Source organism: Microbacterium sp. BDGP8, assembly GCF_029991045.1.
Classification (GTDB): Bacteria; Actinomycetota; Actinomycetes; order Actinomycetales; family Microbacteriaceae; genus Microbacterium; species Microbacterium plantarum.
In genome coordinates this window covers 227,023-342,365 of the sequence record NZ_CP120712.1, presented here as the reverse complement: position 1 = coordinate 342,365, position 115,343 = coordinate 227,023, and the positions used below count along the sequence as shown (strand labels likewise).

General features: G+C 70.0%; 93 protein-coding genes and 1 pseudogene (2 of these 94 only partly in view). 42 read left to right on the top strand and 52 right to left on the bottom strand.

The window, feature by feature from the left end:
• The 4 genes from P6897_RS01615 to P6897_RS01600 all read left to right on the top strand — a co-directional run.
• Positions 1-351, top strand: the 3' portion of a protein-coding gene (locus P6897_RS01615) for a CGNR zinc finger domain-containing protein (RefSeq protein ID WP_282501901.1). Its footprint begins 240 nt before the window's first position; only the last 351 of its 591 coding nucleotides appear in the window; its start codon lies off the left edge, out of view; it ends in the stop codon at positions 349-351.
• A 64-nt stretch (positions 352-415) separates the two neighbouring features.
• Complete coding sequence (locus tag P6897_RS01610; RefSeq protein ID WP_282501900.1) at positions 416-1,420, top strand: malate dehydrogenase; 1,005 nt, start codon at positions 416-418, stop codon at positions 1,418-1,420.
• Positions 1,421-1,435: 15 nt separating this feature from the next.
• A complete protein-coding gene (locus P6897_RS01605; RefSeq protein WP_282501899.1) occupies positions 1,436-3,136 on the top strand; it encodes a cation:proton antiporter in 1,701 nt (566 codons plus the stop codon).
• A 47-nt stretch (positions 3,137-3,183) separates the two neighbouring features.
• Entirely contained in the window at positions 3,184-3,639 is a 456-nt protein-coding gene (locus P6897_RS01600; RefSeq protein ID WP_282501898.1) for a recombinase family protein, read from the top strand.
• A 6-nt stretch (positions 3,640-3,645) separates the two neighbouring features.
• Here the strand turns inward: P6897_RS01600 and P6897_RS01595 are convergent, their stop codons facing one another.
• Genes P6897_RS01595 through P6897_RS01550 form a run of 10 tightly spaced genes read right to left on the bottom strand, consistent with a single transcriptional unit; the run spans position 3,646 to position 13,834 of the window.
• Positions 3,646-4,665, bottom strand: a complete 1,020-nt coding sequence (locus P6897_RS01595; protein WP_282501897.1) for a LacI family DNA-binding transcriptional regulator — start codon at positions 4,663-4,665, stop codon at positions 3,646-3,648.
• 12 nt (positions 4,666-4,677) lie between these two features.
• The gene (locus tag P6897_RS01590) at positions 4,678-5,520 is read right to left on the bottom strand and encodes a hypothetical protein (RefSeq protein ID WP_282501896.1); all 843 of its coding nucleotides are present in this window, start codon (positions 5,518-5,520) and stop codon (positions 4,678-4,680) included.
• Entirely contained in the window at positions 5,517-6,122 is a 606-nt protein-coding gene (locus P6897_RS01585; protein ID WP_282501895.1) for a bifunctional 4-hydroxy-2-oxoglutarate aldolase/2-dehydro-3-deoxy-phosphogluconate aldolase, read from the bottom strand. The genes P6897_RS01590 and P6897_RS01585 overlap by 4 nt, the downstream gene beginning before the upstream one ends.
• Positions 6,119-7,066 (bottom strand): sugar kinase, encoded by a 948-nt coding sequence (locus tag P6897_RS01580; protein WP_282501894.1) that lies wholly within the window; start codon positions 7,064-7,066, stop codon positions 6,119-6,121. Before P6897_RS01580 ends, P6897_RS01585 begins: the two co-directional genes overlap by 4 nt.
• Positions 7,063-8,355 (bottom strand): DUF4038 domain-containing protein, encoded by a 1,293-nt coding sequence (locus P6897_RS01575; RefSeq protein WP_282501893.1) that lies wholly within the window; start codon positions 8,353-8,355, stop codon positions 7,063-7,065. The genes P6897_RS01580 and P6897_RS01575 overlap by 4 nt, the downstream gene beginning before the upstream one ends.
• A 50-nt stretch (positions 8,356-8,405) precedes the next feature.
• The gene (locus tag P6897_RS01570; protein WP_282501892.1) at positions 8,406-9,665 is read right to left on the bottom strand and encodes an enolase C-terminal domain-like protein; all 1,260 of its coding nucleotides are present in this window, start codon (positions 9,663-9,665) and stop codon (positions 8,406-8,408) included.
• Complete coding sequence (locus P6897_RS01565) at positions 9,662-10,543, bottom strand: NAD(P)-dependent oxidoreductase (protein ID WP_282501891.1); 882 nt, start codon at positions 10,541-10,543, stop codon at positions 9,662-9,664. Before P6897_RS01565 ends, P6897_RS01570 begins: the two co-directional genes overlap by 4 nt.
• A complete protein-coding gene (locus P6897_RS01560) occupies positions 10,540-11,478 on the bottom strand; it encodes a carbohydrate ABC transporter permease (RefSeq protein WP_112615917.1) in 939 nt (312 codons plus the stop codon). Before P6897_RS01560 ends, P6897_RS01565 begins: the two co-directional genes overlap by 4 nt.
• On the bottom strand, positions 11,475-12,422 hold the full coding sequence (locus P6897_RS01555; protein WP_282501890.1) for a sugar ABC transporter permease: 948 nt from the start codon (positions 12,420-12,422) through the stop codon (positions 11,475-11,477). The genes P6897_RS01560 and P6897_RS01555 overlap by 4 nt, the downstream gene beginning before the upstream one ends.
• 50 nt (positions 12,423-12,472) lie before the next feature.
• Positions 12,473-13,834 (bottom strand): extracellular solute-binding protein, encoded by a 1,362-nt coding sequence (locus tag P6897_RS01550; protein ID WP_274178170.1) that lies wholly within the window; start codon positions 13,832-13,834, stop codon positions 12,473-12,475.
• 218 nt (positions 13,835-14,052) lie between these two features.
• On the opposite strand from P6897_RS01550, the gene P6897_RS01545 reads away from it, so the two are divergent.
• The 3 genes from P6897_RS01545 (at position 14,053) to P6897_RS01535 (ending at position 21,303) form a co-directional block, all read left to right on the top strand.
• Positions 14,053-17,022, top strand: a complete 2,970-nt coding sequence (locus P6897_RS01545) for a sugar-binding protein (protein WP_282501889.1) — start codon at positions 14,053-14,055, stop codon at positions 17,020-17,022.
• Positions 17,019-19,817 carry an alpha-L-rhamnosidase gene (locus P6897_RS01540; RefSeq protein WP_282501888.1) on the top strand — a complete coding sequence of 933 codons (2,799 nt, stop codon included), beginning with the start codon at positions 17,019-17,021 and terminating at the stop codon, positions 19,815-19,817. Before P6897_RS01545 ends, P6897_RS01540 begins: the two co-directional genes overlap by 4 nt.
• A gap of 115 nt (positions 19,818-19,932) precedes the next feature.
• The gene (locus P6897_RS01535; protein WP_282501887.1) at positions 19,933-21,303 is read left to right on the top strand and encodes a serine/threonine-protein kinase; all 1,371 of its coding nucleotides are present in this window, start codon (positions 19,933-19,935) and stop codon (positions 21,301-21,303) included.
• A 9-nt stretch (positions 21,304-21,312) separates the two neighbouring features.
• On the opposite strand, the gene P6897_RS01530 is transcribed toward P6897_RS01535, so the two are convergent.
• The 12 genes from P6897_RS01530 to P6897_RS01475 form a co-directional block, all read right to left on the bottom strand.
• Positions 21,313-22,983, bottom strand: coding sequence for a serine/threonine-protein kinase (locus tag P6897_RS01530; RefSeq protein ID WP_274178166.1), 1,671 nt, complete (start codon positions 22,981-22,983; stop codon positions 21,313-21,315).
• Positions 22,980-24,233, bottom strand: a complete 1,254-nt coding sequence (locus tag P6897_RS01525) for an FHA domain-containing protein (protein WP_282501886.1) — start codon at positions 24,231-24,233, stop codon at positions 22,980-22,982. Before P6897_RS01525 ends, P6897_RS01530 begins: the two co-directional genes overlap by 4 nt.
• A complete protein-coding gene (locus tag P6897_RS01520) occupies positions 24,233-25,048 on the bottom strand; it encodes a protein phosphatase 2C domain-containing protein (protein WP_114588980.1) in 816 nt (271 codons plus the stop codon). Before P6897_RS01520 ends, P6897_RS01525 begins: the two co-directional genes overlap by 1 nt.
• A 5-nt stretch (positions 25,049-25,053) precedes the next feature.
• Positions 25,054-25,437 (bottom strand): FHA domain-containing protein, encoded by a 384-nt coding sequence (locus P6897_RS01515; RefSeq protein WP_282501885.1) that lies wholly within the window; start codon positions 25,435-25,437, stop codon positions 25,054-25,056.
• Complete coding sequence (locus P6897_RS01510) at positions 25,434-27,725, bottom strand: transglutaminaseTgpA domain-containing protein (protein WP_282502623.1); 2,292 nt, start codon at positions 27,723-27,725, stop codon at positions 25,434-25,436. Before P6897_RS01510 ends, P6897_RS01515 begins: the two co-directional genes overlap by 4 nt.
• Entirely contained in the window at positions 27,725-29,158 is a 1,434-nt protein-coding gene (locus P6897_RS01505) for a DUF58 domain-containing protein (RefSeq protein WP_282501884.1), read from the bottom strand. The genes P6897_RS01510 and P6897_RS01505 overlap by 1 nt, the downstream gene beginning before the upstream one ends.
• Complete coding sequence (locus tag P6897_RS01500) at positions 29,158-30,129, bottom strand: MoxR family ATPase (RefSeq protein ID WP_114588976.1); 972 nt, start codon at positions 30,127-30,129, stop codon at positions 29,158-29,160. The genes P6897_RS01505 and P6897_RS01500 overlap by 1 nt, the downstream gene beginning before the upstream one ends.
• 52 nt (positions 30,130-30,181) lie before the next feature.
• The gene (locus P6897_RS01495; protein ID WP_282501883.1) at positions 30,182-36,253 is read right to left on the bottom strand and encodes an Ig-like domain-containing protein; all 6,072 of its coding nucleotides are present in this window, start codon (positions 36,251-36,253) and stop codon (positions 30,182-30,184) included.
• Positions 36,254-36,404: 151 nt separating this feature from the next.
• On the bottom strand, positions 36,405-38,780 hold the full coding sequence (locus P6897_RS01490; protein WP_282501882.1) for an excinuclease ABC subunit UvrA: 2,376 nt from the start codon (positions 38,778-38,780) through the stop codon (positions 36,405-36,407).
• Positions 38,761-39,408, bottom strand: a complete 648-nt coding sequence (locus P6897_RS01485; protein WP_282501881.1) for a DNA-3-methyladenine glycosylase I — start codon at positions 39,406-39,408, stop codon at positions 38,761-38,763. Before P6897_RS01485 ends, P6897_RS01490 begins: the two co-directional genes overlap by 20 nt.
• Positions 39,409-39,466: 58 nt before the next feature.
• Positions 39,467-41,587 (bottom strand): acyl-CoA dehydrogenase, encoded by a 2,121-nt coding sequence (locus P6897_RS01480; RefSeq protein WP_274178160.1) that lies wholly within the window; start codon positions 41,585-41,587, stop codon positions 39,467-39,469.
• Between the two features lie 154 nt (positions 41,588-41,741).
• Entirely contained in the window at positions 41,742-42,857 is a 1,116-nt protein-coding gene (locus tag P6897_RS01475; RefSeq protein WP_274178159.1) for an ROK family transcriptional regulator, read from the bottom strand.
• 115 nt (positions 42,858-42,972) lie between these two features.
• Here P6897_RS01475 and P6897_RS01470 point away from each other — a divergent pair, with 115 nt between their 5' ends.
• From P6897_RS01470 to P6897_RS01455, 4 genes are read left to right on the top strand one after another with little or no spacing between them, the layout of a single operon-like run.
• The gene (locus P6897_RS01470) at positions 42,973-45,147 is read left to right on the top strand and encodes an alpha-galactosidase (protein WP_282501880.1); all 2,175 of its coding nucleotides are present in this window, start codon (positions 42,973-42,975) and stop codon (positions 45,145-45,147) included.
• 35 nt (positions 45,148-45,182) lie between these two features.
• Entirely contained in the window at positions 45,183-46,469 is a 1,287-nt protein-coding gene (locus P6897_RS01465; RefSeq protein WP_114588971.1) for an extracellular solute-binding protein, read from the top strand.
• Between the two features lies 1 nt (position 46,470).
• Complete coding sequence (locus P6897_RS01460; protein WP_274178156.1) at positions 46,471-47,364, top strand: sugar ABC transporter permease; 894 nt, start codon at positions 46,471-46,473, stop codon at positions 47,362-47,364.
• On the top strand, positions 47,364-48,278 hold the full coding sequence (locus tag P6897_RS01455) for a carbohydrate ABC transporter permease (protein ID WP_114588969.1): 915 nt from the start codon (positions 47,364-47,366) through the stop codon (positions 48,276-48,278). Before P6897_RS01460 ends, P6897_RS01455 begins: the two co-directional genes overlap by 1 nt.
• 35 nt (positions 48,279-48,313) lie before the next feature.
• Here P6897_RS01455 and recQ read toward each other — a convergent pair whose 3' ends face one another.
• The 6 genes from recQ to P6897_RS01425 form a co-directional block, all read right to left on the bottom strand.
• Complete coding sequence (gene recQ, locus P6897_RS01450; protein ID WP_282501879.1) at positions 48,314-50,380, bottom strand: DNA helicase RecQ; 2,067 nt, start codon at positions 50,378-50,380, stop codon at positions 48,314-48,316.
• Positions 50,381-50,451: 71 nt separating this feature from the next.
• Positions 50,452-50,988: a DUF1697 domain-containing protein gene (locus tag P6897_RS01445; protein WP_274178153.1), complete on the bottom strand. Its 537-nt coding sequence runs from the start codon at positions 50,986-50,988 to the stop codon at positions 50,452-50,454.
• Positions 50,989-51,048: 60 nt separating this feature from the next.
• Positions 51,049-53,577 (bottom strand): DEAD/DEAH box helicase, encoded by a 2,529-nt coding sequence (locus tag P6897_RS01440; RefSeq protein ID WP_269266941.1) that lies wholly within the window; start codon positions 53,575-53,577, stop codon positions 51,049-51,051.
• Between the two features lie 79 nt (positions 53,578-53,656).
• On the bottom strand, positions 53,657-54,856 hold the full coding sequence (locus P6897_RS01435) for a glycoside hydrolase family 3 N-terminal domain-containing protein (protein ID WP_274178152.1): 1,200 nt from the start codon (positions 54,854-54,856) through the stop codon (positions 53,657-53,659).
• Positions 54,857-54,874: 18 nt separating this feature from the next.
• Positions 54,875-55,012: a YbdD/YjiX family protein gene (locus tag P6897_RS01430; protein ID WP_282502622.1), complete on the bottom strand. Its 138-nt coding sequence runs from the start codon at positions 55,010-55,012 to the stop codon at positions 54,875-54,877.
• A 159-nt stretch (positions 55,013-55,171) separates the two neighbouring features.
• Complete coding sequence (locus P6897_RS01425) at positions 55,172-57,427, bottom strand: carbon starvation CstA family protein (protein WP_282501878.1); 2,256 nt, start codon at positions 57,425-57,427, stop codon at positions 55,172-55,174.
• 128 nt (positions 57,428-57,555) lie between these two features.
• Here P6897_RS01425 and P6897_RS01420 point away from each other — a divergent pair, with 128 nt between their 5' ends.
• From P6897_RS01420 to P6897_RS01395, 6 genes and pseudogenes are all read left to right on the top strand, one after another.
• Positions 57,556-57,897, top strand: a complete 342-nt coding sequence (locus tag P6897_RS01420) for a GNAT family N-acetyltransferase (protein WP_112615867.1) — start codon at positions 57,556-57,558, stop codon at positions 57,895-57,897.
• Complete coding sequence (locus P6897_RS01415; RefSeq protein WP_282501877.1) at positions 57,894-58,901, top strand: pirin family protein; 1,008 nt, start codon at positions 57,894-57,896, stop codon at positions 58,899-58,901. Before P6897_RS01420 ends, P6897_RS01415 begins: the two co-directional genes overlap by 4 nt.
• A 281-nt stretch (positions 58,902-59,182) precedes the next feature.
• On the top strand, positions 59,183-60,409 hold the full coding sequence (locus P6897_RS01410; protein ID WP_282501876.1) for an AAA family ATPase: 1,227 nt from the start codon (positions 59,183-59,185) through the stop codon (positions 60,407-60,409).
• The gene (locus P6897_RS01405; RefSeq protein WP_282501875.1) at positions 60,406-61,305 is read left to right on the top strand and encodes a hypothetical protein; all 900 of its coding nucleotides are present in this window, start codon (positions 60,406-60,408) and stop codon (positions 61,303-61,305) included. The genes P6897_RS01410 and P6897_RS01405 overlap by 4 nt, the downstream gene beginning before the upstream one ends.
• Before the next feature lie 101 nt (positions 61,306-61,406).
• Positions 61,407-61,790, top strand: a pseudogene (locus P6897_RS01400) (pirin-like C-terminal cupin domain-containing protein); the annotation flags it as partial.
• A 103-nt stretch (positions 61,791-61,893) separates the two neighbouring features.
• Positions 61,894-62,613, top strand: coding sequence for an O-methyltransferase (locus tag P6897_RS01395; RefSeq protein WP_282501874.1), 720 nt, complete (start codon positions 61,894-61,896; stop codon positions 62,611-62,613).
• 3 nt (positions 62,614-62,616) lie between these two features.
• Here the strand turns inward: P6897_RS01395 and P6897_RS01390 are convergent, their stop codons facing one another.
• Positions 62,617-63,606: an NAD-dependent epimerase/dehydratase family protein gene (locus tag P6897_RS01390; protein ID WP_282501873.1), complete on the bottom strand. Its 990-nt coding sequence runs from the start codon at positions 63,604-63,606 to the stop codon at positions 62,617-62,619.
• A 105-nt stretch (positions 63,607-63,711) separates the two neighbouring features.
• Between P6897_RS01390 and P6897_RS01385 the strand changes: the two genes are divergently transcribed.
• A complete protein-coding gene (locus tag P6897_RS01385) occupies positions 63,712-64,080 on the top strand; it encodes a nuclear transport factor 2 family protein (RefSeq protein WP_282501872.1) in 369 nt (122 codons plus the stop codon).
• 108 nt (positions 64,081-64,188) lie between these two features.
• A complete protein-coding gene (locus tag P6897_RS01380; RefSeq protein ID WP_282501871.1) occupies positions 64,189-64,620 on the top strand; it encodes a hypothetical protein in 432 nt (143 codons plus the stop codon).
• Between the two features lie 145 nt (positions 64,621-64,765).
• On the opposite strand, the gene P6897_RS01375 is transcribed toward P6897_RS01380, so the two are convergent.
• Positions 64,766-65,293 carry a GNAT family N-acetyltransferase gene (locus tag P6897_RS01375; RefSeq protein WP_282501870.1) on the bottom strand — a complete coding sequence of 176 codons (528 nt, stop codon included), beginning with the start codon at positions 65,291-65,293 and terminating at the stop codon, positions 64,766-64,768.
• A gap of 32 nt (positions 65,294-65,325) precedes the next feature.
• Positions 65,326-65,655: a helix-turn-helix domain-containing protein gene (locus P6897_RS01370; RefSeq protein WP_114588955.1), complete on the bottom strand. Its 330-nt coding sequence runs from the start codon at positions 65,653-65,655 to the stop codon at positions 65,326-65,328.
• Positions 65,656-65,727: 72 nt separating this feature from the next.
• Between P6897_RS01370 and P6897_RS01365 the strand changes: the two genes are divergently transcribed.
• Positions 65,728-66,375, top strand: a complete 648-nt coding sequence (locus P6897_RS01365; RefSeq protein WP_274178142.1) for an NAD(P)H-dependent oxidoreductase — start codon at positions 65,728-65,730, stop codon at positions 66,373-66,375.
• 73 nt (positions 66,376-66,448) lie between these two features.
• On the opposite strand, the gene P6897_RS01360 is transcribed toward P6897_RS01365, so the two are convergent.
• Entirely contained in the window at positions 66,449-70,060 is a 3,612-nt protein-coding gene (locus P6897_RS01360; protein ID WP_282501869.1) for a S8 family serine peptidase, read from the bottom strand.
• Between the two features lie 191 nt (positions 70,061-70,251).
• On the opposite strand from P6897_RS01360, the gene P6897_RS01355 reads away from it, so the two are divergent.
• The 5 genes from P6897_RS01355 to P6897_RS01335 all read left to right on the top strand — a co-directional run bounded on the left by P6897_RS01355 (position 70,252) and on the right by P6897_RS01335 (position 75,011).
• Positions 70,252-70,794 (top strand): ECF transporter S component, encoded by a 543-nt coding sequence (locus P6897_RS01355; RefSeq protein WP_274178140.1) that lies wholly within the window; start codon positions 70,252-70,254, stop codon positions 70,792-70,794.
• Between the two features lie 75 nt (positions 70,795-70,869).
• Entirely contained in the window at positions 70,870-72,681 is a 1,812-nt protein-coding gene (locus P6897_RS01350; RefSeq protein ID WP_282501868.1) for an ABC transporter ATP-binding protein, read from the top strand.
• Entirely contained in the window at positions 72,678-73,496 is an 819-nt protein-coding gene (locus tag P6897_RS01345) for an energy-coupling factor transporter transmembrane component T (protein ID WP_282501867.1), read from the top strand. The genes P6897_RS01350 and P6897_RS01345 overlap by 4 nt, the downstream gene beginning before the upstream one ends.
• 40 nt (positions 73,497-73,536) lie before the next feature.
• Positions 73,537-74,445: a siderophore-interacting protein gene (locus P6897_RS01340; RefSeq protein WP_282501866.1), complete on the top strand. Its 909-nt coding sequence runs from the start codon at positions 73,537-73,539 to the stop codon at positions 74,443-74,445.
• On the top strand, positions 74,442-75,011 hold the full coding sequence (locus tag P6897_RS01335) for an ECF transporter S component (RefSeq protein WP_269266918.1): 570 nt from the start codon (positions 74,442-74,444) through the stop codon (positions 75,009-75,011). The genes P6897_RS01340 and P6897_RS01335 overlap by 4 nt, the downstream gene beginning before the upstream one ends.
• Before the next feature lie 108 nt (positions 75,012-75,119).
• Here the strand turns inward: P6897_RS01335 and P6897_RS01330 are convergent, their stop codons facing one another.
• Genes P6897_RS01330 through P6897_RS01310 form a run of 5 tightly spaced genes read right to left on the bottom strand, consistent with a single transcriptional unit; the run spans position 75,120 to position 80,193 of the window.
• Entirely contained in the window at positions 75,120-76,313 is a 1,194-nt protein-coding gene (locus tag P6897_RS01330; RefSeq protein ID WP_282501865.1) for a M15 family metallopeptidase, read from the bottom strand.
• A 50-nt stretch (positions 76,314-76,363) separates the two neighbouring features.
• Complete coding sequence (locus tag P6897_RS01325) at positions 76,364-77,521, bottom strand: hypothetical protein (RefSeq protein WP_282501864.1); 1,158 nt, start codon at positions 77,519-77,521, stop codon at positions 76,364-76,366.
• An 11-nt stretch (positions 77,522-77,532) separates the two neighbouring features.
• On the bottom strand, positions 77,533-78,033 hold the full coding sequence (locus P6897_RS01320) for an NUDIX domain-containing protein (protein WP_282501863.1): 501 nt from the start codon (positions 78,031-78,033) through the stop codon (positions 77,533-77,535).
• The gene (locus P6897_RS01315; protein ID WP_282501862.1) at positions 78,030-79,205 is read right to left on the bottom strand and encodes a DegT/DnrJ/EryC1/StrS family aminotransferase; all 1,176 of its coding nucleotides are present in this window, start codon (positions 79,203-79,205) and stop codon (positions 78,030-78,032) included. The genes P6897_RS01320 and P6897_RS01315 overlap by 4 nt, the downstream gene beginning before the upstream one ends.
• Positions 79,162-80,193, bottom strand: a complete 1,032-nt coding sequence (locus P6897_RS01310) for a Gfo/Idh/MocA family oxidoreductase (protein ID WP_282501861.1) — start codon at positions 80,191-80,193, stop codon at positions 79,162-79,164. The genes P6897_RS01315 and P6897_RS01310 overlap by 44 nt, the downstream gene beginning before the upstream one ends.
• A gap of 144 nt (positions 80,194-80,337) precedes the next feature.
• Here P6897_RS01310 and P6897_RS01305 point away from each other — a divergent pair, with 144 nt between their 5' ends.
• From P6897_RS01305 to P6897_RS01295, 3 genes are read left to right on the top strand one after another with little or no spacing between them, the layout of a single operon-like run.
• Positions 80,338-81,513 carry a hypothetical protein gene (locus P6897_RS01305; protein WP_282501860.1) on the top strand — a complete coding sequence of 392 codons (1,176 nt, stop codon included), beginning with the start codon at positions 80,338-80,340 and terminating at the stop codon, positions 81,511-81,513.
• 6 nt (positions 81,514-81,519) lie between these two features.
• The gene (locus P6897_RS01300; protein WP_282501859.1) at positions 81,520-82,692 is read left to right on the top strand and encodes a hypothetical protein; all 1,173 of its coding nucleotides are present in this window, start codon (positions 81,520-81,522) and stop codon (positions 82,690-82,692) included.
• Positions 82,693-82,723: 31 nt separating this feature from the next.
• A complete protein-coding gene (locus tag P6897_RS01295; protein ID WP_282501858.1) occupies positions 82,724-83,788 on the top strand; it encodes an Rv2578c family radical SAM protein in 1,065 nt (354 codons plus the stop codon).
• 40 nt (positions 83,789-83,828) lie between these two features.
• Here the strand turns inward: P6897_RS01295 and P6897_RS01290 are convergent, their stop codons facing one another.
• The 5 genes from P6897_RS01290 to P6897_RS01270 form a co-directional block, all read right to left on the bottom strand.
• On the bottom strand, positions 83,829-84,476 hold the full coding sequence (locus P6897_RS01290; RefSeq protein WP_282501857.1) for a hypothetical protein: 648 nt from the start codon (positions 84,474-84,476) through the stop codon (positions 83,829-83,831).
• 168 nt (positions 84,477-84,644) lie between these two features.
• The gene (locus tag P6897_RS01285) at positions 84,645-86,885 is read right to left on the bottom strand and encodes a DEAD/DEAH box helicase (protein WP_282501856.1); all 2,241 of its coding nucleotides are present in this window, start codon (positions 86,883-86,885) and stop codon (positions 84,645-84,647) included.
• 419 nt (positions 86,886-87,304) lie between these two features.
• A complete protein-coding gene (locus tag P6897_RS01280) occupies positions 87,305-90,745 on the bottom strand; it encodes an efflux RND transporter permease subunit (protein ID WP_282501855.1) in 3,441 nt (1,146 codons plus the stop codon).
• A 121-nt stretch (positions 90,746-90,866) separates the two neighbouring features.
• Positions 90,867-91,253 (bottom strand): CrcB family protein, encoded by a 387-nt coding sequence (locus P6897_RS01275; protein ID WP_348997232.1) that lies wholly within the window; start codon positions 91,251-91,253, stop codon positions 90,867-90,869.
• Positions 91,250-91,654, bottom strand: a complete 405-nt coding sequence (locus P6897_RS01270; protein ID WP_282501854.1) for a CrcB family protein — start codon at positions 91,652-91,654, stop codon at positions 91,250-91,252. Before P6897_RS01270 ends, P6897_RS01275 begins: the two co-directional genes overlap by 4 nt.
• Positions 91,655-91,770: 116 nt before the next feature.
• Here P6897_RS01270 and P6897_RS01265 point away from each other — a divergent pair, with 116 nt between their 5' ends.
• The 8 genes from P6897_RS01265 to P6897_RS01230 all read left to right on the top strand — a co-directional run bounded on the left by P6897_RS01265 (position 91,771) and on the right by P6897_RS01230 (position 99,828).
• Positions 91,771-93,492: a dihydroxyacetone kinase family protein gene (locus tag P6897_RS01265; protein ID WP_282501853.1), complete on the top strand. Its 1,722-nt coding sequence runs from the start codon at positions 91,771-91,773 to the stop codon at positions 93,490-93,492.
• Between the two features lies 1 nt (position 93,493).
• Positions 93,494-93,949, top strand: a complete 456-nt coding sequence (locus P6897_RS01260) for a ribose-5-phosphate isomerase (RefSeq protein ID WP_282501852.1) — start codon at positions 93,494-93,496, stop codon at positions 93,947-93,949.
• Positions 93,950-93,959: 10 nt separating this feature from the next.
• Positions 93,960-94,700: a triose-phosphate isomerase family protein gene (locus P6897_RS01255; RefSeq protein ID WP_282501851.1), complete on the top strand. Its 741-nt coding sequence runs from the start codon at positions 93,960-93,962 to the stop codon at positions 94,698-94,700.
• A gap of 31 nt (positions 94,701-94,731) precedes the next feature.
• The gene (locus tag P6897_RS01250) at positions 94,732-95,454 is read left to right on the top strand and encodes a GntR family transcriptional regulator (protein WP_282501850.1); all 723 of its coding nucleotides are present in this window, start codon (positions 94,732-94,734) and stop codon (positions 95,452-95,454) included.
• 92 nt (positions 95,455-95,546) lie between these two features.
• Complete coding sequence (locus P6897_RS01245; RefSeq protein WP_282501849.1) at positions 95,547-96,494, top strand: sugar phosphate isomerase/epimerase family protein; 948 nt, start codon at positions 95,547-95,549, stop codon at positions 96,492-96,494.
• Positions 96,495-96,517: 23 nt separating this feature from the next.
• Positions 96,518-97,489, top strand: coding sequence for a 3-hydroxyacyl-CoA dehydrogenase family protein (locus tag P6897_RS01240; RefSeq protein WP_282501848.1), 972 nt, complete (start codon positions 96,518-96,520; stop codon positions 97,487-97,489).
• Positions 97,490-97,500: 11 nt separating this feature from the next.
• On the top strand, positions 97,501-98,271 hold the full coding sequence (locus P6897_RS01235; protein WP_282501847.1) for an SDR family oxidoreductase: 771 nt from the start codon (positions 97,501-97,503) through the stop codon (positions 98,269-98,271).
• A 162-nt stretch (positions 98,272-98,433) separates the two neighbouring features.
• Positions 98,434-99,828 (top strand): MFS transporter, encoded by a 1,395-nt coding sequence (locus P6897_RS01230; protein WP_269266903.1) that lies wholly within the window; start codon positions 98,434-98,436, stop codon positions 99,826-99,828.
• A 104-nt stretch (positions 99,829-99,932) separates the two neighbouring features.
• On the opposite strand, the gene P6897_RS01225 is transcribed toward P6897_RS01230, so the two are convergent.
• Positions 99,933-100,895 carry a DNA topoisomerase IB gene (locus P6897_RS01225; RefSeq protein WP_282501846.1) on the bottom strand — a complete coding sequence of 321 codons (963 nt, stop codon included), beginning with the start codon at positions 100,893-100,895 and terminating at the stop codon, positions 99,933-99,935.
• A 1-nt stretch (position 100,896) separates the two neighbouring features.
• Positions 100,897-101,166, bottom strand: coding sequence for a Rho termination factor N-terminal domain-containing protein (locus P6897_RS01220; protein WP_274178122.1), 270 nt, complete (start codon positions 101,164-101,166; stop codon positions 100,897-100,899).
• Between the two features lie 319 nt (positions 101,167-101,485).
• Between P6897_RS01220 and P6897_RS01215 the strand changes: the two genes are divergently transcribed.
• From P6897_RS01215 to P6897_RS01205, 3 genes are all read left to right on the top strand, one after another.
• Positions 101,486-101,650, top strand: coding sequence for a hypothetical protein (locus P6897_RS01215; protein WP_023953086.1), 165 nt, complete (start codon positions 101,486-101,488; stop codon positions 101,648-101,650).
• A gap of 173 nt (positions 101,651-101,823) precedes the next feature.
• Positions 101,824-102,747 carry a DUF4097 family beta strand repeat-containing protein gene (locus tag P6897_RS01210; protein WP_282501845.1) on the top strand — a complete coding sequence of 308 codons (924 nt, stop codon included), beginning with the start codon at positions 101,824-101,826 and terminating at the stop codon, positions 102,745-102,747.
• A 2-nt stretch (positions 102,748-102,749) separates the two neighbouring features.
• Positions 102,750-103,358, top strand: a complete 609-nt coding sequence (locus P6897_RS01205) for a PadR family transcriptional regulator (protein WP_282501844.1) — start codon at positions 102,750-102,752, stop codon at positions 103,356-103,358.
• Between the two features lie 51 nt (positions 103,359-103,409).
• Here the strand turns inward: P6897_RS01205 and P6897_RS01200 are convergent, their stop codons facing one another.
• Positions 103,410-103,940, bottom strand: a complete 531-nt coding sequence (locus P6897_RS01200) for a universal stress protein (RefSeq protein WP_269266898.1) — start codon at positions 103,938-103,940, stop codon at positions 103,410-103,412.
• A 148-nt stretch (positions 103,941-104,088) separates the two neighbouring features.
• On the opposite strand from P6897_RS01200, the gene P6897_RS01195 reads away from it, so the two are divergent.
• Entirely contained in the window at positions 104,089-104,265 is a 177-nt protein-coding gene (locus P6897_RS01195) for a DUF3073 family protein (protein ID WP_023953093.1), read from the top strand.
• Between the two features lie 9 nt (positions 104,266-104,274).
• On the opposite strand, the gene P6897_RS01190 is transcribed toward P6897_RS01195, so the two are convergent.
• From P6897_RS01190 to P6897_RS01170, 5 genes are all read right to left on the bottom strand, one after another.
• Positions 104,275-105,498: an MFS transporter gene (locus tag P6897_RS01190; protein ID WP_282501843.1), complete on the bottom strand. Its 1,224-nt coding sequence runs from the start codon at positions 105,496-105,498 to the stop codon at positions 104,275-104,277.
• Entirely contained in the window at positions 105,495-106,955 is a 1,461-nt protein-coding gene (gene purF, locus P6897_RS01185; RefSeq protein WP_112615803.1) for an amidophosphoribosyltransferase, read from the bottom strand. The genes P6897_RS01190 and purF overlap by 4 nt, the downstream gene beginning before the upstream one ends.
• A gap of 6 nt (positions 106,956-106,961) precedes the next feature.
• Positions 106,962-108,080 (bottom strand): phosphoribosylformylglycinamidine cyclo-ligase, encoded by a 1,119-nt coding sequence (gene purM / locus P6897_RS01180; RefSeq protein WP_274178118.1) that lies wholly within the window; start codon positions 108,078-108,080, stop codon positions 106,962-106,964.
• A gap of 595 nt (positions 108,081-108,675) precedes the next feature.
• Positions 108,676-109,461, bottom strand: a complete 786-nt coding sequence (gene nagB, locus P6897_RS01175) for a glucosamine-6-phosphate deaminase (RefSeq protein WP_282501842.1) — start codon at positions 109,459-109,461, stop codon at positions 108,676-108,678.
• 50 nt (positions 109,462-109,511) lie between these two features.
• Entirely contained in the window at positions 109,512-110,657 is a 1,146-nt protein-coding gene (locus P6897_RS01170) for an ROK family transcriptional regulator (RefSeq protein WP_064955170.1), read from the bottom strand.
• A gap of 98 nt (positions 110,658-110,755) precedes the next feature.
• On the opposite strand from P6897_RS01170, the gene nagE reads away from it, so the two are divergent.
• Both nagE and P6897_RS01160 read left to right on the top strand, forming a co-directional pair.
• Complete coding sequence (gene nagE / locus P6897_RS01165; protein ID WP_282501841.1) at positions 110,756-112,678, top strand: N-acetylglucosamine-specific PTS transporter subunit IIBC; 1,923 nt, start codon at positions 110,756-110,758, stop codon at positions 112,676-112,678.
• A gap of 73 nt (positions 112,679-112,751) precedes the next feature.
• Entirely contained in the window at positions 112,752-113,363 is a 612-nt protein-coding gene (locus tag P6897_RS01160) for a zinc-binding alcohol dehydrogenase (protein WP_269266888.1), read from the top strand.
• Positions 113,364-113,468: 105 nt separating this feature from the next.
• Here the strand turns inward: P6897_RS01160 and P6897_RS01155 are convergent, their stop codons facing one another.
• Together P6897_RS01155 and P6897_RS01150 are read right to left on the bottom strand one after the other, a co-directional pair.
• Positions 113,469-113,792, bottom strand: coding sequence for a potassium transporter Trk (locus tag P6897_RS01155; protein ID WP_269266887.1), 324 nt, complete (start codon positions 113,790-113,792; stop codon positions 113,469-113,471).
• A 63-nt stretch (positions 113,793-113,855) separates the two neighbouring features.
• A protein-coding gene (locus tag P6897_RS01150; protein WP_282501840.1) for an HtaA domain-containing protein crosses the window boundary here: on the bottom strand, positions 113,856-115,343 show its 3' portion. The gene runs 1,401 nt beyond the window's last position; 1,488 of the gene's 2,889 nt are visible here — the last part of the coding sequence; the start codon falls outside the window, past its right edge; it ends in the stop codon at positions 113,856-113,858.

The following is a 115,343-nucleotide window of genomic DNA, read 5'->3' as shown; positions in this document are numbered from 1 at the left end:
CTTCGCGAGGCGGTCTACGAAGCGGTGTTCCAGCATTCCTCGGCAGCAGCCGATCTCATCGCCCGCGAGCACGTCGACGCCCTCGCCCGCTCGTCGCTGAGCTTCGACGAGCCCGCCTCAGCGTGGGTGTGGGTGCCGCCCGCTGATCTCTCCGGACCGCGCGCGGCGGTGGCCATGAGCGCCCACGACCTGCTGACATCCGATCTCACCACCGCACGGCAGTGCGCCGACGACGCCTGCGGGTGGGTCTACCTCGACCGCTCACCTCGACGCAATCGGATCTGGTGCACCGCCGCCGGGTGCGGCAACCGCAACCGTGTGGCCCGGCACCAGGCGAAGCAGAAGGGCTGACCGCGAGGTCGATTCTCCGGTCCGGCACCCCGTGCGGCCGCGACGGCAGGAATAGGCTCGGCACATGGACGCCACCACCGTCACCGTCACCGGCGCGGCCGGCCAGATCGGCTACGCCCTGCTGTTCCGCATCGCCTCCGGCGAGATGCTCGGCCTCGACCGGCCCGTGAATCTCCGCCTCCTCGAGATCCCCGACGGGGTCCGAGCCGCGGAGGGAACGGCGCTCGAGCTGCAGGACTGCGCGTTCCCGCTGCTGCGCTCGGTCGAGGTCACGGATGACGCGCGCACGGGGTTCGCGGGTGCCAACATCGCGATGCTCGTGGGTGCCCGGCCCCGATCGGCCGGCATGGAGCGCGGCGACCTGCTCGCCGCCAACGCGGGCATCTTCGGCCCGCAGGGCGCGGCCATCGCGGCATCCGCGGCATCCGACGTCCGCGTGCTGGTCGTGGGCAATCCCGCCAACACGAACGCGCTGATCGCGGCGTCGGCGGCCGAAGGCGTACCCGCCGAGCGCTTCAGCGCCATGACCCGCCTCGATCACGAGCGCGCCGTCGCTCAGCTCGCCGCGCGGCTCGAGGTGCCCGTGAACGACATCGAGGGCGTGGTCATCTGGGGCAACCACTCCGCGACGCAGTTCCCCGACATCTCCTCCGCGACCGTCGCCGGGCGCCCCGCGATCGACGCGCTCGCCGAACGGCTGGGCGGAACGGATGCCGCACGGGCCTGGCTCGACGACGAGTTCGTGCCTCGCGTCGCGAAGCGCGGCGCCGAGATCATCGCGGTGCGCGGGGCGTCATCTGCCGCATCGGCCGCCAACGCGGCACTGCGGCACGTGCGAGACGACGTGCTCGGCACCGACGGCCGGCGCACCTCGGCCGCCGTCGTCTCGCGCGGCGAGTACGGCGTGCCCGAGGGCCTGGTGTGCTCCTTCCCCGTCACGAGCGACGGCTCGGGTTATCGCGTCGTAACGGGGCTCGAGCTCGACGAACGCGGCCGAAACCGGCTCGACGCATCGGTCGCCGAGCTCATCGACGAGCGCGACGCCGTCCGGGCCCTCGGCATCCTCTGACGGGCACCCGGACGCGTGGAACTGCTGCCCGGACTCATCCTCGGTGTCGTCGCGATCGCCGTCTCGACCTCGCTGTCGAAACGTCTCGGTGTCGCGGGGCCGCTGATCCTCGTCGCGGTCGGACTGGCCGCGTCGTGGCTGCCGATCCTCGACGACTTCGAGGTCGACCCCGAGCTGATCCTCGTCGGCGTGCTGCCTCCCCTGCTCTATGCGGCGGCGGTGCGTCTGCCCGCGGTCGAGTTCCGGCGCGATCTGCCGTCGATCTCGGGGCTCGCCGTCGCGCTCGTCGTCATCAGCGCGCTCGCGATCGGCGGCTTCCTCACCCTCGTTCTGCCCCAGCTCGGGTTTCCGCTGGCGGTGGCGCTCGGGGCGGTGCTGAGCCCGAGCGACGCCGTCGCGACCTCGATCGTCAAGCGGCTCGGCATATCCCCGCGGGTCGTGACGATCCTCGAGGGTGAGAGCCTCATCAACGACGCCACCGCCCTCGTTCTGCTGCGCAGCGCGATCGCGGCGGTCGCCGGCGGGTTCGCATTCGCCGACACGGTCGGAACCTTCGTCTGGGGAATCGTCGCCGCCGTGATCGTGGGGGTCGTCGTCGGCGGACTGAACCTGCGCGTCCGGGCGCGCATGAACACGGTCGCCGCCACCGCCCTCGGATTCATCGTCCCGTTCGTGGCGTACCTGCCGACCGAGCACCTCGGCGGCTCGGGGCTCGTCGCCGCCGTCGCGGCGGGCATCACCACGGGTCAAGGTGCCGCACGACGCTTCACCGCCGAGCAGCGAGTCTCCGACGAGATCAACTGGCGCACGGTCGAGCTCGTCCTCGAGGGCGGGGTTTTCCTCGTGATGGGGCTCGAGCTGCGCGGCATCCTCGACGACAACTTCCGGCAGCAGAGCGGCCCCGGAAAGGCGATCCTGCTCGCCCTCGGCTCGCTCGCGATCCTGCTCGCCATCCGCGCCGTCTACGTCGCGGGGCTCATCTTCTTCCAGGGGCGTCGTGCACGCCTGCGCCAGCGCGACCGCCTCGAGCAGATCTCGGAGCGCCTCGACAGCCTGCCGCCTGATTTCGCCGGGCGCGGCCGCAATCCCGGGGCCACGCGCCGGCGTCTGGAGAGCATGCGCACCCGGGTGACCCGGGCGTTCAACGACCTCGACTACTACGAGGCGTCGCCGCTGGGCTGGAAGCACGGCACGATCATCGTGTGGGCCGGGATGCGAGGGGTCGTCACCCTCGCCGCGGCGCAGACCCTTCCCCGTGAGACCCCGGAGCGCGAGCTCCTCATCCTCACCGCGTTCCTGGTCGCCGTCATCAGCTTGCTCCTTCAGGGCCTCACGCTGCCGGCTCTGGTGCGGGCGCTTCGTATCCCGAGCAGCACCGCCGACAGCTCGCTGCTGCGCGAGGAGGAGGAAGCGCTCGACGCCGAGCTGCGCACCGCGGCGATCGACCGGCTGGCCGACCCGACACTCGCCGTCGAAGAAGGCGGCAAGTGGGACGCCCGGACGCTGACGATCGCGCGCCGCCGGCTGGAGCACGCGGCAGACGAGGACGCCGGCGCCCTCGCCCGCGAGCTGCAGCTGCTGCTCATCGGTGCGATGCGCGCGCGACTGCTCGAGCTGTCGAGCGAGGGCGCGTTCTCGTCCGAGGTGCTGCGCGAGTCGCAACGCCGGCTCGACTCGCAGCAGGTGAGCCTCGAGATGCGCCAGAACGACCTCTGACGCGAACTCGTGGTGAAAACCGTTCTCGCGTCGGCGACAATGAGAGGGTGAGCACCCCGACCGACGACGACCGGACCACGCGCCCGGCGGCGGACTACGCCGAGACGCGTACGATCGCGCTGCCCGACTCCCCCGTCGACGAGCTGCCCGACAGCTTCGCGGCCCTGCAGCCGAGCCCGGAGTGGTGGGCAGCCCGCCCTGCCGGCGCTCGCCTCGTCGGTCTGGTCGTCTCGCGCGACGACATGCCGAGCATCGTGGCGCAGCGCGACGCCCTGGCCCAGTTCGGCGTTCCGATCGAGGGCTTCCGGCATCCCGCCCCCGAGACCGGAGAAAGCTGGCAGGAGCGCCTGTCGCGACTGTTCGGCCATCTGACGGCGGGCGATGTCGTCGTGGTCTCGGACGTGCACGCGCTCGGCCGCGACGCCGACGAGGAGACCCGGACGATCGCCGAGCTGCGCCGACGTTCCGTGATCGTGAAGGTGCTCGGCTCGCGCCAGACCTGAGGCCGGTCAGGCAGTCAGCGACGCAGTCGACTCGCCCGCCACGAGGTCGCCGGCGATCCGGTGCAGGCCCGGCTCGTACGGCTGTCCGTCGATGACGTCGGCCAGGTGGGCGGCCGCCCGGGCGCCCAGGTCGGCGAGGCGGAAGTCGATCGTGGTCAGGCTCTCATCGTCCTGGCCCGTGAGGCCCGAGATGTTGTCCATCCCGGTGATGGCGACATCCTCCGGCACGCGGACACCGGCCTCGGCGAGCGCAGCGATCACCGCGCGGGCGATCGTGTCGTTGCCGCAGCAGACGGCGTCGAACCTCTCGCCCGACGCGATCAGCCGCTCGGCGGCCTCGCGACCCCAGCCCCGTGACCAATCGCCGCGCAGCACGAGCTCGGGCGCGAGGTCGGCGCCGGCGGCCGCGAGGGCCGCGGCGAGGCCGTCCGCGCGCTCGCGCGCCGAGTGGTCGTCGGCAGAGGCCGTGATGTGCGCTATGCGCCGACGACCGGAGGCGATGAGATGCTCGCCGGCGCGCTTCCCGGCGGCGTAGCCGTCGTGGACGAACGATGCGTCGGCGGCGTCGTCGGAGATGCCGTAGACGTAGACCACCGGCGCGGGGAACCCCGCGGTGACGGAGCAGATCTCCGACCCGGAGCCGTCGCCGACGACGAGCAGCCCGTCGATGCTGCGGGCGCGGAGCTTGCGGACCGTGGCTGCGAGCACTGTGCGGTCGAGATGCGAGTCGGTCACGAGAACCGACAGGTCACGCGTGCCGAGGGTCGTCGTGGCACCGGTGAGAACGGGCATCGTGAAGGCGCCCGGGGCGTTCATGGTGAGCACGCCCACGGTGGCGCTGCGCCCCTGGACGAGGAACTGGCCCAGCGCGTTGGGCTGGAAGTCGAGCCGCTCGGCAGCCTCGAAGATGCGCTCGCGCGTGGCATCCGACGCCTTGCCCTGTCCGCGCAGCACCTTCGACACGGTCGACACCGAGACGCCGGCGACAGCCGCAACGTCACGGAGGGAAATCGCTTTTCTCGCCATCTCGCTTCGAGTCTATGACGTCGCCCCCGGCGCCACATCGCCCGATCGGTCGACACGTAGCGAGACGACGGATTCCCGGCTCTCCCCGGGCTCGAGCTTCAGCGAGCCGAGCGCGTCTAGAGGTGTGCCGTACGGGTCGGCGGCCGGCTCGAGCCCGACGGCATCCATCGCACCCCACCACGGGAAGCCGGTGCTCCCCCGCTGTTCCTGCCACACGTAGAGTCGCGGCATCAGGCCCGCGTCCCAGGTCAGCGCGACCTCGACCCCGGCCTCGGGCGCGGTGATCGTCACGTCGCCCGCGGGCGCGGCGAGGTCGGTGAAGGATGCCGCGGGTGCCGGGTCGAGCGGCACGACGCGGTCGCCCGTACGCACCGTGGAGGAAGGACCGAACAGTTCGCCCGCGAACGCCGGGTGCTCGGCCCATCCGTAGCTCACCGGCTCACTGCCCACGTTCCGTACCGCGGTCTCGATCACGAGCATGTTCGCGCGCACCGACATCCACCGGTCGATCGCGAGCGGGACGGTGCGAAGGACGACCGACGCGCGGCAGGCGTTGCGGCTGCCGGTCAGGCGCCACGTGCGCCAGGCCGCTTCGCCGTGAAACGGCTGGGGCGGAGACGCCGTTGCCGGGCTGTCGCCCGCCCGCGGCAGCAGCAGATGCCACCCGCCGCGGTAGGCGCGATGCCACTGCGCGCTCGAGTCGGCCATGACGAAGGCGTCGACGGGGTCGTCGGCCCACGGCGTCGACGCGAGCAGCTCACGCTCAGTGGGCAGGTGGCGCAGCGACGAGATGCGAGCCCCGTCGGCCTCGACGACCGCGACGAGGTCGTCCGACCCGATCCGGAACCGGGTCACGACGTCCGCCGGAGCGACCCGACGAGCCTGCGCACGCGGTCGACGGGCTCGCGGAAGAGCCCGCCGCCGATCCCGACGGCGATCGCGCCCGCGGCGATCCAGTCGGCGGCGTCGTCGACGCCGATGCCGCCGGTCGGCATGATCCCGACGTCGGGCAGCACGTCTCGAACCGCGCGCAGGTGCCCGAGACCGCCGCTCGCGGCGGGGAAGAGCTTCGCCATGCCGCTCGTTGCGGCAGCGGCGCGGAGCTCCGTCGGGGTGAATCCGCCCGCGATGAATGCTGCTTCTCCGGCCGCCGCGCGTACGGCATCCTCGACGATCGTCGGCGACACCAGGAAGCGTGCCCCGGCATCCCGCGCCGCCTCAGCCTGGGCCACCGTCGTGACGGTTCCCGCACCCAGCAGGATGCGATCGAATGCGGTGTCACCGGCGATCTCCGCCAGCACGCGGTCCCACCCCGGGGTGGTCGTCGTGATCTCGAGCACCGGCAGCTCGGCGTCGACGGCGAAGTCGATCTGCCGACGCAGTTCCGCCTCCGACGGCGCCCGCAGCACGGCGACGACGGCAGCGGCGCGGAGCGCGGCGCGCACGTCCGCGGTCATCGTCCCGCCTCCGCGAGCTCGCGCCGGGCCGCTTCGAAGGCGTCGAGCTCGGCACGCCGCGGAAAGCCGTCGTGATCGCCGGGATCGGCCACGACCCGGGCCGCGCACCACGCGGCGATGGGCAACGCGACATCGACGGTGTCGCCGCGCAGCGTGCACGAGATCCACGCGGCGGCGAACGCGTCGCCTGCGCCGACGGGGTGCGTCGGCTCGGCGACGACGGAGGCCGGGGTGAAACGCCGACCGTCGGCGTCTCCGGCCAGCGCGCCGCGACCGCCGAGCTTGACCACGACGACGCGGGGGCCCCGGCGGGCGAGATCGTCGACGGCGGCTTCCGTCGAGGTGGTGCCGGTGAGGATGCGTGCCTCGTCCTCGTTGCAGAAGAACGTGTCGACGACGTCGATCCAGTCGTCGACGACCGCTCGGAGCTCGTCCTCCGACATCAGCTGGGGCCGGTGGTTGGCATCGAGCGAGATGGGGATGCCGCGCATCGACGCGTCGTGCAGGACGTTCTCGAACAGCCCCTTCGGGCCGGCACCGAGGGCCGGCGTGATGCACGTCGCGTGCAGCCAGTCGGCTCCGTCGAGCGCCGCTGCCGGAAGATCATCCGAGCGCAGCCGGCTCGCGGCGCTCGTGGCGCGGTAGTGCTCGGAGCGGATGTCGCCGTCGTCGAGGCGATGCTTGACGATCAGCCCTGTCTGCTCCCCCGGCGCCGCCACGACGAGATGATCGTCGATGCCCTCGGCCCGGAGTGTCTCGCGCACGAGCCCGGCAAAAGCGTCGTCGCCGAGCCGCGAGGCCCACGCGACGTCGTGCCCGAGCCGCGCGAGCCCGACCGCGGTGTTCAGCTCGGCACCCGCGACCGTCGCCCGGGTCAGAGTTCCCGCCTCGTCGACGGTCGCGGTGGCGAGCGCCTCGCCGAACGTCACGATCCGGGCGCTCATCGTTCGCCGCCGCTGCGAGCGGGGCGCAGCACGAACAGCGCGTCGCCGGTGAACTCGGGCTGCTTGAGCCGGATGCCGCCGTCCACCGCGGTCCATCGCGCGGCATCGGGTCGCCGTGCCGCCAGGTCGTGGACGGTGACCTCCAGGCCGGCAGCCTCGACGTCGCCGAGAACGAGGGTGAGCGCGAAGGGGGTGGGCGCGTAAACGGCGATCGTGCCGTCGGGAGCGCGCCCGGTGACGGCCCCGGAGGGCTCGGCGACGAGCAGATCGGGAGCCGCATCGAGTCCCCACAGCCGTTCCGCGTCGACGACCCGGCGGAGGTACGCGACATCGTCGGCGCCGGGGAACGCCGCGGCGACCGAGAAGGGGAAGGGCGCCCCGTGCACGTCTTCGGCTGAGAATCCCTCGCCGCGACGATGCCACGACCAGACGCCGTGCGCGCCGTACCCCAGGCCTGCGGCAGCGCCCGAGACGACGCCGGTCCAGCTGGCGCGACGGACGTCGGCGGCCGAGTGCCGCGCGGCGCCGCGGAAACGCCCGAGTCCCTCGTAGCAGGGCTCGAGGTTGATGATCGGTCGAGCGACATCGAGCGCGCGGTAGTAGTGGGTCAGGTCGGCAGGCAGCGTGTCCCAGGCCTCGTTGTGTCCCGACTGCAGCGCATGGAAGTCGACGAGTTCGCTGTCGGCCAGCGGCTGCGGCATCCTCGCGGTCGGAGTGTCGTGCCACGTGACCAGCTGGCCGGGTGCGACCTCGCGCAGCAGCGCCGCCACCGAGCTGTACCGCTCGAGTGCGACGTCGTCGTCGAGGTCGTCGTCGCCCGACACGATCCAGATCGGATCGAAGCGGCGGAACCTCGCGACCGTTTCGCGCACGTAGGTCTCGGTCTGGTCCGCGCTGAGCACGTGCTCGGGCGTGAGGCGGGAGCCCCACGTACCCGGGACGAAGTTGTTCCACAGGAGCACGAGCATCGGCGTGAAGCCGCGCTCGCGAGCCTGCTCGAGCAGCCGCTCGGCCTCGGTCCAGTAGTCCGGATCACCGGCGCCGAAATCGACGGCACCGTCGCGCAGCGCGTACGGCGACCGGGTGCCCGTCGATCGGTCGTGCTCGATGGGCAGGACGCTGATCAGCAGGGCGTTGAAGCCCTGACGCCGGCGGAGTTCGAGATGGTCGAGCCATTCGTTCTCGGTGGGCCCGCCGAAGGCCGCCCAGACGGTGTCGGCCAGGAGGAACGTCGGTTCGCCGCCGTGCAGCAGCCAGCGCCCCGAGGGCGCGATCGACCAGGTGGTCATGGATCTCTTTCGGGTTCGGGTTCGGGTTCGGAGGTTCGAGAAGCGGACGCTCAGGGCGCGATGAGGGCGCCGTCGGGCGCGCGGACCCCCGCGGCCCAGGCGTCGTGCCCGGAGAGACCGGCGGGGAAGCGGGCGGCGGCGGCCTCGTCCATCTCGATCCCCCAGCCGGGGGCGTCGTTGGGCGTCAGCCAGCCGTCGACGATGTCGATCATGCCGGGGAAGACCTCGTGGGTCTCGTCGTTGTAGACGTGACCCTCCTGGATGCCGAAAGCCGGCGAGGTCACATCGAGCGCGACCGCCGCGGCCACGGCGAACGGCGAGGCGTCGCCGGGCGAATGCCAGGCCGTGCGCACACCCTCGATGTCGGCGAGGACCGCGAGCCGGCGCGCGGCGCTGACGCCCCCGACATCCGAGAGGTGGCTGCGGATGTAGTCGACGTGATGCTCGCGGATGAGGCGGGCGGCGTCGGTGAAGGATGTCGCGAGCTCGCCGACCGCGATCGGCACGGGTGACGCGGCCCGCACCTCGGCGAGGCGGTGCCAGTGTTCGGGTGCGAGCACGTCCTCGAGGAAGAAGGGCCGGTACGGCTCGAGCGAACGGGCGAGGGCGATCGCGGTCGCGGGGGTCAGTCGCGAGTGGACGTCGTGCAGCAGCTCTACGCCGTCGCCGAGCGCCTCGCGCACGTGGGCGAACAGCTGCGGCGTGCGGACGAGATAGTCCTCGACCCGCCAGCCCGCGGGGTTCTTCGCCCACGCGAAGGAGCCCGCGACGGGCGGCGCGCCGTAATGTCCGACGCCCTGCTGGCCGGTCTGGATGCGCACGTGACGCTGGCCGGCGGAGATGAGCTCGCGCGCGTGCGCCGTGGTCTCGTCGAGATCGGCACCCTCGGCGTGCAGATAGGTGTCGGCCGCGGCACGCACCCGCCCGCCGAACAGCTCGTACACCGGCATCCCGGCGCGCTTGCCGGCGATGTCCCACAGCGCCATGTCGATGCCCGAGAGCGCGTTGTTGCCGACCGGTCCCTCGCGCCAGTAGCCGGTGAACCGCACCAGACGCAGCAGGTCTTCGATGTCGCCGGGGTATCGACCGACGAGCAGCGGGCGCAGGTGGTCGAGGAAGGCGACGACGGCCTGCCAGCGCTGCGTGAAGGTCGCGCAGCCGTATCCCCACAGTCCGTCCTGGTCGGTGTCGATGCGGACGACGACCAGCGGAATGCCCTCGGGCGCCGTCACGATCGCCCGCACGTCCGTGATGCGGACGTTCTCGCGCGGCATCCAGGGCTGATCGAAGGTCGTGGGCTCTGTCGTCATCGGTCGCTCCTCACGCGTGCCGGGTAGGGGGTGGCGGTGCCATCGTGGATCGACTCTCGGGGCTCGAAGCCGAGCACCGTCCGCGCCGTCGTCAGGTCGACGAGCGCGTCGTGCCCGGCGAGGTGCGCCGGCGGCTCGACCGCAGGCGCGTAGCGGCGCAGGAGCTCGGCCGTCGGCACGTCGAGGAGGGTGTCGCGGGCACTGAGCGGCACCACTTCGGCGCCGGCGACATCCGCCCAGAGCGCCCGCTCCACCGCGCGCACGGCGTCGGTCATGGTCAGGTACGCCCAGCCCTCGCGGGCCATCCGCACGGGATCCGCGCGGACCTCGTCGGCGACGTCGCGCAGGACGTGCGGCCATTTCACCAACGGGAACCGCAGCGCGACGACGTCGATGCCGTACCGCCGGTGGGCGTACCGGGCCGTCGCCTCGTCGGCCAGCTTCGACAGCGAGTAGGCGTCGGCGATGTCGGGCGGCGTCCCGGCGTCGAGCGGGAACGCCGGCGGGAACGTGTCGTGCGGATTGTTCGGGTAGCCGATGGCGTTGATGCTGCTGGCGATGACCGCCCGGTGCACACCCGCCTCGGCGGCGCGCGTGAGCACGTTGAACGTCGCCGAGGTGTTGACGCGGAAGATGTCGTACGGGGTGCCAAGGCTCGGATGCGGGATGGCGGCGAAGTGCGCGACCGCGTCGGCGTCGCGCATCGCTTCCTCGACGTCGGCCCGCGAGGTCGCGTCGCCCGTGATCTGCCGGTCCGCGGGGTGTTCTCCGCCGAATGCGAGGGACAGCGCAGTGACCTGGTGGCCGCTCGCGACGAGATGGTCGCTGACCGCACGACCGATCTCGCCGTCGGCGCCGGTGACGAGGATGCGGCTCATCCCTTCACCCCGCCCGCCATGCTCGCGCCGCGCAGGAACTGGCGCTGGAAGATGAGGAACAGCGCCACGGGGATGATCAGCGAGAGGAACAGGGCCGCCATCTGCACGCTCAGCTCGGTCTGGTCGGCAAGGCGAGGCAGCGCCACCGACACCGGCTGTTTGTCGGGGTCGGGCAGCACGAGGAGGGGCCACAGGTAGTCCTTCCACGACGCGACGACCGTCAGCAGGCCCACGACCCCGAGGATCGGTCGCGACAGCGGAAGCACGATGCTCCAGAGGATGCGGAGCGGGCCGGCGCCGTCGATGCGGGCCGCCTCGTAGAGGTCGGCGGGGATCGCCTCGAGGAACCGGGCGATGATGAGCACGTTGAACGCCGCTGCGCCCGCGGGCAGCCACACGGCCCACCAGGTGTTGATCAGCGAGACGCCCAGCACCGGCAGCTCGCGCACCGTCAGGTACAGCGGCACGAGCGAGACGATCGACGGGATGAACAGCGTGGCGAGGATGGCTCCGGAGAGCAGCTTGCCCCACCGCGGCCGGAGCACCGTGATGACGAAGGCCGCCGTCGTCGAGACGACGAGGGTCACGACGACCGATCCCGCCGCGAGGATCGCCGTGTTGGTGAGGTAGTGGCCGATGCGGCCCCGCTCCCACGCGATCGCGAGGTTCTCCCACTGCACGGTCCCGCTGGCGAAGAACGAGAACGGGCCGCGGATGAGGTCCTGCGTCGGCGAGACCGCGGCGAGCGCGAGCCAGATGAGCGGGCCGAGTCCGGCGATCAGCAGACCAGCCAGCACCACGACCTGTCCGATGCCGAGCCACACGCGCACCGAGGGTCGCTGGCGGTCGCTGTCGGAGATGTTGGTGCGTGTGAGCGGATCGGGTGCGACGTCGCGACGCCGGGCGAGCCGCCGGGTGGGAAGAAGGGCGCTCATGCTCGGCTCCAGCGTCGGGTCAGTCGGAAGTAGAGGAGCGACAGCAGGCCGAGCGATGCGGCGAGCAGCACGCTCAGCGCGGTCGCGGCGCCGTAGTCGACGCGCACGAAGGCGTAGTCGTAGATGGTCATGAGCAGCGTCTTGGTGGCTCCCTGCGGCCCGCCGCCGGTGAAGAGGAACGGCTCGGTGAAGATCTGCATCGTGCCGATGATCTGCAGCAGCAGCATCGTCGCGATGATGCCGCGCATCTGCGGCAGGGTCACGTGCCAGACGCGACGCCAGATGCCAGCGCCGTCGAGCTCGGCGGCCTCGTAGAGCTCGGAGGGGATGCTCGTGAGGGCCGCGATGTAGATGATGATCGCCGTGCCCGCGCCGGCCCACGTCGTCTCGAGGACGATCGAGGGCATGGCGGTCGCCGTCGAGTTCAGCCAGGGCAGCGGCCCGATGCCGACCCAGCCGAGCACGGTGTTGAAGAGGCCGTCGGCGTCGGGGGCGTAGAAGAACTTCCACAGCAGGATCGCGACCACCGGCGGCACCATGACCGGCAGGTAGGCGAGCGCACTGAAGTACCAGCTGCGCGAACGCATCTCGGAGATGAAGACGGCGAGGGCCAGCGGCACCGGGAATCCGAACAGCACGGCGAGGACCGTGTAGTAGATCGTGTTCAGGGTCGCCTGCGGCAGCCCGGGGTCGGAGAGGACGTACGCGAAGTTCTCCCACCCGACGAAGCTGCTCTCGCCGCCGATGACGACGCGCTGCACGCTCATGGCGAGCGAGCTGACGATCGGTCCCCACGAGAAGTACAGGAAGACGAGGATCGCGGGCGCCGCGATGGCGAGCGCCGTCAGGCTGGGACGCCAACGGCGGCGCCGCCGCGGCGGGGCGGGCTCGGGGGAAGCGGACGCGGATGTCGTCGTCCGGGTCCGCGGTCTCACGTCGGTCATGGGGTCCTCCGGTCGGGGGCGAGCCGAGGTCGTCGGCCCGCCCCGTCGGGTCAGCGGCTCAGGCGGGACTGGACGTCGCTCTGAGCGGTGGAGAGAAGAGCGGGGATGTCGGCGCCCTTGTCGGTGAGCACCGTCTGGACGACGGTGTCGAGCGCGCCGTAGACCTCCTGCGCGTTGTTCACGGGCTCGGGCACGATCGGGATGTCGGCCGAGGCCTCGAGGTAGGGCGTGAAGTTCTCACTCGGAACGTTGATGTAGTCGGCGATCCAGGTGAAGTACTCGGAGTACTGATCGGCGTTGACGACCGGCAGTCCGGGCAGGCCCGTGACCGAGCCGGCCTCGTTCGAGGCGCGCGCGTCGTCGACGGCGGTGTCCTCGTCGAGGAAGCGCTGGAGGTAGAAGAACTCCACCCACTTCACGGCGGCGGCCTTCTCGGCGTCGCTCGCGTTCGGGTTGACGATCTGCACCGTGCCACCGCTCAGCGTGCCCTGCGTGCCGCTGGACTGCGGCATCCCGCCGATGCCGAACTGCTCGGCGGGCAGCTTCAGGTTCTGGACGACGTTGTAGTACGAGTCGCTCGCACCGAGGATCATGCCGATCTTGCCGGCGGCGAAGTCCTGCCCCTGCGACTGGACGTCGTAGAGGGTGTTCTCCGGGAGCGTGCCGTCCTCCCAGCGCATCGTCTGCAGCAGATCGAGCGCATCGGTCGACGGGGTGTCGTCGAAGGTCGCCTTCGAGCCGTCCTCGTTCTCGACCGTCCCGCCGAACGAGTAGGTCATGCCGGTGAACTGCCACCCGCCGGTGTTCGCGGTCGTCAGCACGGAGAAGCCGGCGGCGTCGGTCGCGTCGCTGATCTTCTTCGCCGCCTCGCGGACCTCGTCCCAGGTCTTCGGCGGGTTCTCGGGATCGAGACCCGCCTGGGCGAAGAGATCGCGGTTGTAGACCAGCCCGAACGAGTACGCGTTCGTCGGGATCGCGAAGACACGGTCTTCGCTGTTCTTCGTGAGGGCGAGGATGGTCGGGTTCAGCGCGTCGAGCAGGCCCTCGCTCTCGAGCGCGTCGGTGATGTCGGCTGCCTGGTTGCGCTTGATGAGCCCTTGCGGCTCGGTGAGCGGGACGCTCATGACATCGGGCAGGCTGCCGCCGGCGGCGAGCGCCTGGAACGTCGAGGCGTCGTAGCCCGTCTCGACGGGCTGCAGGTCGATGTCGGGGTTCGCCTTCTCGAACGCGGCGACGCGCTCGTCGAAGTAGGCGCGGTCCTCCGGCCGGTCGGCGGTCGGGCGGTCGCCGATCTCGATCGTGACGGTGCCGTCGGCGGGCGCCGAGGCGTCGCTGCTGCAGCCCGCGAGGGCGGCGACGGACAGGCCTCCGACCGCGATTGCGGCCGCGACGGAACGGAAACGTTTCGTCATTGAAACTCCTAGGTGTGAGTGGCAAGCAGGAAAAACGATTGCTCTCCGATGTCTAGCACCTCTCGACCCGACACGTCAAAACAAAAGTGTTCGAGCGTGTCGATGCATTGAAGATCCGAGATTCGTCTCGGCGCACGTGTTGACAGACGACTCGCCTGGCGGCCAGACTGCCCGCTGGACAAACGATTTTCCTCCCGTCCACCATCCGCGAACACTCGATGAGGAGCACCGCGTGCCGAAGCATCCGTCCCCCCCGTCCCGTCCCGCGGCTCGTCGCCGCCTCCGCCGCGCTTGCCCTCGCTGCCACAGCCAGCGTCGCGCTCGCCGCGCCGGCATCCGCAGACGCACCCGCGCTCTCGATCGAACCCGACGCGTGGGGCAACCTGTTCCACGCCGGCGACACGGTGTCGTTCCGGTACGACACGACGGCCCCGACGGTCGCGTGGCGCGTGGTCGACGGCTGGGGCGAGGTCGTCGACGACGGTACGGAACCGGCCGATGGCGCGCTGACGCCCGACGTCACCGAACGCGGCTGGTACCGCCTCGAGGTGACCGCGACCGGTGACGAAGTGGCAGACGCCGCGACGACGTTCGCGATCCTCCCCGACGCGGATGCCGCCGCTTCGGCGACCGGCCGGTTCGGTGCCGCCACGCACTACGGGCAGTCCTGGGATCCGGCGTCGATGCAGGCGCTGACCACGGGCGGCTTCGCCCAGCTGCGCGACGAGGTCTATTGGAGCGAGGTCGAGACGCAGCCGGGCGTCTACGACTGGTCGCGGGCCCGGGCGGAGTTCCTCGACCCCGCCCGCGAACAGGGGATCCGGCCGCTGCTGCTGGCCGGCTACGGAAACCCCCTGTACGACGCGGGCAACGGCCCCGTCAGCCCCGACGCGGTGGCCGCGTACGCCGACTATGCCGCGGCGATGGCCGCGGAGTTCGGCGACATGTCCACCGGCATCGAGGTGTGGAACGAGTGGGATCTCGGGCTCGGTGGCAACACCAACGTCTCGCCCGAGAACTATGTCGCCCTGCTCTCCGCCGCGGCGCCCGCGATCAAGACGGTCAGTCCCGATCTGCCGGTCATCGGCCCCGCGGTGGCCAACCTCAACACCGACTGGCTCGAGCGGACGTTCCAGCTCGGCGCGCTCGATCACCTCGACGGCATCGTCCTGCACCCCTACAGCTACCCCGTCGGAGCCGACGCGCTCGACGACACGCTGACGCGCATCGACGCCCTGGTGCGGCGCTACAACGGCGGCGAGTCGAAGCCGCTGTGGATCACCGAGCACGGCTGGCCGACCGGCACCAACGCGCGGGCGGTGCCCGAGCGCCAGCAGGCGGCCGACATCGCGAAGTCGGCCGTGATCGCGGCAGCCCATGACGCCGCCCGGTACTACGTGTACGACCTCGTCAACGATGGCGTCGACGACGCCGAGACGGAGGAGAACTTCGGCCTGCTGCACCACCCCGACGACGAGCTGGGGGCCTTCACCCCCAAGCCCTCGTTCACCGCCTACTCCGTGGCGGCCGACGTCCTCGCGACGGCGGCGTTCGCCGAGCGCGACGAACCGCTGCCGGGACTGCGCCGGGTGCGATTCGACACCGCCGACGGACCGCTCCACGTCCTGTGGTCGGATGCCCCGCAGACGGTGGCACTCGAGGTAGCCGGGTCCGCCGAGCTGACGACGATGTACGGTGCCGCTGAAACCGTCACCGGCGGTGCCGGCGCCCCGGTGCTGGCGTCGACGGGCACGGAACCGCTGTACGTCCGCGGTGAGGTCACGTCCATCGCGCAGACCGATGCCGGGCTGACGCTCGACCCGGGTGTCGTCGGAGCCCCGGTCACGGGCTCGTGGACCGTGCAGGGCCGGGCGGATGCCGCGTCGTCGTGGCGGCTCGTCCTGCCGGACGGGTCCGAGGCGGTCCAGACGACCGCTCCCGGCGCTGTCGCGACCACGGCGGTCTCGTTCCCGGCTCCCGCGACCGCGGGGACGTACGAGACGAGCGCACGCGTCTACGAGGGCGACCACTACGTCGGCACGCTGCGCGCCGCCACGTCTGCGAGCGAACCCGTGACGCTCCAGGCGGCGCAGGCTTTCACCGAAGAGGGGGCCTCGGTGCTCCGCATCCGTGTCGCGAACGCTTCGGCCGCACCCCGTGCGCTTGACTCGCTGTCGTACACGCTGGGCGACGACGGCGGAGAGCCGGAAGCGCCGGCGACGATCGAGCCGGAGGCGGATGTCGTCATCGACGTCCCGCTCGATGCGCTCGCGGGGCCCGCGCCCTTCACTGCGACGGCGGTCGTCGACGGGGTGACGCTGACCGCTTCGGGGCGCGTCGCGCCGGTCGAGCAGGCGTCCGTTCTGCCGGCCGCTCATCGCACGATCACCGTCGACGGCACGCTCGACGACCTCGACGGCGTCACGCCGATCGCCTTCTCCGCCAACCCGGAAGCCGACGACGAGGCCGACCAGTCCGCTGTCGCCTGGCTCACGTGGGACGAGGAGTACCTGTACTTCTCGGCCGATGTCACGGACGACGTGCACGACCAGCCCGCGCAGAGCGCGAACATCTGGCAGGGCGATTCCATCCAGTTCACCGTCGCAGGCGGCGCCCCCGGCGCCGCGACCACCTGGCACGAGTTCGGCATGGCGCTCACGAGCGCCGGTCCCCAGCTGTACCGCTGGCTCTCCGTCGACGCGGGGGCGGGGCCGGTGCCGGGCGCTCCGGTGGCCATCTCGCGCGACGACGCCGCCGGGCGGACGGTGTACGAGACGGCGATCCCCTGGACCCTGCTGCGCGGCGTCGACAGGGCGACATCCCTCCTCAGCAGCGCCGCGATCGTCAACGAGGCAGACGGCACCGGGCGCGCCGGCTTCCTCTCCTGGGGCGGCGGCATCGCGGGCGAGAAGGACTCGGGCGAGTTCACCGCCGTGCGGCTGCTCGCGCCGGCGCCCGTCGTCGAACCACCTGTCGAACCGACGCAGCCCGTGACGCCGGGCGACGGGGGTTCGGCGGCACCCGGCACCCCCGCCGGCGGCAACGGCACCGCGGCCGGAGCCACCCACGCCCGCGCGTTGGCGAGTACGGGCGGCTCATCCCCGCTCGCGTGGCTCGCCGCCGCGTCCGCGACCGGGGCCGCCGGCATCGCACTGCTCGTCACGCGCCGCCTGACCCGCCGATCGTGACCGTCGCCAAGGAGCCACGCATCGTCGGCCTGCGCGTGGGGCGGCGGCGGGATCTGTCCGTCGCCGCCTCACCGCGGCCGCCCGTGTCGTGGCTCGTCGAGGCGCCCGCCGCGTGGGAGGCGACCCGAGCCGAGCTGCGGCTCGACGGTGGGACGACCGTGGCCACGCGCCCCTACGGCATCCTCGAGGACTGGCCGTTCGCACCGCTGCGAGCCGGCGCCGCGCACCGACTCGAGGCCCGCGTCATCGGCGCCGACGGCACGGCGAGCGCCTGGTCGGAGCCCTGCGAGATCCGCGCGGGGTTCCCCGCCGAGGCGTGGAACGCTCCGTTCCTGCGCCTCGCCAGCCCCCGCCGTACCGCCCAGCCGTTCCTCGCCCGGCGCGACTTCGAGGTCGCCGAAACGGTCGTCGCCGCGGAGCTCCAGGTGACGGCGCACGGCGTCTACCGCGCGCGCCTCAACGGTGTCGAGGTCGACGACGCCGTGCTGAACCCCGGCTGGACGGCATACCAGCACCGACTCCCCCTGCATCTGACCGATGTCACGCCCCTCGTCCGCGTCGGCGCGACGAACACCCTCGCGGTCGAGGTCGCCGGCGGCTGGTACACCGAGGCGTACGGGTTCGGCGAGACGGCGGAACGCTTCTACGGCGACCAGCCCGCTGCCTCACCCCTTCTCCGCCTGCGGCACCGCGACGGGCACGTCCAGGAGATCCGCCCCGATGACCGATGGCGACTCTCCGGTGATGGCGAACTCGTCTCGAGTGGGCTCTACGCCGGTGACGAGATCGACCTCCGCCGGCGGCCGCGCGGGTGGGAAGCCGCCGGCTTCGACGATGCGGCGTGGGAGACGCCGGCCCTGTCCCAACCCGGTCGGCAGCCGGAAGCCATCGACGTCGAGCCGGTGCGGCGCATCCGGTCTCTGCCCGTCGCAGCCATGCCCGCGAGCGATGACCCCGAGCGCGTCCTGCTGGACTTCGGCCAGAACCTCGTCGGGCGCGTGCGGTTCCGCGTCTCGGGCCCGGCCGGTACCCGCATCGTTCTGCGCCATGCGGAGGCGCTCGAGGGCGGACGGCTGAACACCCGGCCGCTGCGGGCTGCCGCTGCCACCGACACGTTCATCCTCGACGGCGCCGCCGACACCGTCTGCGAGCCGCGCTTCACCTTCCACGGGTTCCGCTACGTCGAAGTCACCGGCTACCCGGGTGAGCTCGACCCGGCGGATTTCACCGCCGTCGTGCTGCACACCGACCTGAGGCGAACAGGGTGGTTCTCCTGCTCCGACGAGCGCCTCACGCGCCTGCACGAGAACATCGTGTGGAGCTTCGCCGGCAACGCCCTCGCGCTGCCCACCGACTGCCCGCAGCGCGACGAGCGGCTCGGCTGGACGGGCGATGCCCAGGTGTTCGCCCCGACGGCGGCATCCCTCTTCGACGCGGACGCGTTCTTCGCGTCCTGGCTGGAAGACGTCGCGGCCGAGCAGCGCGCGCGGGGCGGCCGCGTGCCGACGGTGGTGCCGCAGGCGCTCGGGCGTCTCGGCGAGACGATGGCCGCCGGCTGGGGCGACGCGGTCACCGTCATCCCCACCGTTCTGCACGAGCGGTTCGGCGATCAGCGGGTGCTCGAGCGGATGACGGACGCGATGCGGGCGTGGGTCGATGCCGTGGCGGATGCGGCAGGACCCGAACGACTGTGGGAGCGCGGGTTCCAGTACGGCGACTGGCTCGATCCGACCTCGGCCCGGCCCGATAAGGCCAAGACCGACCCGGGGCTCATTGCCACGGCCTACTTCGCCCGCTCGGCTCGGCTGACCGCAGACGCGCTCGCCCGCTCCGACGACGCACCGGCGGCCGGCCGCTACGCCGCGCTCGCCGCCGAAGTGCGCGATGCGTTCGTCGCGTCGTACGTCACCCCGCGGGGCCGCCTCGCCTCCGATGCCCCGACCGCCTACGCCCTCGCCCTCGAGTTCGACCTGCTCCCGGTGTCGTTGCGTTCCGCCGCGGCCGAGCGGCTCGCCTTCCTCCTCCGCGCCGGCGGCTACCGGATGGCGACGGGGTTCCTCGGGACCCCGCTCGTCCTCGACGCACTGCTGTCGAACGGACAGGAGTGGGCGGCCGAACGATTGCTGCTGCAGACCATGTGCCCGTCCTGGCTCTATCCCCTGTCGCAGGGAGCGACGACGATGTGGGAACGCTGGGATGCCGTCCGCCCCGACGGCTCGCTGCATCCCTCCGGCATGACATCCCTCAACCACTACGCTCTCGGGTCCGTCGGCGATGTGCTGCACCGACGCGTCGGCGGGCTGGCGTGCGCGGAACCCGGTTGGGCGCAGGTACGGATCCAGCCATGGTTCGTCTCTGCTCTCGAGCACGCCGACGTCGCGCACGACACCCCCCGGGGACGCGCCTCGGTGTCGTGGGAGCGGGATGCCGACATCCGAGGGCAGATCCGCGTCCGGGCGCAGGTTCCGCACGGGGTGACGGCGATCGTCGACCTCGGCGACCGCGCGCCGTTCCCGGTGGGCGCCGGAACCCATACGTGGGACGCGACCACGCCGGTCCGCACCCTCGCCCCGATCGGTGTCGACTCCGACCTCGCCCTGATCGCCGACACCCCGGACGCCTGCGGCGTCGTATCCCGATCGATCGCTGGACACTCCCCCGAAATGGCAGCGGAGTTCGACGCCTACATCCGGTGGGTCCCGGGCAGCCGTCTGCGCGACGAGCTCGCCGCCGTCTCGGCGCCCGACGCGCTCGTCACCCGCATCGATGGGGCGCTCGCAGCGCTCACGCATTGAGCTGCGGCATCCGCCCCGCCCCGCCGCCCGGTGTCAAGACCCTGGCACCCGGCCGGACGATCTCTACCGTGGAGCCTGGCCGAGCCGTCCCGGGGCACGGTCGCCGGAGGACGCCATGGCCACGAACGAACCGCCGCCCACAGAGGCGATGCTCGACGGTCGCTACCTGCTGGGCGAATGCGTCGGCCAGGGCGGCATGGCTCGCGTCCACCGAGCCGAGGATGTGCTGCTCGGTCGCACCGTCGCCATCAAGCTGCTGCGTCCCGAGCTGGAAGGGGCGACGACATCCTCCCGCGCCCGAAGCGAGATGACCGTGCTCGCCTCGCTCAACCACCCCGCACTGGTGACCCTCTACGACGCCCAACTCGCACCGGGTCGCGCCGAGTACCTGGTCATGGAGTTCGTGGACGGCCCGACGCTCGCCGCCCGTATCGCCGGCGGCCCCCTCCCCGCGGGTGACGTCGCTGCTCTGACCGCCGACCTCGCCGAGGCGCTGCACGTCGTCCACGACGCCGGGATCGTGCACCGCGACATCAAGCCCTCGAACGTCCTTCTGTCGCAGTCGCCGATGCTCGGCAGCCGGTCGGGTGCGAAGCTGGCCGACTTCGGGATCTCCGTCCTCGTGGATGCCGCTCGGCTCACTCAGCCCGGAACCGTCATCGGAACGGCTGCCTACCTCTCCCCGGAGCAGCTCACCGGCGCGCCGCCTGCTCCGCCCGCCGACATCTACGCGCTCGGCCTGGTCGTGCTCGAGGCTCTCACCGGGCAGCGGGGCTTCCCCCGCGCGGAAGGATTCGGCGAGGCGCTTGCACGACTCACCATCGCGCCCGAGATCCCCGACACGCTCGACCCCGCCTGGGCCGCGCTGCTCCGGGGTATGACAGCGATGCGTCCGGAAGACCGGCCGAGCGCGGCCGAAGTGTTCTCGGCGGCGAACGACCTCGCGGAGCGTCCAGCAGCGCCGGCCCTGCCTCCCGTTCCCGCATCGGTCGCGGCGGCGACGCCCGTTGCCGCAACCGGCACCGCGACGCGTATCCTCCCCGCGACTGCCGCGGGAACCGCGCGAGCGCCGGCCCGCGAGCGCCGGCGGCCCTCGCGGGCGCGGATAGGACTCATCGGGGGCGTGGCCGCCGCGACTCTCGCGGCCACCGCGCTCGGCGGCATGTGGCTTGCCGGTTCCACCGGCGAGACCGCTCCGAGCACGCCCGCCGACACCGAGCAGTCCGCCGTTCCCGAGCCGACGATCACCGAGACAACCGAGCCGGTCACCGTCGTGGACGAGCAGACCGCCGAGTCGGAAGAACAGCCTGCCGCGCCCGTCGAGAACACGACGGAGCAGGACGGACCGGCCTCCGAGGCCGACCGGAAGGCCGCCGAAGAGGCGGCGAAGAAGGCAGAGCGAGAAGCTGAGAAGGCCGCCGACGAGCAGAAGAAGGCCGAAGAGCGCGAGAACAAGCGGGATCAGGACAAGCCCGGCCGCGGCTGACGACCGACGTCAGGGCGTGCAGCCTCGCACGGCATCCCCCGCCCCGCCGTTCGCGCGCACGAGCTGGACTTCGATGCAGGTCCGGCCCGACGGGTCGGCGGGAACGGTGACGGTCTCGTCCTCCACACGCTGGGGCGCGGCGGCGCCGTCGAGCGTGACGGGGTACCAGAGATACGAATCGCCCTCGGCCGGATTCGGATTCGTCCAGGTGAACGTCACGTCGGCACCGGCCGCCGTGCCCGCGAGGTCGCCGACGCGCGGCACGAAACCGGCGAGCGGATCCTGAGGGGCGCTGGAGGGAGACTCGCTCGCTCGAGGTTCCGCGGGCGCGGTCGGCTGAAGCATGCTCGCCACCACGACGACGGCGACCACGAGCGCTGCCGCGACGCCGCCGAGGGCGATCCACAGCCAGGAACGCGAACGTCCCGCCGAGGTGCTCTCGGCTGGACCCGCGGCCGAATGCCCATCGGGCTCGGCGTGTGCGGCATCCGGGTTCGGCGAGCTCGCGGCGGTGCCGTGCGCCGCGGCTGCGCGCTGCACTGTCTGGTCGGCGACCGGCTCGACCGTGCGCGGTCGGCGGACCGTCGAGTCCTGCCCGGCACGCGCCGACGGTCGGAGCATCGTCTCGTCGGGCGCCGACGGCGCGAACGGCGAGCCCGATGCGGATGGGGCGAACGGCGACGACGCCTCCGCGCCGCTCTTGCGACGGGTCGACCCCGCGGGAGGCGCGGTGGTCGGCTCGATGCTCACGATCCCGCGAACGCGAGTCAGCTCGCCGTCGGCATCCTCTTCCTCCTCCGCGTCGGGCGAATCATCGAGGATGTCGATCGGCGTGACCGAATGGGCCAGCTCGATCTGAACGCGCTGCAACGCGCGGGCGAACGACACGGCGCTGTCGAAGCGAGCTGCCGGGCTCTTCGCCATCGCACGTGCCAGTGCCTGCTGCAGCGAGGGCGGAACGTCGGCACGGTCGAGTGGCGCGAGCGGCGCGGTCTCGATGCGCTGGATCAGGTCTGCGGCGCCGTTGCGGCCGCCGGGCTGCTCGAACGGCGAACGACCGGCCAGAAGCGTATAGATGGTGGCGCCGAGCGCATAGACGTCCGACCGCACGCCCGAATCGGGACCGTCGCCGAACGCCTCGGGCGGCGACCACGGAATAGACATCCCGGCGGTCTCGTCGGCCCCCTCTGTCGTCGTCGCGATGCCGAAGTCGGTCAGCGCCGGGCGGTTGTACTCCGTCACCAGGATGTTGGCGGGCTTGATGTCGCGGTGCAGGATGCCGGCGCGATGCGCGGTCTCGACGGCGGCGGCGACTTGGATGCCGACGCGGAGGGCCTCGGCGACCGAGAACGCAGCGGCGCGATACCGCACCTGCAGGTTCGGCCGCGGACAGTTCTCCATGACCAGGTACGGACGCTGGTCATCCGACAGGCCGGCCTGATAGATCGTGACGATCGCCGGATGCGTCGACAGCATCGCCATGACGTTCGCCTCGGCGGTGAACTGCTCCACCGAGCCACCGGCCATCCGCTCGGGAAGCAGCACCTTGACCGCGACCTTGCGCCGGGGCAGGTGCTGCTCGTAGAGGTAGACGTCGGCGAAGCCGCCCGAGCCCAGAAGCTCGAGGTAGGTGAAGCCCGGCAGCTGGGGCGGCGGCGCCGGGGGTCGCTTCGCGCTCACGGGAGATCCTCGAAGGCGATCGTCACACCGTCGCCGATGTCGAGCACGTCGCCCGAGACGACCATCGTCGGCTCGCTCGGATGCAGCCGCACCGGGTCGTTGCCGCCGCGAAGCAGCACCGATCCGTTCGTCGTGTCGAGGTCGACGACGAGGACGTGCTCGCCCTCCGCGCGGATCTCGACGTGGTTGCGCGAGATGTCCTGCTCAGGACTCTCGACGGCGACGAGCGTGGGCAGCATATCGCCCGTCGAGCGCGGAGAGCGCGGACGCCGACCGATGATCACCGTGTTGTCGAGTTCGACGACCTGCCCGTCCGACACGCGGATGCGTCCCCGCGTGAGACGGCGTGCGGGGACGATCTCCGTCGACTCGTAGACCGCGGGCTCGGTCCGCCGCGCGCTGCGGATGTCGGCGACCGCGATGGTCTCGCCGTCATGATCGCCGGCCGGCGCGGGCGGAGACGACACGACGGTCGCGTCGTCGGCGGGCGCGCCGGACTCGGCGGCATCCGGCTGCTCGACGGAAAGCGTCGGACGCACGACCGTCTCACCCCAGATCATCGCGTGCTCATCGGCGGCTGCCGTGTCGCTGAGCGGGACGAAGGTCTGCGCCCCAGGCGACTCGTCGAACGGGAGTTCGCTCTCGTCCTCCGCCGGGGCAGCCGGGGGCGCCGGCGACGCGGGAGCAGCAGCGGTGGGGGGCTCGACGGAGGACGGTGCCGGCGACTCCGGTGCGGGCACGGCCGGTGTGGTCGGCGCCGCGACGAACGGACTCGCGGGGCGAACGCCCGGTCGCGCGCCCGTCAGATCCACCGTGACCGAATCGGCCGCGACGACACCTTCGACGAACGGAAGCGATGCGGCCTCGTCCGCCGCGTCGGCGAAGAGCGCCGACGCGCGCTGCACGCCGGGGATGTGGCGCTCGACCCACGTCGAGACCCCCTGGCCCGAGACCGACAGCGGGCCCGACTCCGTTTCGACGACGAGCTCGACCGGGCCGCGGACGGCGACGCGGAGCCCGTCGCCCTCGACGATCGCCAGGATGAAGTCGGGAATGGCGGCCAGCGACGTGCCGAACGCGCCCGTCAGGGCCTCGATCACCGCCCCGATGCCGCGCTCCTCCAACCGGCGCCACACGGCCTCGACCGTCGGGATCGAGACGTTCGCGGGCAGGGCGACGGCCGCGGCGGGCGCGAGTGCGACGCGCCACTGCTCCGCGCCCGTTGCCGGAACGTAGCGGACCTCGACCATCAGGCTCTCCCCCCTGCGGCCGCTGCGCGCGGCCGGGTGTCTATGTCCGCGTCATCCGGCTGGGCGGACGGCACGGTGTCGTACGCGTCGTCACCGCCGTCTCCCAGCGCATCGACGACGATGACCGTGACGTTGTCGCGGCCTCCGTGCAGCAACGCCTCGTGGACGAGCCGCTGCGCGGCTTCCTGCGGCTCGGTCTCCTCGTCGAGGATACGGGCGATTCGCTCGTCGTCGAGCTCGGTCGACAGGCCATCGGAGCAGACGAGGATGCGGTCGCCGCTCTCCGCCGGCAGCATCCAGAAATCGGCCTGGCCGACGCTGCCTGCGCCGAGCGCCCGCGTGATCTCATTGCGCCGAGCGTGGCGCGCGGCGGTCTCGGCGTCCATCTGGCCCGAATCGACGAGCTCCTGCACGACGGAGTGGTCGACGCTGATCTGCTCGAGGCGTCCGCGCGCCCACCGGTATGTGCGCGAGTCGCCGATGTTCAATGCCAGCCAGTAACCGGCGTCTCCGACGCGCGTGAGCACGACACCGGTGAGGGTCGTGCCCGCCGCACGCTGGCCGGTGGCGAGCGCGTCGATGTTCACGCGGGCTCGCTCGATGGCGGCGCGGACCTCGCCGTTCGACACCACGGCGGCCCCCACCAGGGACTGGAACTCTGCGACGGCCGCCGCACTCGCACGGGCTCCGGCCTCGTGTCCGCCCATGCCGTCGGCGACGACGAAGACGGGCGCTGCGGCGAGATACGAGTCCTCGTTCGCGCGACCGCGCAGGCCGGCGTGAGTCGCCGCCCCGTGCCCCACCCGTAGCGACATGGGGCTCACCGCATGACCTCGACGACGAGCCAGCGGTCACCGAGATCGAGCCGGTCACCGCTGTGGAGCACGGTCTCCGCTCCGGGCACGACCGGAACGCCGTCTCGCCCGCGCGTCACGACGACTCCGTTGGTCGAGGCCCGATCGATGACCGCGAGGCCTCCGGCGTCGAGGGGCACGAGTTCGAAATGCGTCCGAGAGAGGGTCAGCGTCTCGTCGCGCAGCACGATCGCATCGGCGCCGGCGGCACGCGACGGGTCGCGGCCGAAGACCGTCCGCCCGTAGACGGCCGTGCGGGTGCCGTCATCCCACAGGAGCAGCGCCCGGGTGCCGGTGCGGATGTCGGGGACGCCCGCGAGCGGTTCCGTGTCGAAGATCATCGCGCTCATGCGTCCCCTCCCCGGGCACGCCGGGCACGGCCGCGCAGCAACGAGCGCAGACTGAGCCGGGCTCGCAGGCGGCGCCACACCGACACCCGGCCGCTCATGCCGACGACGATCGCGTCGACCTCGCGCCAGAAGGCGTCGACGTCCTCGGCCGTGGGCTCTCCCGGACCGAAGACGCGGGCATCCGCCGACGTCGCGAGGGCGGTCACGTCGGGCTGCTCCATCGTCGCGGCGACGACCTGTGCGCTCTCGGTTCGCGTCGCACCCGAGGCGACGGGCGCGTTGAGGTCGACAGCGCGGTCGATCAGTTCGTCCCAGCCGCCCGAGATGCGGTCGGCGGGCTTGTCGGCGTTGCGCCGCTTCGTACGTCGAGCGGTCTTCACCGCCCCCATGATGACGAAGGGAGCGAAGATGATCGCGAGCACGCCGATGCCGATGCCCACGGGCGCGAGGATGGCGCCGATCCAGTCGAAACCGGGGTCCTCCTCTTCTTCCTGATCGCGGTCGTTGGCGATCGCGGGCGGCAGCTCGGCCGGCTCTTGAGCCGGCGGCGGCGGCTGCAGCACCTGCGGCTTCGGGTTGGCCCGCGGCGTCGTGGTCTGCTCGTTCGGCTCGTTGTCCTCGTCGGGCGTCGGGTCGAACGGGATCCACCCGTACCCCTCGAACGCGACCTCCACCCACGCGTGAACGTTGTCGCCGGTCGCGGTGAACTCGGCGGCGGTGTCGCCCTCTTCCGGGTGCCACCCCATGACGACTCGCGCCGGGATGCCCAGCTGCGCCGACAGCAGTGCCATCGCGACGGCGTACTGCTCGTCGTCGCCGATGATCTCGTCGCCGCCGAAGAAGCTCGTGATGCGGGCCGCGCCGTGACCGGACGGCGAATACGGGTCGTCCTCGAGACCGTGGCTGAAGTATCCATCGGTCGAGAGCCAGTCCGCCAGCGCCTGCACCTGCTTGATGGGAGTCTCCGCGTCGCCGACGGCATCGGTGGCGATCTGAGACAGCCCGTCGGGGATGCCCTCCTGCTTCGGCATCTTCACCGGCGCGAAGGCGACATCGGCGAGCGCTTCGTTCGTGGGCCGGACGGGGAACACGGTGTCGACGGTGTAGGTCGTTCCCGGTGCGAGACCCGCGGTGACGGCCGCCGTCCCGGTGGCGTCGTTGTAGTGGGCGGTGCGGCGCAGCTCGTCGGCTCGTTCGCCCTCGAACTCGATCGACCGCACGGCACCGGCGTCGGGCAGCCACACGCCGCGCAGCTCGTCGATCTCGAACTCCACCCGAGCGGGCACACCTTCGGCGTCCGGCGACATGTTCGAGCGCAGGGGCGTGAACGAACTCGACGAGCCGGCGCCCTCGTCCGAGACGTTGAACACGATGCCGTTGTAGGCGTCCATCGTCGCCAGGCGGATGCGGCCGTCCTCCGGGAGGCCCTGCACCGTGAAGAGCGGCGTCTCCGCGTCATCCCGGACGAGTCCGCGGAAGCCCTGCAGCGGGCTCGGGTACTGCTTGACGTCGAAGGGCGGGATGACGATGTCGCGCAGTACGTAGCGCGTCGACGGCGGGCTCGCCACGGCGGCGGTCGCGACGCCGGCGCCCACCGCGACGGCGACCACGGCGGTTCCCGAGATCAGACGGCGCAGCCGCGTGTGCCGCAAGGTCGCGGCATCCGACGTCGCGGCCGGCTCGATGCGCACGGCGGCGTTGTCGGGATCCCACGCCTGTCGCAGCGCGAGCCACACCGACGCCACGACGGCGAAGACGACACCCTGCAGCACGGGCACCGCGGGCTCGGTCATCCCGAGCAGGATCTGCGTGACGAGGAAGGCGGTCACCGGGATCAGCGCCCACGCCGCCTGGCGCAGACGGAGGGCGAGCGAGGCGGTGAGCACCGCCGCGACGAGCGTCAGCAGGAACGGAACGATCAGGTGTCCGTCGTACGGCGCCACCGGAGCCACCGTGGTGAGCAGGCGCTTCCACGACTGCACGGAGCCGAGGGCGAGCTGCGTCCAGGTGTCGAGCGTCGGGATGACGCCGAACAGCGCCGTCTGCGGCAGCGCGAGGGCACCCCCGAAGATGAAGTAGGCGGCGACGGTCAGGCCCGCCGTGGGCAGCACGCCCCAGCGACGGCGGGCGCACAGCCAGGCGATGCCGACGCCGATGACCAGTGCGCCGAATCCCGCGAGGAGGTAGGCCGGGCCGTCGAACGTCGGCCCGAAGCCGACGATCGCCACGGCGAGGAGCAGCACGACGGCGATGAGGTCGAGCACGAGCCGGCGGCGCGCGGGCGACATCACGACAGCACCTTCCGCATCGCGGGGGCGAGCTGATCGAGCGCGCTGATCGAGATGACGTCGGCATCACCGACGCGGCGCAGCACCGGGACCTCGGCCGATCGATCGGCGACGACGGCGAGCACCCGCACGCCCTGAGGCAGTCGCGAGCACGCGAGCTTGAGCTCGGCCGGGTCGGCCCCCGACCCGCAGAACAGCACGACGATGGCGATGCCGTGGGAGTTCATCGCGATCGTTCCGGCCAGGGCCACGACGCCGCCGTCACGCTGGCGCGAGTGCTCGAGAGCCGACAGGTTGTCCAACAGCCGACGCGGCCCCTGCGTGCGGAGCGGGCCGCGCTGCGTGCGCGCCTCGAGCATGCGGGAGTCGCGCAGCGCGCGCAGGCCGATCGAGCCGGCCGCGGAGATCGCGAGCTCGAACTCGTCGGAGTCGGCGTAGTCGCCGGCGTACGTGGAGAGCCCGAGCACGAAGTGCGACCGACGGGTCTCCTCGTACTGGCGCATCATGAGATTGCCGACGCGTGCGGTGGACTTCCAGTGCACATGACGCAGGTCGTCGCCGGGCTGGTACTCGCGCAGGGCGTGGAACGACACGTCGTCGGGTGCCAGCTGCGTCGAGGGGAGCCCTTCGAGGTCGCGCAGGCGCCCGAGCGAGAGCCCCTCGAGGGGCACGGTGCGCGGGTGCACGTAGAGGTCGACGGCCTGGCGGCGGTCGCTGCTGCGCTCGAAGAGTCCGAGCGGGTCGCCGCGGAGCACGCTGACCGGTCCGACCGCCAGCACTCCGCGGGCGGTCGTGGGGATCGCGAACAGCTCTTCGTGGGCGGCCCCGGGTGCGAGCCGGGGCACGTCGAACTCGCCGCGCCCCGAGCCGACCGGCAGGACGACCCGCGAGGGCAGGATCGGCCGCGACGTGCCGTTGACGAGAGTCAGCCCGCCGATCGCGCGCTCCCCCACGACGACGTGGGTGCGTGTCAGGTCGAGGTCGACGTCGTAGGCGGTGCCGCCGAAGAGGAACGGCACGCTGATGACGACGATCGCGGTGAGGATGACGGCTGCGATGACCATCTCCTGCCAACCGAAGCTGAGTGCGACGACCCACAGCAGCACGGTCGCGAACAGCAGCACCCACCCGAGCGGGCGTATGGTGCGGGTGACGAGGCGGATGCCGCGGCGCGCAACCGCCCACCACGACTCGAGCCGCTCGCGCCAGACGACCAGCCGCGACGGCGCCTCCGCGTTGACGGGGGCGGCGTCGGCCGACAGCGTCGTCGTCCCCACGCGGAGGGTCGCGTCCGCGTCTCGCGTGGTGTCACCGACGGTCCGGGTATCGGCCGTGGTTCCGGCCGCGCGCTCGGCAGCCGCCTCACCGCCGGCAGCACCGCGGCCCCGGCGCGTGCGACGCGTCGGGGTCGGGGCGGCAGGGGGTGTGGCCATCAAGCGTCCGCCCGCGCGAGCGGCGCCTCGACGTCGGCGAGGGCGTTGTTCATGACCGTCTCGGCGGTCGTGCCGGTGAACTCGGCTTCGGGATCGAGCACGAGGCGGTGGGCCCACACCGGCAGCGCGAGCAACTTGATGTCGTCGGGCACGACGTAGTGGCGACCCTGCGCGGCGGCGTAGACCTTGGCGATGCGGATCATCGCGATGGCGCCGCGCACCGAGACGCCGAGGCGCGTCGCCGACGCTTCACGCGTGGCCTCGACGATCTGCGCGGCGTAGCGTGCGACGACCGGATCGATGTGGACGGTCGCGGCCAGGTCGGCCATCTCGCCGACGGCGCGGGTCGTGATCACGGGCTTGAGGCTTGCCGACGGGTTGCGGTCGACGGCGCCGACGAGGATGCGCTCCGAGACCGCGAGGGTCGGGTAGCCGATCGACGTCTTGATCATGAAGCGGTCGAGCTGAGCCTCGGGCAGCTTGTAGGTACCGGCCTGCTCGATCGGGTTCTGGGTCGCGATGACGAGGAACGGACGACCCACCTCGTGCGCGACGCCGTCGACGGTGACCCGCGACTCCTCCATCACCTCGAGCAGGGCCGACTGCGTCTTCGGCGAGGCGCGGTTGATCTCGTCGGCGAGCACGATCGAGGCGAAGACCGGACCGCGGTGGAACTCGAAGCGCTTGTTCGCCTGGTCGTAGATCGTCACACCGGTCACGTCGGAGGGCAGCAGGTCGGGCGTGAACTGGATGCGCGTCGAAGTGCCCTGCACGCTCGCCGCGATCGCCTTCGCGAGGCTCGTCTTGCCTGTGCCCGGCGCATCCTCCAGCAGCACGTGCCCCTCGGCGATCATCGCCGACAGCACGAGCGCCACGACCTCGCGCTTGCCGAGGAGAGCGGCGTCGACGTTGTCGACCAGGCGCGCGAAGGTGTCGCGGAACCACGCTGCCTGCTCGGGTGTCATGCTCATTCGTTCGTTCTCGTTCCTCGTGATGAGTGGATGCCGGGGGCGGATGCGGGGACTACCAGCGCGTCGTGCCGGTTCGTCCCCAGCCGATGATCTCGGCGGAGATGTCGCGTCCGTCGGCCCCGATCCAGCAGTCCAGCTGGATCGAGCCGTTGGCCGGGACGTTGTACGACGACGGGTAGGTGTTGAACTTCCGGTTGCCGTCGTAGCAGTCGATGCGGTAGTTGCCCGCCGGGAAGTCCTGCGTGTTCAGCTTCAGGTGGAAGCAGCCGTTCACGCAGCCGCCGACGGGGGATCCCTTCTCGACCGAAGCGCGCGGCTGCGGCGGGGGCGGGGGGTTCGGCGTCGTCACGCTCGCGGAGGCTTCACGCGCCTCGCTGCCGGCGGCGCTCACACGCACCCGGATGGACTGCGTGCTGCTGTAGCCGACGTCGCCCTGCGAGCGCGATCCGCTCGCGTCGACGCGCTGCCAGCCGCCGCCGTTCACGCTGATCTCCGTGGTGATGTCGCGACCGTTGCGGGCGGGCGACGACCACGACAGCGTGACGCGGTTGCCGTCGCGGCTGGCGTTGGCCGACGGGTTACCGATCTGGCCGTACGGCGCGACCTGGTTGGATGCCGCCGAGGGCTCGCCCTCGTACCGCGATCCGTCGGCCGTGGCGACGGCACGAACGCGCACCGTGTAGGTGCCGTTGTTGTTGACCTGACCGTTGCCGATCGTGCCCGATCCGCCGTTGCCGCCGCCGATCCAGTCGTTGCGCCAGCCGCCGTTGTTGACGGAGTACTGGTAGCTGACCTCGCCCGGGTTCGCGCCGTTGAGCGGCCCGGCCGTCCACGAGACGGTGACGCGGTTGTCGCCTTCGCTCGCGCTGATGCCGGTCGGGGCGCCGGGAGGCGTGAAGGCGCGTCGAGGCGCGGATGCCGCACTCCACTCGCCCCAGCCCGCCTTGTTCTGGGCGCGGACGACGAACGTGTAGTCGGTCGTCGAGGTGTCGACGGTCACGGCCTGGCTCGTCTGACCGGCGGGCACGCTGATGGTGTCGACGGTCGCCCCGCCGCGGCGGACCTGAAGCTGGTATCCCGCGATCGCGTCGCCGTTGTTCGCCGGCTGGTTCCAGCTCACCTGCATCTGCGAGCGATTGCCGACCGGGTTGAGGCGCTGCGTCGACGGTGCTCCAGGAGCGTCCGGCTTGCCGGCGGGCACCATCGCCTGCGACCAGACGCTCCAGCTCGACGGCTCGGGCGCACGGTTGTGGGCTCGGACGCGCACCTGGTACTGGACGCCGTTCTGCAGCCCGTCCCACGTGATGCGGGTACCGGTCACGCCGGTCTTCTCGGCGACCCCGGACGGCGGTGCGGGCGAGATCTGCAGGCTGTAGCTCTCGACGGGCGAGCCCTCGGTGCGCGGAACCGTCCACGACACGTCGAGGCTGCGGTCGCCGAAGGCCAGGCTCGGCGGGTTCGGCGTGTCGGGCCGCTGATCGGGACGCGCGGTCTCGGACGGCAGCGACGGGTCGGACTCGCCGACGCGGTTGGTCGCGGTGACCACGAAGTTGTACTCGACGTTGTTCGTCAGTCCGTCCAGCGTGCACGTCGTCGAACGGCACTCGCGCGTGTACGAACCGGCCGTGGAGCGCACGGTGTACCCGGTGATGGACGCGCCGTTGTCCACCGGCGGCGACCACGACATCACCACGGTGCGGCTCTCGACGCTCGTCACTGTCGGCTTGCCGGGAGCATCCGGACGCCCCTGGACGGTGATGCGGATCTGGCCCTCGACCTCACGGTCGGGGTCGCCCGTCGCGTCCTGGATCCGGTACCGCACGACGAGGGTTCCCACGAAGTCGTCGCGGCTGGTGACCTCTACGCGATCACCGGCGACGGTCGCCGAGGCTCCCGAGGTCTCGGTGAACGCTCCGACGACCTTCAGCGGCGTCTCGGGGAACGGGTTCACGTCGTTGTCGAGCACGGCGACCGAGATGGTCTCACCCTGGTCGGCCTGCTCGATGACATCGGCGTTCGCGGTGGCGAGCGGGCGCGTCGAGGCGGTCACGGTGACCGTGATCGTCGCCGTCACCGGGTCCGATTCGCCGTCGGTGACGCTCACCTGCACGGGCAGCGAGGTCCCCTTGGCGACGTCCGTGCTCGCCTCCACCGAGAGCACCGAGCCGTCGATGCGCGCGGTCAATCCGTCGGGCGAGCCGCCGACGATCGCGAACCGCAGCTTCTCGGCATCGCCGGGATCGGGGTCGGTCGCGAGCGCGGCGAGATCGAGGGTCCGCGCATCCTCGCCCTGCGCGACCTCCATCTGCGCGCCGATCATGCTCGGCGGGCGGTTGTCGGGCGGCGTGACGGTGATCGGGATCATCAGGGTCGCCTTGCGGCCCTCGGGGTCGTCGGGCCCCGAACCGTCGGTGACTTCGAAGGTCAGGGCGTCCTGACCGAAGTAGTCGGCAGCGGAGGTGTACTCGAGCGTCCGCTCGTCCTTGACGAGGGATGCACCGTTGGAGTGGGCCGCCGTGACCTTCTCGGCCTCGGTGATGACGACATCCCGTCCGCCCGAGGCGCGCACGTACTCCGACAGCGGCAGCTCGACGGTCTCACCGCTCTGGACGACGAGAGGCTCGGTCGAGATGAGGCTCGGCGGCAGCTCGGCGAGCGAGGGCACGTGGATGAAGGCGGCCGCGGTGAGCTCGTCCTCGTCGGTGATGAAGTAGGTGATGAGCTGGCGCTCGTCGGTCAGCGGCACCGACACCGTGCCGTTGGGGCGCACGGTGGCGTTCTCGCCGCCGGCGCCGAGGGTCACGCGCAGCGCACTGCGTGTGCCGTCGGGGTCGTCGTCGTTGTCGAGCACCGCGACCTCGGCCACGCCGTTCTCGTCGACGTCCTCGGCGCGCACGCGATCGTCGCGGGCGATCGGGCGCTGCAGCGGCACGTCGGGGTCGACGGTGATCTGCACGGGGGCCGTCGCGGTGAGGCCGCGGGCGTCCTCGATCGTGTACTGGATGCTCGTGTTCATCGGCACGTCGGGCGCAGTGATGACGATCTGCTCGCCCGACACCTCGGCCGCGAGACCGTCGACGTCCGGCACCTCGAGCGCGTCGGCAGCGAAGCCGAACTGGTCGCCGTCGGGGTCGGAGTCGTTCTCGAGCACCGAGACCGCCACCTGGCGTCCCGGCCGCATGATGACGGCATCCTTCACGGCGTACGGCGCCTGATTGGTCGTCTCGGGCGGCGCGACGCCGACCTGGATACGCGCCGTTCCCTCCTTGCCGAGGCGGTCGCGCACCCGGTAGGTGAACGAGTCGGAGCCGACGCTCGTGTCGAAGGCCTCGTAGACGAAGGTGTTCGACCCGGTCTCGACGATGCGACCCTTGCTCGGCGAGCTCGCGATGCCGATCAGCTCGACGGAGTCGCCGTCCTCGTCGATGCCGTCGAGGGGCACCGGGATCGTGACCTTCGAGCCGCTCAGGGTGCGCGCGGTGAGGTCGCGGGGGCGCGGCGCGGCGTTGGCGTCGTCCTGTCGGGGCAGGATCTGGATCGTCACGTACGCACCGGCACGCTGACCCGAGCTGTCGACAGCCTCATAGGTGGCGTTGACGGTCTTGGGCTCGTCACCGGCACGGAACCGGAGCTTGTCCTCCGAGACGAACACCTGGCCGTCGGCCTCGTCGACGAGCGGCGGAACGAGCTCGGGAGACACATGCAGGGTGTCGCCGTTGGGGTGGGTGTCGTTCGCGAGCACGTCGATCGTGACGACATCGCCGACGCGCACGACCGCCGTGTCGTTGTTCGCGACCGGTGGCCGCAGCCGGTCGGGCGCCGGGATCGGGATGACGACGATCTCGCCCGTGGCGGATTGGTCGCCGTTGGAGATCGTGTACGACACCCGCGTCTGCTCGCTGAGCGAGCCCTGGTCGGTGATCCGGACGGTCTCATGGCCGAGCACGGCCGCCGTCACCCCGCCATCGGGGTCGGCCGTCACCGACTGGACGACGAGGATGCCGCCGGCTGGATCGGTGTCGTTGCCGAGGACGTTGACCAGCACGTCGCCGCCGGTCGGCAGCAGCGCGACGTCTCGCACGGCGACGGGCGGGAGGTTGGTGTCCGCCGCCGGCAGCACGTCGACGCGCACGAGTCCAGGGACGCTGTTGGGGCCCGCCGAGACGAGGTAGTCGACGTAGTAGGTGTTGACGACGTCGGACGTGAAGGTGAAGGTCTGCTCGGCGAAGTCGGGCTGGATCGTCGCGCCCTCGACCTCGTCGACGCGCGTCAGGCGCAGCGGCTCGCGCCCCGCGCTCGTGTCGTTGGTGAGCGGTGACACCGTGACCGACTGGCCGACCCGGGTCACGACGTGGTCGGCGTTGGTGACGGGGACCGTCGTCCCGGGAGGGCGAACGTCGATCCGGAGCACGCCGGCGCCGTCATCCGTGCCGTCCGAGACGATGATGGGCACGTCCTTGCGGCCCTGCACCGCACCGATCGCACGATAGGTGATCTGTCCGTCGGACGTGAAGTCGGCCTCGTCGCCGCCGTCGGGCTGGACCGACTTCAGGAAGATGTCGTCGCCGTCCGGGTCGATCCATTCGCTCAGGACGTTGTACGACGTGGTGCCGCCGGCCTCGACGGTCACCGGCGTGACGCGCTGCTGGACGGGCGGGGAGTTCTCGTTGTCGCCGCGCACCGAGAGCCGCACCGTCGCGGATGCCTCGCCGCCGCGGCCGTCGTCGGCGGTGTAGGTGAACGACGTCGAGCCTGACGCATCGTCGGGCACGGCGATCTGGAGGGCGCCACCGTTCTGGATCTGCGAGATCTCACCGAACGCGGGATCGCTCGTGGCCTCGGCGACGAGCACGTCGCCGTCGGCATCGGTGTCGTTGAAGAGGACGGGCAGCACGGTCGTGCGACCGGGGCGCACACCGAACGAGTCGTCGACGGCGATCGGCGGCGTGTTCTCCTCGGTCCGCTCGGGCAGGGCGGTCTCGACCGTCTCCTCGGTCGTCTCCTGCTCCTCGTCGCCGGTGCCTTCCGGCGGGGTGATGTCGGTCCAGTTGTCGACGCGTTGCATGTTCTCGCTCGCGAGCCAGGCCGCACCGCCGAACACGTCGTTGAGCACGACGACATCCCGATTCACGCGGAACTCCAGTTTCGCGGCGGGATCGATGCCCTCGATCTCCTGCACCAGATCGTCGGCGTCGTTCGCACAGTCGCGGACGAAGACTCCCGATCCCGACCACGCGCCGTAGGCACAGCCGCCGACGTAGACGGGGTCGGCGGGGGTGCCCTCGGCGCCGGCCTCGATCGTCGTCGTCTGTCCCCCGGGCTGCACGCGCAACAGGGCGCTGCGCGTGCTCACGGTGAGGGTATCGGCGGAGTTGGACGGACGCTGCAGCAGCGCATCGGCGGGAAGATCGGTCTGCGAGCCGTCGCCGCCATAGAGCACATTGGTCTCGCGGTCGAGCACGAACGGCGTCTGCCCGAGTGAGGTGATGGCCAGCTCGTGATCCTCGGCGATGCCCTCGAGGCTCCGCTCGGCGGTCTGCGCGACGGTGCCGTCGCCGATCGGCGCGTAGGCGTACAGCGACGCGCCGGCCGCGGACGCGGCATAGATCGTGCCGTCTGTGCCGACCGTCGCCGTCGCGTTCTCCCCGAGCTCGGCGATCGGCTCGTTGCCTTCGAAGCTGAAGCCGTTCACACCGGCGAACTGGACGGTGCGCAGGTCTCCCGCGGCGTCGAGCACCGAGACGGTGTCGGATCCGAGGGCGATCTGCGCGCCCGGCTGCACCTCAGCGGTTCCCGAAAGCACGACCTTCGCGGGATCGACGGCCGACATCGCCGATCCGTCCGCGTCGACCACGACGACGCGGGGACCGGATTGGAGCACGTCGTACTCGGCGGATGTCGTGCGCAGGCTGCCGTCGAGCACGCGGGACTCGTTGTTGTAGTGCCCCACGAGCAAGCTGGACTGCTTCGTCACCCACACGCCGCCGTCGTGGAGATCGACCTCGGTCGTGGGCTCACCCTCGTAGGCGACCGCGAGGGTTCCGATGGTCAGTGCCGCGACGGTGACGATACCGGCGGAGATGAACGTTCGCGGGCGTGCCCGCAGCCACGAGGTCGACGTCATTGGGCTCGGCTCCCCCCGGGGCGACGTTGATCGGCCCGGCTTCCGGGCTCGCACTGGTTGAACTGCGGAACCACCCTATGTCAGGAGAAGTGCCGGATTTGTCGGTTGACATGGGGAGTTCTCCCCATGTCGACCATCGCGATGGTGTGCATCATCTCTCCGATCCGGCGCGGGTGCCGATGTAGCGGCCGAGATGCTCCGCTGTGAGGGTGTCGCCAGCCGCGACGAGGTCGGCCGGTGTCCCCTCGAACACGACCCGCCCGCCGTCGCGCCCGGCACCCGGTCCGATGTCGATGATGTGATCGGCGTGCGCCATGACGGCCTGATGATGCTCGATGACGATGACCGAGTTGCCGGCGTCGACGAGCCGGTCGAGCAGCGCGAGCAGATTGTCGACATCCGCGAGATGCAGACCCGTCGTCGGCTCGTCGAGGATGTACACCGAGCCGGACGTAGCCATCGAGATCGCGAGCTTCAATCGCTGCCGTTCTCCGCCCGAGAGGGTGCTCAGCGCCTGCCCCAACGTGATGTACCCGAGGCCGACGTCGATCAGGCGCGACAGGACTCCTCCCGCCACCCGCGGCGGAAGCGCCTCGGCGGCCTCTGCCGCGCTCAGCGCGAGCACCTCGGCGATGGTGCGCCCGTCGAGGGTGTACCGGAGCACCTCGGGGCTGAATCCCGACCCCTCGCATACGTCGCACTCCGTCTCGACGGATGCGGTGATGCCGAGCTTCGTGACGATGACGCCCAGCCCCTTGCAGGCCGGGCACGCGCCCTGCGAGTTGGCGCTGAAGAGAGCGGGCTTGACCCCGTTCGCCTTGGCGAACGCCGAGCGGATCGGATCGAGCAGGCCCGTGTAGGTCGCCGGACTGCTGCGCCGGTTGCCCCGGATCGGCGACTGATCGACGACGACCACCCCGTCCCGCCCCGCGAGGCTGCCGTGGATGAGCGACGATTTGCCCGAGCCGGCCACACCGGTGACGACGGTGAGAGTCCCGAGCGGGATGTCGACGTCCACCGACTTGAGATTGTTGGCGGTCGCACCCCGGATCTCGAGGATGCCGGACGCCGTGCGCACCGCCGGTTTCAGCTGTGCCCGGTGGTCGAGGTGCCGACCGGTCAGCGTGCCGGATACCCGCAGCTCGACGACCGATCCCGTGAACTGGATCCTCCCGCCGTTCCGTCCTGCGCCGGGCCCGAGATCGATGACGTGATCGGCGACCTCGATGACCTCGGGTTTGTGCTCGACCACGAGCACCGTATTGCCCTTGTCGCGGAGCCCGCGGAGCAGATCGTTCATCCGCTGGATGTCGTGCGGGTGAAGACCGGCTGTCGGCTCGTCGAAGACGTACGTGACGTCGGTCAGGCTCGACCCGAGATGCCGGATCATCTTCGTTCGCTGGGCCTCGCCGCCCGAGAGTGTTCCCGAGGAGCGGTCGAGCGAGAGATAGCCGAGGCCGATGTCGATGAACGACTGCACGGTGGCACGCAGTCCCGCGAGCAACGGCTCGACGGAGGGGTCGTCTATCGAGCGAAGCCAATCGGCGAGGTCGGTGATCTGCATCGCCGCGGCATCGGCGATGTTCACTCCGGCGATCCTCGCCGAACGTGCCCCGTCGTTGAGCCGCGTCCCCCCGCATGCCGGGCAGGGCATGAACTTCACCGCCCGCTCGACGAACGCCCGGACGTGGGGCTGCAGCGACTCGCGGTCCTTCTGCAGCATCGACTTCGTGACCCGCGGGACGAGTCCCTCATAGGTCATGTTGATGCTCTGGATCTTGACCTTGGTGGGCTCTTTGTAGAGGAAGTCCTCGAGCTCGGTATCCGAGTAGTCGGCGATCGGCTTGTCGGGATCGAGCAGTCCCGACTCGCTGTACCCGCGCACCATCCAGCCGTCGGCGCTGTAGCCCGGAACCCGGATGGCGCCGTCATTGAGAGACTTCGACCGGTCGACCAGCTCATCGATGTCGATGTCGCTGACCTCGCCGAGCCCTTCGCAGTCGGGGCACATGCCGCCCGTCACCTGGAACGACCGGCGTTCCGCACGGCCTTCCTCGCCTCCGACGGCGATCATGATCTCGCCGGCACCCGACACCGACGGCACGTTGAACGAGAACGCCTGCGGCGACCCGACGAACGGCTGGCCGATACGGCTGAACAGCACGCGCAGCATGGCATGCACGTCGGTCGCCGTGCCGACCGTCGAGCGGGCGTTCGCGCCCATCCGCTCCTGATCGACGATGATCGCCGGGCTGATGTTCTCGAGCGCGTCGACATCGGGGCGCCCGATCTGCGCCATGAACTGCTGGACGAAGGTCGGGTAGGTCTCGTTGATGAGACGCCGCGACTCGGCGGCGATCGTGCTGAAGACGAGCGAGGACTTGCCGGAACCGCTCACGCCCGTGAAGACGGTCAGCCGTCGTTTCGGGATGTCGACGTCGACACCGTTCAGATTGTTCTCACGCGCACCGCGGACGCGGATGAGCTCGTGCGAATCGGCGGCGTTCTCAGCGGATGCGGCGGCCATCGGACATCCTCTCGGTACGAACCTCCCCATTGTGGGGCTTCGTGTCATCGAGGGCGAGAGCTCGGTGGCATCCGACGACGTGGTCGTCGACCATGCCGGACGACTGCATGAGCGCGTACATCGTCGTCGGCCCGACGAACCGGAACCCGCGGCGCCGCAGGGCCTTGCTCATCGCCTCGGATTCCGCCGTCACCGGGGGCACGTCGGCGAGCGTTGCGGGGCGTGGCCGGTCAGCCTCGGGCGCGAACGACCACATGAGCTCGTCGAACTCGCCGTCGGAGACGCCGAGCAGCAGCCTCGCGTTCGAGATGGTGGCCTCGATCTTCGCCCGATTGCGGATGATGCCGGCATCCGCCATGAGGGCCGCGATCTCGTCGGCGCCGAATGCGGCCACGCGCACCGGCTCGAATCCCGCGAAGACTTCGCGGAAGCGCGGGCGTTTGCGCAGGATCGTGATCCAGCTGAGCCCCGCCTGGAACCCCTCGAGGCTCAGCTTCTCGAACAGCGCGCGGTCGCCGTGGAGCGGGCGCCCCCATTCTTCGTCGTGGTAGCGCCGGTACTCGACGTCATCGCCCACCCAGCCGCATCGGTCCAGGCCGTCGGGTCCGGTGATGAGGTCGAGCGCCATTCCGCCAGGCTAGCGAGCGCCGCCGACATGCCGCGGTTCGCCACCGCCGCAGCCGGTCTCACGAGCCGCGCTTGCCCGACTTCGCGAGCGTCTTCTCCGAGACGGGCGCGGTACCCGACGCGGCGAGGTCGGCGAAGTACTCGCGTGCCTCGCGCTGCCGCTCCGCCTCCGCGCCCGACGCGATGGGCGCGCGGACGTGCTCGGGCGCGAAGCCGAAGGCGTCGACGAGGTCCTGGGCATGCGGGCGCAGACGCGCGCACAGCCGGTCGATGTAGCTCGTGACGGCCGCCGCGCGCTGGGTCGAGAGGCGACCGTTGATGAGGTACCACGCGAGATGCCGCTCGATGAGGGTCAGACCGAATAGGTCGCGCAGCCACACGAGCACCTGGCGGGTGCCCTCGTCTTCGATGCGCTCGACACCCTGTGCGAACGCCTCCCACTGGAGGAGCTCACCGTGAGCGCGGGCGGCCTCGATCAGCTCCGACTGGTGCTGGTTGAAGACGGCAGCGGCATCCTGCTGCGACATCTTCGATGCGGGCCGCAGCGCGGCGGCGATGTCGGCGATCATCTGCTCGACCCGGCCCGTCAGCAGCTCGTGCTGCTGCTCTGCCCGCAGCCCGAGCTGCACCGATCGTGCCGTCTGCCCGAAGTCGGCGACCGACTGACCGAGCCGACGCAGCCCGGCACCGTGGAACACGCGCTCGGCGGTGGAGACGGCGGCGAACTTCGCGAGCGCCTTCGCGTCGGCTCCCTTGAACTGCTTCGCGTAGTCGCTGAGCAGACGCTTGCCCACCAGCTGCAGGAGCACGTTGTTGTCGCCCTCGAAGGTGGCGAAGACATCGAGGTCGTGGTGCAGGTCGACCATGCGGTTCTCGGCGAGGAAGCCCTGGCCTCCGCACGCCTCACGGCACTCCTGGATCGTGTCGAGCGCATGCCACGTCGACAGCGGCTTGAGGGCGGCGGCGAGCGTCTCGAGGTTCTCGCGCCCCTCCGGGGTGTCGGTGCGCCCCGAGAACACGCCGTCGAAGGACTGCAGCAGCTCGTCGTGCGAGAAGAACTGCGCGTAGGTCTGCGCGATGCGCGGCAGCAGGCGGCGCTGATGCCGGCCGTAGTCGAGCAGGGTGACCTCGTCGGTGCCGGCACCGGAGTCGAACTGACGACGCTGGTTGGCGTACGTCACGGCGATGTACTCCGCGAGCGCCGAGGCGGTCGTGGCGGAGCCGTCGAGCGATACACGCCCCTGCACGAGGGCGCCGAGCATCGTGAAGAACCGGCGGCCGGGGCTCGCGATGTCGGAGCTGTAGGTGCCGTCCGCAGCGACGTCGCCGTACCGGTTGAGCAGGTTCGTGCGCGGGATACGGACGTGATCGAAGTGGAGACGGCCGTTGTCGATGCCGTTGAGCCCGCCCTTGACGCCGTCGTCCTCGCCGCCGACACCGGCCAGGAAGTTGCCCTCGTCGTCGCGGAGCGGCACGAAGAAGCAGTGGACGCCGTAGTTCACGCCGCCCGTGATCAGCTGAGCGAAGAGGGTGGCAGCCTTGCCGTGCACCGCCGCGTTGCCCAGGTAGTCCTTCCACGCACCGCGGAACGGCGTGTGGATGACGAACTCCTCGGTCTCGGGGTCGTACGTGGCGGTCGTGCCGATGGCCGCGACATCCGATCCGTGCCCGGTCTCGGTCATCGCGAACGCGCCCGGCAGGCGCATCTCCATCGCGTCGCGCAGCCAGGCGTCGTGGTGGGGCTTCGTGCCGAGCTGGTGGATGGCCGAGCCGAAGAGGCCCCACTGCACGCCGGATTTGATCTGCAGGCTGGGGTCGGCCAGCACGAGCTCCTGGAAGCCGGCGAGGTTCGCACCGTTGTCGCCGTCGCCGCCGTACTCCTTGGGGTAGCCGCGTCCGGAGGCGCCGCGTTCGACGAGCAGGTGGAGCTGCGTGAGCACGCGTTCGCGGTGCTCGGCCATCGGCTCGCCCGGGATCTGCCAGAACACGGGATCTTTGATCATCTCGCGTGCCTCGCGCCGCGTCGCCGCCCAGGTTCCGAGCAGCATGTCGGTGACCGCGTCGATGTCGATGCGCGCCTCGTGCGCCTCCTCCGCGGTATGGGGCGCGGTCGGGGCTCCCCCGGCGGGGGTGCGGTCTGCGGTTGCGGGCTTGTGGGGACGAACAGCGGCGTCGGTCATCGCGTGCCTTTCGACGTCGGAAGGATCGGAGTCAGTATTCACGGTAGGACTTCCACAACGCCTCGCCAAGCGAGTTGGTCGGTCAGCACAACCGGATGCCGGTACGTCGGCGACCCGCATTGTGCGACGGCGACATCCACGCTCGCCTCTGCGATCAGCGCGCGCCCTGCATCCGCGCCATCGCGGACTGGATCGCCACCGCCGCCGCGCCCCGGGCCCACGCTCGGAAGCCCGTCTCGTCGACGTGGATCGTGATCTCGGCGGCATCCGCGGACCGCCCCGCGCGGATCGCGTCGCGGATCTCGGTCTCGGCGAGCGCGAACAAGCCGATACCTTCGCCCGCGAGGACGACGTCCGCCTGCAGCGAGAGGTTCGCCGCGAGCGCGATCATCCGGCCGAGAGCGATACCGGCGCCGGCGACCACGGCGCGCGCCGCGGGCTCTCCCGCACTGGCGAGCCGCAGCGTCTCGTCGTAGTCGACGGGCCGGCCGAGTGCCGCCGAGACCTGCGCTGCGATCGACCCCGACGAGAGCATCGCCTGCGAGCAGCCGCGGTGCCCCTCGGAGCACAACGGACCATAGGGATCGAGCGGCAGATGCCCGCCGGTGCCGACGATGGCGTCGAGCGTGCGCACGACCCGACCGCCGACGACGAGGCCATAGCCGACGCCGGCGCCGATCGTGATCGTGATGAACCCCGGCAGACCGCGACCGGCGCCGAACCACCGCTCGGCCTCGGTGAGGGCGACGAGGTCGTTCTCGACCGTCACGGGCGCGCCGATCGCCTGTTCCAAACGCGCGCCGAGGTCGACCTCGCCCCACCCGAGGAACGGCGCGTGGCGCACGACGCCGTCGTGGACGTTGCCGCCGAGCCCGAGACCCACGCCGACGAGCCCGTCAGCGCCGAGCGCCGTAACGGCCGCGGCGACCTCGCCGACGACGGCATCCGGGTCGCGATCGGGGATGGGTCGCTCGTGTTCGGCGAGAAGGTCGGCACGGATGTCGGTACGCACGGCGTACAGGCCGTCTCCGGTGAGCTTCATGCCGATGAAGCAGCCCGAGTTCGGGGCGATGTCGAGCGGGCGCGACGGTCGGCCGATCGAGCCGTCGGCGATGTCGTCGAGCTCGACGAGCAGGCCGCTGTCCAGCAGCGGTTTGGCGAGCCGGGTCAGGCTCGCCGGCGACAGACCGAGTCGCGTCGTGAGCTCGCGTCGCGACAGCGGACCGTGAATGAGGACGGCGCGGGCCAGGGCGGCTTCGTTGTCGCTCATCGTCACCCCTTATCGAGTTGGTTCCAGTGTGACACAAAAGTGGGTGCTGGCTGGCGCAAATGGCGTCGAATCATCGCGCTGGGTGATCCTTTATTTTCATGGTAGAACTAACCCCATGGCCGATTCCGACAACGATGTCCTCCACGATCCGACCGACACGACGGCACCGGTCGGCGCGGTCGCCCACCTGCGCCGCGACGGCACGAGCGTCGTCGTCGACCTCGCGGCACAGCCGCATCCTGCGATCGTGCACTGGGGCGAAGACCTCGGCGACGCCTCGGAACGCACGCTGCAGTCGCTCGCGATCGCGGCGCGGCAGCAACGCGTCTCGGGCGGCCTCGACACGACGGCCCGACTGACCCTCGCGCCGACCGAGGCATCCGGCTGGCTCGAGACCCCCGCCGTGGAAGGACACCGCGACGGCCGCGGCGCGAGCGCCCTGTTCACTCTGCGCGACGCCGTCGTGAACACAGACGCAATGCGCGTCGACCTGGCCGACGACGAGGCCGGGTTGGCCCTGCGGGTCGATCTCTCGGTCGGCGCCGGCGGGCTGCTGCGCGGCCGCCTCACCCTGCGCAACACCGGCTCGACCCCGTACACGGTGCTGACGCTGCAGGCGATGCTGCCGTTGCCGTGGGATGCCGCCGAGATCCTCGACACGACGGGGCGACACCTGCGCGAGCGCTCCGCCCAGCGCCACGATCTCACCTTCGGATCGCACGTGCGCGAGAGCCGGCGCGGCCGTCCCGGCGCCGACGCCACGCTGCTCCTGGCCGCCGGACGCCCCGGCTTCGGCTTCGAGCACGGGCGCGTGCACGGCGCACACGTCGCGTGGAGCGGCAACCAGCGACTGCTTGCCGAGCGCACCCCGACGGGCGATGTCTTCCTCGCCGGCGGCGAGCTCTACGGACCCGGCGAGATCATCCTGGCCCCGGGCGAGGAGATCGCCTCGCCCGAGCTCCTCGCGTCGTGGGGCGACGGCCTCGACGAGCTCGCGGCGCGGTTCCACGCCGGCGTGCGTGCCCGCCCGCAGCACCCGCACCGTCCGCGCCCCGTGACCCTGAACACGTGGGAGGCGGTCTACTTCGACCACTCGCTCGAGAAGCTCCTCGCGCTCGCCGACCGGGCCGCCGAGCTCGGCGTCGAGCGGTACGTGCTCGACGACGGCTGGTTCCGGCTGCGCCGCGACGACACGGCCGGACTCGGCGACTGGTACGTCGACGACACCGTGTGGCCGCAGGGACTGCACCCCCTCGCCGACCACGTCGTCGCCCGCGGCATGGAGTTCGGCCTGTGGTTCGAGCCCGAGATGGTCAACCCTGACAGCGACCTCGCGCGGCAGCATCCGGAATGGCTGTTCCGCGGGCGCGCCGGACTGCCACCCTCGGCCCGCCAGCAGCAGGTGCTCAACCTCGCGCATCCGGGCGCCTACGACTACATCTCCGAGCGCATCCACGCGATCCTCGCCGAGTACCCCATCGCCTACATCAAGTGGGACCACAACCGAGACCTCGTCGACGCGGCATCCGGTCCGGGAGGCGCACGCCAGGTGCACGCGCATACCCTCGCCGTGTACCGGCTGATCGACGAGCTCAAGGCGACCCACCCGGGGCTCGAGATCGAGAGCTGCGCGTCGGGTGGCGCCCGCACCGACCTGGGCATCCTCGACCGCACCGACCGGATCTGGACCAGCGACTGCCTCGACCCCGTCGAGCGCCTCGAGATCCAGCGCTACACCGCCCTCGTGGTGCCGCCCGAGATGATGGGCATGCACCTGACCACGCCCCATGTGCACTCGACGGGGCGCACCGTGTCGCTCGCCCTGAGCGGCGCCGTCGCCCTGTTCGGACACTTCGGGATCGAGTGGGACGTCACGACGATCTCGGATGCCGACGCGGTCGCGGTCGCGGAGTGGGTGGCTCTCGCCAAACGCGTACGCCCGCTCGTCGCGACCGGGCGGCTCGTCAACGTCGACGTCACCGACCCGGGGCTCGACGTGCGCGGCGTCGTCGGCGCCGACCGGGACGCGGCGTTCTTCACGATCGCCCAGACGCAGACGCTCATCTCCTCGCCCGCCGGCCGCGTCCGGTTGCCGGGACTCGACGACGCGACGGAGTACCGCGTGCGACTCATCACTCCGTGCGGCCTCGTGCAGACCCCGGCGCAGTCGCCGCTGGACTGGGCGCACCACGACACGGTGCTCACCGGACGCCAGCTCGCCGTGACGGGGGTGCGTCCCCCCGTGCAGAACCCGCAGCAGGCCGTCGTCGTCGAGATCACCCCGGCCTGACCGACCCATCCCCCCAGCGCAAGGAGGCGCGCCCCATGAGAAGACGAACCATCCGCACCGCCGCCGCCGTCGTCGGGCTCACCGCCCTGATGATCGGAGCCGGCGGATGCGCGGCGAACCCCGGCGACGGGGTGACGACGATCGACTTCTTCCAGTTCAAGGGAGAAGCCCTCGAGGACTTCACCGAGATCATCGCGCAGTTCGAGGCCGAGAACCCCGACATCCGGGTGGTCCAGAACCAGGTCGCCGATGCCGAGACGCTGATCCGGACGCTGCTCGTGAAGAACCGCACGCCCGACGTCATCACACTCAACGGCAACGGGAACTTCGGCAAGCTCGCCGAGGCCGGGGTCTTCTACGACTTCTCGGACGAACCTGTGCTCGACACGATCAACCCCGGGGTGCAGCAGATCCTCGAGCAGCTCGGCAACGCCCCCGGCGAGGTCAACAGCCTCGGCTACGTCAACAACGCCAACGGGATCATCTACAACCGCGCCATCTTCGCCGAGCAGGGCCTCGAGGTGCCCGAGACGTGGGACGAACTGATCGCGCTGTGCGACACGCTCGTCGAGCGCGGCATCCCGCCCTTCGCCACCTCGCTCGCCGAGAACTGGACCGCCATGCCGTCGTGGAACGGCATCGGCGCGTACGCCGCGCAGGACGGCTTCTTCGACGCGATGCGCTCGGAGGGCGAGAACGTCGGCCCGGACGCTCCGGTGTCGTTCGAACAGGACTTCCCCGAGATCATGGAGCGTCAGGCGCAGCTGTTCGCGTATTCGCAGGAGGGCTACCGCGGGGCCTCGTACGACGACAGCACGGCGCTGTTCGCGCGGGGCGGTGCCGCGATGATGCTGCAGGGCATCTGGGCCCTCAGCCCGGTCAAAGCCGTCAATCCCGACATCGACGCGGCAATCTTCCCCTACCCGGTGCCCGAAAGCCCCGACGACCGCATGCTCGTATCGGGTGTGGACGTGACGGTGACGATGGCTCGCGACACCCCGCGCAAAGAAGAGGCGCTGCGCTTCATCGAGTTCCTCTTCCGCCCGGATGTGATCGAGCGGTTCGCAGCAGCCCAGACCATGGTGCCGTCCGTCGTCGGCGCCGAACTGGGCGACGACCCGGCCCTCGAGTCGATCGCGCCCTACTTCGACAGCGGCCGGATCACCGGCTTCATCGACCACCAGGTGCCGACGGCCATTCCGCTGACGGGCATCGTGCAGCAGTTCCTCTACGACGGCGACGTCGACGGGGCCCTGCGCACCCTCGACAACGAGTGGCGCAAGGTCGCCGCCCGCACCATCACCCCGGTCGAGGAGGACTGAGATGGCCACCACCGTCGCCCCCGCCCCGCGCTCGCGATCGAAGCTCGCTCCCCGCGCCTACTACTGGTTCGTGTGGCCCGCCGTCATCGCGTTCGCCGCGTTCCACACCCTGCCGGTCATCATCGGCGTGTTCTTCAGCTTTACGAACTATGCCGGCTACGGCACGTGGGACTTCGTCGGCATCGCGAATTACGTCAACATCTTCCGAGACGACCGCGTCCTGCAGGCCTACACCTTCTCGTTCCTGTTCGCGATCGTGGCCACGGTGCTCACCAACGCCATCTCGCTCGCGATCGCGCTCGGCCTCAACGCCAAGATCCGAGCCCGGAACTTCTGGCGCGGCGTGTACTTCGTGCCGTACATCCTCGCGGTGCTGGTCGTGGGCTACGTGTTCCAGTTCGTGTTCTCGAACTCGCTGCCGAAGATCCTCGCGGGCATCCCGCTGTTCCGCGACAACATCCTCACCAACCCCGACTGGGCGTGGACGGCGATCGTCGTGCTGGCTGTCTGGCAGGCCTGCGCCTTCTCGATCATCATCTACCTGGCGGGGCTGCAGACCATCCCCGCCGACATCTACGAGGCGGCATCCATCGACGGCGCCACCCCGGCCCGCCAGTTCCGCTCGATCACCTTCCCCCTGATCAGCGCCTTCTTCACCATCAACGTCGTGCTCAGCCTGAAGGGCTTTCTGCAGGTGTTCGACCCGATCATCGCCCTCACCAACGGCGGTCCGGGAACCTCGACCGAGTCGGTGACGATGCTGATCTTCCGCGGCGGCTTCACGGGCGGCGAGTTCGCCTACCAGACCGCCAACGCCGTGATCTTCTTCATCGTCATCACGATCGTTTCGCTGCTCCAATTCCGGGTCCTTCAGCGCAGAGAGGCCGACTTCTGATGTCCAGCTCCACCTCCACCCCGGTCGAGGCCGGCCCCGCCACCACCGCCGTCGTCGTCCCCCGCCGTCGTCGCGGCGGTGGCGACCCCGGAGACACCCGCCCCACGAACTGGTGGGCGACCGCGCTCATCGCGGTGTGCTCGCTCACGGTCATCATCCCGCTGTACCTCGCCGTCGCCGTCGCCCTCAAGACGCCGGCGCAGCTCGCCGACGGCACCGGGTTCGAGCTGCCGTGGCCGATCAACTGGGACAACTTCGCCGTCGCGTGGGAGCGCACCGACTTCCCGCAGGCGCTGCTGAACACCGCCATCATCACCGTGGGCTCGGTCGTGTTCACACTGTTCACGAGCTCGCTGGTCGCCTACGCGCTCGCCCGAAACCTGCACCGCCCGTTCTTCAAGGGCGTGTTCTACTACCTGCTGGCCGCGCTGTTCGTGCCGTTCCCGATCATCATGCTGCCCCTGGTGAAGCAGACGTCGCTGCTCGGGCTCGACAACCCCGGCGGCATGATCGTCCTCTACACGATCTACGGCCTGAGTCTGAACATCTTCATCTACACCGCGTTCATCCGCTCGATCCCCATCGAGCTCGAAGAGGCGGCGCGGATGGACGGCGCCTCGACGTGGCGCGTGTTCCGGCAAATCGTCTTTCCGCTGCTCATGCCGATGAACGCCACCGTCGGCATCCTGACGTGCGTCTGGGCCTGGAACGACTTCATCATGCCGCTGGTCGTGCTGACATCGCCCTCAGACCGCACGCTGTCGCTCGCGCAGTACGTGTTCCAGGGGCAGTACAACACCGACTACACCGTGGCCTTCGCCTCGTACCTCATGGCGATGGCGCCGCTGCTGATCATCTACATCTTCTCGCAGCGCTGGGTGATCTCCGGGGTGATGCGCGGCTCGATCAAGTAGCCGCGGCGGGAGCCGGCGAAGCGCGGTGCTCGTCGTCAGTGAGATGCCACGACGGCGAGCACCGCGTCGCCGTAGGCCTCGCGCTTCTTGGCTCCGATGCCGGTGATGCCCTCGAGGTCGGCCGAGGTGCGCGGCCGGCGATCGGCGAGCGCGCGCAGCGTCGCGTCACCGAAGACGATGTAGGCCGGAACGCCCTGCTCGCGCGCCTGTTCGGCACGCCAGGCACGCAGCGCCTCGAACAGGTCGCGATCGCTCTCGGCGACCTGCTCGACCGCGGCCGACTTGCGCACGCGAGAGCCGCCGCTGTTCTGGCCCCGCCCGAGCACGTCGCGGCGCAGGGGGACGTTAGCCTCGCCCTTGAGCACCGGCGCTCCGGCCTCGCCGACCGCGAGCACGCCGTACTCGCCGCGAGCGACGAGGATGCCGCGGGCGAGCAGCTGCCGGATGACACTGCGCCAGTCCTGGTCTGACAGATCGGAGCCGAGGCCGTACGTCGCGAGTTCGTCATGACGCTGCTGCCGGATGCGCTCGGTCGACGCTCCGCGCAGGATGTCGACGAGGTGGCCGGCGCCGAACGACTGGTTGCGCTCGCGCTGCAGCCGGACGATGGTCGAGAGCAGCTTCTGGGCGGGGATCAGGCCGTCCCACGTGTCGGGCGGCGTGAGGCAGGTGTCGCAGTTGCCGCAGGGCTCGGAGTCCTGGCCGAAGTAGCCGAGCAGGTTCTGCCGACGGCACGCGACCGTCTCGCAGAGGGCGAGCATCGCGTCGAGGTGCTGCCCCATGCGCATCTTGAACGTGCGGTCGCCGGGGCTCTGATCGATGAGGCGCCGCTGCTGCACGACATCCCCCAGGCCGTAGGCCATCCAGGCGATCGACGCTTCGCCGTCGCGTCCGGCGCGCCCGGTCTCCTGGTAGTACCCCTCGACAGACTTCGGCAGATCGATGTGGGCCACGAACCGGACGTCGGGCTTGTCGATGCCCATGCCGAACGCGATCGTGGCGACCATGACGACACCGTCTTCGCGGAGGAACCGCGACTGGTGCTTGGCGCGCATCTCGGCCGGAAGACCCGCGTGGTACGGCAGGGCGTCGAGACCCTGTGCGGCGAGGTAGTCGGCGGTCTGCTCGACCGACTTGCGGCTGAGCGCGTACACGATGCCGGCGGATCCCTCGGGCATCGAGCGGATGAAGGTGACGAGCTGCCGCCGCGGATCGACCTTCGGCTCGATGCGGTACTGGATGTTGGGTCGGTCGAAGCTCGCGACGAAGTGCCGCGCCTGCGGCAGGCGCAGCCGCTCGGTGAGCTCCTGGTGCGTCGCGCGGGTCGCAGTGGCGGTGAGCGCCATCCGCGGCACCCCGGGGAACCGCTCGTCGAGGTCGCCGAGGGCGAGGTAATCGGGACGGAAATCGTGGCCCCACTGCGAGACGCAGTGCGCCTCGTCGATCGCGATGACGCTCAGGGCGCCCCGCTGGAGCAGCTGCGTCGTCTGCGGCACGCTCAGACGCTCGGGGGCGACGTAGAGCAGGTCGAGCTGACCCGCGAGGTACGCCTGCTCGACACCGGCGCGCTCACCCGGAGACTGTGTGGAGTTGAGGTAGGCCGCCCGCACGCCGTTGGCGATCAGCGCATCGACCTGGTCGTGCATGAGCGCGATGAGCGGGCTGACGACGAGTCCCGTTCCCGGGCGCACGAGCGCGGGCACCTGGTAGGTGATCGACTTGCCGCCGCCGGTGGGCATGAGCACGACGGCATCCCCGCCGCCGACGACGTGCGAGACGATGTCGCCCTGGTCGCCGCGGAAGTCGTCGTAGCCGAAGACCTCCTTGAGCACGGCGCGCGGGTCGGCGCCGGTGAAATCGCGACGCTCGAGCGAGAGGACGGCGGCGGGGGCCGCGTTCGGCACGGCACGCGGCGGCGCGGCACGCGGCGGCGCGGCGCCGGCGGATGCGCGGTCGCGGGTGGCGCGAGCGACGGCAGCGCCGTATCCGTCGAACTCGGGCGGCGGCGGCGCGTCGAAATCCTCGGGCGGTGCGAACTCGTCGGGGTTCCAGTCGAGGTCGGCGTAGGGATCGGCATCCCAGGACTGCTGCTCTCGACTCACTCGATTCACGATAGCCGCGGCATCCGACAGCCCGCTCCGTGCGTTCACAGGCGGGGTCACCTCCCGCCTCGTCAGCACCACCGTTCGGCGAGCGTCATGACGACGTTGAGGTTGCGGTTGGTCGCGATGCCGAGGAGCTTCGCCGCGCCCAGGGGATCGACCGTCCCGTCCTGATACCCGGGTTGCAGGAGCGCGTGGACCGCGCGGCCGCGGACCAGCATGCGGCCCGCGGCGGTCGCGAGCGCTTCGACCCGGGCGGCCGTGTCGGCGTCGAGCTCGTCCTTGAGCAGGTAGACGTAATGGCGGGCCAGGCCGGGGTTCGCCTCGCTCAGGGCGAGTGCCTCGGCGGCGAGCGCGGCGAACTCGTCGGCGCGGAACGTGATCGCCGGAACCTCGAACCCTCGATCGGCCGCGTATGCCCGCTCGAGCGTCTGCTCGATCTTCGCGCGGGAGCGCATGCGAGTGTCGAAGCGGATGTTGCCGGTGTTGATGTGCGTCGCGACGTCCTCGAAGCCGACGGCCTCGGTCACCCGGCGGATGTCGTCCTTCGGGAAGACGCGCGTCGCGCCGAGGTTGATCGCCCGCAGGAACCCGAGATGTGTGGCCACCGGCTCATCCTGCCCCAGGCCCGCGACATCCGGCATGGCCCGGCCATTCACGTCCCGGAGTCAGAGGCGGACGACCTCGGTCACGCGCACAACCGCCGTGCCTGCCTCGACGGACTGCTCCAGGTCGACCTCGGCCCGGATGCGCCAGTCGTGGTCTCCGGCGGGGTCGTCGATGACCTGCTCGACGCGCCAGAGTCCGTCGCGGGCCGCGGACTCGTCGATCACGCAGAGCGACGGCGAGCGCGCGGCACCCCCGGTGAGGACCTCGTCGTGGTCGTCGTAGTAGCGGTCGAGGACCTCCGGCCAGTCGACCTCGGGGTCGAGGGCTTCGAGCGCTTCGTCGTCCTGCAGCGCTGCGAGCTGTACGCGGCGGAACATCTCGTTGCGCACCAGCACCGTGAACGCGCGCCGGTTCGCCAGCACCGACGGCGGCGCGGGCGGAACGACGGGAGCGTCGGGGTCGTCGGTGGGGTGCGCGAGCGACTCCCATTCGTCGACGAGGCTCGAGTCGACCTGGCGCACGAGCTCGCCGAGCCACTCGATGAGGTCCATGAGGTCGTCGGTGCGGGCCTCGGCGGGCACCGTCTGGCGGATCGCCCGGTACGCGTCGCTGAGGTAGCGCAGCACGAGGCCCTCGCTGCGACCCAGTTGGTAGAACGACACGAACTCGCCGAACGACATCGCCCGCTCGAACATGTCGCGCACGACCGACTTCGGCGACAGCTCGAAGTCGCGCACCCACGGCTGGCTCGACGCGAAGGTCTCGAACGCCTGGGCGAGCAGGTCGGCGAGGGGCTTGGGCCAGGTGATCTCCTCGAGCAGCGCCATCCGCTCGTCGTACTCGATGCCATCGCGCTTCATCGCGCCGACCGCCTCGCCGCGCGCCTTGTACTCCTGCTGCGACAGGATCGCGCGCGGGTCGTCGAGCGTCGCCTCGATCACGCTCACGACGTCGAGCGCGTAGTGCCCGGTGCCGGTCTCGGCATCATCGGGCGACAGCAGCTCGATCGCTGCGAGCGCGAACGGCGACAGCGGCTGGTTGAGCGCGAAGTTCGGCTGCAGATCGACGGTGAGCCTGATCGTCGACTCGGCCGGAGAAGCAGAAGACGCGGGGCGCACGACCTCGACGATGCCGGCGGCGACCAGGGTGCGGAAGATCGCGAGGGCCCGGCGGGCGAGGGCATACTGACGGGCGCGAGGCTCGTGGTTGTCGAAGACGAGCGAGCGGACGTTGCCGAACACGTCACCCCCGCGGCCGATGACGTTGAGCAGCATCGCGGCGGACAGCTGCAGCTGTGGCGTGAGGGGCTCGGGCTGCGCCTCGACGAGCCGCTCGAACGACCCCTCGCCCCAGTTGACGACGCCGGTGGGCGCTTTCTTGCGCACGATCTTCTTGCGCTTGGCGGGGTCGTCTCCGGCCTTCGCGAGCGCGACGGCGTTCTCGATCTCCCACTCCGGCGCCATGACCACGACGTTGCCGTGCGGGTCGAACCCGGCGCGACCCGCACGGCCCGCGACCTGGTGGAACTCGCGGGCCGTGAGCTGCCGCATCCGGGTCCCGTCGTACTTCGACAGCGCGGTGATGACGACCGTGCGGATCGGGACGTTGATGCCCACCCCGAGCGTGTCGGTGCCGCAGATGACCTTGAGCAGCCCGCGCTGTGCGAGCGTCTCGACGAGGCGCCGGTAGCGCGGCAGCATTCCGGCGTGGTGCACGCCGATGCCCGCCCGCACGAGGCGCGAGAGGGTCTTGCCGAAGCCGGTCGTGAATCGGAACCCGCCGATCGCCTCGGCGATGGCATCCCGCTGCTCGCGCGTCGTGATCTTCACGCTCGACAGCGCCTGCGCACGCTCGAGCGCCGCGGCCTGCGAGAAATGCACGATGTACACCGGGGTCTCGCGCTCCTCGAGCAGCCGCTCGAGCACGTCGTGCACGGGGCGCCGCTCGTACGAGAAGTGCAGCGGCACCGGCCGCTCGACGCCGGTGACAAGAGCGGTCCGCCGGCCCGTACGACGTGAGAGGTCGTCGGCGAGGTCGGTCACGTCGCCGAGCGTGGCCGACATCAGCAGGAACTGCGCGCGCGGCAGCGTGAGCAGCGGCACCTGCCACGCCCAGCCGCGATCGGGGTCGCCGTAGAAGTGGAACTCGTCCATGACGACCTGGTCGACGTCGGCGTCGGCTCCCTCGCGCAGCGCGAGGTTGGCGAGGATCTCGGCCGTGCAGCAGATGATCGGCGCCTCGGGGTTGACCGACGAGTCGCCCGTCACCATGCCGACTCGCTCGGCCCCGAAGATCTCGACGAGCGCGAAGAACTTCTCGCTCACGAGCGCCTTGATCGGAGCCGTGTAGTACGTGCGCCCGCCGCGGGAGACGGATGCCGCGTGCGCGGCGACCGCGACGAGCGACTTGCCCGTGCCGGTGGGGGTGGCCAGCACCACGTTCGCCCCCGACACGAGCTCCATGACCGCCTCGTCCTGCGCCGGGTAGAGCGTGAGCCCGCGTCCCTCCGCCCAGGTGGTGAAGGCGTCGTAGATCGCGTCGTCGGAGGGTTCCGGGCCGATGAGGTCGAGCAGCGGCGCGGAGGTCATCCCTCGAGTCTGCCCTACGCCCGCGGAGCGGCGGCCGCCGCGTCGACCCGCGGCCCACGGCCGTTGCGTCGCACGCCGATCACCCGGCCGTGCCGGCATCCTTCGCCTCGAGCACCCGGCCGCACGACTCGTCGACTCGCGCGGCGAACGCCGGATCGGACTGCGCCCGGGCGAGCACCGCGTCGTACATCGCGGGGAGCACCGTCGGATCGGCCGACGCCAGCACGATGTCGACCCCGGCCGACAGCGCCTCGACGGCCCGATCGCCGGGGGCGACGATCTCCGCTGCCGCCGCGGCCGAGAGGTCATCGGTGATCACGACGCCGTCGAAACCGACGCGATCGCGCAGCAGGTCGAGCACCGCCGGAGAGAACGCGGCCGGGTGATCCGGATCGATGTGCTGATACCGCGCCGTGCCGACCATGACGAGCGACGGACCGGATGCCGTGAGCTCGCGGTACACGTCGACATCCGGCGAGTCCGCCGAGACCACGCTGTCGAGCACTTCGGCGGTGTAGTCGGTGTTGGCATCCACCCGGCCGAGCCCGGGGAAGTGCTTGAACGTCGGCAGCACGCCCGATGCGCGCATTCCGTCTGCGAATGCGCCGGCGCCCGCGGCGACGGCCTGCTCGTCGTAGCCGTACTGCCGCCCGAGCGCGCCGATGGGCGGGTTGTTCAAGCGGGTCTCGGCGCTCGTGACGATGTCGGCCACGGGGGCGAGATTGACGTCGATGCCCGCGGCGGCCAGCTGCCCGCCCCAGGCGGTGGCGGCCGTGCGGAGCGCGTCGGGGCCGAGGTCGGCCTGCCGGATGGCGTAGGGGATCTCGTCGAACCCGGGTCCGCTCAGCACCTGCACCTCGCCGCCCTCCTGGTCGGTCGCGACCCAGAGCTTCGGTGATCCGTCGATGGCGAGGTCGCGGAACTGCGCGACGAGGGCCGCCGTGGCCTCGACGCCCGAGCTCGAGCGGCCGTGGAGGAAGAGGCCGCCCACGCCGCGGTCGCGGATCGCGGCTGCGGCATCCGGCGAGACCGTGTCGACCGGCGTGCCCACCATGAGCATCTGACCGACGCACCCTTCGAGCCCGAGGGCCGCGGCGGGGTCGGGGGAGGCTGTGGGAGTCGGGGGTGCCGGAGCCGTCGCGGTCGGGCTCGGGGCGGACGTCGTCGGGTCGGCCGGTGCGGGCTCGGGGGCGCAGCCGACGGCGAGCGCCAGCACCCCGACCAGGGCGGCGGCGAACGCGGAACGGGCGGCGCGCGAGGAGGAGGGAGTGCGGGTCACCCCTCCATGGTCACCCGGTCAACAGCAGCGCGCACCCGGGTTGCGGTCCTGGTCGTCCATGCGCTGGCGCCAGAACTGCCGCTCGGTGAGGGGCGGGGTGTCCGGGTGCGTCCGGCGCTGGTGGGCGAGGTACGTCGCGTACGCGTTGTCACCCATGAGCGAGGTGACGTACCAGTGCAGCGCACGCGCGGCGCGGAGGACGGCCCGACCGGCGCGCGCGCACAACTCCTTCGATCCGGTGCGCGGCGGCGCGGAAACAGCGGTTCGCGGCCCGCGAGGCCCCGATTCTGAGGAGTTGTGCGCGAGCGCCATCGGTCAGTGCCCCCGGCGAGCGGTCTCAGCCCGCTCCTCGGCGAGGAGCGGCTCCCACTCCTTCTCGAGCTCGCGCTCGGGGGCGGTGGGGATGAGTCCGGCGGGCGCGAAGCGGCGAGACGGGACGGCGGGGTCTTCGGTGTCATCTCCCCCGCCGCGCACGATGGCTCGCACCGCGACGATCACGGCCGAGACGATCACGATGATCGCGAGGACGACGAAGATGATCGACAGCGTGCCCTGCACCCCCGTGTTGCGGATGACCGCCTCCACCGTCGCAACCGGCCCCAGGCTCGCGTCTCCCGAGGCGAGGGCATCGCGGTAGCGGAAGTGGTTCGCCCAATAGCCGATCGCCGGCACCGGCGAGAAGATCTTGTACGCCGAGGCCGTGATCGTCACGACCGCGGTGAAGGCCAGCGGGACGGCGATGATCCAGATCCACTTCACGTACGAGCGCCCGCGCTTCGCGACGATCGCGAGCACGACGGCGAGCGCGATCGCCGCGAGCAGCTGGTTGGCGATGCCGAACAGCGGGAAGAAGGTGTTGATGCCGCCGAGCGGGTCGGTGACGCCGAGGATCAGGATGGCACCCCAGCCGGCGACCATGATGGCCGTGGTGATCCAGACACCCGGACGCCACGACACGTCGCGGAACTTCGGGATCCACGCGCCGATGGAGTCCTGCAGCATGAAGCGGGCGACGCGGGTTCCGGCATCCACCGCCGTCAGGATGAACAGCGCCTCGAACATGATCGCGAAGTGGTACCAGAACGACATCATCGCCTGGCCGCCGAGGGCCTGCTGCATGATGTGCGCGAGCCCGAGGGCGAGGGTCGGCGCGCCGCCGGTGCGCGAGACGATCGACTCCTCGCCGACGTCGGCCGCCGTCGAGATCAGCAGGTCGGGCGTGATCTCGACCCCGGTGAGACCGAGCGAGTTGACGAAGGCGACCGCGCCCTCGACGGTGCCGCCGGTCGCCGCGGAAGGAGCGTTCATGGCGAAGTAGATGCCCTGGTCGATCGAGATCGCGGCGACGAGCGCCATGATCGCGACGAAGGACTCCATCAGCATGCCGCCGTAGCCGATGAAGCGCGTCTGGCGCTCCTTCTCGACGAGCTTCGGCGTCGTCCCCGAGGCGATGAGCGCATGAAACCCGGATAGCGCGCCACAGGCGATCGTCACGAACAGGAACGGGAAGAGGGGCCCGGCGAACACCGGGCCGAGCCCGTTCTCGCCGAAGATCGTCACCGCGGGCACCGAGATCTCGGGGCGGACGAGCACGATCGCCCCGGCGAGCATGACGATGACGCCGATCTTCATGAACGTCGAGAGGTAGTCGCGCGGAGCGAGCAGCAGCCACACCGGCAGCACCGCGGCGATGAAGCCGTAGATGATGATGCCCCACGCGATGACGGTGCGGTCGAGGTGGAAGATCTCCTGGCCCCAGGCGGTGTCGGCGACCCACCCGCCCGCGATGATCGCGCCCATCAGCAGCACGAACCCGATGATCGACACCTCGGTGACCTTCCCGGGCCGGAGGTAGCGCAGGTAGACACCCATGAAGAGCGCGATCGGGATCGTCATCGACACCGAGAAGACGCCCCACGGACTCTCGCCGAGCGCGTTCACCACGACGAGCGCGAGGATCGCGACGATGATCAGCATGATGAGCAGGGATGCCACGATCGCGGCGGTTCCGCCGATGCGCCCGAGCTCCTGACGGGCCATCTGCCCGATCGTCCGGCCGCCCCGGCGCATCGAGAAGAAGAGCACGGTGTAGTCCTGCACGGCGCCCGCGACGACGACCCCGACGATGATCCAGATCGTCCCGGGGAGGAATCCCATCTGCGCCGCGAGCACGGGACCGACGAGCGGACCGGCGCCGGCGATGGCGGCGAAGTGGTGGCCGTAGAGCACGCGGCGGTCGGTGGGGACGTAGTCCTTGCCGTCCTGCTTGACCTCGGCGGGCGTGGCCCGACGGTCGTCGGGTCGCAGCAGGTAGCGCTCGATGACCTTCGAGTAGAACCGGTAGCCGATGAGGTAGGTGCAGACGGCCGCGAAGACGAACCAGATCGCGTTGACCGTCTCGCCGCGCACGACGGCGAGCATGACCCAGGCGAGTCCACCGAGCAACGCGATCGCGATCCAGATCACGACCTTGAGCGGTGTCCAACGGGCGGCGGCGCGATGCTGGTCGTCGGAGACCGCGACCGGCGGCAGTTTCGGATCGGTGACGATGTCGGACGAGGATCGAGGCATCGGTTCTCCTGGGGGAAGGCGCTTCATTGCGTTTTCTCAGCTTAGGCGGACGCACCCCGGCAATCCCGGTATTCGGTCGTAATGGTCTCGACCGGCCTTACCGTGGAGGTGATCGAGAGGAGATCACCATGACCGACGAGACCCCCACCGTGATCCGCAACGACGAGCAGGACCGCTACGACCTCCACGTCGGCGACGTGGCCGCCGGTTTCGCCGCCTTCCGGCGCGACGACGAGGGGCGCCTGGTGTTCGATCACACCGAGGTCGACAAGGCCTTCGGCGGGCGCGGCCTCGGCAAGGCGCTGGCCGCCGATGCGCTCGCCGACGTCGCGCGCCGTGGCGAGACCGTCGTTCCCGAGTGCCCGTTCATCGTGAAGTTCCTTCGTGAGAACGAGGTTCCCGGCCTGAAGATCGAGTGGCGCGACGAGGATGCCGCCGACGCCGCTGCCCCGGCGGAACCGTCGGCGTGACCCGCTTCGACGCCGAGACGGCGCCCGTCGACGAAGACCCGGGGACGGGTTCCCCCGGTCCCCGACGGGCGCTGCTCGAGGCGCGCGAGGTGCCGCTCGGCGGCGTGCGGGCGATGTCGGTGTACCGCTTTCTGCCACAGCGCGATCTGCCGCTCGTCGGCGCGTGGTGCTTTCTCGACCGCTTCGGCCCGCAGCGCACGCGGATGCGGGTTGAGCCGCATCCGCACATCGGATTGCAGACCGTCACCTGGCCGCTCGCCGGCGAGGTGCACCACCGCGACACGCTCGGCAGTGACGTCGTCATCGAGCGCGGTGCGCTGAACATCATGACCAGCGGCGCCGGCATCGCCCACTCCGAGTACTCGGTCGGCGACGAGCCCGTCCCCCTCGACGCGCTGCAGCTGTGGGTTGCCCTCCCCGAGGAGCGCCGCCACGGCGCCCCCGACTTCGAGCGTCACGTCGACCTGCCCGAGCTCGACCTCGGCGGCGGCGCCAGGGCGACCGTCGTCGTCGGCGAACTCGCCGGAAGCGTCTCGCCCGCGACGATGCACACGCCGATCGTTGGCGCCGAGCTGCGGCTGCCCGCCGGCGCGATCGTCGACCTGCCCCTCGAGACCGCGTGGGAGTACGCCGTCGTGCCGGTCTTCGGATCGGTTCGTGTGGAGGGGACGGATGAGGCGGCCGAGGCAGGCGCGGATGCTGGGGCGCAGGATGCCGTCGCACCCGGCGCTCTGCTGCACCTCGGTGACGGACGCCGCGGCATCCGTCTGAGGGCCGGCGGCGAGGAGGCGACGGTGTTCCTCCTGGGCGGCGAGCCGTTCGGCGACGAGATCGTCATGTGGTGGAACTTCGTCGGCCGCAGCCACGACGAGATCGAGGTCGCGCGCGAGGAGTGGGAAGCGGCGTCCGATCGGTTCGGCCACGTCGTCGGCCACGGCGACGAACGCATCCCCGCCCCGCCGCTGCCGCACGTGCGGCTGACGCCCCGCCGCCGCCGGCTCTGACGCCGCGGGGCTCATGCTTTCGGGCCTTGCGCGACTATGCAGACGACAACCGCGCGCACGGGAGGCGGGGCAGCACAGGGCCGCCGGATGCGGAGGGGAGTGCGACACTCACCGTTATGTCTCCCTTCCGCTGCAACCGGGGTAGTCCGTTTCGCGCCTCGCGAGGCCGACCCTGCGCAAGCGCCATCATCGCCACGACACACATGCACGTGCGCCACACGTAGCGAAGCCCGCGGCGTCGACCGATAGCATGCGGAGAGGTGCGATCAAGGGGAGTGCGCGTGACATACATCGTCAGTTTCGAGATTGAAGGCCTGGCCGGGCGCCCGGGCAAACTTCAAAAGTCACTTCACCGGAAAACCAACATCTTCTGGGGATTGAACGGTTCCGGGAAAACGACTCTGCTCAAGATCCTCGCGGCAGCACTCCGGAATGACGCGAGCGAGCTGCAATCGCTGCCATTCCAGTCTGCAACTGTTCGATTCCACTCAGAACGCATGAACCGCGATGTTGTGCGCAGCTATTCCAAACGATCCGTGAAACGGGTCGCACGCCGGTCGAAATCGATACAACGAAACCGTCTACAGCAGGAGATGCTGCTGAGTGATGAATGGGCTGTAGAAGATCCTGATGACTCCATAGACAATGGTTCTTGGACCACGATAATACTCGGCGAACCACTAGAAGAATCTGAGACGTTTGCGACGCGATTTGCACACAGCTTTCTACCTATCGCTAGGATCGTTGCACCCGACAGAGACAGGGGGCAGACCTGGGTGGATCTCACTCCGGATGAGCGGTTCGTGCGTCAGGTCAATTCGGTCTGGTCGCGCTATAACAGCTATAGCCTTGCGGAGATCCGCGACGTGCAACAATTCGGACTTGCTGAAATTCTGGCAATTCTGTTCGGTGGGCGCAGCTCGACCGCCTTCAGCATTGACGCGCCGAGCGAACCACTCAGCCTCTCTGACCCAGAAATCGATTCCAAGCAGGCTTGGCAGCTAGTCTCGAACTTCCTTCGCGCTCAGAATCTATACCTGCCGCTCGGGCGAAAGGACTTTGTCCAACGTTACGATGAGCGCGAAGAGAACCGGAGAGTTGTCTCTCGCATCGAAGAAATCGCAAGACAAGTGGACGAGATTCTCGCACCCCAGCGCGAGCTGCAAAGCGTCATCGAAGACATGTACATCGGCGATAAGCATCTAGAGCTAAAAGGAACAGCCCAACGGCCCGTCGGCGCCATTGAGGTACAGGTAGGAAGTGAAGCCATTCCGTTGACCTCACTCTCTTCCGGCGAAAGACAGCTCCTGCACATCTTATTGGAAACCCTGGCGGTGCGTGAATCCACGATAATGGTGGATGAGCCGGAACTATCGCTGCACGTAGAGTGGCAGACGCGCCTAGTACATTCGATGCGCCGGATAAACGCCGACGCACAGTTTCTACTCGCTACCCACTCACCGGAACTGATGGTCGATGTCGACCCGGATTGCGTCTTCGAACTGTGACTAAGCTGAAGCGAGACGCGCGCGCATGGGTGCACCGCGTCAAGATGGGAAAAGCACGGCTGTGGGCGGTCGTCGAAGGCAAAGAGTTCGATACGCCCTACTACGAGAGGCTGCTCTCGGAAAGCATCGAGGGTGAGGTCCGCATAATGCGGGCGGAAGACTTGGTGGTCGACGGCGTTTCTGCGGGCGGAAAATCGCACGTCAAAAAGGTGTTCGACTTGTTCGAGTCGCAGGGCGCTCTGACTCAGAGGAATAACAATACTCGCATCGACGTAATGTTCTTCATGGATCGCGACGACGACGAATTCCTCAGCAAGCTGGTCAACAACGATCACGTTCACTACACCACACACGCGGATGTTGAAGCGGAGATTGTGGCATACGCCGACCACGCCGAGGCTGTGTCGATTGCTTTCAGCCTCCCTCGCACTCTGGCTCGCAGGATCCCACTTGCCGATTCGATGAGTGAACTGGCACAGCTATGGGAGGAGTGGATCACGCTGCGCATCGCGTCCGCGCGAGCAGAATGGAGCGATACACGTTTCGCTCAGAAATCGGGTATTAATGTTCCACTGGATGGGCCAGTAGACCAAGATCGAGTGGACGCAATCTGTGCGCGGGTGGTCACGGCTTGCCCAAACTGGGAGGATATACGAGGCGAAGCGGCAAGGCACTACGCCTCTAAACAGCTTTCCGGAGAGGCACAACATCTCGTAAAAGGAAAGTGGATGCCGTGGCTGCTGATCAGGAAGGTGCGGGCTGGAGTTTCTGACCCCAGGAGCCTGCCAACGGTGAGTGAGTCTTATCTCCTAGGCATTCTTCTTGCGAACATCGACTTCAAGGCTGATTGGGCGGAGAAGACCCGAATCGCCGTGCGAGTGGCCTTGGCGGCATAAACGATCACTGCCGCGCTCGAGGCGCGCAAGGTGCCGCTCAGCGGCGTGCGGGCGATGTCGGTGCATCGTTTCCTGTCGCAGCGCGATTTGCCGCTCGCCGGTGGGAGTACGCCGTCGTGCCGGTCTTCGGATCAGTCCATGTGGAGGGGATGGACGAGGCGGCCGAGGCTGACGCGGATGCTGGGGCGCAGGATGCCGTCGCGCCCGGCACGCTGCTCTACCTCGGTGACGGTCGCGGCGGCATCCGTTTGAGGACAGGCGACGAGGAGGCGACGGTGTTCCTCCTGGGCGGCGAGCCGTTCGGCGACGAGATCGTCATGTGGTGGAACTTCGTCGGCCGCAGCCACGACGAGATCGAGGCCGCCCGCGAGGAGTGGGAAGCGGCATCCGATCAATTCGGCCACGTCGTCGGCCACGGCGACGAGCGCATCCCCGCGCCGCCGCTGCCGCACGTGCGGCTGACGCCCCGCCGCCGGCGGCTCTGACGGTTCGGCGGATGGACGTGTCGGCTGAGGGACGCATGGCCCGGTGAGTGAGGCGCGCGGATGCCACCGGGGACCTCTCAGCCTCGAGGCGAGGATGAGGGACATGACCCACCTGCCGAGCACCGATGTCGATTCCACAGCGCCCGCCAACCGCTATGCGTCCGCCCCGGCCTGGCGGGCCGTAGACGATTACTTCACCGACGCGCTCGTACGCGAGGACGACGCACTGGCATCCGCACGCGAATCCGGCGAACGCACGACGATGCCGAACGCCGAGGTCGCCGCCAACCAGGGCGCGCTCCTCGGGCTCATCACCCAGCTTTCCGGCGCTCGACGAGTCCTCGAATTCGGCACCCTCGCTGGCTACTCGACGATCTGGTTCGCCCGTGCTGTCGGCCCGGAAGGGAAGGTCGTCACCTTCGAGCTCGAGCCAGTCAACGCGGAGGTTGCACGAGAGAACTTCGAGCGAGCGGGCCTCGCCGACCGGATTGAGCTCGTCGAGGGCTCGGCCGCGGATTCCGCCGAACGACTCATCAGTGAAGGCACCGAACCATTCGACCTGGTGTTCATCGATGCGGATAAGCCCAGCAACCCTCTGTACTTGCAGGCTGCTCTCGAGCTCACGAGTCCCGGCGCGGTCATCATCATCGACAACGTCGTGCGCGACGGCGCCGTCGCTGACGCGGGCTCGGACGATCCCCGCGTGATCGGTGTGCGAGACGTCGTCGACGCCATCGCCGCACGAGACGATCTGACAGCCACGGCGCTGCAAACCGTCGGCGTGAAAGGCTGGGACGGGCTGATCGTCGCCCGTCGGACCTGATCCCTATCCCGCAACTGCGGACCTGGGCGACGAGCGGACGGCGGCCAGGACGCCCTGCTCCTCGTCCGTCGTCAGCCCGGAGCGCCGGGGCCGGTCGAGGCCGCGCGAGATCTCGTCCGTGAGCACACGGGTCAGGGTGTCTGCGAGCGGTCGCGACCGACCTCCGGTGGCAACGAAGGCACTTCCATCTCGCTGAGCGAAGCCCACGGCCTCGATCGGCAGCCACAACGGGAGAGACCGGGGGCCGGCCCAATAGTGCACGTCGAGAGCGAGGAGCTCTTCGTCGTCAACCGTGATGAGTTCGCCGTCGAACCCGGCGACCGACCGCGCGGCACGAAAGAAGTCATGCATCGTGTGGGCCTCACCGACGGCGTTGACGACGCCGGTGATCCCGGCCGCACCCGCGCTGACGATCCAGTCCGCGAGGTCCTCGACGTCGATGAACTGCACGAATCGCTGGCTCATCGTTGGAGCGAGCACGTTGCCACCGCGGTGCAGCCGAGCCGGCCAGTAGCCGAGGCGGTCGCTCGGATCACCCGGACCCGCGATCAAACCGGGCCGGGCGATGAGCAGGCGGTCACCGAGCGCTGCCGCGGAGGCCCGTTCGGCGGCCGCTTTCGCGTCGGGATACTCGGCGAGGTTCTGCGGTTCGACCAGCTGCGCCGTTTCGTCGGCGCCCGGCGTGCTGTTGTCCGCGTACACCGACACGGTCGAGACCAGAGTCCAGTGCGCCGCTCGAGCGGCGAGCGCCTTCAGAGCGGACTCGACGAGCTGCGGCTCGGAGGCGAGCTCGACAACGTCATCCCATTCACCCCCGAGACCCTCGTAAGCCCCGGCGAGCGATCGGTCGGCACGCACGAGCTGCACACCATCCGGCGCCGATCCCGACTCGCCGCGCGCCAGGCAGACCACCTCGGCTCCGCTGTCGCGCGCCTGTCGCGCGATCTCGCGCCCCAGCCATCCGGTTCCGCCCAGCACCAGAGTCCGTCTCATGCCCGCCAGTCAACAGGCACCGGCCGGCGCGAAGGGGCCACCTTCGCTGTGGGCGCAAACTGCGCCCGGGTGCCCGCGGGCGAAGCGCGGTTGTTGAATGGTCGGATGGGCGCTCTCACCGACTACATCGCAGCCTGGAAGACCAATGACACCGAGCGGATCGTCGAGACCGTCACGGAGGATGTCGTGATCACCGAGAGCTTCGGTCCGGTGTACTACGGCCGGGAGCGCGTGCGGGAGTGGTGCGAGAAGTGGAACGAGGAGGGGTCGCGCGTTCTCGACTGGACAATCACGAACGAAGCCCAGACCGGAGATCTGCTCGTGGCGGAGTGGCGGTTCGAGTACCACCAGGACGGTGAGGACCGGACGCTCCTGGGGGCGACGATCGCGACCCAGCGCGACGGCAAGATCGCGCAGCTTCGCGAGTACGCCGTCACCGCCGATCTCTACACCTGGGAAGGCGAGTGGAGATAGTCGCCAGCCTCACAACCGGGCGCGGGGCACGACGTCATCCGCGAGGCTGATGCGTGGTCATCCAACCGAGCGACGACGCAGACCGCAGGGGTCCGTAGCGTCGGTCTCATGACGAAGCCCCGCCTTCCCCGCGACCTCCCACCCGGCGCCGCCGCGCTCGGCATGGCAGCCATCCTGCTGACGCTGTCCGGTTGCGCCGCCGTCGACAACGTCGCCTACGGGCGCGCCGAGAGCACTTACGCGACAGCGAAGGAGTTCGCGCAGGCACGCGGCGAGGCTCCTGCGTGGCTGCCCGCCGACGCACGCGAACTCACGCGCGTCGTCTCGACCCGAGCTGAAGCCGAGTCGATCGTGTTCTCGAGCGAGACCGGCCTTGCGGCGGACTGCGCCGAGGTCGAGCGCCTCTCGGCCCCCACCATGGAGATCACGTCCGGGCCCGATATCTACGCGATCGACCGCGTCGCCGTCTGCGGCGAGTGGGCGGTGGCGGGGAGTAACGGCACCTACTACGCCTGGACTCCGGCCAAGGAGGCCGAGTAGCCCTGACCGACGGGACGGATGCCGGATGCATCACGACCCGCCCAGATGACGCGACCCGCTGGATCGAGCACTTCTACCTGCCCGCTTCACCCTGGACAGCGAGGACGACGTCGACGTGTGGCTGACCCCGCGACCCTCCGCCTGATCAGAGTGCCGGCCCGGCGGGCACGGCGTACTTGAACCCGACGTGCGAGTCGGCGAAGCCGAGCCTGCGGTAGAAACGGTGCGCGTCGACGCGCGCGGCATCCGATGTCAGCTGCACGAGGGCGGCGCCGAGCTCGACCGCCGCGGCATCCATCACCCACCGCATGAGCGCCGTGCCGATGCCGGATGAGCGTTCGGCGCTCGCGACGCGCACGGCCTCGACGAGGAGACGGGTGCTCCCCCGCCGCGCCATCCCGGGGATCAGGGTCAGTTGCATGGTCGCCGTGACTCGACCGGCCTCGTCGACGGCGACCAGCAGCTCGTTCGCGGGGTTCGCGACGATCCGCTCCAGAGCATCTGCGTACGCACCGCGGTCCTCGTCGCGGGCGGCGTCACCACGCCCCGCGCTGATCGGGTCATCCGACAGCAACCGCACGATCGCATCGAGATCATCGGGCGTCGCGCGACGGATGACGACATCTGCCGAGCGGGAGCGGACGGATGCCGGGAGGTTCAGGCCTTCGATCACGGTTCTACTCTCCGGCCGGCTCCGGCACGCGCTCAGCGCCGCGTGAGGTTGCCGTCGGCCCACTCGCCGAGCTGACTCAGGATCGGCACCAGGCGCGACCCGGCATCCGTCAGTGCGTAGGTGACCGCGACCGGCGGTCCCGCCTCGACCCGCCGGACGACCAGCCCGACGTCGGAGAGCTCGGTGAGCCGGTCGGAGAGAACCGCATCGCTGATGCCGGCGACGGCCCGACGCAGACCGACGAACGAGAGCTCGCCCTGTCCGAGCACGTCGACGATCATGCCGTTCCACCGCTTGCCGAGCACCGAGAACGCGTGCGACACCGCGGCGTCGCACTGTCGCGCGTCGTGGGGCTCGGTCATGCCTCCATCGTACGTGTGCTAGCGTTCCCGAAGCCGCTTTGTTTTTCATAGTTCCTCTGATCGGAGAAGCGCATGACTCTCTTCCGTCTGGATGCCAGCATCCTGCCCGCCACCTCGGCCAGCCGTGAGCTGGGCGACCTCGTCGAGGCCGAGTGGCTCGCCGCCCACCCCTCGAGTGATGTCGTGCGCCGCGACATCGCCGCCGACCCGGTTCCGGCGACCGCTTGGCGGGATGCCGTGACCGCCGGGTTCACGCCCGCCGAGCAGCAGACCGCTGGTCAGCGCGACGCAGTCGCCCTGCGCGAGCAGCTGGCCGACGAGCTGATCGCAGCCGACGCCCTGCTCTTCACCGTGCCGCTCTACAACTACGGCGTCTCACAGCACGTGAAGACGTGGTTCGACCTGGCGTACACCGACCCGCGGATCGACCCCCAGGGAACGGCGTTGCGCGGCAAGCCCGCAACGCTCGTCACGGTGCTGGGCGGCAACTACGAGCCCGGCAGCCCCAAAGAGGGCTGGGACCACTCCACCGGGTGGCTTCGGCGCGTCTTCGAGGACGTCTGGGGGCTCGACCTCACGGTCGTCCACCGCCCCTTCACGCTCGTCGGCGTGAACCCCGCACTCGATGCCTTCACCGAGGCTGCAGCCGAGCTTCGCGCGACGGCCGAGCGGGATGCCGTCACGGCCGGCCGCACGCTCGCGGCATCCCGCACCGCCTGAAACATGACGACGGGGCGCCCGGACCGAAGTCCGCGCGCCCCGCGCGTCCGCGCCGCAGCGCGTCAGCCGGTCATCACCACAGCACGAGGAAGCCGCTGAGTCCCAGCGATCCCTCGACCGTGTCACTGCCGTTGTAGGTGGCGACGACGACCTTCAGCCCGCGCGACTGCCGGGGCAGTTCGACACGCGCCGTGCCGTCGACGACATCCGCGCTGTACCGGGTCGAGTTCACCCAGATGTCGACGGTGCCCGTCGCGGGGGCGCCGCCGGTCGGCGTCACCTTCACCGAGACCACGTAGGGCTGCGAGGCCGTTCCGACGTAACGGTTGAGCGAAACGCTCGCCGCCGAGGCGAACTTGACGAACACCTCTCTCGAGACCGCGGTTCCGACCTGGGGGTTGCCCTCCGCCGTCGCGGTGACCCGCACCGACAGGGCGGTGCCCACATCGGCGCGCGTCACTTTGTACGACGCCGAGGTAGCACCCTCGATGGGCTCACCACCGCGAAGCCACTGGTACGCGACGCTGACCTCGGCGGGATCCCACTCACCGGCGGTCGCCTTCAGCGTGCCGCCGACCTTCGCCGAACCCGACACCTCGGGAGCGACGACCGCGACCGGCGCACCCTGGCCCGACTCGACCTCGACGATCGTCCGGATCGAGGAGTCGCCGTAGCGAACGACGCCGAGGTACGACGTCTCGGGCTCGAGGCCCGCCCACGACAGGGTGTAGGTCGCCTTCTCGCCCTGCACCGTCGGCAGCGGATCGGGGGTGGCGGTGAACTCGCCGCCCGATGCCCCCGCTGCGACGACCGCAGTAGTGAGGTCGTAGGTGAAGGGCTCGCTGAACGAGTACCGGTTGACCTTGACCAGGTAGGTGCCCGCGGTGGGCGCGGTGAGCGAGACGGCCTCGTTGGCGGATGCCGTCGCCGACGACCACTGCTCGTAGTAGCGCAGGTCGTCGGGGCTGACCACGCGGTACACGGTCATGTCGAGGTCGGTCGTCTCGGTCGCTTCGGTCTCGACGGCGAAGCGCGCGTACTCCGTGCCCTCCGGGACGTCGACGATCTCGTAGGTGTTGAAGCCGGCCTCACCCTCGTCGTAGAACGAGTCCTGGTCACCGGAGTGTCCGGGCACCTCGGGGAAGTCCGGGTTCACGCGCAGCTCCTGCGGCACGAGGCCCGAGAGACCGAGGTCGATCTCACCCGTCAGCGACGGCGCCACCGTGACGTCGACCGAGCCGGTGGTACCGGTGCCCGACACGGACTCCGGGGCATCGACCGGCACCGGGAACACCGCGATCGGCGAGCGCACGTCGTTCGCCCCGCCCGTCCAGGTGAGGAAGCCGGTGGCCCACTCGCCCATCGGAGCGTCGACGCGCGACAGGGTGATCTCGACCGTCGCCGACTCACCCGCCCCGAGCGTCACGGACGACGGCGAGACCTGCACGTCGACACCGGGAACGGATGCCTGCGCCTCGTACGTCCCGGCCTCGGTCGCCGTGATCGTACGGGTCACCGTCTGCGGCGCGCCGAGCGCACCGACGCCGATGGACGGCAGGTTGAGGTCGCTCGGGTCGATGGGGTCGACGCCGAAGTCGCGCAGCCCCAGACCCTGCAGGTACGCGGCCCAGTCGGCCGGACCGTTCAGGTAGAGGAGCCCCGGCTCGAAGTACTTCGTCGGGTCGGTGTGACCGGCGCCCTGCGCGAACGGGTCGGTGACGGCGTCGCCGGCGGCATCCACGGTGTTGTACGCGGTCGTCATCATCGCCGACTTCACCTCGGCGGGCGTCGCCTGCGGGTGCTCGCCGAGGTACAGCGCGGCGAGCCCGGCGATGTGGGGCGACGACATCGAGGTGCCCGAGAGGATGCCGAAGGTCGGGTCCTCGTCGATGCCGTTCTCGGTGGCCGCGAGGATCGCGACACCGGGAGCGGTGATGTCGGGCTTGATGACGTCGCTGCCATCGGCGAGCATCGGTCCGCGGCTCGAGAAGCCCGCGACCTGCGGGACCGGGGTCTCGGTGCCCGTGACGTTCTCGCCGATGAGGGTGACGACGCGGTCGGTGCCGCCCTGGACGTACTCGAGCACCGCCGGGCGCGCGGTGTCGGAGATGTGCACCGTGGGAACCGAGTGGAAGTCGTTGTCGAGCGAGGCGGGCGTGACGTTGGTCAGGATCATGCCGATTCCGCCGGCCTCTTCGACCGCCTGCGACTTCTCGACACGAGCGTTCGATCCGCGGTCGCAGACGACGATCTTGCCGGTGACCTTGGCCGGATCGAGCGAGCCGAGCAGGCAGAGCTCGGGCGTCGCAGCACCGGCCAGGCCGGCGTCGCCCGCGAAGACCGACGGGCCCGAGATCGTGTCGCCGAATCCGACCGACACCGACGCGCCGGGGAACTGCGCGGCAGACGTGTCGCCCTCCTCGCCGAGCCGGACGGTGCCTTCCCAAGTCGGGATCGTGGATGCCGCGACCGTGGCGTACCACGGCGACGCGTGGTCGGCCGTAACCGGGTCGGGGCCGGAGTTGCCGGCGCTCGTCGCGACGAAGACACCGGCCGCAGCCGCGTTGAAGAACGAGATGTCTTCCGGCGCGAGCACGGTCGTGGCCGAGCCGCCGCCGATCGAGTAGTTGATGACGTCGACGCCGTCGGCGACGGCCTGGTCGATCGCGGCCAGCAGGTCGCTCAGCGCGCAGATGTCGTCAGTCGTGACGAGCGGGTCGGGCCCGACGTAGCAGGCCTTGTACGACGCGACCTTGGCAGCCGGTGCGACGCCGGAGATCGAGCCGAAGTCGACTCCCTCGACGGACGCCTCGACGCCGTTGTTGCCCGCCGCCGTGCTCGCGGTGTGCGAGCCGTGGCCGTCGCCGTCGCGGGGCGAGAGGTGGTCGTCGGCGAACGAGAACCCGTTCGCCGCGGCGCCGTCGCTGAAGTAGTGGGCTGCGATGAGTTTGGTGTTCAGGAGCGACGGGTCCCAGGCATCCTTCGTGCCGGCGCCCTGATCGACGACCGTGCTGCGGAACTCGCCGCCGTCGGCCTTCGTGAACACGACCTCGTCGCCGTCGCGGTAGGGCTGGTCGCCCGCCGAGGCGCCGAGCGCGTCGCCGGCGAACGCGGGGTTCTCGGGCGCGATGCCGGTGTCGACGACGCCGACGACGACGCCTTCGCCCGCCGCATCGATGCCGCCGACCTTCTCCCAGACACCGCCGGCGCCCTCGAGCCCGAGGAACTCGGTCGAGGGCACGGCGTCGACGTGACGGATCTCGTCGGGGAAGACGCCGAGCACGCCCTTCTTGGCGGCGAGCTTGCCTGCCTGGTCGGCGCTCAGCTGGGCCGCGAACCCGTTGAGGGTGGTCTGGTAGGTCGCGTCGGGAGTCGCGCCGACCTCGCTCGCGACCTCTTCTTGACGCTGCTCGAGGAAGCCGGAGTAGTCGGTGACGGCGCGCGACTGGGCGTCGAGACGTTCGCCCTCCTCGGGCTTGGTCGGCGCGAGGCCGGCCTCGCCGCCCTCGTAGGTCGCCACGGGAGCCTCGTCGAGCAGGACGATGTAGCGCCCGCTCTCACTCTCGATCGGAACCGGGATGTTCACCCCCTCTCCCGTTGCAGCAAAGGATGCCGTTGCGGCAGAGCTCGTGAACAGTGCAGCCAGGGATACAGCCGCGACTGTTCGCAGGGTGGTGCGAACCATGTGCGCTCCAGTGGGGGGATGGATGAGCAGTCCGCGCGGCGTCGTCGGCGCGCGGTGAAGTCAACCTAGCTCACAGTTCCGACACAAGGAACCCTCGGCTTTCATTCAGGTCACGGGAGCATTGCCCCCACCGCCGCATTTCTCACGGCCCGGGAGGGAGCCGCCGTGCGCGCGTCCCATAGGCTGGGCGGGTGGCCCCGGCATCCCGCCTTTCGACGCGCGTTCTGCTCGTCTGCGCTGCCATCGGGGTCGCAACGGGCCTGCTGGGCGGCATCGAGGGCTGGCTCGCCGTCCCCGTCATCACGGGGCTGCCGATCGTCTACGGCTTCCTCCTCGGCATCCATGTGCTGCCCGGAATCGTCGCGCAGGAGACTCTGCGCCTCCCCTGGGTCGCGCTCATCACGCACCTGATCGCGGCGCTCGCGTCTTCGGCCGTCGCGCCGCCGTACACGTTCCAGTTCCTGGGGACCGCCGTGCTTTTCGGGGGCCTGCAGGAGGGCGTCGCCGCTCTCGTCCGCTATCGCTCGTGGGCGCCCTGGCGGTTCTTCGTCTCGGGTCTCGTGATCGGCGTCGTCGTCGCCCTCGCGGTGTTCTTCGCCGCTCACCTCAGCGCCCTCCCGCTGTGGGCTCAGGTCACCTACCTCGCCCTGGCCGTACTCGGGCCCGTCGCCTGGACGGCCATCGGCCTGTGGATCGGCGTCGGCCTGCGCCGCGCCGGCGTCGCCCGTCGCTGAGCACCCCCGCCGGCCTTTCCGGGCCAAGTTAGGGTCGGCTAAGCTAAGCGCATCCGATCCGATCCGAGGACGCCCGTGACATCCGCCGCATCCGGTGCCGCCACGGCGGGAACGCCGGTCGCCGCGACCGCATCCGCGCCGTTGCTCGCCGTGCGCGATCTCGCGGTGACCTACGAGGGATCGGATGCCGCAGCTACCCGCGGCGCCGCGTTCTCCGTCACCCCCGGTGAGGTCGTGCTGCTCCTCGGGCCGAGCGGTTCGGGCAAGTCGACGGTCGCACTGACGCTCAACGGGCTGATCCCGCAGTCGATCCCGGCGACGACCGAGGGCACGGTGCTCGTGTCGGGCGAGGATGCCGCGACCACCCCGATCCCCCGGCTCACCACGCGCGTCGGCATGGTCTTCCAAGACCCCGACGCGCAGCTGGTCACCGGCACCCTGCTCGACGAGGTGGCCTTCGGCCCCGAGAACCTGCGGCTGCCCGTCGACGATGTCCTCGCGCGGAGCGAGCGGGCGCTGCGCCGGATGGGGCTCTGGGAGCGGCGGCACGAGAACCCCGACCGCCTCTCGGGCGGCGGACGTCAGCGCCTCGCGATCGCGTGCGCGCTCGCGATGGAGTCGCCCCTGCTCGTGCTCGACGAGCCCACCGCGAACCTCGACCCCGAGGGCATCGAAGACGTCTACGGCGCCCTGGGCGAGATCGCTGCCGCGGGCGACCGGGCGATCCTGCTCGTCGAGCACAATCTCGACGCGGCGATCGGCTTCACCGACCGTGTCGTCGTGCTCGACCATGGCGGTCGCACCATCGCCGACGGTCCGATCGACGCGGTGCTGCGCGAACGGGCGGCCGAGCTGCACGCGATCGGCGTGTGGCTGCCGGTGTCGACCATCGCGGCGCTGCGGCTGCGCGAAGCGGGCTATCCGCTCGACCCACTCCCCCTGACGCCGGACGAGCTGCGCGCGGGGCTCGAGGCCGCGGCATCCGGTGGCGAGAATCGGAACATCGCGGCATCGTCGGGGGCAACCTCCGATTCGGTCCGAGTCTCGCGCGATTCTCCGGCGCAGGCGCAGGCGCACGCGCCGACGCCGGCGGTCTCGGTGCGCGATCTGACGCTGCGTCGAGGTCGGACGACAGTGCTCCACGACGTGGACCTCGAGGTCGCGACCGGCGAGTTCGTCGCGATCGTCGGCGCGAACGGCGCGGGCAAGACGAGCCTCATCCAGGCGATCGCCGGCGTCGTCCGCGGTCCGCGCGGGCGCATCGACGTGGGCGGGCTCGACCCGAGTCGGGCGGACCCTCGTGCGGTCGCCGAGCGCGTCGGGTTCGTCTTCCAGAACCCCGAGCACCAGTTCGTCGCACCCACGGTCTTCGACGAGCTCGCCCACGGCCTGCGCCGCCAGCGGACGCCCGAGGACGAGGTGCGTGAGCGCGTCGACGGGATGCTGCGCCGCTTCGGCCTCGAGGCGCACGCCGACCGGCATCCGTTCCTGCTCTCCGGCGGTCAGAAGCGCCGACTGTCGGTCGGCACGGCCCTCATCGCCGGCGCACCCGTGCTCGCCCTCGACGAGCCGACGTTCGGCCAGGACCGCGCCCGCGCCGACGAGCTGCTGCACGTGCTGCGCGACCTCAACCGCGACGGCACGACGATCCTCGTCGTCACCCACGACATGCAGCTGGTGAGCGAGTACGCCCAGCGCTGCGTCGTCGTCGGAGATGGCCGCATCGTCGCCGACGGAGCGACCGCCGACATCCTCGGCGACGACGAGCTGCTGCGCTCCGCCGCCCTGCGGATGCCGCCGCTGCGCCGCGCCCTGCACGGGCTCGACGGGTACCCCGAGCTGTCGGGCATCGCCCGCCTCCGCGATCTGCCGGGGAGCGATCGATGAGCGCGACGGCGAGCATCGCGCTCGATCCCTACGCGGCCGCGCCGCCCTCCCGTCGGCTGCTGTTCCGGCTCAACCCGCTGGCGAAGCTCGCGGCCCCCGTCCCCGCGATGGTCGCTCTCATCTTCACGCGCGATCTCGTCACGCCGCTCGCTCTGCTCGCACTCGCGTACGGCGTGCTCATCGTCGGAGCGCGTTGGACGCTGCGTACCGTTCTCCTGCTCGCGGTCGCCGTGCCCATCGGCATCCTGATGGTGGGGGCCGGGATGTCGCTGTGGGTCGATGCGGCGCGGGTGGCCGACACCCCGGTGCTGCTTCAGCTCGGCGCCTGGAGTCTGCACGCAGGGGCGCTGGAGACCGGGATGGCGACCGGGTTGCGGCTCGGCGCGATCGCCGCACTGGCGTTCATCGCGGGGCTCACCACAACGGGGCCGGACCTCGTGCGGGCGACCGTCCAGCAGCTGCGCGTCCCCTACCGCGTCGGCTACACGGCGCTCGCCGCGTTCCGGTTCGTGCCGCGGTTCGGCTACGAGCTCGACCTCATCCGACAAGCGCATCGGGTGCGCGGTGCGCACGGCGGGCGGGGACCGTTCTCGGCGATCGCACGGTGGGGCGGTTACGTCGTTCCGCTGCTGGCCGGCGCCATCCGCCATGCCGAGCGGGTCGCGCTCGCGATGGACGCGCGCGCCTTCGGGGCCCATCGCGACCGCACCGAGCGGCACCTGGTGCCGTTCCGGCGGCGCGATGTCGCCTTCGTCGCGCTCTTCTGGCTCGCCTCCGCCGCGATCCTCATCCCCCTCTTCCCCTGGACCCCCTGATGCCGACCGCACCCCGGCGAGCCTGGAAAGGATGCTGCGCATGACCCGCAACATCGTGAAGCCCATGACGCCCGGTCTGGTGCGTCTGGAGGTGCTGCGTGCAGAGCGCCTCGCCCCGCACTGGATGCGAGTCACCTTGGGGCGCGGCGACATCGACCGGTTCGTACCGCTGGGCTACGACCAGTGGTTCCGCCTTTTCCTGCCGCTCGGCGGCGATGAGGCCCTCGACCGCATCCCGGCCAAGGCCAACAAGCTGTTCGGCTACCTGAAGTACCTCCGCATCCCCGAGGGCGAACGGCCGGTCATGCGCAACTACTCGGTGCGGGCGTACCGGCCGGCGGGGCCGGCGGGCGGTGCCGAGATCGACGTCGACTTCGTGCTGCACGGCTCGGGGCCGACCGCCGGACCCGCCTCCCGCTGGGCGTCGCAGGCCCACGAGGGAGAGAGCGTCGTCATCATCGACGAGGGGCTGCGCTTCAACCCCGAGCGAGGCATCGATCATGTGCTCCTCGTCGCCGACGAGACGGGGGCACCGGCCGTCGCCTCCATCTGCGCTTCGCTGCCGGCAACGGCATCCGGAACCGCGTTCATCGAGGCCCCGTCGAGCGACGACGTGCTCGAGATCGATGCACCCCCGGGGGTCGAGGTCCGCTGGCTCGTCCGGGCGCCCGACGCGAAGCCGGGGTCAGCCGCCCTCGCAGCGCTGAGCGGATTGGCACCGGGCGCATTGCCCGCGCAGCCCCTCCACGCGTTCATCGTCGGCGAGCAGTCGCTGCCGACCACCGCCCGGCGGATGCTCGTCGCCGACCACGGCATCCCGAAGGAACAGATCAGCTTCGTCGGGTACTGGCGCGAGGGCGCGAGCTCGCCGACCCCGAAGCCCCAGGCGGCATCCGAGCACGCGCCGGATGAACGCCGAGCCACGACGGAGCGGGAGACGCGAGCATGACCGCGGCACCCCGGTCGCGCGCCGCGCGTGTCTCGACGGCATACCTGTTGACGTGCGCCGCGATCGGCGTCGCGGCGAGCGCGTTGCTCGCGCCCGCGTGGGTCGCGTCGACGACCCTGTTCCTCACGGTGCCGTTCGCAACGGTGGCGATCGCCGGGCTGTGGGTTCTGCCCGCCGTCATCGCCCTCAGGCTGCTGCAACGCCCGGGAGCGGGGCTGCTCGTGGGGCTGATCTCAGGACTCGTGCTTGCCCCGTTCTTCACGATCGGATCGGTCGCGACGATGCTCTACTGGTCGTTCTTCCCCGAACTGCCGTTCCTCGCGACGCTCTACCGGCGCTGGAACACATGGCTGCACTATGCAGGCGCCGCGATCATCGGCGCGACGTATCCCGTGTTCGCAGCGCAGTCGTTCGATCTGTGGAGCATGACCGCGCCCGTGCTGATCGGATTCGTCGCCCTCTGCATCGTCAGCTGCGTCGGAGCGACGTGGCTCGGCATCCTGATCGGCGACCGCCTGCGCGCCGCCGGCGTCGCGACCCTCGCCCGGCGCCGCACGCCCGCCTGACCCCTCTGTTCCCCCTCTCCGTCGACTCGCCAGAGAGTGCGGATGCGGGGGGTGCGGCATCCGCAGAACCTGGCGAGTCGACGAACGGGCGCATGGCGCCGGGCGGTGTCAGTCGGCGTAGGTCGGGGCCGGCGGCATCCCGAAGAAGTCTTCGAGGGTGCGGTAGCCGCCCTCGGCGTAGAGCGCCGCCAGTTCGGGGCCGATATATCGCAGGTGCCAGGGCTCGTAGTCGTACCCGGTCGTCTCGGTGAAGCCATCGGGGTACCGGATGATGAACCCGAAGCGATGCGCGTTGGCGGCGACCCAGTCCGACTGCGCCGTGCCGCCGAACTGTTCGATCGCCCCGCACCCACCGTCGCATGCGACCACATCGACGGCGAGACCGGTCTGATGCTCGCTGTGCCCGGGGCGGGCGCTCGTGAGGTCGGCGTTGCCCTGGCCGAGCTGACCGACGTAGTTGCGGTACGTCGACACTTGGAAGTCGTACGACCGGAACCCGCTGTTCACTCCGATTGTGCCCGCGCCCTCAGCCTGCGCGGCGGCCGCGAGCTGCGAGAGGGCCGCCGCGACGTCCGCACGCATGTGCCCCCCGCTGGTTCGCTCGACGCCCTCGGCGCGCGCTTGCGGCTCGGGCCAGTAGTCGATCGGATCGAGCGCGTTCAGCTTGTTCACGACGACCCACGTGCGGCCGGCCGTGTGCAGATCGATGCACGGGGCCGCACCGCCCGCGATCGCGGCCCGGAAAGGCTCGGCTCCCCCGGCCGCGGCGATGACGTCGGCGTCAGAGCCCGACGCGAGCGCCTGCTGGAATCCGGGATCACCGCAGATGTCGCCCGCGGCCGCGGCATCCGTCGTCGCATCGTCGGCCGGCTGGGCGGCGGCAGCATCGCCGGACTGCGCGGGCGCAGGAATGGACGATGCGTTGGGCGCGCCCGCCGCGGCGTCACCGACGAGCGCGGCGACGGGGTCGACGGGAGCCTCATCCGGTCCGCTGAGTGCCGACGTGAAGCCGGCGGTACCGGCGACGACGAGGCCGACGAGCGCGAGTGCAGCCGTGGCCGCAACGGCGCGGCGGCGGACGTAGACGGCTGCCGGCAGACGCACGGACGCGGTCAGGGCGCGTGGCTCCGTCGACCGGACCTCGGAGGCCGACGCGGTCGCGGCGTCTTCACGCTGAAGAATGACCGCGGCACCCGAAGTCGCAGCGCGTTCACGCAGTTCGCGGCGCGACAGGAGGGGTCGCGTCTCCGGCGACCGCTCGCGTCGCGAGCGACGCGTCTCGGAGTCGGTCGGGTGCACCACGACCCCCATCCTGCCCTACGGGTTCGGTGCGGTTCCGATCGCAGCGCGGTTCATCCGCGAGCCGAGGTGCTCCAATAGGCGGAGACGGTATCCGGGTCGAGCCGAGGGATGAGCGTGCGCCGAACGTCCTGGAGGATCACTCCCACCGCTGCCATGAGCGCCGTGTCGGTGACGAGGTCTCGCGCTCCATCCTCGACCCGCAGCGCACCCGGCACCATCGTCAGCGCAGCCTCGATAGCGCAGCTCTCGCCGAAGCGGTCAGAAACATGTTCGCCAGGATGCGCTGATGCAACGGCGACCTGTTCGCAGAGCACGATCACCGCGGCGCGAAGCTTGCCGTAGCCGGGTCGCGAGACGAAGGCAGAGAGGTTGTCGTCAACGAGCTGCTGCACAGCACCGGCAAACGCACCCCAGGCACTCGCCGGGGGGCGTATGTCCCACCGGACCACGCCGCGCCGCGGCTTGGCGTAGAGCATGGGCTGGGGGCGACTCCAGTGCATCGCGGGCAAGAGCCGCAGACCCGTCATCGGCTGATGCTGCCACCAGGCCCTCGGCGCCTGAGACACACCATGGAACACGGTGGCACGGCGCAGCCCTTGCGAGGCGTTGCCGATGAGGCTCTCGCCCACGTCGTGCTCGACCAAATTCGGATTGCTGACGAAATGCTTGAGACCGCGCGTGTGAGCGAACTCGAACAGAGCGTGATCGTCGGGGACCTCGAACGAAAGGCCACGAAGCCAGTCGGCGAACTCTTGCGCGAGGCCCGCCTTCATCAGCGCGGCCTGAGTGCCCAGGTAGGTGTCGACCTGCGGGATCCAGGCCGCCCCGATGAATGCGCCGACGCGAATCGCGTGTGAGGTGAACGAGCCCCATTCGCTGAAGAAGCTGAGCACGGCGTCCGGCTGAGCGGCCACCGCATCGATAACCTGCGGCTCGAACTGCGGATGGAGGAACACGTCATCCTGAATCACCAGGTGATGGGTGGCGGCGTGATCGAAGGGCTTCCACGCCTCCCTCGCCGTGCGGACGGTGCTCGGCCGTCCGGCCGGGTCGGGGTCGGTCACGACGCGCACGGCGAACTCTTCGAATGCGCTCGCCAGAGCTTCCGCGTGCGCTGCCCGGCGCGGATGCGTCATCACCGAGACGGAGATAACGGGTCGCGGGGAGAAGCTATCGGAGGGCTCGCTGAGTGGGATCGTTGCGCTCACGCTCGCGCTTGTCATTCCGTGGAAGCCGAGGCGAGCAACTCGCGCGCGATCACCTTCACGGAGGGGAACGCGTCGAGCTCGTCGATCTCGATGCTCGAGAACCAGCCCGCGTTGTGAACCTCTCCGACCGCGGGCGTCAGGGCGCCGCGATCCGACGTGTGCAGCACGAAGGCCATGTCCATATGGATGTGCGCGGGTTCGCCGGGGCGCTCAGGGATGAGCTGATAGCTCATGCTGATCGGGAGGTCGAGCTGAGCTTCGGTGCGACCGTCCGCGGCGAGGTCGACGCCCGCGTGCGGGCGCAGCACGGCTGCCACGCCGGTCTCCTCGAACACTTCTCTCACGACCGCCGCCTGGGGCGTCTCGTCCTCGTCGACATGACCGCCCGGCGGAAGCCACTTCGCGAGCTTCTTGTGATGGATGAGGAGTATCCGGTCCTCTGTGGGATTGAGCACGTAGCCACTGACGGTGAACTGTTTTGCGTACGACGCGGTTCGATCGATGATCGTCATCGTGCGACACCGTTCACGCTGGCGCTCACCGCGCCGACAATCAACTCCAGATCAGTCGAAGTCAACCCTTCGTGAGTCGGAACGGTCACGATCTCCCGGAACACCCGTTCCGCTGCGGGGCACTCGGCCGTCCTGTAAGCCGCGAAGGCTGGTAGGTCGTAAAGCATGGTCCCCCCGAAACGATGCAGGTCCGAGATCACGCCGCGCTCCGCGAGGCGTCGTCCGACCTCTTTCATGTCGAGCTCCGTCGAGTCACGGCGGAGGACGAGAGAGTAGTAATTGGGGATGCCGAGTGCTCGCGCCTCCCATTCGTGCAGCGGAACGCCGAGTCGTGCAAGTTCATCCGTGATGAAGCGAGCATTCCGGGTGCGCTCCTCGATCTTCGCGTCGAGCCGATTGAGTTGTGGGATTCCAAGCGCCGCGCCCAGCGCCGATATACGAAAGTTCAGCCCGAAATCGTGCCCGTATGATCCCGCCGTGCCAGGCTGGCCCGGCGCGTCTTGCTGCAGCTTTCCAAAGTCCCGCACCGCACGGAGCCCCGCGATCAGATGCGGCTGCTCGGTCAGAATGAAGCCCCCCTCGCCGGTCGCGATGAGCTTCCGCTCCTGAGTACTGAAAAAGGCGGCGTGCCCGATCGTTCCCATCCGCGCGCCCGCTTCGACTGATCCGTGGCAGTGAGATACATCCTCGATGAAGAAGACGCCGGCATCATCCGCCAGCTGACGCAGCCGGGAACTATTCGCTGGGTACCCCCACATGGGGACGGTCACAACCGCTTTAGTACGGGGAGATAGAACGGCGGAGACAGCCAGAGGGTCGAGACCGAAGGTCGACGCTTCGATGTCCGCGAACACCGGCACCGCGCCCACCGCGATGACGGGCAGAAGACTCATCACGGGGGCGGTTGGGGGAAGAATGACCTCGTCACCCGAACTGATGCCCGCGGTTATCAGGAGGGCATGCAACGCAGACGTGCCGCTGGACACCGCGATCGCGGTGCGGCCGAAGTAACTGCCAAGCGCTGCCTCGTACTCGGCCACGCTCGCCGCGGTGCCGGCGAGTTGCCGGGTCTCAAGCGCCGCCAGCACCGCCTGGCGCTCAGCATCTCCGACGTTGACGTAACGGTTCTCAAGCAACGGGCGCTCCGATCCTGGTGTGCTGGTGCTCGACACGGTCCATCACCTCGTACATGTGGAGCGCGTTCTCGATAGTGTGCTCTGCCAAGGCGCCGTCGATGGCGCCGATGAACTCCGTGAACTGCCGCTCGTAGCCCGTCCGACGATAGCCGCTTGACATTGGACTCGGCCGCCACGTACTCCGCCACCACTTGGGGGACGCAGTGTAGAGGTGGTCCTGGTCGTGACTGTAGACCTCGACCTCCAGCAACGAGTTGACGACGATCGAGTTGCCGCGATCTGAGACCGCTTGAAGCGACCAGTCGAAGTAGGGCGAGCTCGACGAGGCGACCAGTTCCGCGGTGAAGGGCGTCAGCGTCCCATGTCGCGTCATCTGTTTCCGAAGCGTGACGAGGTAGCCGGCGTCTGACTCATAGGTATCGATGCTCTCATCGTCATCGAGCGGTTGACCGAAGTCGAAGACCACTCCGAGCGCATGAATGACCTGAGAGAGCAGGAACGACCGGAGGCGTCGTCCCGTGGTCCACAGGTCATCGTCCGGCTTGTTGTTCATGTGAGCGACACGGAGGTAGCTGAGCCTTCCGAACGATTCCTCGGCCAGCGCCGCTCGAACGAACTGCAGCGGCTCGCTGTAGCCGAAGTTCAGACCAACTGACGTGATCGTGCGGTGGATTTCATTCATTTGGACGAGATCACGCAGGGCAGTCGTGCTCAGCGTGGGCGGCTTCTCGATGAACGTCGGCATGCGAGATGGGATGGTTCGCCGTAGAACGGCTTCGTGGACCTCCGGATGGCTCGCTACGACGACGGCATCCAATTGCTCCAGATCCAGCATGGAATTGAAATCAACGTACGCAGCCGCTCCGTACGTGCGCGCGGCCCTGTCGAGGCGGGTTCGATCGGCGTCGCAGACAGCGACCAAGTCGACGTGGTCGACGAGCCCGAGTGCGGGAAGGAGGTTGTTCCACCCCTGCTCACCCACTCCAATGAATCCCACTCTCTTTGCAGCTGACGTCGATGTCACAGCACACTCCCCAATCCACCACGGTGTCGTTGATTCCAGTTTGGTGACTTCCATCCCACCCACCGGCACCAGAGCGTACGAGCATACGCGCGATGGAAAGTGAGTAGCATTGGCCACTCATCGTCACAGAAATCAGGACACTTCATGGCGCGCGTACTCCTGGTCCCATGGGGCAGCGGCAACGGCCACATCATGCGAATGCTCGCTCTAGCCCGCGCCGGCCGAGAAAGCGCGCACGAATTCACCATTGCGACGGACACGCCCAGCCAGCAAGACCTCGTTACTCGGGAGGGATTCGAGGCGGTCACACTTGGCGACCCCTGGGCAGCTCGCGTCGGGTCCTGGGGCGGTTGGCACATCGAGGAGCGGGTCGCCGAGGGCGTGAGGTCAGACTTGCGTCTCCTCGATCAGACGCAGCCGACAGTGGTCGTCCACGATGGCAGACCGACGCTCGCGATCGCGTGCTGGCGCCGAGGGGTCCGTTGCACCGCCGTACTGCAGAGCATTCACCTTCCACAGCACCGCTACGCGGGGCGCGGCGTGGAGGAAATCTGGACCAGCGGCAACGCCGCATTCCATGCCGTTCTCGCGCGGATGGGCTCGTCGTACCGGATGAGCGACCTGCGGGAGCTCATCAGTGGGCCCCCGACGTTCATACCGAGCTTCCCGCCCTTTGACGCACTCGGCGCGGAGGTCGACGGCTCCCGATACATCGGCCCTTTGACAGGCGTCTCGTCCCCACTGCCCGCGCGGCGCGCAGGTCCCGAACCCGATCGGGACGTGGTGCTCTACCGCATGGTCGGCACGCCTCAGCTGCTGCGCTCCGCCGAACGAGCGTTCGGCGAACTGGCAGAGCGAGTGCATATCGTCACGGGTAGCGCCGCCGAGACCGCTGCGCTCAGAAACGCGTCGGCGGGGGCGTTCGCTATATCCACACTGCTGCCCGCCGACACGCTGAGTCATGCACGCGTCGCCTTCACGCATGGCGGTCACGGCATAACGCTCACCATGCTCCAGCTCGGGGTCCCATCGGTGATCGCTCCCGGCGGGAGCCCCGAGCGAGCTGAGAACGGCGACCGACTCGAACACCTCGGCGCCGGAGTCGTCCTCAGAGACACGGCGCCGATCCACTCATGGGCGGCGCACGACGCCCGAGAGGCGACCGTCGATTGGAGAACCGTCCGCGACGCCGTCCACGTCGTCGCGGAGGAGGAGGCGTACCGCGCCGCGGCTCGGTCGCTCTCAACCGCACTGGCTCGATACGACCTCGCCACGGAATACCGACGGCTCTTCATGTCGGCGTCCGTGCCAGAGCTCTGAACGCCGATGAGAGCTGCATCCCGCTTTCGCGCGCACCGAAGCGCCTACACGGTCGTCGCCGCCACCGCGCTGGCGAACGGAGTGACGTCCGTCGGCATTCCGTTGCTGCTGGCCTCCGCGGGCCTCGACTCGGTCCAGATCGCTGCTTTCTTCATCTTCAACGCCGCCGTGGCGGTCCTGCTGAACACCGTGGCCCTCCGAGCGATAACGCGCCGCCAATACCCTCCCCAGGCTCTTCGGCTCACGACGGCCCTCTCAGCCCTCGGCATCGCGATCATCGCGTTCAACCCCACCGAACCGGCCCTGCTCTACACAGGTGGAGCACTCATGCTCTTGACCACGATGACCTTGCCGCAGATCATGGGCAGGACCTCCCGACAGGCACCCCCTGCCGACCGCGACGCGATCGTCATTGATCTGCGACAGATTCTGGTAGCCGGTTACATCAGCGGCCTCCTTTTTCTATCGCTCGCGAGCCTCGGCGGCCCCCTCGCCCTCCTCGCCGGCGCGGCGTTCACAGCAGTGGGCGCAGTGGCGAGTTGGTCGCCCCGTCTCGCCCAGACGCTCGAACCGGAGCCGACCCGCCCAGTGGCTTCTCACCGGGGCGCAGGGTCGGTCGCCATTGCCGCACTTGTCCTCGCGATCGGGTTGGTGGGGACCATGAAGGCCGTCGACGCTCTGCGGGGAATCTACCTACCCGTCTATATCGTCGAGTCGGGGCTACCTGCCTCACTGGCCGCGGCTCTCTTCGCCGCCACCGCGATCGTCGAACTCGCCGTCCTCCCCCTCTTAGCGATCGTGACCGCACGCATCGGCCCCGCGCGCTGCCTTGCGTTCGTCGCCGCCTCCGGCACTGTTGCTTTCCTCGTTCCCTTGCTAACCCCCGGCGTCCCGGGACTCGTCGCCTCGCAGGTCATCTATGCAGTGTTCGCCGCAGGCTTCCAGGGGGTGGGGCTCGTCTTGCTTTCGCGCGTCGCGAGCCGGGATGCCGGCCTGGGCGCCGGGCTGTACGTCGCGGTGATCCAGATCGGCACGGTGATCGGAGCAGTGTCCCCGCTTGCTGCGTCGACAACGCAGCAGGGCATCTTCGTAGCGGCGATCGCGATGTGCGGCGCCTGTGTCGCTTTATCCATCGCTCTGGCGGCGATGAGGAAGCCGACCGAGGACGAGCACGGTTGACAACCCTTCGAATTTCTGTTCGAATCTTCTCATGCGATGGCAGGGGCAGCAGATGGGCGTGGCGGATGCCGCTGCGCTGCCCGGCCTTGAAACACTCAACGGCCTCGTGCGCTCGGTGACGACGCCGGAGTTCGCAGGAGTGACCTTCCACGAGGTCATGTCGCGCTCGGCGCTCAACCGGGTCCCGGGCCCCTCGGCGATGCCCTTCGACTGGACGGTCAATCCCTACCGGGGATGCACGCATGCCTGCGTCTACTGCTTCGCCCGCGGCACGCACGAGTACCTCGACATGGACGCGGGAGCCGACTTCGACTCGCAGATCGTCGTCAAGCTGAACGTCGCCGACGTACTGCGCCGCGAGCTCTCGAAACCGACCTGGGCGCGCGAGCAGGTGGCGCTCGGCACGAACACCGACCCCTACCAGCGTGCGGAGGGCCGCTATCGGCTGATGCCCGGCATCATCACGGCGCTGGTCGACAGCGGCACGCCGTTCTCGGTGCTGACGAAAGGCACCCTGCTGCGCCGCGACCTGCCGATGCTTGCCGAGGCGGCACGTTCGGTGCCCGTCGACCTCGCGATGTCGATCGCGGTACTCGACGAGCCGCTGCGGCAGCTGCTCGAACCCGGCGCGCCGACATTCGCCGCTCGCCTCGACACGGTGCGAGCGGCAAGCGCCGCGGGGTTCCGGGTGACGGTGTTCCTGATGCCGATCGTGCCGCACCTCACCGATTCGACCGAGGTACTCGACGATGCCCTGAGCCGGATCGCGGATGCCGGCGCCGCCCGCGTCCTCTACGGCGCGATGCACCTGCGACCGGGCGTCAAACCCTGGTTCCAGCAGTGGCTCGCGCGTGAACGCCCCGACCTCGTGCCGGTGTACCGCGGCCTGTACCCCGGGGCCTCGGTGCAGGCACCGCAGGGCTACCGGCGCATGCTCGCGACGCGCGTTCGACCTCTGCTCGCGCGGCATCGCCTTCGGGGAGGGCTCGAAGAGGAAGAGGCCCAGCCCGCCACGCGACGATTCCGCGCCGGACCGGTGGTCACGACTTCGCGCGGCCGCGCCGCCGCAGCGGCATCCGTTCCCACGCTCTTCTGACGCTGCGCGGCGTATTTCAGGGTAGGCGTCGAGCTACGGCTTACGGGCGGATCGCCGTGAGCATCGCGGGGACGTAGTCGCGGTCGAACGACTCCATCGCACTGTTTCCCACGAACGCGATCCATACCGACTCATCGAAGAGGTAACCGACGGTCCGAGACGCGACCTCTCCATCCTCCACACGGGTGAACGTCGCCGCCCCCTCGACATCACCTTCGCTGAAGACCGCGGTATCGCGGAGCTCGGCGACGAGGGCATCGCGCGCATCGGGGGTGAGAGTCAGACCGTAGACTTCGACGCCGCCGTCGGAGCCACCGGGAAAGGCCCAGGCGCACGCGATGTCGTCGCCCGCAGCCTCGGCAGCGAGGCGCGCCGGTTCGTTAGGCAGCGCAGCAGCAGCGTCGCGCCACGGGTCGCTGGGCACAGCCCCCTGCGTGAAGTTGGCATCGACGATCGCGCTCGGGACGAGTTCGTCGCAGCTCACGCCGTCGAGCGACGGCGCCATAGCATCCGACGTCGGGGCGTCGGCGCTCTGCGACGGTGTCGGGGGCGGGGTCGACGCGCTCGACTTGGTCGACGTCGCCGGGCTCGGTGATGATGCCGGATCGGTCGCGGCCGAGCAGCCCGTCATCACGAGCGCCACTGCCGCGGCGAGACCCCAATACCCCACGAGCTGTTTCCGTCCCATTGCACGAGCCTCGCAGGTTCCGCTCGCCGCCGCGGACCGGAACGCGCCGCGGATCAGGCCGCCAACAGGCTCAAGGCCCGGTTTGGGGTCGGCACGTCCAACGGAAGCGCCCCGCCGAACGCCACGACCGTCGGGTCACAGCGTGCGGCGGGGCGTCAGGGCGTCGGGTCAGGCGTCGACGTTCGCGAGCTGTCGGCCCGAGACCTCCTCGAGGATGTCGTCGCCGGGGCGGACATCGTCGAACGGAGCGTCGATCTCGGCGCGCTCGAGCATCTCGGTCATGCGACGGCGACGCTGACGCGTGATGAGAGTGACGACCGCGCCCGAGCGACCGGCGCGGCCGGTGCGCCCTGCGCGGTGCAGGTAGGTCTTGTACTCGTCGGGAGCGTCGGCCTGGATGACCAGGTCGATGTCGTCGACGTGGATGCCGCGGGCTGCGACATCCGTCGCGACCAGCACCCGCACCTTGCCGTCGGTCAGGCGCTGCAGGTTGCGCGTGCGCTTGCCCTGGTTGAGGTCGCCGTGGAGCGCGACCGCGGCGATCCCGGCATCCTCGAACTGCTCGGCGAGCATCTCGGTGTAGGCACGGGTACGCGCAAAGACGAGCGTCTTGCCGTCGCGGTCGACGAGGGAGTTGAGGATCTCGGCCTTGTCACGGTGGTCGAGGACGAGCACACGGTGATCGATCGTCGAGGTGTCCTGGCTCTCGCCCGCGACCTCGTAGACGGCCGGCTCGACGAGGAACTCGTCGACCAGAGCGGCGACCTCGCGGTCGAGCGTCGCCGAGAACAGCAGCTTCTGCGCGCCGTCCTGCACGAGGCGGAGGATGCGCTGCATGGGCTCGAGGAACCCGAGCTCGCTCATGTGGTCGGCCTCGTCGAGCACGACGATCCCCACCTCGGAGAGGTCGAGCTTTCCCTGGTTCTGCAGGTCTTCGATGCGGCCGGGGGTGCCGATGATGATGTCGACGCCCTTCTTGAGCGCACCGACCTGACGCGCCTGCGGCACTCCGCCGTAGATCTGCGTCGTGAAGAGCCCGACGCTGCGCGCGATCGCCTGGACGGTGCGGTCGATCTGCAGCGCGAGCTCGCGCGTCGGAGCGAGGATCAGCGCCTTGGGTGAACGCCCGAACTCGCGACGCTTGCCGGCCTGGCTGCGCAGGATCGACTCGACGAGCGGAGCGCCGAACGCGATGGTCTTGCCCGAGCCGGTGCGGCCGCGGGCGAGGACGTCCTTGCCCTCGAGGATCGGCGGAATGGTGGCCGCCTGGATCGGGAACGGGGATGCCGCACCCAGGGCGTCGAGCTGACGGACGATGTTGTCACCGAGGCCGAGGTCGGCGAACGACGACTGGGCGACGGATGCCGCATCCACGGCCTCCGCCTGCAGGCGCTCGTGGACGGTGTCGACGTGGTCCTGGTGGGCCTTCGACTTCGTCTCGGCGTTCCAGTCCGAACGGTTCGGACGGTCGCCGAAGTCACGGCGCGGGCGGTCATCGAACGAACGCGCCGGACGGTCGTCACGACGCGGACGGTCCGAGAAGTCGCGACGCGGACGGTCATCGCGGTTCGGGCGGTCGGCGAAGTCACGGCGCGGGCGGTCATCGAACGAACGCGCCGGACGGTCGTCACGACGCGGACGGTCCGAGAAGTCACGACGCGGACGGTCATCGCGGTTCGGGCGGTCGCCGAAGTCACGGCGCGGGCGGTCATCGAACGAACGCGCCGGACGGTCGTCACGACGCGGACGGTCCGAGAAGTCACGACGCGGACGGTCGTCACGGTTCGGGCGGTCGCCGAAGTCACGACGGGGACGGTCATCGAACGAACGCGCGGGGCGGTCGTCGCGGCGGGGCCGGTCGCCGAAATCCCGCCGCGGCCGGTCATCGAACGAACGCGCGGGGCGGTCGTCGCGACGCGCTCGGTCGTCGCGGTTCGGACGGTCACCGAAGTCACGACGCGGACGGTCATCACGGTTCGGGCGGTCGCCGAAGTCACGACGCGGACGATCGTCACGGAAGGAGGGACGCGCATCACCGAAGGTGCGGCGATCGTCGCGGGGCTGCGCTTCGTAGGGGCGCCGGCCGCCGGCATCCGATCGGCGGTCGTTCCCGTAGCCGCGCTGCTCGCGCTGACCGCGGTCGTCGCGTCCGCCGCGGTCGTCGCGGGCCTGCGAGCGAATGCCGCGCGCTTCGTCACGACCGGCACGGTCCTGCGAGGACCAGCGGTTCTTGCGACCGGTGTCTTCGCTCTCGGCGCGGTAGCCGCGGTGACCGGGGCTCTTGCTGCCGGGGGTTCCGGCCGAGGACTGGCCGGGGCGACGCTTCGCGTCCTGGTACGACATCTTCTTGCCGTAGCGGGGTTCGAAGTTCTGCGCGCGGCCGCCGGCCGGCTTCTTGTTCTTGGGCATGGGTGCGTCCTTCTGGGTTCTCTGCACGAGAACAGCGCCCGCGCGCACGCGGGCAAACCCGGACATCCGTCGGCCGGGGGCCATTCACATGATGGTCATGCGCGCCGATCGGCGCTCACCATCGGCCCCATGGACTCACAAAACCTGTCGCGATCACGCGCTGCCCAGAGCCGACCCGCCCACGATACGGCATCCGCCTGAGAAATCGCCCGCCGCGGCGCCGGGGCCCGGGTGCAAGGGCCGGGTGCGAGGGCCGGGCTCGAGGGCCGGGGCGGGGGCAACGCGTGCTGCGATGCAAGGGTTCCGGCGCAACACCCCGGCGCCTCGCTCCCGGCCACGGCGCGCCGCGGGCAATCCCTTGCATCGCGGCAAGCCGGCAGCCCGGCGCGAGCCCGCCGCGAGCCCGGCGCGAGCCGCAATCAGGCCAGGCGGCGGCGACGGGGTCCGCGAGAAGGCCCGGGAATGCGCTGAGCCTGTCGACGGGACGACCCGGCCTCCGGTTCACCGGAATCCACCGGCCGTCCAGCACCAGCATGGGCGTCGCCGACCTCGTGGTCATCAGGCGCGACCGGGATGACCAGGTGCGTGGGGGCATCGGGTGAACCGTCCACCGGCACGACGAGGTGGGTCGGCTCGGCTGTGGCCGCCTCCGCGAGGCGCCGCTCGCGCCGGGTCATCGGCGCCGCAGACACCCCGTCTCCCGCGGAACCGGCTGTCAAACCAGCATCCGCACCGGCACCCGCGCCGGCACCGGCACCCGCACCGGCACCGACGTCACCGCGCCGCCGCGCCGCGCGGCGCTCGCGCGCACCCTCGACGAGGTTGTAGAGGGTCGGCAGCACGAGCAGGGTCAGCAGGGTCGACGAGATGAGCCCGCCGATGACGACGATCGCCAGCGGCTGCGAGATGAACCCGCCGTGGCCGGTGATCCCGAGCCCCATGGGCGTCAGCGCGAAGATGGTCGCGAGCGCGGTCATCAGGATCGGTCGCAGACGACGCGATCCGCCGGCGATCGTCGCGTCGTGGGCCGACAGCCCCTTCTCGCGATACTGGTTGACCAGGTCGATGAGCACGATCGCGTTCGTCACGACGATGCCGATGAGCATCAGCACGCCGATGAGCGACGCGACGCCGAGCGGCACGCCCGTCGCGATCTGCAGCAGAATCGCTCCTGTCGCGGCGAACGGCACCGAGATGAGCAGCAGCAGCGGCTGCCGCAGCGACTTGAAGGTCGCGACCATCACGATGTAGACGATGAGGATGGCGGCGAGCGCGGCGAGTCCGAGCTGCGCGAAGGCGTCCTGCTGCTGCGTGAGAACACCGCCGATCTCGGCGTCCGCGCCCTGCGGCAGCTCGACCGTGTCGAGGGCGTCGGCGACCGTCGCGGATGCCGCGTTGAGGTCGTCACCCGAGGGCGTCACGGTGACCGTCGCGGTGCGCTGACCGCGCTGCGTCGTGATGGAGGTCGGGCCCTCGCTCTGCTCGACGGTGGCGACGTCCTGCAGCGGGATGGGGCCGCCGGCCGTGGGGATCGTCAGCTGCCGCAGCTCGTCGATCGACGCGGGCGCCTGCGACGCCGCGAGGTAGACGGTGAGCGAGGTGTCGTCGATCTCGACGGTTCCGATCGACTGCGGCTGCATCGTTCCCGAGACGATGCCGCCCACCGCGACCTCCGACAGGCCGCGGGATGCCGCCGCGTCGCGGTCGACGGTCACGGCGATGTACGGCAGCGAGGCCGAGAGGTTCGACGTGACCTGGCTGACGCCGTCGGCATCCTGCAGCGACGCCACGACGGCGTCGGTCGCTTCGCGCAACGCGGTCTGGTCGGGCGCGGTGACATCGATCTCGATGTCGCTCGAGCCGAATCCGCCGCCACCGGCGGCGATCTGGATGTCGCCGACGCCCTCGAGGTCGGCGACGGCGCGCTGCACGCGATCGCGCACGTCGAGCTGATCGGCCGAGCTGTCGGTCGTGATCGAGTAGGTCACCCCGCCGCCCCCGCCCGAGAAGGCGTCGCGCAGCTGCGATCCGGACGAGCCGATCGAAACCTGCACGGCGTCGATTCCCTCGAGGCCGGTGACCGCGTCCTCGACGCGCTGGGCGGCGGCATCCTCCGCCTCGAGGGATGCCGCAGGCCCGAGCGTCTGCGTCATGGTGAAGGTGTTCTGACCGGAGTCGCCGAGGAAGTTCGTCTTCATCAGCGGCACGGCCGCGAGGGTGCCGCCGAGCACGAGCACCGCCAGCACCAGCGTGACGGCGGAGTGGCGGAGGGTCCAGCGCAGGACCGGCAGGTAGGCCTTCTGCAGTCGCGACGGCGGCGCCTCGGGGTCTTCGGGGTCGATGCGCCGGCCGTCGGGCGTCACGACGGGCTTACCCGGCCGCAGGAACCAGTACGCGAGCACCGGGACGATCGTGAGCGAGACGAACAGCGAGGCCGACATCGCGATGGTGACCGTCAGGGCGAAGGGACGGAACAGCTCGCCGGTCAGGTCTCCGACGAAGGCGATAGGCAGGAACACGGCAACGGTCGTGATCGTCGACGCCGTGATGGCGGCGGCCACCTCGCGAACGGCCAGGGTGATGGCCGCGAGCTTGTCGGCTCCCTCGACGTAGTGCCGCTTGATGTTCTCGATGACGACGATCGAGTCGTCGACGACTCGGCCGATCGCGATCGTGAGGGCACCGAGGGTCAGGATGTTGAGCGAGTAACCGAACGCCTGGATGCCGACGAAGGTGATGAGCACGCTCGTGGGGATCGAGATCGCGGTGACGATCGTCGAGCGGACCGAGAGCAGGAACACGAGGATCACGAGCACCGCGAACACGAGCCCCAGGAGACCCTCTTGGGCGAGGGCCTCGATCGACTGCTCGATGAACGGCGCCTGGTCGAAGACGACCGTGAACTGAGCCTCGCCGCCGAGGTCGTCTTCGAGCGCGGGCAGCGCGTCGAGCACGCCGCGCGAGACGTCGACGGTGTTGGCGGCGGGCAGCTTCGTGACCGCGATGGTCAGGGCCGGCTCGCCGTCGACACGCGAGATGGAGGTGACCGGTGACGGTTCCTGCGCGACGGTGGCGACGTCGCCGATCGTGGTCGTGCCGCCGGTGAGCTGAGCGGCATCCGTCGGCACGAGCGGCAACGCCGACAACTCGTCGACCGAGGCGATCTTCGCGCCGGTCTGCACGGTCAGCGACTGGTCGCCCTCGGTGATCTCGCCGCCGGGGAACAGGACGCCGTTCTGATCGAGCGCGTCGCGGATGGCCTGCTGCGTGTACCCGGCCTCGGCGAGCGCGGTCTGGTCGGGGGTGATCGTGATGCGCTCGACGCGGCCTCCGACGACCTGGGCGGCGTTGACGCCGTCGACGTCTTCGAGGTCGGGGACGACGGTGCTCTCGAGCCGGGCCTGCACCGATTCGGCGTCGTCGTAGCCGGTCACGGCCAGCTGGATCACAGGAAGGTCGTCGAGCGAGAAGCTCAGCACGTTCGGGCTGACGCCGTCGGGGAGCTGGCTGTCGATGCGGTTGATGGCCTGCAGGATCTTCTGCTCCGCGGTCGCCAGATCGGTGCCGTAGGTGAACGACGCCTGGATGATCGAGGCGTTCGTCGAGCTCGTCGCCGTCGTCGACTCGAGCCCGGGCACGCCCTGGATCGCGGTCTCGATCGGGGTCGAGACGTCGGTGTTGACGACCTCGGGCGAGGCACCGGGGTAGGTCGTGACCACCGAGAGCTGAGGCAGCTCGATCGAGGGAATGAGCTCCTGCTTGAGGTTCGTGAGCGCGAGGCCGCCGAACACCGCGGCGACGATCGTGATGAGCGCGATGAGAGCGCGGTTCTTCAGGCTCAGGACGGCGAGTTTCGACACAGGTTCCCTCGGGCGCACCGGACCGGCGCAGGTAGGTGTGATGCAGGCGAACGGGATGCGCTCGTCGATACATGGATGTATCGACTTCAGTATCCCACGCGGGCGCCGCGCGAGCGTGGGCTCAGCCTGGGAGCAATCCCCCGATGACGATGCCGATCGCCGCAGCGATGACGGCCATGGCGAAGGTGCCGACGAGATTGACGATCGCCCAGTCGCGCCGGCCGCGCCGCATCAGCTGGACCGTGTCGACCGACACCGTGCTGAACGTCGTGTATCCGCCCAGCAAGCCGATGCCGAGGACGGCCAGCCAGTCGGGCGCGACGAGCGCGCCGAGTCCGGTCAGGAGCCCCAGCAGCCCGGAACCGGTGACGTTGATCACCAGGATGCCGACGGGGAAGGCATCGCGGCGCTCCCGCGTGAGGAGGACATCGAGGACGTACCGGATGCCGGCGCCTGCCCCGCCCGCGACCACCAGGGCCACGAGCATCCCGGCACTCACCCCGTTCATGCGGCATCCCTCTCGCGACGGGTACCGAGGGCCAGCCCGAGTGCCGCGGCGACGGCACCGCCGGCGAGGCTGACGGCGATGAGCGCGAGCCCGACGATCGGCGCGGCGGTGGCGACCTGGATCGACTGCACAGCGAAGGCGCTGTACGTCGTGAAGCCGCCGAGCACGCCGGTGCCGGCGAACGCGCGGAGCCGGGGCCGGCTGACCGCCCAGCGCCCGACGACGATGCCGAGCAGGAAGGACCCGAGCAGATTGCATCCGAGCGTGAGCGCGGGCACCGCGAGGGGGTGGGCCCATCCCGTGAACGGAAGAGTGAGCGCGGCTCGCGCGGCGACGCCGGCCGCACCGCCGATCACGACGAGGACCAGCGTGAGCGGCGAGATGCGCGCCCGCTCGATCACGTCGCCACCGTAGACCCCGGGATGGGTCGGCGGATGCCGCCACTCCGGGTCACACCTCGACTCATTTCCTATAGGATCGACGAAAGGTTCGCTCCCCCATCGCAGAGGAGAACGCAATGACGCGTCTGTTCAACGACCCCGACGAGTTCGTCGAGGACTCCGTCGCCGGTTTCGTCGCGGCCTCCGGCCGGTGGGTCCGCCCCGTCACGGGAGGTGTCGTCCGCTCGACCCGCGGCGCGGAGCCCACGGTCGCTGTCGTCGTGGGGGGCGGCAGCGGCCACTACCCCGCCTTCGCCGGGCTCGTCGGTCCCGGGCTCGCGCACGGCGCCGTGATGGGCAATTTGTTCGCGTCGCCGTCGGCCCACCAGGTGCGATCTGTGGCGAAGGCCGCGCACGAGGGCCGCGGAGTGCTCCTCAGCTACGGCAACTACGCCGGCGACGTCCTGCACTTCACCCAGGCTCAGGATCGTCTCCGCGAGGCGGGCATCGACTGCCGCACCGTGACGGTGACCGACGACATCTCCAGCGCTCCCCCGCACGAGCGTGAGAAGCGCCGCGGCATCGCCGGCGATCTCGTCGTCTTCAAGATCGCCGGCGCGGCCGCGGAGCAGGGCCACGACCTCGACGACGTCGAGCGCCTGGCGCGGCTCGCCAACGACCGCACCCGCTCTCTCGGTGTCGCCTTCGGCGGCTGCACCCTTCCGGGCGCGACCGAGCCGCTCTTCACCGTGCCGCAGGGACGCATGGCCGTAGGCCTCGGCATCCACGGTGAACCCGGCATCGACGAGGTCGACATCCCCACTGCGGCCGAGCTCGCGCAGCTGCTCGTCGAGCGGCTGCTCGCTGAGCGGCCCGACGACGCCGCCCCGACCGGTCGCGTGGTGCCGATCCTGAACGGACTCGGCTCGGTGAAGTACGAGGAGCTCTACGTCGTTTACGGCTCCGTCGATCGGTTGCTGACCGAAGCGGGAGTCGAGGTCGTTTCGCCCGAAGTCGGCGAGTTCTGCACGAGCTTCGACATGGCCGGCGTCTCGCTCACCCTCCTCTGGCTCGACGACGAGCTCGACCGGCTGTGGCACGCGTCGTGCGATACCCCCGCATTCCGTCGAGGCTCGGTCGACGGCCGCGTCGCGGTGACGACCGTCGCCGACGACGACGATGAGACCGAGGCGATCGGGCCGGCCGGGGAAGAGTCGCGTCGCGCAGCCACCGTCGTCGCCCACGCGCTCGACGCCGTCGCTGCGATGCTCGATGACCAGGCCGACGAGCTCGGACGCATCGACCGCATCGCGGGCGACGGCGACCACGGCATCGGCATGCAGCGCGGCAGTCGCGCGGCCGCGGCCGCCGCCTCACGTGCCGTCACCGCCGGCGCGGGCGCGCGAACGGCACTGCAGCACGCAGGCGAGGCGTGGGCTGACAAGGGCGGCGGCACGTCGGGCGCGATCTGGGGCGAGATGCTCGTCGACCTCGGCGCCGCCCTCGGCGATGACGACGCGGTCGACGCCTCGGCCCTGTCCGCGGGCGTGGGACGCATGAAGGATGCCGTGATGTCGTTCGGCAAGGCCACGGTCGGCGACAAGACGATGATCGACGCGATCGTTCCCTTCGCCGACACGCTCCGCGACCGACTCGCTCAGGGCGATGCACTGCTCGACGCGTGGGCGACGGCCGCCGACGCCGCACAGGCCGCCGCCGAGGCGACCGCCCAGCTCACCGCCCGACTCGGCCGCGCCCGTACGCACGGCGACCGCAGTCTCGGCACCCCCGATCCCGGCGCGGTCTCGTTCGCGCTGGTCACCCGCACGGTTCTCGATGTCCTGAAGGAGGACGCCTGACATGGCACTGCGACTGATCGTCGGCTCGGATGACGCCGGCTACGAGTACAAGGAACGCATCAAGGCCGACCTGGAGGCGAACCCCCTCGTCGCCGAGGTCATCGACGTCGGTGTCGACGCCGACAGCCACACCAACTATCCGGCAGTCGCGACCGCCGCCGCGGAGCGTGTGCGCGACGGCGAGGCCGACCGCGCGATCCTCATCTGCGGCACGGGGCTCGGCGTCGCGATCGCGGCGAACAAGGTCTCCGGCATCCGCGCCGTCACGGCGCACGACTCGTACTCGGTCGAGCGATCGATCCTGTCGAACGACGCCCAGGTGCTGTGCATGGGCCAGCGCGTCGTGGGGATCGAGCTGGCGCGGCGCCTCGCAGCGGAATGGCTCACCTACACCTTCGACACCTCGAGCGCCTCGGCCGAGAAGGTGCGCGAGATCTGCGCATACGAAGAGGGGTGAGGTCCGCCCGATGATCATCGGCGCGAGCCTCAAGACCTATTTCTCGCACTCCCGCACGCTGGCCTGGGTCTCGGAGGTCGCGGCGATCCTCGACGAGCATCCCGCACGCGATCGCGTCACGACTTTCGTCGCGCCGCAGTTCCCCTCGATCCCCGGCGCTCTCGAACGCGCGGGGCGCCTGGCGGTCGGGGCGCAGGACCTCGCCGTTCATGACGCCGGCGCGTACACCGGCGAGGTCTCGGGTGCCGTGCTCGCCGAGCTCGGATGCCGCTACGCCGAGGTCGGCCATGCCGAGCGGCGCCGCCTGTTCGGCGAGACCGAGAGCGTGGTGTCGGCGAAGACCCACGCCGCGCTGCGGAACGGCCTCGTCCCGGTCGTCTGCGTCGGCGAGGAGGACAAGGCGGGGCTCGATGCCGCGATCGCGACCTGCGCGCAGCAGGTGCGCAGTGCCCTCCGGGATGCCGACGGCGCAGGCGCCACCGGCGCAGTAGTGATCGCCTACGAGCCGCTCTGGGCGATCGGGGCGCCGGCGCCCGCGACATCCGACCACATCCGGTCGGTCTGCTCGGGACTGAGATCGCGAATAGACGCCGCCGGCCGCGAGGTCTCGATCATCTACGGCGGCAGTGCGGGGCCCGGTCTGCTCTCGACCATCTCCGACGACGTCGACGGCCTGTTCCTCGGCCGGTTCGCGCACGACCCGCGCGCAGTTCGTGACATCCTCGATGAGGTGGACGCCCTCTCGGGGTGAGGTGCGCTCCGTGCGAACCGGAAGAGGGACGATGACCGCATCACGGGATGGCAACCTGCTGGGACTCGATGCGACGATCGAGCGGCGGGGCCTGCGCGACCACGTCTACGAGCGCATCCTCCAGCTGCTGCTCAGCGGCGAGGCGGTTCCCGGCCGCCGCCTGTCGATCGACACGATCGCGCGTCAGCTGGACGTGTCGCAGACCCCGGTGCGCGAAGCGCTCGTGCAGCTCGAGCGCACGGGTCTCGTCACGCGCGAGGCGCTGCGCGGCTACCGAGTCGCCCCGCCCCTCGGACTCGATCAGCTGCGCGAGCTCTTCGACGCCCGCATCATGCTCGAGACGCATGCCACGCGCCTCGCGACGCCCGCCTCGCCCCAGATGATCGGCGAGTTGCGCGCCGCGGAGGAGGAGCACCGCAGCATCGGCAAGCGTGTCATCGAGGCCCTGAACGCCGGCGCGGCCGACCTCGAGCTGACTGCGGCCTACTTCGTCGCGGACGCCGCGTTCCATCGGGTCGTGTTCGACCACTGCGGCAACCGGTATCTCACCGAGATGTCCGAGACCCTCGGAGCCCAGCTGCACCGGATGCGGCAGTCGGTCCGGCACGGTGTGACCGACGTGCGCGAGGCGATCGCCGAGCACGAGGCTCTCGTCGACGCGTTCGCAACGGGCGACCCCGACGCTCCCGAGCGGTCGATGCTCCATCACCTCGAGCAGGTGCGCCAGCGATCGCTCGGGCTCGAGCAGGCCTGAGCTCCTCGCCGCGAACTCCCTCTTGCAGCGTTCTCTATTTCCTATAGGATCTACGGGAGTCCTCGTCGGACACGCTCGCCAATGGAGTCGTCATGAACGCAACGTCGCACCCGTCCGCCCCTACGCCCGGCCCGATCGCGGTCTGCATGCACGGCTTCTCCCCCGTCGCCGCGGATGGGACCCGCCTGCACGACGCCGACGCCGAGACCTGGGACGGCGTGTTCTCGCAGGTCGAGCGGCTCGGCTTCACAGCGATCGAGATCGCGGACAGCCACATCCGCCCGTCTGAGCTGACCGCGTCCCGCCGGGCCGAACTGAAGTCCATCGCGACGAGCCACGGGGTCGATCTCGTCTCGGTGCACGTGCAGCGACAGAGCGTCATCCAGCCGGGCAAGGGCGAGGAGAACCTCGCGTACGCGCACCGCGCGATCGACGCGGCGGCCGAACTCGGCATGAGCGTGTTCTCGACCGGACTCCATCAGCCCTTCAGCGAGGCCCAGCGCGCCGCCCTGTGGTTCTGGACCGCGCCGGGCCCGGTCGACCCCGATGACGCCGACACCCGCGCACTCGCGGTCCGACGCCTGCGCGAACTCGGCGAGCACGCGGCATCCGTCGGCCTGCCGATGTCGCTGGAGATGTATGAGGACACCTACCTCGGCACCGCCGACAGCGCTGTGCGCCTCATCGAGGAGATCGGGCTCGACAACGTCGGCCTCAACCCCGACATCGGCAACCTCGTGCGCCTGCACCGCCCCATCGAGGACTGGCGCGAGATGCACGAGAAGACCCTCCCCTACGCGAACTACTGGCACATGAAGAACTACGCGCGCGACGAGGCCGCCGACGGCAGCTGGCAGACCTCGACGCCGACCAGCATGGAGCTCGGCCTCATCAACTACCGGGCGATGGTCGCCCGCGCGCTCGAGCTCGGGTTCCGCGGCCCGTTCCTCATGGAGCAGTACGGCGGCGACAGCCTCGGGGTGTGCGCCCGCAACCGCGACTACCTGACCTCCCTGCTTCCGGCGACCGCCGGAGCCTGACCGACACCGACGAGGAGAACGTCATGACCGAGAACGAACGCCCCGTGTACGCGGTGGTGGGCAGCGGCTACATGGGCGGCGGCATCGCGCAGTCGCTCGCCCTGTCCGGCGCCGACGTGCGCATCGCCGACGTCGACATCGAAGTCGCCCGCGGCAACCGCGACCGCCTCATCGCCGAGGCCGCGCAGTTCGCCGCCGACGGCCTGTTCCCCGCCGACGCCAGCGCCGTCATCGCCGAGCGCATCACGGCGATGACGATCGAGGATGCCGTCGCCGGCGCCTCCTTCATCGAAGAGGCCGTGCCCGAGAAGATCGAGATCAAGCACGCGACCCTCCGCCGCATCTCGGCGGCGGCCGCGCCCGACGCGATCATCGGCAGCAACACCTCGACGATCCTCATCGGCCGCCTCGCCGAAGCCGTGACCGAGCCCGGCCGCTTCCTCGGCGTGCACTTCTCCAACCCCGCCCCCTTCATCCCCGGCGTCGAGCTGATCCCGCACGCCGGCACCGATGAGGCGGTCCTCCCCGTCGTCGAGGCCATCGTCGCCGCGACGGGCAAGGAGACCGCGCGGGTCAAGGACGCGACCGGGTTCGTGCTCAACCGCCTGCAGTACGCGCTCTTTCACGAGGCGACGCAGCTGGTCGAGGAGGGCGTGGCCACGCCGGAGGACATCGACACCATCGTGCGCACGACCTTCGGCTTCCGCCTGCCCTTCTTCGGGCCGTTCGCGATCGCCGACATGGCCGGACTCGACGTGTACGCCTTCTGCTACGCGTCGCTGCAGACGGAGTTCCCCGAGCGGTTCGCGACACCGCCCATCCTCGACCGGCTCGTCTCGGCCGGGAAGCTCGGCACTAAGTCCGGCGCCGGGTTCCTCGACGTCCCCGCCGAGCGCACGCCCGAGCTCATCGCCTACCGCAACAAGGCGTACGTCGCGATGAAGAAGCTCATCGACGAGCTCGGCCCCGCCCCCATCCACCCCGCACAGGACTGAGAGAACACGCCATGGCATCCGTCTTCCCCGCTGAGCGCACCGTCATCCTGACCGGCGCCGCGAGCCCCCGGGGCATCGGCCGCACGACCGCCTTCCACCTGGCCGAGCGCGGCTGGCACATCGGCATCGTCGACGTCGACGCCGCGGCCGCCGAGCGCACCGCCGCCGAGGTCGCCGAGGCCCACGGCGTGCGGGCCGTCGGCGTCGGCGCGAACGTGGCCGACCGCGAGCAGGCCGTCGCCGCGATCGACGCTCTCGAGGCCTCGCTGCCCCAGATCGTCGCCCTCGTGAACTTCGCCGGCGTCTCGTCCCCGATCCCCTACCTCGAGGTCACCCCCGAGGAATGGCACCGCGTCGAATCGATCAACCTCGACGGCGTGCACTGGGTCACGCAGCGCGTCGCCCGGACGCTCGTCGCGAACGGCGTGGGCCGCCTTGTGGGCATCTCCTCGGTGTCGGCGCAGCGAGGCGGCGGCACCTTCTCGAAGACGCCCTACTCGGCGGCGAAGGCGGGCGTGATCGGTCTGATGCGCTCCGTCGCGCGCGAGCTCGGGCCGCTCGGCATCACGGCGAACGTCGTCTCGCCCGGCCCGATCGACACCGACATCATGGGCGGAACGCTGACGGAGGAGCGCAAGACGGCTATGGCCGCCGACGGCGTCCTGCCGCGCATCGGCACCCCCACCGACATCGCCGCGGCGGTGGCGTACCTGATCAGCGAGGACGCCGGATTCGTGACGGGCCAGACCCTGAACGTCGACGGTGGCCTCTACATGCACTGAGGCTCCCGTGAACCGCAACTGGACGCGCGGGCGCCTCGGGTTCCTGGCCATCGGGGTGATCTGCGTGGTCGTCGGCCTCGTCCTGATCATCCCCTCACTCGGCGGCTGAGCCGCCACCTCGTCACCTCGTAACACCTCACACGAACTCGAAGGAGAGTCACTGTGTCCTCATCGGACTACGGTCCCGCGACGCGGGCCAACGTCACGGTCGCGAACGAGCTGCTGAGCAGCCCGCACCTGGCGAGCGGCATCAAGAAGGCCACCTACCGGCTCATGCCGATGCTGATCATCCTGTACTTCGTCGCGTTCCTCGACCGCACGAACGTCGGGTTCGCCGAGTCCGCCCTCGAGGTCGACCGAGGCATCTCGGCGGGTGCCTACGCCCTCGGAGCCGGCATCTTCTTCATCGGATACGCCCTCTTCGAGATCCCCTCGAACCTGCTGCTCGACAAGTTCGGCGCGCGCTTCTGGCTCGCCCGGATCGCCGTCACCTGGGGCATCGTCGCCTCGCTGTTCGCCTTCGTCAACGGCGAGACGATGTTCATCGTGCTGCGCTTCCTCCTGGGCGTGACGGAGGCCGGCCTGTTCCCCGGCGTGATCATGTTCCTCGCGCAGTGGTTCCCCAACAAGCGCCGCGTGCAGATGTTCGCGCTGTTCTACCTCGCGCAGCCGTTCTCGCAGATGCTCGGCGCCCCGCTGTCGGGCGGCCTGATCAGCATCGGCGACCAGGTCACCCCCTGGGCCGGCTGGCAGGTGATGTTCTTCGTCGAGGGCATGATGGCGGTCGTCGCCGGTATCGCGGCTCTGTTCTTCCTCGTCGATTCGCCGCAGAAGGCGAAGTTCCTCGACGACGACGAGAAGGCCGCACTGAAGGCGGTGATGGAGCACGAAGACACGGTGAAGGAATCCGATGGGCCCCGCGGCATCGGCGCGGCGCTCATCAGCTGGAAGGTCTGGTACTTCACGGTCATCTACTTCTGCCTGCAGATCGCCGTCTACGGCACCACGTTCTACCTGCCGCAGCAGGTGTCGAACCTCATCGGAGAGTCGGTCGGCTGGCAGGTGGGCCTCGTGTCCGCCATCCCGTGGGCGGTCGGCCTGTTCGCCTGCTACTACGTCGGCAAGCACGCCGACACGGTTCGCCGGCGTCGCGTCTGGGGTGCGCTGTTCTTCCTCGTGACGGGCTCGGCCATCCTGGTCTCGGCGTGGGCCGGGGCCAACGGACAGGGCCTGCTCGGCATCATCGCGATCACCGTCGCGGTCGCGGCGTTCCTCTCGACGGGCCCTATCACGTGGTCGTTCCCGACCTCGTTCCTCACCGGCGCGGCCGCCGCGGCCGGTATCGGTCTCATCAACTCCCTCGGCAACCTGGGCGGATTCGTCGCCCCGATCATGCGCACAGGGATCAACGAGGCCGTCCCGACCGAGAGCGGCGCGTGGGGCGTGGTGTCGCTGGGCCTGTTCGCGTTCCTCGCCGCCGTCATGATGTGGGCGACCCGGTTCTTCAGCTCGAAGGCCGACGCCCTCCTCACCTCGGGCGAGAGCAAGCGCCGCTGACGCATCGCCCGCTCTCGAACGGCCCGGTGTCGCCTCGCGCGGCCCGGGCCGTTTCGGCGCTGCGGTTGGATGTTGCGGTTCGGCGTGCTCGCGCGAGCCGCGCGTCAGCCGAGGACGAGCGAACGGATGGCCGTCTCGGGTGAGACCGTCATGTCGAGCAGCATCCCCGAGCGATATCGTTCGAACACGCGCGGGTCGATGTACGAGCTGCGCGCGACCGCGGGGGTGTTCCCCAGCGCCGTCGCGGCGGCGCGCACGGCTTCGACCTCGGCCTGATGCACGGCCCGGGCCGTCTCAGCGACGCCGATTCGTGCGAGGGCGTCCGCCGCGATGACGGTGCCGCGAAGAGTGCGGAAGTCCTTGGCGGTGAACGGGCCGCCCGTCAGCGCACGCACGTATGCGTTGACGTCGTTCGGGGTGAGTGGAACCCGCCGGCGCTGCCGCTGCCACGCGAGCAGCGGCGACGAGGGGCGCCCCTCGATCAGGAGCATGATGGCCGTGGCGAGGTCCGGGTCGGGGATCTCGAGCGCCTGGCGCTGTCCGCTCTTGCCCGAGAATGCCAGGCTCACGACGGTGTCGGCCACGGAGGCGTCGCGACGTCTCAGCGTCGTCAGCCCGCGGCTGCCGTGCTGCAGCAGGTAGCGCTGCGAACCGATGCGCAGCGCCGACCGGTCGAGCAGCCGGAATGCCGCGGCGAGGACGCGCTCGCGATCGAGGTCGGCGCGTCGCAACGACGCGGTCGCACGCGAGCGGGCACGTGGCAGGGATCCGGCGAGCTGCAGCGCCCGGGCGTACTTGCCCTTGTCACGACTGCGCGTCCAGTCCGGGTGGTAGATGTACTGTCGACGACCCGCATCGTCGGTTCCGACGACCTGGATGTGCCCCTGCGGATCCGCGCAGATCCAGACGTCCTTCCAGGCGGGCGGGATGACGATGCTGCGGATGCGGGCGAGGTCGCGCCGCCCGACCGCCCCGCCGTCGGCATCCGTGTACCGGAAGCCCTTGCCTGAGCGGATGCGCCGGATGCCGGCATCGACATCGGGCCGGACCCGGACGAGTCGGGCCACCTCAGTGGTTGCGCAGCATCAAGATGATCTGCGCCTTCTTCTTGCCGGAGTACCCGGAGATGCCGAGTTCCTTGGCGCGCTTCTTCAGCTCGTCGACGGTCCAGTCCTCGTAGTCGCCGGACTGTCCGCCCCGGCTGCCGACCTTCTTACGGCCGTCACGGGCGGCGGCGTTCGAGATGCGGGCAGCCTTCTCTTTCGAGGCGCCGTCCTCGCGCAGCTCCTCGTAGAGCTCGGGGTCTTTGAGACTGTTCGATCCGCGTCCCTGTGGCATGGCGGTCTCCCCTCTTCGTCAGGCTGACGCTACGACCGTCGCGAGGGTCGCCGCAGGTGCTTGACAGGCGTTCGCGAGAGGCCCTAACCCCACCCCACCCCACCCGCCGTTCGACCGCGACCCGACACAAAGGGCGCCTTCCTCGCCGCCGAGACGACCATGTGCGTCGGGTCGGCGCCTGGTGGAATACCACCACGGCGAATCCGTCGTCAAGGCCTCGGCACTCACGCTCGGCATTCTCTAACGTTGCGGTCAGCCCTTCACGGGGTCGGAACGTCTCGCAGTGGGACGGACATTGGGAGACAGACAAGGAGCCCCCATGAACATCTTCCTCATCATCATCATCGTCGTTGCGATCGTGCTCGCGATCGTCAGTGGCCTGAACAGCGCACTGAGCTGGCTGCTCTGGGTCGCCCTGATCGTCGGTGTGATCGCGCTCATCGCGTTCCTCTTCCGAGTGATCAGCGGCAACAAGCGCGTCTGACCGCCGCGCTGCGCGAACGCCTCCGCCTTCGGGTGGGGGCGTTCTGCATTTCCCGGAGCAGCGAACGAACGGCCCGTCGGCTCTAGACGAGTCGCGATATATCGTGTTACCGTCAGCAGACGCGATATATCGCGATCATGCGCGACGACCGTCGCCAGAGGAGAGGGAACGCCATGACACTGCAGAAATGGATCGTCCACCCGGAGGAGACCCGGGTGATCGACATCGACGACATTCGGAAGCTCAAGGTGAGCATGGTCGGGGGCCAGATCGACATCGTCGCCCACGACGAGCCCGGCGTCCGCATCGAGGTGCACGCCGTCACCGGCAAGGACCTGCGCATCGAGGCGACCGGCGACGTCGTGGAGATCGACCACCCGCAGTTGCGCTGGGACAACTTCACGCAGGTGTTCCGCAACTTCGGCTCCTCCGGCCCGAAGGCCGAGATCAGCGTCGCCGTCCCCCGCGGCACGGACCTCACGCTCGGCGTCGTCAGCGCGAGCGCGCTCGTGTCGGGCCTCACGGCCGATGCGCGGGTCAACACCGTCTCGGGCGACATCATCATCGACGGGATCACGGGTGATGTGAACGCGAACGCGGTCTCGGGCGACGTGCAGGCGCGCGAGCTGACCGGTGCGCTCACCGCGAAGTCCGTGTCGGGCGACGTGTCGGCTATCGGCGCCCTGCGCGCGGCCGACATCGACACGGTCTCGGGTGCCATGCTCGTCGACTCGTCCGGTCCGATCCAGTCGATCACGCTCCACACCGTGGGTGGCGACGCCACGGTTCGCCTCGAGGAGAGCCTGCCCGCGAACTACCAGGTGCGCAGCGTCAGCGGACGCGTGCTCATCGACGGCGTCGTGCGCTCCGGGCAGGGCGCCGGCCCGCTCACGAGCTTCACCGGTTCGACCGGTGAGCTCAGCGGCTCCTTCGTCGATGTCCGCACCAACTCGGTCTCGGGCGACCTCACCGTCCTGCGGCGCTCCGCCCCCGCGGCCACCGACGTCGCCGGCACCAGCGCGCCCGAGGTCGCAAGCGAGGCAGCACCCGAAGCCGCCCCGGTCGAGGACGCCGCGGACCGTCGCGAGGATCACTGACCATGCCGCCCGTCTTCTCACACGGCGACCTGCGTCTTTACCTGTTGTCGCTGCTCGACGAGTCGCCGCGGCACGGGTACGACCTCATGCAGGCCCTCACCGAGCGCACCGGCGGCACCTACTCGCCCAGCGCCGGCACGATCTACCCCCGCCTCGCCAAACTCGAGGACGAGGGACTCGTGACCAAGACCGTCGACGGCCGCAAGACGGTCTACGAGATCACGGATGCCGGTCGCGACGAGCTCTCGGCCCGCCGCCATGACCTCGACGGCATCCAGGCCGGCTTGGCGGACAGCATCCGCCTCATCGCCGACGAGGTCCGGGGCAGTGTGCGGGCGGCGATGAAGAGCCTCCAGGCCGACCTCGCCGCCGCCGCGAACGTCGACCACGAGACCGCCACGCGTCCGTCGCCGCCTGAAAATCCGCGCGCAGAGGCCCGCGCGCAGGCGCAACGAGCGGATGCCGCGATCGCCGAGTTCCGGGCGGACGTGAAGGCCGACCTGCGGTCGCACATCGCGCGCGACGGCGACGTCACGGCATCCGCCGTCGACGACCTCGTCGCCGCGCTCACCCAGACCCGGGAAGAGATGCTGCGGGCTTTGCGGGGCTGACGACGCACGGTGGCGCGCCGCACCGCGCCGAGGACCTCTGCTCCGGGCCGCTCAGGGCTCGGGCCAGAGGTCCTCGTCGTCCGCGGCGGTCTCACCCTGCGGCACGACGAGGATGGGCCGCCGCTGCCGATGCGCCAGCCGCGCCGCGACCGACCCCGTGAAGAACTCACGGATCGACTCGCCGATGCCCCGGCGACGCGTGCCGACCACGAGCAGCTTCGCGTCCAGCCGGTCGGCGAGGTGCTTGATGGCGAGCGCGGGATCCCCGACCAGCTGATGCACGGTCCACTCGACGGTCGACGACGCGAGCGCCTCAGCGGCGGCGGCGCGGATCTGCTCGAGCTGCGCCGCGCTCGAGACCGCCCCGAGGTCGATGGGAGCGGTGTGGACGTAGCCGTCGGGGTCCTCGTAGGTCACGAATCGCGTGACATCGACGTGCACCACGATGAGTCCGACACCGAGCATCGACGCATACCGGGCCGCCTCGACCACGACGCGGGGCGACTGCCCGGGAATGACTCCCGCGATGACGGGCGTCGACGGAAGACGACTTTCGTCGCCTGCGGAGTGCTGATCGGCCATGGTCGCCCCCTGTCTCAGCGGCGGCACCGGCGATGGCTCGGGGCCCCCGTGTTATTCTTGATGCTACTCTTCCCCGGCCCAGCGCCGGATCGTGAAATGCTCCGGGCACCGCTGAACAGCCCGTGACTCAGAAATGAGGGGGTCTCGCATGGGGCGTGGCCGTCAAAAGGCGAAGCACACCAAGATCGCGCGTGAGCTGAAGTACGACACCTACAATGTCAACTTCTCCTCGCTCGAGAAGGAGCTCGCTCATTCCGACGACGATCAGTACGTCGACAAGTGGGCTGACCAGTACTCCGACGAGTACGAGGACGAGAAGGCCTGACCGGGCTCATCACCATGCGCCGTGGCGCTGCTCCCACTCGTCTTCGATCGTGTGGGGGCGTGTGACGACGATCCCCGCGGGGATCGCAGCGAGCATCAGCACGCCGACCATGATCAGCGGGGCCGTCCATTCTCCCGTCGCCTCGTGCAGCAGCGCGAACGAGATGGGGAAGACCGCAGCAACGGCGTAGCCGACGCTCTGCGCGAATCCGCTGAGCGCGACCGTGCCCTCGTGCGTCCTCGTCTTGCGCTGGATGAACACCAGCGCAGCCGGGAACAGCATCTGCGGCGTGCCCAGCAGCACGACCCACAGCACGACGGCCGACCCGGGCGCGATGAGCAGTCCCGCGACGGCGACGAGCCCGGCCGACGCCGCGACGGCGTAGATCACGCCGAGCCGCTGCCAGCGCGTGATGACGAGCGGCACGATGATCGACCACGGCAACCCCATCGCGCCGAACAGCGCGAGGAGCGAACCGGCGGCGGCATGGGATACGCCCGCGAGGTCGACGAGGATGATCGGCAGCCACGCGAACGACGCATAGACGCTGGATGCCGACACCGCGAAGGTGACGGCGACGGCCCACGCCATCGGCAGGCGCACGAGGCGGCTGAGCACGTTCGGCGACGGGGTCGGGGCGATGACGGCATCCGCCGTGGCCGCCGCGATGCGCGACAGGCGCAGCGTCACGAGCCAGGGGATGACCGCGAGCACGGCGAACACCGACCACAGCCCGAGAGAGAACCGCCATCCCGCGGTGTCGGCGATCGGCACCGCGACGAGCGGCGGCACGAAGGCCGCCACAGCGAGCATCGTCGAGTAGACCGCCGTCATGGTCCCGACGCGGTCGGGGAAGTACGTCTTGATCAGCGGCGGCAGCACGACATTGCCGATGCTGATCGCGGCGAAGAGCACCGTCGTGGCGATGAGCAGGATGCCGGCATCCGGCGCCAGCGCTCGACCCAGCAGGGCAGCCGCAGCGACGACCATCGCGGCGACCGCGAGTCGCTGCAGGCCGAATCGCCGCTCGAGAATCGGAGTGATGACGCCGAAGACCGCGAAGCACACCGGCGGCGCCGCGCCGATGAGGCCGGCCACCCACGACGGCACGCCGAGGTCCGCGTCGATCTCGGTGAGGATCGGCGACAGCGACGCGACCGCCGAGCGCAGTGAGAAGGCGACGAGGATGACGCCGAGGAACGCGAGGACGCGTCCTCGCCAGAGCGAAGTCACGACTGCTGGGTGCCCTCGACCCAGTTCAGATACTCCTCGCTGACCGTTCCGGTGACGTAGCGCCCGTCGAAGCAGCTCATGTCTAGGTCGACGATGTCGGTGCCCTCGACGATCGCCGCCTTCAGGTCGTCGATCTCCTGGTACACGAGATAGTCGCAGCCGAGCTCCTCCGCGATCTCGGGGATCGTCCGGTCGTGGGCGATGAGCTCGTGACGCGAGGGCATGTTGATGCCGTAGACGTGCGGGTAGCGCACCGGCGGCGCGGCCGACGCGAACGTGACGCTCTTGGCACCGGCATCCCGGGCCATCTGGATGATCTCCTTCGACGTCGTGCCGCGCACGATCGAGTCGTCGATGAGGAGGACGTTCTTGCCCTTGAACTCGCTCGACATCGCGTTGAGCTTCTGGCGCACGCTCTTCTTGCGCACGGCCTGGCCCGGCATGATGAAGGTCCGGCCGACGTAGCGGTTCTTGTAGAAGCCCTCGCGGTACTCGATGCCGAGCTTGCGCGCGACCTGCATCGCCGCCGGACGCGATGAGTCGGGGATCGGCATGACGACGTCGATCGCACCCTGAGGGGTGTACTTGGCGATCGTGTCGGCGAGACGCTCGCCCATGCGCAGGCGGGCCTCGTAGACCGAGATGCCGTTCATGATCGAGTCGGGACGCGCGAGGTAGACGTACTCGAACGAGCACGGCGCGAGCTGAGTCTGCTGGGCGCACTGACGCGTGTGCAAAGTGCCGTCCGCGTCGATGAAGACCGCCTCGCCGGGCTCGACGTCGCGCACGACCTCGAAGCCGCCGTTCTCGAGCACGAGCGACTCGGATGCGACGGTCCACTCGTCGCGGCCGTTCTCGGCCCGGCGAGTGCCGAGGATGAGCGGACGGATGCCGAACGGGTCGCGGAAGGCCAGCAGGCCGTGACCGGCGATGAGGGCGATCGCGGCGTACGAGCCCTCGACGCGCTCGTGGACGCGTTCGACGGCCTGGAACACCTGGTCGGGGTCGAGGTCGAGGCCCGAGATCGTAGTCTGCAGCTCGTTGGCGAGCACGTTCACCAGCAGCTCCGTGTCGGAGCTGGTGTTGAGGTGGCGGCGGTCCTTGCGGAACAGCTCGTCGGTCAGCTCGCGCGTGTTGGTCAGGTTGCCGTTGTGCACCAGCACGATGCCGTACGGCGCGTTGACGTAGAAGGGCTGCGCCTCTTCTTCGCTCGACGCCGTGCCCTTCGTGGCGTAGCGGACGTGGCCGAGCCCGATGTTGCCGAGCAGCGAACGCATGTCACGCGTGCGGACCGCCTCGCGCACCTGGCCGTTGGCCTTGAAGATGTGGAAGACGCCGCTGTTCTCAGCGGTCGCGATTCCGGTCGAGTCCTGGCCGCGGTGCTGCAGCAGCAGGAGGGCGTCGTAGATCTCCTGGTTCGCCGGGGACTGCCCGACGATTCCGACGATTCCGCACATGGGGTGTCAGTTCGCTCCTGCTTCGCGGTACCCGCCGACGAGACGCACTGCTCCGCCGTCGACGCCCTTGGCGCCCTGTTCGTAGTCGCCCGCGGGACGCGGACCCGTCGAGACGACGCCGACCTGCCAGGTGTCGATGCCGTCCGCGCCGAGGGCCGCGATCGCGGCATCCGCTGCCGCCGGCGACACGACGGCGAAGAAGCCGATGCCGAGGTTCCAGGTGCCTTCGGTGCGCTCGAGCTCGAGGCCGCCGAGGTCGGCGAGGACGCGGAAGACCGGCGACGGCGACCAGGTCGCGCGATCGACGTCGACCCACGTGTCCTTCGGCAGGACGCGCGCGAGGTTCGCCGCGATACCGCCGCCCGTGACGTGGCTGAGGGAGTGGATGCCGTCGCCGAGCTCGCCGATCAGGCGCAGCAGCGGCGAGGTGTACAGGCGCGTCGGCTCGAGCAGCTGCTCGCCCCACGTGCGGCCGAAGTCGGCGGCCTGGTCGCCGTAGCCGATGCCCGCACCGGTGATGATGTGACGGATCAGCGAGTAGCCGTTGGAGTGCGGGCCGCTCGAGGCGAGCGCGAGCACGACGTCGCCGTCCCGCACCCGGTCGGCGCCCAGCACCTGCTCGGACTCCACGACTCCCGTCGCAGCACCCGCGACGTCGTAGTCGTTCACGCCCAGAAGACCCGGGTGCTCGGCCGTCTCGCCGCCGACGAGCGCGGTGCCCGTCGCAGAGCAGCCGTCGGCGATGCCGCGCACGATGTCGGCGATGCGCTCGGGCACGACCTTGCCGCACGCGATGTAGTCGGTCATGAAGAGCGGCTTCGCGCCGACCACGACGATGTCATCGACGACCATGCCGACCAGGTCCTGCCCGATCGTGTCGTGCTTGTCGATGGCCTGCGCGATCGCGACCTTCGTGCCGACGCCGTCGGTCGAGGTCGCCAGCAGCGGCTTCGTGTAGCCGAGCAGCGCGCTCGCGTCGAAGAGGCCGGCGAAGCCGCCGACACCCCCGAGGACTTCGTCGCCGTGGGTTCGCCGGACCGCCGACTTCATCAGTTCGACGGCGAGGTCTCCCGCCGCGGTGTCGACGCCGGCTTGGGTATAGGGATCAGTGGGACTCGAGGCCACGGCATCCAGAGTACCGGCCCGTGGAGCGCCCGAGCGCCGGGCGTGTCTCGCGGTCCCGAATCGGCCGGCGGCGTGCCGCAAACAGGCTCAGGTGAGCCAAGGGTTGCCAGCTGGGCGGTGGGGCGCAGTTCAGCCTGTTCGCGGAACCGCGGGCTGGGTGACCGCGGCGTCCCGCCGACCGGCGGAGCGCCCGCCCGCAGATAGGCCGCTCCGATGACCCGAACCGCCGCGCAGGCGCGACACACGCGCCGCAGACAGGCCCAGACGCGCCGAACCCCGCCCGCGCGGGCAGCGCGCCACCGCTCAGCCTGTTCGCGGCACAAGAGCCGGGCCCAACCGGGCACGGTCGGTGGGGCCCAACCGGTGGGCCCCAACCGGCGGGACCCAACCGGCGGGGCACGGTCGGTGGGGCACAGTCGGTGAGGCACGGCCGGACAGTCAGCTCCGGCGCTCGAGATCGGCGAGGGCACGCGGGTGTGCCGTCAACAGGCTCAGGTGTGCCGCACACCGCCCGGCGGGCGAGGTTGCACCGCTCAGCCTGTTCGCGGCACAACGCAGGGGCTCTCCTGGGCGGGACTACGCCCGTGCCCGCGGCTCAGATGCCCTGCCAGGCGGGCTTGTTGGCCCACGCGTGCCGGTAGTAGGGCGTCTGAGTCAGGGCGCTCGCGGCGGCCTCGTCGACGACGACCGTGACATGGGGATGCAGTTGCACGGCCGAGCCGGGCGCCGAGGTGCTGACCGGTCCCTCGACGGCGGCGGCGACGGCATCCGCCTTGGCCTCGCCGAAGGCCAGCAGCACGAGGTGGCGCGCGCGCAGGATGGTCCCGATGCCCTGGGTGATGCAGTGCATCGGCACATCGTCGGGCGAGTCGAAGAAGCGGGCGTTGTCGGCCCGAGTCTCCTCGGTGAGCGTCTTCACGCGCGTCAGCGAGGCGAGCGAGCTGCCCGGCTCGTTGAAGCCGATGTGCCCGGTGCGGCCGATGCCGAGGATCTGCAGGTCGACCCCACCGGCGGCGCGGATCGCGGCCTCGTACTGCTCCCCCGCGGTCTCGATGCCGTCGAGGTCACCGTGCGGCACCTCGATCCGGGCCGGGTCGAACCCGACGGGCTCGACGACCTCGCGCTCGATGACGCTGCGGTAGCTCTCCGGGTGGCCCGCAGGCAGTCCGACGTACTCGTCGAGCGCGAACCCGCGCACGCGCGACACGTCGACGCCCTCGCTGCGCACACGTTCCGCGAGATGCCGGTAGACCGCGAGCGGGGTCGACCCGGTCGCCAGCCCGAGCACGGCATCGGGGCGCCGCTGGATGAGGTCGACGATCGCGTCGCCGACGAGACGGCCCGCCTCCTGCTCGCTGGGGACGATGACGACTTCGGCCATGGCTCTTCCTTCTTTCGGTTCGGTCGGGAGGGCGGATGCCGGGGCTCGGCTCAGGCGAGCCCGAGGGTCTCCGACAGCACGAGGGCTGCGGCTCCCCGCAGTCGGAGGTCGCCGTGGGTCTCGGCGAGGCGCACGGTCAGGTCGTCGAAGAGGATCGGCAGCACGCGAGCTGCGATGGCTTCGCTCGCGGCGTCGATGAGCGCCCCCTCGATCAGCTCGGCCGGTCCGCTCAGCACGACGTCCGTCAGCCCGAGCGTCGCGACGAGCGGTGACAGCGCGATGCCGAGGCACCGCCCCGCCTCGCGGCGAACGTGCAGAGCGGCCTCGGCGTCGGGCGCCGCTGCGAGCCGAGCCTCGAGCTTCGGCACCGACAGCCAGGCCTCGAGGCATCCGGTGCGGCCGCACGCGCAGACGGGGCCCTCGCCCTCCGTCACGACGACGTGGCCGATCTCGCCCGCGGCCCAGTTGCGTCCGTGGACGACCGCGCCGTTCACGATCGCGGCGGCTCCGACGCCGGCGCCGATCCGGACGAGCAGCAGATCGTGATCGACCTTGCCGAAGCTCAGCTCGCCCATGCCCGCGGCGTTGAGCCCGTTGGTGACCGAGACCGGCAGACCGGTGCGGTCGAACAGGATGCCGCGGAGCGCGACGTCGTGCCAGTCCAGATGCGACGACTCGCGGACGACGCCCGCGCCGTCGACGACGCCCGGTGTCGAGACGCCGATCCCGAGGATCGGGGCCTCAGCCGTGCGGACCAGCCGGTCGATGAGGTCACCGAGCACGGCGAGCGCCTCGGCGCCGGTCGACCCGCCGCGCTCGACGACCTCGCGCGCGATGACGGTTCCCCCGAGGTCGACGACGGCGCCCTCGATCGTGTCGCCGCTCGAGATCGACACGGCGACCACGTTGCGCGACGACCTCGCCAGCGCGAGGGCCCGGGAGGGCGCGCCAGGCCCCGACCGGTGTCCGCGGCCGCTCTCGACGACGAGCTGCTCGTCGACGAGCTCACCGACCAGATCGGAGATCGTCACGCGCGAGAGTCCGGTCGCACGCGCGATGTCGGCGCGCGACAGCCCTTCCTCTCGGTGGAGCGCCTGCAGGACGAGGCGACGGTTGTTGCTGCGCGCGTCCTCGGGACGGATGCGGCGGCCGCGCGCCCTCGGCGAAGCAGCGCCTTCCGCTGACGTCGTAGTCATACGTTCCCCGATCGAGTACAGTTCCCGAGAAATAATTCGGAAACGTTCTTAACCAATACTGTCAGAACCCCGTTCCCTCGCGCACATCGGAGTGACCCGTGAAATTCTTCCAACGACTCGGCCGGTCGATCATGCTGCCGGTCGCCGTGCTTCCCGTCGCCGCCATCCTCATGGGCATCGGCAACTGGATCGACGCCGCTGCCGGCGAGAACATCGTCTCGACGTTCCTCCTCGCAGCCGGCGGCGCGATCCTCGACAACATGGCGCTCCTCTTCGCCATCGGCATCTCGATCGGCATGGCCAACAAGTCGGATGGCACTTCCGCTCTGGCGGGTCTCGTCTCGTGGCTCACCGTCACGACGCTCCTCGCCCCTGCCACCGTCGCTCAGTTCTTCGGCATCGCCGACGTCGCCGACGTCGATCCCGCGTTCACCAACATCAAGAACGTCTTCGTCGGCATCATCTGCGGCCTCATCGGCGCGTGGGCCTACAACCGGTTCAAGGACGTCAGGCTCCCGGACGCGCTGTCCTTCTTCTCGGGAAAGCGCTCCGTGGCGATCGTCACGGCCGGCATCTCGCTCGTCGTCGCCGCGGTGCTGTTCTTCGTCTGGCCCATCGTCTACACGGGCCTGGTCATCTTCGGCGAGTGGATCTCGACCCTCGGCCCCGTCGGCGCAGGGCTCTACGGCTTCTTCAACCGCCTCCTGATCCCGCTCGGGCTGCACCACGCTCTGAACTCGGTCTTCTGGTTCGACGTCGCCGGCATCAACGACCTCAACAACTTCCTCGCCGGCTCCAACGGCGACGGCGTCTTCGGGGTGACCGGTCAGTACATGACCGGCTTCTTCCCGATCATGATGTTCGGTCTGCCCGGCGCCGCCCTGGCGATGTACGTCACCGCCAAGACCAAGCGCAAGAAGATGGTGTCGGGCATCCTCCTCTCAGCCGCCGTCGCCTCGTTCTTCGTCGGCGTCACCGAACCGCTCGAGTTCACCTTCATGTTCCTCGCGCCGTGGCTGTACCTCGTCCACGCCGTCTTCACCGGCATCTCGGTCTTCATCGCCGCGCTGCTCCCGACCCGCATGGGCTTCGGCTTCTCGGCGGGCTTCATCGACCTGGTGCTCGGCTGGATGAACCCGCTGGCTCAGAACCCCTGGATGATCCCGATCATGGGCCTGTTCTGGTTCGCGGTCTACTTCGTGGTGTTCCGGTTCCTCATCCTGAAGTTCCGGCTGAAGACTCCGGGCCGTGAAGACGACGACGAGCTTGCAGCCGACATCGGCCCGGGAATCAACCGCGACGCGGGCTACGGCCCCACCGCGGAGAAGATGATCGCGGGCCTCGGCGGCAAGGACAACATCGTCCAGCTCGACAACTGCGCGACCCGCCTCCGCCTCGAGGTGGCCGACACGTCGCGCGTCGACAGCGACGCGCTCAAGCGCGCCGGCGCCGCGGGCACCATGATCTCCGGCGCCAAGTCGGTGCAGGTGGTCTACGGACTCAACGTGCAGTTCGTGAAGGATGCGATGGACGACGTGCTCGCCGGCCGCGAGGTCGAGCCGCCCGCGGCATCCTCGGCGCCGCAAGGCGCGGGCGCCGTGACGACCACCGCTCCCGCGATCGTCCGACTGCGTCAGCCCGTCGCGGGCAGGGTCGTGCCGCTCGCGGAGGTTCCCGACCCGATGTTCTCGCAGGGGACGATGGGCCCGGGCCTCGCGATCGATCCGACCGGCGACACCGTCGTCGCGCCCGCCGACGGGACCGTGACCACGGTGTTCCCCACGGGGCACGCCGTGGGGATGACCCTCGACGACGGCACCGAGCTGCTGATCCACGTGGGCATCGACACCGTCGACCTCAAGGGCCGTGGGTTCCAGGCGCTCGTCCAGCAGGGTGAGGGCGTGCACGCGGGACATCCGTTGCTCCGCATCGACACGGGCGTCATCCGCGGCGCGGGCTACTCCCCCATCACGCCGGTCATCGTGCTGAACAACGAGCACGCGACGGTCGAGTTCGAGTGACACCTCGGCCGGTGTCGGGCATCATCGCCTCGGCACCGGCCGCGACCCGCCACCCCAGCTCTAAACTGGCGCCATGAGTGCGGCGAAGACTCCCGAATGGGTGGTGCGGGAGGATGCCGCGCCCTCGGTCATCGTCGCGCTGTACCTGCGTCAGGTGCTCGGCATCCGCACTCCGGATGAGCTGCCCCACCTGCGTGGGATCGAGCCGACACCCGTCGAGCGCGACCCCGAGACGCAGGCCGAGCTCGAGCGGCAGTGGCGAGCGTACTGGGAGATGACGGTCGAGCCGCTCGCGCATCCCTCCCCCGTGCCGCTCGACCTGGTCGAGGGTTTCGACACGCTCGTCGCGTTGCCCACCGAGGGATTGGAACAGCTCGAGCACGCCATGCGTCCGCATGCGGCCGAGGCGGTCGCCTTCGCGCGTGACGTGCACGCCCGCTACACGGCGCGCTCTTCGGGCGCCGGCGCCGTCGCCTACCGCGCGTACGCCGGGGCGCTCGCCCAGCACGAGCGCCGCATCGGCCGGCGGGCGCACTCGTTCGAGCTGAACGTGCAGGTGCTGCCGTTGAGCCAGCGCGGCGTGTGGTGGATCGGCGCGCTCACGATCGCCGTCACCGACGGTCTGCGCAGCGACGTCGTGGCCTTCGACGCCGCGATCGCGCCGATCATCGCCGAGATCGCCTGACCTCGCGCGATCCCGCATCCGTGGTGCGCGGCGCGTGAAGCGCACTTGCGTGAATGAGGCGCGGTTCGAACTGCGGCCGACGTGCGAAAGTGCGCCTGACCCGGGTCAGGCGTTGTCGACGGTGCGGACGCGCTCGTGCAGGATACGCACCTCGCGCGTGCGCCGACGCGCGGCGCGGTCAAGCACGAGGGCGATGACGCCCGCGATCGCCATGCACGCCGGGATGGCGCCGAGCGCGATGAAGCCGAAGACCTGACCCGCGGAGTACTGCAGGCCGGTGTTGGTGCTGACTCCCTCATCCGGGATGCCGAACGTCAGGGCCAACGCCACGATGATTCCCGCAGCGGCCCCGAGCAGGAGGAACACGCTGTACTTGGGCACGCGACGCACGCGCGCCGACTCGACCCGTTCGGTGATCTCCTCAGCCATGACTCCATTGTCGCACCGCCCGAGCGATGCCCGGGCGGTGCGACGAGAGGGCTCAGCGAGTCGTCAGAGCGCGCTGCGGCGACGACGCGTGAACGACACGGCGAGCGCGCCGATCAGCAGCATCCCGGCACCCAGCCACAGGGTGTCGACGGGCGCCTGTCCACCGGTCGCGGCGAGGGTCGCGTCGGTCGATGCGTCGCACGGCACCTTGGCGCCGAGCGGGAACGTGATGCTCACCGGGTCGAGCGCCTCACCCGCCGAGTAGAAGCCGGCGAAGGCCTCGGCCCCCGCGGCCGTCAGCGTGGCCGATGCGCCTGTCCAGCTGATCCGATTCGCCGTCGTCGTGGCGGCGGGCAGCGAGAGCGTCGCGAAGACGACGCCGCTCGCGTTCACGTCGGGCGACCCGTTGTATCCCTTGGACTGCACGTTCACGATCAGCGAGGCGATGTTCGCGCCGGTGATCTGCACGCGCGGGTTCGACAGGGTCATGTCGAGCAGACCGCTGTGGCCGGTGTAGTGCACCGAGCCGCCGAAGCTGACACGACCGCGATCGTTCTCGGGGCTGTACGCACCCGAGCCGGTGCCCCAGCCGCCGGAGATCTCTCCCTTGGCGATCGGGCCCGTGATGTACGAGCGGTACGACTCCTTCACACCCCAGTCGATCGTCGCTCCCGAGACCGACCGGGCGACGCACGACGGTGCGGCCGGCGACTCGACGGCTGCGGCGACAGCGGCAGCCGTGACCCGGAAGGGTGCGGATGCCGCGACGACGCCGCCGACGCTGAGCTCGAGCGTGTGGTCGCCCGTCGCGAACCCGGCGGGAACCGCCCACGAGAACGACACGCGTCCGCCGGCATCCGCCGTCGCCGTGCCGATGGTGACCGGCTCGGAATGCGCGACGGCCGTCACGACGTCACCGGGCGCGAAGCCGCCGCCGGTGAACTCGAGCACGCCACCCTGGGCGACCGTAGCCGAGCCCGCGAACGCGACGAACGGGGCCGTCGGCACCGCGACGGTGACGTCGGCGAAGGCGTCGAGCGTCCGGTCGGTCATCGACAGCTCGTGCGCCGCGGATGTGGCGACGTGGTAGCTCTTCGTCGGGTCGAGCGAGCCCGCGGGAATCGTCAGCTCGACGGTGAAGGCACCACCGACGATCGAGCCCGGGCGCACCCAGGCCAGCTGCACCCAGCCCTCGGCGGGCAGGGGCCCTGCCCCGGCCCAGAGCGACTTCTCGCCGAAGCCGACGTACGCGCCGTTGACGGCGCTGTCGCCGACGAAACCGCTGCCCGCGACCGTGAGCGTGTTGGCCACGGCCGGGTCGAGGTCGGCGTTCGGGGTGACCGTGATTCTCGGGCTCTTCGTCGGCTCGGGCTGCGGCGCGACCTCGGCCCACGTCACCGGGACGAAGAGCTCGTTGTCGGGCTGCAGACCCTGCGACTTCTCGTTGCCGAAGGTGAAGACGCCGAGGCGGTAGTCGTCGCCGGGGCGCTTCTCGTTCGCGGACTTCTCATCGACCCGGACGGTCCACGTGAAGTCGACCGTGCCATCGGC

Bases quoted from the DNA above. Each gene is read 5' to 3' on its own strand.
- P6897_RS01610 (WP_282501900.1), top strand. From the start codon at position 416: ATGGACGCCACCACCGTCACCGTCACCGGCGCGGCCGGCCAGATCGGC.
- P6897_RS01595 (WP_282501897.1), bottom strand. From the start codon at position 4,665: ATGGCGAGAAAAGCGATTTCCCTCCGTGACGTTGCGGCTGTCGCCGGC.
- P6897_RS01585 (WP_282501895.1), bottom strand. From the start codon at position 6,122: ATGACCGCGGACGTGCGCGCCGCGCTCCGCGCCGCTGCCGTCGTCGCC.
- P6897_RS01580 (WP_282501894.1), bottom strand. From the start codon at position 7,066: ATGAGCGCCCGGATCGTGACGTTCGGCGAGGCGCTCGCCACCGCGACC.
- P6897_RS01575 (WP_282501893.1), bottom strand. From the start codon at position 8,355: ATGACCACCTGGTCGATCGCGCCCTCGGGGCGCTGGCTGCTGCACGGC.
- P6897_RS01570 (WP_282501892.1), bottom strand. From the start codon at position 9,665: ATGACGACAGAGCCCACGACCTTCGATCAGCCCTGGATGCCGCGCGAG.
- P6897_RS01565 (WP_282501891.1), bottom strand. From the start codon at position 10,543: ATGAGCCGCATCCTCGTCACCGGCGCCGACGGCGAGATCGGTCGTGCG.
- P6897_RS01560 (WP_112615917.1), bottom strand. From the start codon at position 11,478: ATGAGCGCCCTTCTTCCCACCCGGCGGCTCGCCCGGCGTCGCGACGTC.
- P6897_RS01555 (WP_282501890.1), bottom strand. From the start codon at position 12,422: ATGACCGACGTGAGACCGCGGACCCGGACGACGACATCCGCGTCCGCT.
- P6897_RS01550 (WP_274178170.1), bottom strand. From the start codon at position 13,834: ATGACGAAACGTTTCCGTTCCGTCGCGGCCGCAATCGCGGTCGGAGGC.
- P6897_RS01545 (WP_282501889.1), top strand. From the start codon at position 14,053: ATGAGGAGCACCGCGTGCCGAAGCATCCGTCCCCCCCGTCCCGTCCCG.
- P6897_RS01535 (WP_282501887.1), top strand. From the start codon at position 19,933: ATGGCCACGAACGAACCGCCGCCCACAGAGGCGATGCTCGACGGTCGC.
- P6897_RS01525 (WP_282501886.1), bottom strand. From the start codon at position 24,233: ATGGTCGAGGTCCGCTACGTTCCGGCAACGGGCGCGGAGCAGTGGCGC.
- P6897_RS01520 (WP_114588980.1), bottom strand. From the start codon at position 25,048: ATGTCGCTACGGGTGGGGCACGGGGCGGCGACTCACGCCGGCCTGCGC.
- P6897_RS01515 (WP_282501885.1), bottom strand. From the start codon at position 25,437: ATGAGCGCGATGATCTTCGACACGGAACCGCTCGCGGGCGTCCCCGAC.
- P6897_RS01510 (WP_282502623.1), bottom strand. From the start codon at position 27,725: ATGTCGCCCGCGCGCCGCCGGCTCGTGCTCGACCTCATCGCCGTCGTG.
- P6897_RS01505 (WP_282501884.1), bottom strand. From the start codon at position 29,158: ATGGCCACACCCCCTGCCGCCCCGACCCCGACGCGTCGCACGCGCCGG.
- P6897_RS01500 (WP_114588976.1), bottom strand. From the start codon at position 30,129: ATGAGCATGACACCCGAGCAGGCAGCGTGGTTCCGCGACACCTTCGCG.
- P6897_RS01495 (WP_282501883.1), bottom strand. From the start codon at position 36,253: ATGACGTCGACCTCGTGGCTGCGGGCACGCCCGCGAACGTTCATCTCC.
- P6897_RS01490 (WP_282501882.1), bottom strand. From the start codon at position 38,780: ATGGCCGCCGCATCCGCTGAGAACGCCGCCGATTCGCACGAGCTCATC.
- P6897_RS01485 (WP_282501881.1), bottom strand. From the start codon at position 39,408: ATGGCGCTCGACCTCATCACCGGACCCGACGGCCTGGACCGATGCGGC.
- P6897_RS01480 (WP_274178160.1), bottom strand. From the start codon at position 41,587: ATGACCGACGCCGCTGTTCGTCCCCACAAGCCCGCAACCGCAGACCGC.
- P6897_RS01475 (WP_274178159.1), bottom strand. From the start codon at position 42,857: ATGAGCGACAACGAAGCCGCCCTGGCCCGCGCCGTCCTCATTCACGGT.
- P6897_RS01470 (WP_282501880.1), top strand. From the start codon at position 42,973: ATGGCCGATTCCGACAACGATGTCCTCCACGATCCGACCGACACGACG.
- P6897_RS01465 (WP_114588971.1), top strand. From the start codon at position 45,183: ATGAGAAGACGAACCATCCGCACCGCCGCCGCCGTCGTCGGGCTCACC.
- P6897_RS01460 (WP_274178156.1), top strand. From the start codon at position 46,471: ATGGCCACCACCGTCGCCCCCGCCCCGCGCTCGCGATCGAAGCTCGCT.
- P6897_RS01455 (WP_114588969.1), top strand. From the start codon at position 47,364: ATGTCCAGCTCCACCTCCACCCCGGTCGAGGCCGGCCCCGCCACCACC.
- P6897_RS01440 (WP_269266941.1), bottom strand. From the start codon at position 53,577: ATGACCTCCGCGCCGCTGCTCGACCTCATCGGCCCGGAACCCTCCGAC.
- P6897_RS01430 (WP_282502622.1), bottom strand. From the start codon at position 55,012: ATGGGTGACAACGCGTACGCGACGTACCTCGCCCACCAGCGCCGGACG.
- P6897_RS01425 (WP_282501878.1), bottom strand. From the start codon at position 57,427: ATGCCTCGATCCTCGTCCGACATCGTCACCGATCCGAAACTGCCGCCG.
- P6897_RS01420 (WP_112615867.1), top strand. From the start codon at position 57,556: ATGACCGACGAGACCCCCACCGTGATCCGCAACGACGAGCAGGACCGC.
- P6897_RS01395 (WP_282501874.1), top strand. From the start codon at position 61,894: ATGACCCACCTGCCGAGCACCGATGTCGATTCCACAGCGCCCGCCAAC.
- P6897_RS01390 (WP_282501873.1), bottom strand. From the start codon at position 63,606: ATGAGACGGACTCTGGTGCTGGGCGGAACCGGATGGCTGGGGCGCGAG.
- P6897_RS01385 (WP_282501872.1), top strand. From the start codon at position 63,712: ATGGGCGCTCTCACCGACTACATCGCAGCCTGGAAGACCAATGACACC.
- P6897_RS01380 (WP_282501871.1), top strand. From the start codon at position 64,189: ATGACGAAGCCCCGCCTTCCCCGCGACCTCCCACCCGGCGCCGCCGCG.
- P6897_RS01370 (WP_114588955.1), bottom strand. From the start codon at position 65,655: ATGACCGAGCCCCACGACGCGCGACAGTGCGACGCCGCGGTGTCGCAC.
- P6897_RS01365 (WP_274178142.1), top strand. From the start codon at position 65,728: ATGACTCTCTTCCGTCTGGATGCCAGCATCCTGCCCGCCACCTCGGCC.
- P6897_RS01360 (WP_282501869.1), bottom strand. From the start codon at position 70,060: ATGGTTCGCACCACCCTGCGAACAGTCGCGGCTGTATCCCTGGCTGCA.
- P6897_RS01345 (WP_282501867.1), top strand. From the start codon at position 72,678: ATGAGCGCGACGGCGAGCATCGCGCTCGATCCCTACGCGGCCGCGCCG.
- P6897_RS01340 (WP_282501866.1), top strand. From the start codon at position 73,537: ATGACCCGCAACATCGTGAAGCCCATGACGCCCGGTCTGGTGCGTCTG.
- P6897_RS01335 (WP_269266918.1), top strand. From the start codon at position 74,442: ATGACCGCGGCACCCCGGTCGCGCGCCGCGCGTGTCTCGACGGCATAC.
- P6897_RS01320 (WP_282501863.1), bottom strand. From the start codon at position 78,033: ATGACGATCATCGATCGAACCGCGTCGTACGCAAAACAGTTCACCGTC.
- P6897_RS01305 (WP_282501860.1), top strand. From the start codon at position 80,338: ATGGCGCGCGTACTCCTGGTCCCATGGGGCAGCGGCAACGGCCACATC.
- P6897_RS01300 (WP_282501859.1), top strand. From the start codon at position 81,520: ATGAGAGCTGCATCCCGCTTTCGCGCGCACCGAAGCGCCTACACGGTC.
- P6897_RS01295 (WP_282501858.1), top strand. From the start codon at position 82,724: ATGCGATGGCAGGGGCAGCAGATGGGCGTGGCGGATGCCGCTGCGCTG.
- P6897_RS01290 (WP_282501857.1), bottom strand. From the start codon at position 84,476: ATGGGACGGAAACAGCTCGTGGGGTATTGGGGTCTCGCCGCGGCAGTG.
- P6897_RS01285 (WP_282501856.1), bottom strand. From the start codon at position 86,885: ATGCCCAAGAACAAGAAGCCGGCCGGCGGCCGCGCGCAGAACTTCGAA.
- P6897_RS01275 (WP_348997232.1), bottom strand. From the start codon at position 91,253: ATGAACGGGGTGAGTGCCGGGATGCTCGTGGCCCTGGTGGTCGCGGGC.
- P6897_RS01265 (WP_282501853.1), top strand. From the start codon at position 91,771: ATGACGCGTCTGTTCAACGACCCCGACGAGTTCGTCGAGGACTCCGTC.
- P6897_RS01260 (WP_282501852.1), top strand. From the start codon at position 93,494: ATGGCACTGCGACTGATCGTCGGCTCGGATGACGCCGGCTACGAGTAC.
- P6897_RS01255 (WP_282501851.1), top strand. From the start codon at position 93,960: ATGATCATCGGCGCGAGCCTCAAGACCTATTTCTCGCACTCCCGCACG.
- P6897_RS01250 (WP_282501850.1), top strand. From the start codon at position 94,732: ATGACCGCATCACGGGATGGCAACCTGCTGGGACTCGATGCGACGATC.
- P6897_RS01245 (WP_282501849.1), top strand. From the start codon at position 95,547: ATGAACGCAACGTCGCACCCGTCCGCCCCTACGCCCGGCCCGATCGCG.
- P6897_RS01240 (WP_282501848.1), top strand. From the start codon at position 96,518: ATGACCGAGAACGAACGCCCCGTGTACGCGGTGGTGGGCAGCGGCTAC.
- P6897_RS01235 (WP_282501847.1), top strand. From the start codon at position 97,501: ATGGCATCCGTCTTCCCCGCTGAGCGCACCGTCATCCTGACCGGCGCC.
- P6897_RS01220 (WP_274178122.1), bottom strand. From the start codon at position 101,166: ATGCCACAGGGACGCGGATCGAACAGTCTCAAAGACCCCGAGCTCTAC.
- P6897_RS01215 (WP_023953086.1), top strand. From the start codon at position 101,486: ATGAACATCTTCCTCATCATCATCATCGTCGTTGCGATCGTGCTCGCG.
- P6897_RS01210 (WP_282501845.1), top strand. From the start codon at position 101,824: ATGACACTGCAGAAATGGATCGTCCACCCGGAGGAGACCCGGGTGATC.
- P6897_RS01205 (WP_282501844.1), top strand. From the start codon at position 102,750: ATGCCGCCCGTCTTCTCACACGGCGACCTGCGTCTTTACCTGTTGTCG.
- P6897_RS01200 (WP_269266898.1), bottom strand. From the start codon at position 103,940: ATGGCCGATCAGCACTCCGCAGGCGACGAAAGTCGTCTTCCGTCGACG.
- P6897_RS01195 (WP_023953093.1), top strand. From the start codon at position 104,089: ATGGGGCGTGGCCGTCAAAAGGCGAAGCACACCAAGATCGCGCGTGAG.
- purF (WP_112615803.1), bottom strand. From the start codon at position 106,955: ATGTGCGGAATCGTCGGAATCGTCGGGCAGTCCCCGGCGAACCAGGAG.
- nagB (WP_282501842.1), bottom strand. From the start codon at position 109,461: ATGGCCGAAGTCGTCATCGTCCCCAGCGAGCAGGAGGCGGGCCGTCTC.
- P6897_RS01170 (WP_064955170.1), bottom strand. From the start codon at position 110,657: ATGACTACGACGTCAGCGGAAGGCGCTGCTTCGCCGAGGGCGCGCGGC.
- P6897_RS01160 (WP_269266888.1), top strand. From the start codon at position 112,752: ATGAGTGCGGCGAAGACTCCCGAATGGGTGGTGCGGGAGGATGCCGCG.
- P6897_RS01155 (WP_269266887.1), bottom strand. From the start codon at position 113,792: ATGGCTGAGGAGATCACCGAACGGGTCGAGTCGGCGCGCGTGCGTCGC.